Source organism: Microbulbifer thermotolerans, assembly GCF_001617625.1.
GTDB lineage: Bacteria > Pseudomonadota > Gammaproteobacteria > Pseudomonadales > Cellvibrionaceae > Microbulbifer > Microbulbifer thermotolerans.
The window spans coordinates 675001-790343 of the sequence record NZ_CP014864.1 but is presented as its reverse complement, the minus strand read 5'-3'; the positions used below and the strand labels follow the sequence as shown (position 1 = coordinate 790343).

At 57.6% G+C, this 115343-nt stretch carries 93 protein-coding genes, 2 rRNA genes and 1 CRISPR repeat array (2 of these 96 only partly in view); of the genes, 50 read left to right on the top strand and 45 right to left on the bottom strand.

Going from position 1 to position 115343, the window contains the following annotated elements; translation table 11 throughout:
• The 6 genes from A3224_RS03330 to A3224_RS03305 all read left to right on the top strand — a co-directional run.
• A protein-coding gene (locus A3224_RS03330; protein WP_067151463.1) for a helix-turn-helix transcriptional regulator crosses the window boundary here: on the top strand, positions 1–418 show its end. 653 nt of this gene lie to the left of the window's left edge; only the last 418 of its 1071 coding nucleotides appear in the window; its start codon lies beyond the left edge, outside the window; its stop codon occupies positions 416–418.
• Positions 419–647: 229 nt separating this feature from the next.
• Positions 648–1466, top strand: coding sequence for a sterol desaturase family protein (locus A3224_RS03325; protein WP_067151460.1), 819 nt, complete (start codon positions 648–650; stop codon positions 1464–1466).
• Positions 1467–2187: 721 nt separating this feature from the next.
• Positions 2188–6033: a cellulose binding domain-containing protein gene (locus A3224_RS03320; protein WP_197463036.1), complete on the top strand. Its 3846-nt coding sequence runs from the start codon at positions 2188–2190 to the stop codon at positions 6031–6033.
• Positions 6034–6087: 54 nt separating this feature from the next.
• Entirely contained in the window at positions 6088–7329 is a 1242-nt protein-coding gene (locus A3224_RS03315) for a DUF1552 domain-containing protein (protein WP_231902448.1), read from the top strand.
• Between the two features lie 11 nt (positions 7330–7340).
• Positions 7341–8210 carry an Lcl C-terminal domain-containing protein gene (locus A3224_RS03310; RefSeq protein WP_067151455.1) on the top strand — a complete coding sequence of 290 codons (870 nt, stop codon included), beginning with the start codon at positions 7341–7343 and terminating at the stop codon, positions 8208–8210.
• On the top strand, positions 8207–8737 hold the full coding sequence (locus tag A3224_RS03305; protein ID WP_139223256.1) for an Lcl C-terminal domain-containing protein: 531 nt from the start codon (positions 8207–8209) through the stop codon (positions 8735–8737). Before A3224_RS03310 ends, A3224_RS03305 begins: the two co-directional genes overlap by 4 nt.
• Before the next feature lie 104 nt (positions 8738–8841).
• Here the strand turns inward: A3224_RS03305 and A3224_RS03300 are convergent, their stop codons facing one another.
• Positions 8842–10215 carry a pyridoxal phosphate-dependent decarboxylase family protein gene (locus A3224_RS03300; RefSeq protein ID WP_067151453.1) on the bottom strand — a complete coding sequence of 458 codons (1374 nt, stop codon included), beginning with the start codon at positions 10213–10215 and terminating at the stop codon, positions 8842–8844.
• Positions 10216–10336: 121 nt separating this feature from the next.
• On the opposite strand from A3224_RS03300, the gene A3224_RS03295 reads away from it, so the two are divergent.
• Positions 10337–11749 carry an aminotransferase-like domain-containing protein gene (locus A3224_RS03295; protein ID WP_067151450.1) on the top strand — a complete coding sequence of 471 codons (1413 nt, stop codon included), beginning with the start codon at positions 10337–10339 and terminating at the stop codon, positions 11747–11749.
• Here the strand turns inward: A3224_RS03295 and A3224_RS03290 are convergent.
• From A3224_RS03290 to A3224_RS03270, 5 genes are all read right to left on the bottom strand, one after another.
• Entirely contained in the window at positions 11739–12215 is a 477-nt protein-coding gene (locus A3224_RS03290) for an Lrp/AsnC family transcriptional regulator (RefSeq protein ID WP_067151447.1), read from the bottom strand. The two genes, A3224_RS03295 and A3224_RS03290, sit on opposite strands and share 11 nt — an antisense overlap.
• A 102-nt stretch (positions 12216–12317) precedes the next feature.
• The gene (locus A3224_RS03285; protein WP_067151444.1) at positions 12318–13511 is read right to left on the bottom strand and encodes a pyridoxal phosphate-dependent aminotransferase; all 1194 of its coding nucleotides are present in this window, start codon (positions 13509–13511) and stop codon (positions 12318–12320) included.
• A 157-nt stretch (positions 13512–13668) separates the two neighbouring features.
• Positions 13669–15834, bottom strand: coding sequence for an autotransporter outer membrane beta-barrel domain-containing protein (locus A3224_RS03280; RefSeq protein ID WP_067151442.1), 2166 nt, complete (start codon positions 15832–15834; stop codon positions 13669–13671).
• Positions 15835–16359: 525 nt separating this feature from the next.
• The gene (locus tag A3224_RS03275) at positions 16360–17844 is read right to left on the bottom strand and encodes a cryptochrome/photolyase family protein (protein WP_067151439.1); all 1485 of its coding nucleotides are present in this window, start codon (positions 17842–17844) and stop codon (positions 16360–16362) included.
• A gap of 8 nt (positions 17845–17852) precedes the next feature.
• A complete protein-coding gene (locus A3224_RS03270; RefSeq protein WP_067151436.1) occupies positions 17853–18815 on the bottom strand; it encodes a YbgA family protein in 963 nt (320 codons plus the stop codon).
• 218 nt (positions 18816–19033) lie between these two features.
• Here A3224_RS03270 and A3224_RS03265 point away from each other — a divergent pair, with 218 nt between their 5' ends.
• From A3224_RS03265 to A3224_RS03235, 7 genes are all read left to right on the top strand, one after another.
• Positions 19034–19912 carry a hypothetical protein gene (locus tag A3224_RS03265; protein WP_156481416.1) on the top strand — a complete coding sequence of 293 codons (879 nt, stop codon included), beginning with the start codon at positions 19034–19036 and terminating at the stop codon, positions 19910–19912.
• Positions 19913–20069: 157 nt separating this feature from the next.
• Positions 20070–20927, top strand: a complete 858-nt coding sequence (locus A3224_RS03260; RefSeq protein WP_067151430.1) for a hypothetical protein — start codon at positions 20070–20072, stop codon at positions 20925–20927.
• Positions 20928–21107: 180 nt separating this feature from the next.
• Positions 21108–21989, top strand: a complete 882-nt coding sequence (locus A3224_RS03255) for a hypothetical protein (protein WP_067151427.1) — start codon at positions 21108–21110, stop codon at positions 21987–21989.
• A 53-nt stretch (positions 21990–22042) separates the two neighbouring features.
• Complete coding sequence (locus A3224_RS03250) at positions 22043–23254, top strand: hypothetical protein (RefSeq protein ID WP_067151424.1); 1212 nt, start codon at positions 22043–22045, stop codon at positions 23252–23254.
• A gap of 128 nt (positions 23255–23382) precedes the next feature.
• Positions 23383–26436, top strand: a complete 3054-nt coding sequence (gene ydiJ / locus A3224_RS03245) for a D-2-hydroxyglutarate dehydrogenase YdiJ (protein ID WP_067151421.1) — start codon at positions 23383–23385, stop codon at positions 26434–26436.
• 57 nt (positions 26437–26493) lie between these two features.
• On the top strand, positions 26494–27207 hold the full coding sequence (locus A3224_RS03240; RefSeq protein WP_067151418.1) for a tetratricopeptide repeat protein: 714 nt from the start codon (positions 26494–26496) through the stop codon (positions 27205–27207).
• A gap of 557 nt (positions 27208–27764) precedes the next feature.
• Positions 27765–28172, top strand: a complete 408-nt coding sequence (locus A3224_RS03235; protein ID WP_067151415.1) for a 3D domain-containing protein — start codon at positions 27765–27767, stop codon at positions 28170–28172.
• A 90-nt stretch (positions 28173–28262) separates the two neighbouring features.
• On the opposite strand, the gene A3224_RS03230 is transcribed toward A3224_RS03235, so the two are convergent.
• Both A3224_RS03230 and A3224_RS03225 read right to left on the bottom strand, forming a co-directional pair.
• A complete protein-coding gene (locus A3224_RS03230) occupies positions 28263–28787 on the bottom strand; it encodes a hypothetical protein (protein WP_067151412.1) in 525 nt (174 codons plus the stop codon).
• A gap of 171 nt (positions 28788–28958) precedes the next feature.
• On the bottom strand, positions 28959–29186 hold the full coding sequence (locus tag A3224_RS03225) for a hypothetical protein (protein WP_231902447.1): 228 nt from the start codon (positions 29184–29186) through the stop codon (positions 28959–28961).
• 213 nt (positions 29187–29399) lie between these two features.
• On the opposite strand from A3224_RS03225, the gene trhO reads away from it, so the two are divergent.
• On the top strand, positions 29400–30380 hold the full coding sequence (gene trhO / locus A3224_RS03220) for an oxygen-dependent tRNA uridine(34) hydroxylase TrhO (RefSeq protein WP_067151406.1): 981 nt from the start codon (positions 29400–29402) through the stop codon (positions 30378–30380).
• A gap of 249 nt (positions 30381–30629) precedes the next feature.
• Here the strand turns inward: trhO and apbC are convergent, their stop codons facing one another.
• On the bottom strand, positions 30630–31760 hold the full coding sequence (gene apbC, locus A3224_RS03215) for an iron-sulfur cluster carrier protein ApbC (RefSeq protein ID WP_231902446.1): 1131 nt from the start codon (positions 31758–31760) through the stop codon (positions 30630–30632).
• 187 nt (positions 31761–31947) lie between these two features.
• Here apbC and metG point away from each other — a divergent pair, with 187 nt between their 5' ends.
• The 4 genes from metG to A3224_RS03195 all read left to right on the top strand — a co-directional run bounded on the left by metG (position 31948) and on the right by A3224_RS03195 (position 35862).
• Positions 31948–33987, top strand: a complete 2040-nt coding sequence (gene metG, locus A3224_RS03210; protein ID WP_067157360.1) for a methionine--tRNA ligase — start codon at positions 31948–31950, stop codon at positions 33985–33987.
• Positions 33988–34021: 34 nt separating this feature from the next.
• A complete protein-coding gene (locus A3224_RS03205) occupies positions 34022–34966 on the top strand; it encodes a D-2-hydroxyacid dehydrogenase (RefSeq protein ID WP_067151403.1) in 945 nt (314 codons plus the stop codon).
• A gap of 98 nt (positions 34967–35064) precedes the next feature.
• Complete coding sequence (locus A3224_RS03200) at positions 35065–35316, top strand: hypothetical protein (protein ID WP_067151400.1); 252 nt, start codon at positions 35065–35067, stop codon at positions 35314–35316.
• 39 nt (positions 35317–35355) lie between these two features.
• Positions 35356–35862 (top strand): hypothetical protein, encoded by a 507-nt coding sequence (locus A3224_RS03195; RefSeq protein ID WP_067151397.1) that lies wholly within the window; start codon positions 35356–35358, stop codon positions 35860–35862.
• 6 nt (positions 35863–35868) lie between these two features.
• On the opposite strand, the gene A3224_RS03190 is transcribed toward A3224_RS03195, so the two are convergent.
• Positions 35869–36132, bottom strand: coding sequence for a hypothetical protein (locus A3224_RS03190; protein WP_067151394.1), 264 nt, complete (start codon positions 36130–36132; stop codon positions 35869–35871).
• A gap of 2 nt (positions 36133–36134) precedes the next feature.
• Between A3224_RS03190 and A3224_RS03185 the strand changes: the two genes are divergently transcribed.
• Positions 36135–37022: an NAD-dependent protein deacetylase gene (locus A3224_RS03185; protein WP_067151389.1), complete on the top strand. Its 888-nt coding sequence runs from the start codon at positions 36135–36137 to the stop codon at positions 37020–37022.
• A gap of 98 nt (positions 37023–37120) precedes the next feature.
• Here the strand turns inward: A3224_RS03185 and yghU are convergent, their stop codons facing one another.
• From yghU to A3224_RS03135, 10 genes are all read right to left on the bottom strand, one after another.
• Positions 37121–38014, bottom strand: coding sequence for a glutathione-dependent disulfide-bond oxidoreductase (yghU, locus tag A3224_RS03180; protein WP_067151386.1), 894 nt, complete (start codon positions 38012–38014; stop codon positions 37121–37123).
• 254 nt (positions 38015–38268) lie between these two features.
• Positions 38269–41349: direct repeats of the CRISPR family, unit length 29 nt; unit sequence CGGTTTATCCCCGCACATGCGGGGAACAG.
• Between the two features lie 110 nt (positions 41350–41459).
• Positions 41460–41750, bottom strand: a complete 291-nt coding sequence (cas2e, locus tag A3224_RS03175) for a type I-E CRISPR-associated endoribonuclease Cas2e (RefSeq protein WP_067151383.1) — start codon at positions 41748–41750, stop codon at positions 41460–41462.
• The gene (cas1e, locus tag A3224_RS03170) at positions 41750–42670 is read right to left on the bottom strand and encodes a type I-E CRISPR-associated endonuclease Cas1e (RefSeq protein ID WP_067151380.1); all 921 of its coding nucleotides are present in this window, start codon (positions 42668–42670) and stop codon (positions 41750–41752) included. Before cas1e ends, cas2e begins: the two co-directional genes overlap by 1 nt.
• Positions 42671–42676: 6 nt before the next feature.
• Positions 42677–43372 carry a type I-E CRISPR-associated protein Cas6/Cse3/CasE gene (cas6e, locus tag A3224_RS03165; RefSeq protein ID WP_067151377.1) on the bottom strand — a complete coding sequence of 232 codons (696 nt, stop codon included), beginning with the start codon at positions 43370–43372 and terminating at the stop codon, positions 42677–42679.
• Entirely contained in the window at positions 43372–44094 is a 723-nt protein-coding gene (gene cas5e / locus A3224_RS03160) for a type I-E CRISPR-associated protein Cas5/CasD (protein WP_067151374.1), read from the bottom strand. Before cas5e ends, cas6e begins: the two co-directional genes overlap by 1 nt.
• Positions 44095–44104: 10 nt before the next feature.
• Positions 44105–45142: a type I-E CRISPR-associated protein Cas7/Cse4/CasC gene (gene cas7e / locus A3224_RS03155; RefSeq protein WP_067151371.1), complete on the bottom strand. Its 1038-nt coding sequence runs from the start codon at positions 45140–45142 to the stop codon at positions 44105–44107.
• 27 nt (positions 45143–45169) lie between these two features.
• Positions 45170–45766, bottom strand: coding sequence for a type I-E CRISPR-associated protein Cse2/CasB (casB, locus tag A3224_RS03150; protein WP_067151368.1), 597 nt, complete (start codon positions 45764–45766; stop codon positions 45170–45172).
• A complete protein-coding gene (casA, locus tag A3224_RS03145) occupies positions 45763–47403 on the bottom strand; it encodes a type I-E CRISPR-associated protein Cse1/CasA (protein WP_067151365.1) in 1641 nt (546 codons plus the stop codon). The genes casB and casA overlap by 4 nt, the downstream gene beginning before the upstream one ends.
• A 40-nt stretch (positions 47404–47443) precedes the next feature.
• Positions 47444–50089 (bottom strand): CRISPR-associated helicase Cas3', encoded by a 2646-nt coding sequence (gene cas3 / locus A3224_RS03140; protein WP_231902445.1) that lies wholly within the window; start codon positions 50087–50089, stop codon positions 47444–47446.
• 301 nt (positions 50090–50390) lie between these two features.
• Positions 50391–51227, bottom strand: a complete 837-nt coding sequence (locus A3224_RS03135; protein WP_067151359.1) for a WYL domain-containing protein — start codon at positions 51225–51227, stop codon at positions 50391–50393.
• A gap of 299 nt (positions 51228–51526) precedes the next feature.
• On the opposite strand from A3224_RS03135, the gene rsxA reads away from it, so the two are divergent.
• From rsxA to A3224_RS03100, 7 genes are all read left to right on the top strand, one after another.
• A complete protein-coding gene (rsxA, locus tag A3224_RS03130; RefSeq protein ID WP_067151357.1) occupies positions 51527–52102 on the top strand; it encodes an electron transport complex subunit RsxA in 576 nt (191 codons plus the stop codon).
• Between the two features lie 3 nt (positions 52103–52105).
• Positions 52106–52714 (top strand): electron transport complex subunit RsxB, encoded by a 609-nt coding sequence (rsxB, locus tag A3224_RS03125; protein WP_067151355.1) that lies wholly within the window; start codon positions 52106–52108, stop codon positions 52712–52714.
• 68 nt (positions 52715–52782) lie between these two features.
• Positions 52783–54858: an electron transport complex subunit RsxC gene (gene rsxC / locus A3224_RS03120; RefSeq protein ID WP_082817587.1), complete on the top strand. Its 2076-nt coding sequence runs from the start codon at positions 52783–52785 to the stop codon at positions 54856–54858.
• Between the two features lie 97 nt (positions 54859–54955).
• On the top strand, positions 54956–56014 hold the full coding sequence (rsxD, locus tag A3224_RS03115; RefSeq protein ID WP_067151352.1) for an electron transport complex subunit RsxD: 1059 nt from the start codon (positions 54956–54958) through the stop codon (positions 56012–56014).
• On the top strand, positions 56014–56688 hold the full coding sequence (gene rsxG, locus A3224_RS03110) for an electron transport complex subunit RsxG (RefSeq protein WP_067151349.1): 675 nt from the start codon (positions 56014–56016) through the stop codon (positions 56686–56688). The genes rsxD and rsxG overlap by 1 nt, the downstream gene beginning before the upstream one ends.
• Positions 56688–57398 carry an electron transport complex subunit E gene (locus A3224_RS03105; RefSeq protein WP_156481519.1) on the top strand — a complete coding sequence of 237 codons (711 nt, stop codon included), beginning with the start codon at positions 56688–56690 and terminating at the stop codon, positions 57396–57398. The genes rsxG and A3224_RS03105 overlap by 1 nt, the downstream gene beginning before the upstream one ends.
• A 280-nt stretch (positions 57399–57678) precedes the next feature.
• The gene (locus A3224_RS03100; protein WP_067151343.1) at positions 57679–58386 is read left to right on the top strand and encodes a TetR/AcrR family transcriptional regulator; all 708 of its coding nucleotides are present in this window, start codon (positions 57679–57681) and stop codon (positions 58384–58386) included.
• A 77-nt stretch (positions 58387–58463) separates the two neighbouring features.
• Here the strand turns inward: A3224_RS03100 and A3224_RS03095 are convergent, their stop codons facing one another.
• Positions 58464–59606 (bottom strand): SO2930 family diheme c-type cytochrome, encoded by a 1143-nt coding sequence (locus A3224_RS03095; protein WP_067151340.1) that lies wholly within the window; start codon positions 59604–59606, stop codon positions 58464–58466.
• Complete coding sequence (locus tag A3224_RS03090) at positions 59599–60912, bottom strand: parallel beta-helix domain-containing protein (protein ID WP_067151337.1); 1314 nt, start codon at positions 60910–60912, stop codon at positions 59599–59601. The genes A3224_RS03095 and A3224_RS03090 overlap by 8 nt, the downstream gene beginning before the upstream one ends.
• 279 nt (positions 60913–61191) lie before the next feature.
• On the opposite strand from A3224_RS03090, the gene A3224_RS03085 reads away from it, so the two are divergent.
• Positions 61192–61680, top strand: coding sequence for a hypothetical protein (locus A3224_RS03085; RefSeq protein ID WP_067151334.1), 489 nt, complete (start codon positions 61192–61194; stop codon positions 61678–61680).
• A gap of 33 nt (positions 61681–61713) precedes the next feature.
• Here A3224_RS03085 and A3224_RS03080 read toward each other — a convergent pair whose 3' ends face one another.
• Positions 61714–62328, bottom strand: coding sequence for a Yip1 family protein (locus A3224_RS03080; protein ID WP_323054041.1), 615 nt, complete (start codon positions 62326–62328; stop codon positions 61714–61716).
• A 387-nt stretch (positions 62329–62715) separates the two neighbouring features.
• A complete protein-coding gene (locus A3224_RS03070; RefSeq protein ID WP_067151325.1) occupies positions 62716–63786 on the bottom strand; it encodes a branched-chain amino acid aminotransferase in 1071 nt (356 codons plus the stop codon).
• Between the two features lie 596 nt (positions 63787–64382).
• Between A3224_RS03070 and A3224_RS03065 the strand changes: the two genes are divergently transcribed.
• Positions 64383–65681 carry an energy transducer TonB gene (locus tag A3224_RS03065; protein WP_067151322.1) on the top strand — a complete coding sequence of 433 codons (1299 nt, stop codon included), beginning with the start codon at positions 64383–64385 and terminating at the stop codon, positions 65679–65681.
• A 62-nt stretch (positions 65682–65743) separates the two neighbouring features.
• Here the strand turns inward: A3224_RS03065 and A3224_RS03060 are convergent, their stop codons facing one another.
• On the bottom strand, positions 65744–66292 hold the full coding sequence (locus A3224_RS03060; protein ID WP_156481415.1) for a hypothetical protein: 549 nt from the start codon (positions 66290–66292) through the stop codon (positions 65744–65746).
• On the opposite strand from A3224_RS03060, the gene A3224_RS03055 reads away from it, so the two are divergent.
• From A3224_RS03055 to glpQ, 13 genes are all read left to right on the top strand, one after another.
• Positions 66276–67166 carry a hypothetical protein gene (locus tag A3224_RS03055; RefSeq protein WP_156481414.1) on the top strand — a complete coding sequence of 297 codons (891 nt, stop codon included), beginning with the start codon at positions 66276–66278 and terminating at the stop codon, positions 67164–67166. The genes A3224_RS03060 and A3224_RS03055 overlap by 17 nt on opposite strands.
• Before the next feature lie 17 nt (positions 67167–67183).
• The gene (locus tag A3224_RS03050) at positions 67184–68395 is read left to right on the top strand and encodes a hypothetical protein (RefSeq protein ID WP_139223252.1); all 1212 of its coding nucleotides are present in this window, start codon (positions 67184–67186) and stop codon (positions 68393–68395) included.
• A gap of 56 nt (positions 68396–68451) precedes the next feature.
• The gene (locus tag A3224_RS03045) at positions 68452–70008 is read left to right on the top strand and encodes a tetratricopeptide repeat protein (RefSeq protein WP_067151314.1); all 1557 of its coding nucleotides are present in this window, start codon (positions 68452–68454) and stop codon (positions 70006–70008) included.
• Positions 70009–70267: 259 nt separating this feature from the next.
• A complete protein-coding gene (locus A3224_RS03040; protein ID WP_067151309.1) occupies positions 70268–72358 on the top strand; it encodes a PEGA domain-containing protein in 2091 nt (696 codons plus the stop codon).
• A gap of 76 nt (positions 72359–72434) precedes the next feature.
• Positions 72435–72644: a hypothetical protein gene (locus tag A3224_RS03035; protein ID WP_139223251.1), complete on the top strand. Its 210-nt coding sequence runs from the start codon at positions 72435–72437 to the stop codon at positions 72642–72644.
• Positions 72645–72857: 213 nt separating this feature from the next.
• On the top strand, positions 72858–73652 hold the full coding sequence (locus A3224_RS03030; RefSeq protein WP_067151304.1) for a MotA/TolQ/ExbB proton channel family protein: 795 nt from the start codon (positions 72858–72860) through the stop codon (positions 73650–73652).
• A 43-nt stretch (positions 73653–73695) separates the two neighbouring features.
• Complete coding sequence (locus tag A3224_RS03025) at positions 73696–75000, top strand: hypothetical protein (protein ID WP_067151301.1); 1305 nt, start codon at positions 73696–73698, stop codon at positions 74998–75000.
• Entirely contained in the window at positions 74990–76075 is a 1086-nt protein-coding gene (locus A3224_RS03020) for a vWA domain-containing protein (protein ID WP_067151298.1), read from the top strand. Before A3224_RS03025 ends, A3224_RS03020 begins: the two co-directional genes overlap by 11 nt.
• On the top strand, positions 76072–77076 hold the full coding sequence (locus tag A3224_RS03015; RefSeq protein ID WP_067151294.1) for a vWA domain-containing protein: 1005 nt from the start codon (positions 76072–76074) through the stop codon (positions 77074–77076). The genes A3224_RS03020 and A3224_RS03015 overlap by 4 nt, the downstream gene beginning before the upstream one ends.
• Before the next feature lie 88 nt (positions 77077–77164).
• Positions 77165–77788, top strand: a complete 624-nt coding sequence (locus A3224_RS03010) for a hypothetical protein (protein WP_231902444.1) — start codon at positions 77165–77167, stop codon at positions 77786–77788.
• A gap of 12 nt (positions 77789–77800) precedes the next feature.
• Positions 77801–78460, top strand: coding sequence for a hypothetical protein (locus A3224_RS03005; protein WP_067151289.1), 660 nt, complete (start codon positions 77801–77803; stop codon positions 78458–78460).
• 30 nt (positions 78461–78490) lie between these two features.
• Positions 78491–79945, top strand: a complete 1455-nt coding sequence (locus tag A3224_RS03000; protein WP_067151286.1) for a M48 family metalloprotease — start codon at positions 78491–78493, stop codon at positions 79943–79945.
• A gap of 180 nt (positions 79946–80125) precedes the next feature.
• Positions 80126–81256, top strand: a complete 1131-nt coding sequence (gene glpQ / locus A3224_RS02995) for a glycerophosphodiester phosphodiesterase (protein WP_082817364.1) — start codon at positions 80126–80128, stop codon at positions 81254–81256.
• A gap of 43 nt (positions 81257–81299) precedes the next feature.
• Here glpQ and A3224_RS02990 read toward each other — a convergent pair whose 3' ends face one another.
• The 3 genes from A3224_RS02990 to A3224_RS02980 all read right to left on the bottom strand — a co-directional run bounded on the left by A3224_RS02990 (position 81300) and on the right by A3224_RS02980 (position 84545).
• Entirely contained in the window at positions 81300–82079 is a 780-nt protein-coding gene (locus A3224_RS02990; RefSeq protein WP_067151283.1) for an enoyl-CoA hydratase, read from the bottom strand.
• Between the two features lie 148 nt (positions 82080–82227).
• Positions 82228–83154: a dimethylarginine dimethylaminohydrolase family protein gene (locus A3224_RS02985; protein ID WP_067151280.1), complete on the bottom strand. Its 927-nt coding sequence runs from the start codon at positions 83152–83154 to the stop codon at positions 82228–82230.
• A gap of 143 nt (positions 83155–83297) precedes the next feature.
• Complete coding sequence (locus tag A3224_RS02980; RefSeq protein ID WP_067151277.1) at positions 83298–84545, bottom strand: Zn-dependent hydrolase; 1248 nt, start codon at positions 84543–84545, stop codon at positions 83298–83300.
• Between the two features lie 319 nt (positions 84546–84864).
• Between A3224_RS02980 and A3224_RS02975 the strand changes: the two genes are divergently transcribed.
• The gene (locus tag A3224_RS02975; protein ID WP_067151274.1) at positions 84865–85647 is read left to right on the top strand and encodes a tryptophan 2,3-dioxygenase; all 783 of its coding nucleotides are present in this window, start codon (positions 84865–84867) and stop codon (positions 85645–85647) included.
• 101 nt (positions 85648–85748) lie between these two features.
• Here the strand turns inward: A3224_RS02975 and A3224_RS02970 are convergent, their stop codons facing one another.
• Together A3224_RS02970 and A3224_RS02965 are read right to left on the bottom strand one after the other, a co-directional pair.
• Entirely contained in the window at positions 85749–86171 is a 423-nt protein-coding gene (locus tag A3224_RS02970; RefSeq protein ID WP_067151271.1) for an ExbD/TolR family protein, read from the bottom strand.
• A gap of 185 nt (positions 86172–86356) precedes the next feature.
• A complete protein-coding gene (locus tag A3224_RS02965) occupies positions 86357–86809 on the bottom strand; it encodes a methylglyoxal synthase (RefSeq protein ID WP_067151268.1) in 453 nt (150 codons plus the stop codon).
• 132 nt (positions 86810–86941) lie between these two features.
• Here A3224_RS02965 and A3224_RS02960 point away from each other — a divergent pair, with 132 nt between their 5' ends.
• Positions 86942–87346, top strand: coding sequence for a hypothetical protein (locus A3224_RS02960; protein WP_067151265.1), 405 nt, complete (start codon positions 86942–86944; stop codon positions 87344–87346).
• A gap of 210 nt (positions 87347–87556) precedes the next feature.
• Here the strand turns inward: A3224_RS02960 and A3224_RS02955 are convergent, their stop codons facing one another.
• The gene (locus A3224_RS02955; protein WP_156481413.1) at positions 87557–88378 is read right to left on the bottom strand and encodes a hypothetical protein; all 822 of its coding nucleotides are present in this window, start codon (positions 88376–88378) and stop codon (positions 87557–87559) included.
• A gap of 239 nt (positions 88379–88617) precedes the next feature.
• On the opposite strand from A3224_RS02955, the gene A3224_RS02950 reads away from it, so the two are divergent.
• Positions 88618–89430: a hypothetical protein gene (locus tag A3224_RS02950; protein WP_067151257.1), complete on the top strand. Its 813-nt coding sequence runs from the start codon at positions 88618–88620 to the stop codon at positions 89428–89430.
• A gap of 115 nt (positions 89431–89545) precedes the next feature.
• On the opposite strand, the gene A3224_RS02945 is transcribed toward A3224_RS02950, so the two are convergent.
• Positions 89546–90421: a phosphoribulokinase gene (locus A3224_RS02945; RefSeq protein ID WP_197463034.1), complete on the bottom strand. Its 876-nt coding sequence runs from the start codon at positions 90419–90421 to the stop codon at positions 89546–89548.
• A 312-nt stretch (positions 90422–90733) separates the two neighbouring features.
• Positions 90734–91438, bottom strand: a complete 705-nt coding sequence (locus tag A3224_RS02940; RefSeq protein WP_067151254.1) for a Crp/Fnr family transcriptional regulator — start codon at positions 91436–91438, stop codon at positions 90734–90736.
• Positions 91439–91786: 348 nt separating this feature from the next.
• Here A3224_RS02940 and A3224_RS02935 point away from each other — a divergent pair, with 348 nt between their 5' ends.
• From A3224_RS02935 to A3224_RS02925, 3 genes are all read left to right on the top strand, one after another.
• The gene (locus A3224_RS02935) at positions 91787–92959 is read left to right on the top strand and encodes a TonB family protein (RefSeq protein WP_067151251.1); all 1173 of its coding nucleotides are present in this window, start codon (positions 91787–91789) and stop codon (positions 92957–92959) included.
• Between the two features lie 141 nt (positions 92960–93100).
• On the top strand, positions 93101–95158 hold the full coding sequence (locus A3224_RS02930) for a M13 family metallopeptidase (protein ID WP_067151249.1): 2058 nt from the start codon (positions 93101–93103) through the stop codon (positions 95156–95158).
• 127 nt (positions 95159–95285) lie between these two features.
• Complete coding sequence (locus A3224_RS02925; RefSeq protein WP_067151246.1) at positions 95286–97175, top strand: MFS transporter; 1890 nt, start codon at positions 95286–95288, stop codon at positions 97173–97175.
• Between the two features lie 83 nt (positions 97176–97258).
• Here A3224_RS02925 and A3224_RS02920 read toward each other — a convergent pair whose 3' ends face one another.
• The 5 genes from A3224_RS02920 to A3224_RS02900 all read right to left on the bottom strand — a co-directional run bounded on the left by A3224_RS02920 (position 97259) and on the right by A3224_RS02900 (position 102544).
• Positions 97259–98665, bottom strand: a complete 1407-nt coding sequence (locus A3224_RS02920) for a M20/M25/M40 family metallo-hydrolase (RefSeq protein WP_067157344.1) — start codon at positions 98663–98665, stop codon at positions 97259–97261.
• 219 nt (positions 98666–98884) lie between these two features.
• Positions 98885–99226, bottom strand: coding sequence for a hypothetical protein (locus tag A3224_RS02915; RefSeq protein WP_067151244.1), 342 nt, complete (start codon positions 99224–99226; stop codon positions 98885–98887).
• A gap of 4 nt (positions 99227–99230) precedes the next feature.
• Positions 99231–99998 carry a TSUP family transporter gene (locus A3224_RS02910; RefSeq protein WP_067151241.1) on the bottom strand — a complete coding sequence of 256 codons (768 nt, stop codon included), beginning with the start codon at positions 99996–99998 and terminating at the stop codon, positions 99231–99233.
• Between the two features lie 108 nt (positions 99999–100106).
• On the bottom strand, positions 100107–100718 hold the full coding sequence (locus A3224_RS02905) for a lysophospholipid acyltransferase family protein (protein WP_231902443.1): 612 nt from the start codon (positions 100716–100718) through the stop codon (positions 100107–100109).
• A 242-nt stretch (positions 100719–100960) separates the two neighbouring features.
• The gene (locus tag A3224_RS02900; protein ID WP_067151238.1) at positions 100961–102544 is read right to left on the bottom strand and encodes a peptide chain release factor 3; all 1584 of its coding nucleotides are present in this window, start codon (positions 102542–102544) and stop codon (positions 100961–100963) included.
• A gap of 128 nt (positions 102545–102672) precedes the next feature.
• Here A3224_RS02900 and A3224_RS02895 point away from each other — a divergent pair, with 128 nt between their 5' ends.
• The gene (locus A3224_RS02895) at positions 102673–104451 is read left to right on the top strand and encodes an aminopeptidase P family protein (RefSeq protein ID WP_067151235.1); all 1779 of its coding nucleotides are present in this window, start codon (positions 102673–102675) and stop codon (positions 104449–104451) included.
• Between the two features lie 408 nt (positions 104452–104859).
• Here the strand turns inward: A3224_RS02895 and A3224_RS02890 are convergent, their stop codons facing one another.
• The 5 genes from A3224_RS02890 to A3224_RS02870 form a co-directional block, all read right to left on the bottom strand.
• The gene (locus A3224_RS02890; protein WP_067151232.1) at positions 104860–106236 is read right to left on the bottom strand and encodes an MATE family efflux transporter; all 1377 of its coding nucleotides are present in this window, start codon (positions 106234–106236) and stop codon (positions 104860–104862) included.
• 179 nt (positions 106237–106415) lie between these two features.
• Complete coding sequence (gene rimI / locus A3224_RS02885; protein ID WP_067151229.1) at positions 106416–106880, bottom strand: ribosomal protein S18-alanine N-acetyltransferase; 465 nt, start codon at positions 106878–106880, stop codon at positions 106416–106418.
• Positions 106877–107656 (bottom strand): uracil-DNA glycosylase family protein, encoded by a 780-nt coding sequence (locus A3224_RS02880; RefSeq protein WP_067151225.1) that lies wholly within the window; start codon positions 107654–107656, stop codon positions 106877–106879. The genes rimI and A3224_RS02880 overlap by 4 nt, the downstream gene beginning before the upstream one ends.
• Positions 107657–109192, bottom strand: a complete 1536-nt coding sequence (locus tag A3224_RS02875; RefSeq protein ID WP_067151222.1) for a 2-isopropylmalate synthase — start codon at positions 109190–109192, stop codon at positions 107657–107659.
• Between the two features lie 792 nt (positions 109193–109984).
• Positions 109985–110464, bottom strand: a complete 480-nt coding sequence (locus tag A3224_RS02870; RefSeq protein ID WP_067151219.1) for a glutathione peroxidase — start codon at positions 110462–110464, stop codon at positions 109985–109987.
• Positions 110465–110632: 168 nt separating this feature from the next.
• On the opposite strand from A3224_RS02870, the gene A3224_RS02865 reads away from it, so the two are divergent.
• Positions 110633–112567, top strand: a complete 1935-nt coding sequence (locus A3224_RS02865; protein WP_067151216.1) for a cytochrome c/FTR1 family iron permease — start codon at positions 110633–110635, stop codon at positions 112565–112567.
• Positions 112568–113082: 515 nt separating this feature from the next.
• On the opposite strand, the gene rrf is transcribed toward A3224_RS02865, so the two are convergent.
• Positions 113083–113198, bottom strand: a 5S ribosomal RNA gene (gene rrf / locus A3224_RS02860).
• Positions 113199–113402: 204 nt separating this feature from the next.
• Positions 113403–115343: ribosomal RNA gene (locus A3224_RS02855) — 23S ribosomal RNA — on the bottom strand; it runs 938 nt beyond the window's last position.

The window sequence follows — 115343 nt, the reverse complement described above, 5'->3', positions numbered from 1 at the left end:
GAGCGAAGAACGCGAAAAGAAAAAAACACCGCCTCCCGAGACTCCGCCCCCCCTGGACAAACCCCAGCAACAGCTGCTGGAAAAACTTCAGGCCCACATGCATGCCGGAGGTTATCGCCACACAGGACTGACTATCCGGGAACTGGCGGAGCAACTGGGGGCCCGCGAGCATGTACTGCGAACACTGATTAATCGCCACCTGGGTTACCGGAACTTCAACGAGTACCTAAACCAGTTCCGTATTGACGAGGCCAGCCGGCGCCTGGCGGACCCGGAGCAAGCACACCTCCCGGTGCTCACCATCGCTCTGGATATCGGCTACCGATCCCTCAGCCCCTTCAACGCCGCATTTAAACGCCGCCACAAACAGACACCCACCGAGTACCGGCGGGAAAAGCTACCGGTGCAGGAAGTCTGACCGGCAATTTTTCAGAATCCGTCAGCAGTTTTCCGCTTTCCGCAAGCAGTCGGCGCCACTTTGCCCCACACTCCTTCCACGACTGGAGGGGGCGCCCAAAACCGTCACCTCCACATCACCGGGAAAGCACCGCCCCTCGTGCGGACAGCAATTCACGGGCGCTCCAGCGCACCTAAAACGAATTCATCAGGAGCGCCGCCCCAATAAAGCCAATAAAAAAGGTGAGACTATGGAATTCCTGTGGGAAATGGCCCAAACCTGGGGAGAACACTTCCGTCGCGATCTCTTTCGTTACCTCATCGCCGCTACGGCGGTCAGCCTGCTGGTCAGTTGGGTATTCCGTCAATGGATGGACAGCCGTCGCATCCAAAGGCGTCGCGCAAGCTGGAAAGACATCCGCCGGGAAATCCACTTTTCCATGCTCACCTTGGGCGTCTTTGCCACCATCGGCATTATCACCAGTATCCTGGGCGATTGGGGACTATTGCGGATATACCGGCAGTGGAGCGACTACCCACTGTGGTGGAACCTGATCAGTCTGCCAGTGCTTATCGTGTTGCACGACACATACTTTTATTGGACACACCGCGCCATGCACCACCCCGCGCTGTTCAAGCATTTTCACCGTGTCCATCATCTGTCCCGCACGCCGACGCCCTGGGCCGCTTACAGTTTCTCGGTGGGAGAGGCTTCTCTGATGGGAATCTTTTCGCCGCTGATACTGGCGCTGATTCCGCTGCATTTGACGGTCTGGCTCATATTTATCTTCGTAATGATCTTCCGCAACGCCATGCTGCATGCAGGTTGCGAATTTCACCCCCGCAGTTGGGTGGACGGGCCGCTGGACATAATGACCACAACCACCCACCACGACCTGCACCACCAGCGATTCCACGGCAACTACGGTTTTTATTTCACCTGGTGGGACCGCTGGATGGGAACGGAATTCAAAAATTATAAACAGGCATTCTGCCAAGCAGTTGACGGCAATTTTAGCGACCCACACACACGAAAAAGGTCGATAGCATCAAATTTAAATTGCGGCTGATCGGCAAATATCCGCAAACTTACGCGGCCTCCGGGCCGCTTTTTTATCCGAACAATCCTTAAATTCATTTAGACCATCAACACAAAACATGCACGCCAGAATATAAAAATACAGTGACGGAATATACATTTTAACAACGTCACAGATACCAATAAAAAGTAAAATACAGAAAATTTGTAATTAATGGGGTCTCAGGCAAATTGGCGCAGATGCCACCAGCAGATGCCACTAAAATTTTTTCGGAGCTTGGGCACCCCCAAAAACCACGGCAATGGCGCAATTGCACCGGGGAATTCCTAGCGCACCAATCAGGTTCCTAGAGATCAGCAAAAAGAATACAGCGCCAATTCTCCAGTTGGCACTTGTAGAGAGAAAAGGAAGTCAGTACATTGAAAAAAGCTCGGCACCCTAATTATTAAAAGACCGGGCAGCACACACAATACAAACACAAAAAAGGTTTCGGGGAGTTTTTTCATATCCCGATTACCTGATCCTTTATTCCGCACCCAAAACTAGTAGAGCCAGGCAGTGCCGGCCTCAACCGGCGTCTCTACGTTCGAGCAGCCTCCAGAGAAATTCCAGAGGCATTTCCCAAAAAAGGCCAAGGGCGCACCGGTAACGGTAACGCCCATTAAAACTTTATGGTGCAGGAAATAATGAAATGAACAGTCCCGCGTTAAAAATCTCATCGTTATTTCTGTTAATTTGTTCATGGATTGCAATGCCTGCGGCGGCCGCGGCAACCTGTGAGTACCTGATCGTCAACGACTGGGGCTCCGGCGCACAGGCGAGCATCCGCATTACCAACACCGGTACCAGTGCCATTGATGGCTGGCAAGTCGACTGGGAATACGATGACGGTACCGTAGTCGTCGACAGCTGGAACACAAGCCTGATGGGCGACAACCCCTATACGGCGAGCAGCCTGTCTTGGAACAGCAGCGTCGAGCCGGGGCAGTATGTGGAGTTCGGTCTGACGCTCAGCAATGGATCAGACAGCGCCGTAATCCCAGTGGTGAACGGTGCCGTCTGTGACGCTGATGGCAGCGGCAGCTCCAGCAGCTCCAGCTCATCTTCCAGCTCCAGCTCATCGTCCAGTTCCGGCAGCGGAGGCCCCAGTGGTCCGCCACCAGCAGTGGAAATCGAGCGTGTATTCCCCAACCTGACCTTCGAACAGCCTCTCGGCATGATGCAGGCACCGGGAGACAATTCGCGCTGGTATATTCTGGAAAAAACTGGGATGGTTTACTGGATCGATGCCAGTGACAATCTCACCACCACCAAAAACGTTTACCTGGATCTATCCGGCACCGTCGACAGCGCGGCCGAGGGCGGGGTGTTGGGAATGGCCTTCCACCCCAACTACCAAGTGAATAGACAGGTTTACCTGTCATTTACCACACCGGCGTCAGACCCCATGACATCGGTTATCGCCCGCTACACTGAGAGCACCGGCGGCACCAGTCTGGATGCGGGCTCGCGCCAGGACATCCTCACCCTGCAACAGCCCTATGCCAACCACAATGGCGGCCATATCGCCTTTGGCCCCGACGGCTACCTGTACATCGGTTTCGGGGACGGCGGCTCCGCCAACGACCCGGAAGCCAACGGTCAGGACACCAGCAATTGGCACAGCGCCATGCTCAGAATCGACGTGGACAACGGCTCGCCCTACAGCATCCCGTCGGACAACCCCTTCGCAAACGGTGGCGGCCAGCCGGAAATTTACGCCTATGGTCTGCGCAATCCCTGGCGCTGGAGTTTCGACCGGGTCACCGGCGATCTTTGGCTCGCGGATGTCGGCCAGGCGGAATACGAGGAAGTCAATATTATTGAAAAAGGCGGCAACTACGGCTGGCGCTGCCGGGAAGGCTTCCACACCACCAGTAATAGCTGTGAAGACAGTGGCCCCTACAAAGACCCCTTGTTCGAATACGATCACGATCAAGGCCAATCAATTACCGGGGGCTATGTGTACCGGGGCACGCAAATCGCGGGCCTAAATGGCGCCTATATCTTTGGTGATTATCAGAATGGAAAAGTCTGGGCCTACACCGACACCATGTATCCCCTGGCTGACACCGCGTTAAATATCGCCACCTTCGGCGAATCCAACAGCGGTGAAATTTATCTGGCGGATATTGTCGGCGGCACCCTGCACCGCATAGTTGCGCAAGGCGACAGCGGCTCCAGCAGTTCCAGCTCGTCATCATCGGGCAGCAGCTCATCTTCAAGCAGCAGCTCAAGCTCCAGCAGCTCGTCGAGCAGCTCCACCTCGGGCAACTCGTCCAGCGGTGGCACCGACGGTGGCATCTCCTGTGCTGTGACCTACGACAATGTCTGGAACAACGGCTACCAGCTCGACGTCACGGTCACCAACAATGGCAGCAGTGCTGTAAGCAGCTGGGAAGTCACGCTCCAGTTCGATGAACCGCCACAAATCACCGGCAACTGGAATTCAAACAGCAGCGTCTCTGAGAACACAGCCACCTTCAGCAACGCTGACTGGAACGGCAGCCTCAAACCTGGTGAAAGCACTACATTCGGCTTCCAGGGCGACCACGATGGAAGCTTTACGCTGCCCACCTGCAGTGGCCCGGGTGGTTCGTCGAGCAGCAGCTCCAGTTCTTCGTCGAGCAGCTCCAGCTCCTCGTCCAGCAGCTCCAGCACGTCATCCAGCAGTTCCGGTTCGTCCAGCAGCGGCGGCACGGATACCAGCAATATGACGGGCTACGAAATCTACAGCGCCATGTGCGCCGGCTGTCACGGTTTTGCCGCCGACGGCGGCAGAGTGGGAGTACCGCTGAACGAGCCTCGTGACCTGGATTTCATGATCAGCTATATCGAGCAGTCCATGCCCCGCAATGACCCCGCAGCTTGCGACGGGGACTGCGCCAACAAGGTCGGCAACTATATTGCCGATACTTTCTGGGAAGAGCAGGCGCCGCCGAACTGTGACATTGTCCGCTACGGCGCCCGCCAGTTGAAAATCCTCACGCGGTCCGAGTACCAAAATACGGTCGAGGATCTGCTGGGCGTAGACTTCAATGCTGCAGAAGGATTGGCGGAAGACTACCGGGTAAGTTATTTCATCAACAACGCCCACGCGTCCATCGTCACCTCCGCCTACGACAGTTATCTGACCGTAGCCGAGGAAATCGCAGCCTGGTCCGCGGCGAGAGATTTTGCCCCGGCCTTGAACTGTAGTTCCTTCAACCAGGACTGTGTCGATCAGTTTATCAACGAACTGGCACCGAAAATTTTCCGCCGCCCGCTGGACAGCGAGGAAATCGCCACCTATTCCGAGCTGGCCAATGGCACCGTTACCGAGGGCGACGTACATTCGGGCATCCAGCTGGCGTTGATGACCATGCTGTCCTCACCGCAGTTCCTGTACCGCCACGAGCTGGGTGAACTCAATCCGGCAAACAACGCAATCGACGCAGACGCCTACGAGTTGACGTCCTACGAAATGGCCACCTGGCTGAGCTACTCCTTCACCGGCTCCACGCCGGACGAAACCACCCTGGAAAAAGCGCGCAACGATCTGCTACGCGATCCGGCGCAAATTCAGGAGGAAGCACAGCGGCTGCTGAATCTGCCCGAGGCGAGAAACACCATGGGCGACTTTGTCGGCAGCTGGCTGGATACGGACAACCTCGACTACTCGCCGAAAGACGAGGCCACCTGGCCCGGTTTCGAAGCAGTAGCGCCGCATATGCAGCAGGAAATCCGTGAAGTCTTCGCCGAAGTCATGCTGAACAGCAGCGAGAGTTTCGCCTCGCTCTACAACGGCAACTGGACCTTCGTCAACGGCCCTCTGGCTCAGCACTACGGCATTGGCGGCGTCTCCGGCGATGAGTTCCAGCGGGTCACCACCACGGATCGCGGCGGCATTCTGACCAGCGGTGCGTTTATGTCCCGCTGGGCCGAGCGCATCGAGACGTCACCGATCCGCCGCTCAGTACGGGTACGCCGCCGTATGCTGTGTCAGGATCAGCCCAATCCGCCCGCCGGCATCATCGAGGACCGCGCCGACCGTATTGAAGAGCTCGCGGACCTTATCGCAGACCCGGCGACAACCAACCGCATGAAGTACGAGGCCCTGACCTCTGTCAGCCCCTGCCTGAACTGCCACCAGGAGTGGATCAACCCCCTCGGCGGCGGTATGGAAGACTTTGACGCGGTGGGCAATCCCCGCACTGTCGACCTCAACGGCAACGCGATCGATGCCAGTGGACGTCTCTATGCACCCGATGTGCTGAGCAACCGTGGCGAATGGATCGAATTCGAAGGCGCGCGGGGACTGGGAGAAGTGTTGGCGACACTGCCCAGCGCACAGTCCTGCCTGTCTCAGAATATGTTCCGGTTCATGCTCGGTGTCGGACACAACACCATCGATAGCACTAACCCCGAGGGCCGACAGCTCGACCCGCTCGAGAAGGACGGATACTCCTGCACCATCGCCGATATGACCGATACGCTGGTGCAAGAGAACCCCCGCTCCATGCTCGAAAGTTTGAGCACACTGGATGCAGTCCGTTATCGCAAGGAGTGGTCGCGCTAAGGCGCGGCCCCCGCTCTGACTTTTTGGCGAATCACAGAATAAAAGGTTTAAGCAATGGCAAAGCGATACAAAAATGAATTTGATAAAAGGCGCAGGGATTTACTCAAAATCTTCGCCGCTGCGGGCATCAGCAAAGGACTGATGCGCGCCTCTCCCCTGGTCTCCGGCATGATGGTTTCCCGTTGGGCCGAGGCGCAAACAGCCCCCAACAAATCCGTGGTCATCTATGTACCCGACGGCGCCCTGGCGGAACACTGGTACCCCAACGCCGACCTGACCAGTTTCGGGGATATGTCCCAGCCGTACAGCACTGTCGCCAGTGAGTGCAACTTCCTCAAAAATATGAGCCACCACCGCGGCGGGCACGGCGTTATGCCGACCATCATCAACAACAGCTGGGGTGGCGACAGTTTCGACGTCAACATGGGCAGGATTTTGGGCGAAAACCTGCCCTTTACCTACGTCAACCTGGGGGTACACAGCAACGGCGGCGGCGGTTTCACCAAAGACAACGGCTCCGTTGTTCCCTCCGAAGACAACCCGTTTAACGCCTTCAACCGCCTGTTCGGCAATTTGCAGGGCGGCGGTGGCGATCCCAAATTAAACGCCGTGGACGCCCACCTGGAGGCCGTGAACGCACTGAAAAACAAACTGGGCACCTACGAGCAGCAGCGCCTCGACTCGCATCTGACCGCGATAGAGGAAACCCAGCGGCGCCTGCAAGACCTGGCCGGTGGCGGTTTCTCCTGCGGCGGTGCCACAGCGCCGGAGGAATTCCCGATCGAGTTTTCCACCTTTCAAAAACAGGCGGAACTGCAGGCGGACATCATCGCGCTGGCACTGGAGTGCAATATCACCGCCTCCTGCTCCCTCACCTTCGGCAATGACGGCGCCGAGTTCTCCCTGCCCTATCTGGATTTCAAGGACACCTATCACCAGTCGATTCACGGCGGTAACGGCGGCGATCCGACCTATCCCCACTACCGGGAAACGCGCAAGCACCTCAGCAGCCTTTCGGCTTATCTGATCGGCCGCCTGCGGGACAGAGGCGTACTCGACAGCACCATCGTCTGCGAGGTCACCGACATGGGTAACGGAGACGCCCACAGCAGTACCGATATTCCCCTGATCATGGCCGGTGGCGGCGGTGTAATAAAACGCGGCGTTTCCGATTCCGGCAGTGCCGCCTACACGCCTCTGCACCAGATACACACGGCGGCGGTGGCCCTGCAGGCGCACGAACACCCCGCCTATCAGGGTTATCAATCCGAAGTGATTCCCGGGGTATTGGCCTAGGTGGAAAAAAGGTGTTAACGAGAAAATATGCACAGATTGTCGCCCTGGCTGTTGCCGTTGCCAGCCAGGGTGGGTGCTCAAAATCCGGCGGGGAGTATTCCCCGCCTCGAAACGGACTCAATGATACCGGCATCACCTGGGGCGCGGACTATCCCCGGGGAGTCAACAGCGACTGCAGCGCCCGTATGCAGGGCGGGCAAGCGGCCGGGGAAACGGCTGTAGAGAGCGATATCCTGAGCCAGCAGGACTGCCGCCACGGCAGGGATGTCACCGCCGGTGACGACGCCGACGGCGCAGCGGGCTTTGTGTACCGCAAACTGGATGCAAATGGCGAATTCCTCCCCGCCGATGCACAGAACTGGAGCTGTGTACTGGACGAAATCACCGGCCTGATGTGGGAAGTCAAACAACCGGGCGACGGTGTTTACGGCAACCGCGGACGCCACGACGCCGACGATGTCTTCACCTGGTACAACCCGGACAAGAAGCTCAACGGCGGCCATATCGGCGACTGGAACAGCCGCTATGCGCAATGCACCGGATACGTCCAGGGCCAACCCGCCACCTATTGCAACATCGAGGAATTCGTCAGCCGCACCAACCATCGGGGCCTGTGCGGTTACAGCGACTGGCGCCTGCCAACCTTAAATGAACTGTCCAGCCTGGTGCACTTCGGGCGCAGCGCCCCCGCTATCGATACCGCTTATTTCCCCAATACAAAAAGTGGCTTTTATTGGACTTACTCTCCGGACGCATTACTCCCCCAAAGGGCTTGGGCGGTAAATTTCCAGCTCGGTTACGCCGCCCCCCTGCCCCGCGACAATGGCCGTCATGTACGGCTGGTTAGGAACTGGGGCGCAGAAAACTCGGAGGACAAATGATCACTGCCGCACGCAATACATTTCTGCTGTTACTGCTGGCCACGCCTCTGCAGGCATTGTGCGCCCAGCAGTGTAAACCAGGACAGATCATTGCCACCGCGCCCGCCGCACGATTCGAACAGCGGGATGACGGTACTGTTATCGATAAAAAGCTGGGCCTGATGTGGCGCACCTGCGTGGAAGGCATGTCCGGAAAAAACTGCGAGGACGGTGAGGCCCTGACCCTTAACTGGGCCGGAGCACTGGCCTATGCGCCGACATTCAACCGCGAAGGCGGCTTCGCTGGCCACCAGGACTGGCGACTGCCGAATATCCGCGAGCTGAGCTCCCTGGTCGAACTGCAATGCACCGCGCCCGCGATCAATACGGCCGTGTTTCCCAATGCCACATCCGCTGGCGTTTGGTCTTCGTCACCCGCCAAATTCCATATGCACTATTCGTGGTATGTGGATTTTGACTCCGGCGCATTTACTTACGGCGAGCGAACACAGCTAAAGGCTCTTCGCCTGGTGCGCGACATTCAGTGACACCGCTGTAGCGGAATTTAATGAGGCGCTCTGCGCCTCTGGTGCAATTCCCTTGAGGTGATTGTTGACAGCTGTTCACACAAGCGGCATTCATCGGCGCGTCTTTAGTCACCCTTGTTTTCCAGCAAGCGAATCACCCGCTGCACATGAGCGTTGGTCGTCGACCAATTGCTGAATGCGGCGCGAATTGCGTCGCGGCCATCCCACTGCCCAGGGGTCATAAATACCTCACCACTTCGGTTCAGTCTGTCCAGCCAGGCACGGATATCTGGACAATTTCGCGGGCGAAACACCACGACATTCAGTTTACACGGCACCAGCAGATCATAGCCCTGAGCAGAAGCCAGCCACTTCGACAACTGCGCCGCCTGAAGACAGTTGTCTTTCACGATTTGCGCCACGCCCTCGCGGCCGTATGCCCGCAAATTGAACCACAGCGCCAATGCCCGAAAACGGCGCGAGTTCTCTACCCCCCGGTTCATAAAGTGCGGCTGCCCGTTGCCCGCCGGCAAATATGGAGAAGGTACGGCCAATACCTGTTCCAGCAGATCCGTGTGGCGGGTGAGGAAAATACCACTGTCGTAGGGCACGTTGAGCCACTTGTGGGCATCGCAGGTAATGGAGTCCGCAGCTTCAATCCCTTCTGTCCAATGCCGCCTATCCTCCAGCAAGCGGGAAAACAAACCAAAGGCGCCATCCACGTGCAGCCATGCATTGTACTTTCGGCACAGAGAAGCGATTGCCGTTAAATCATCGAAATCAGTACCGGTCACTGTCCCGGCACTAGCCAGTACGATTTTCCCGGGGCTATCGCTGGCGCACAGCGCACGCGCCAGATCCACGGTATCCATACGCTCCGTGCCCGGCTCGCATGCGACGGCGGTCAGGTTATTCCGCCCCAGTCCAGCCATCGCCAACCCCTTCAGACTGCTGGCGTGGGGGCAGGCGGAAAACACTTGGATACTCGCCCCACTCACCCCCTCAGCGGCTATATCCATCCCCTGAACCCGGCCGGCAAATTGGCGTCCGCAAAGAATTCCCAGCAGATTGGCGCTGGTGGCGCCACTGGTTAAACAGCCGTCGAAGGATGGCGGGAGCGAAAAAAGCTGTCGCAGCCAATTCAGGACCTGCACCTCCACCACCGGAGCGATGGAATCCCCGAAAGTGGCCGGATTCTGGTCAGTGGCGGCCGCGAGCCAGTCGCCAACCAAAGCCGCCGGGCTGCTGCCACCGGTGACGAACCCCCAGTAGCGCGGCCCCGCCGACCCGGAAAGATAGGGCATCACCCGGCGTTGAAATTCCTTCAGGGCCCCCGCAGTGCCCATACCGTGCCGAGGTAATGACTCCAATGGCAGCGGCGGCGCATCGATACAAGCGGCGGGGCGACGCTCTAGGCCGCGTAAAAATTCACAACTGACCTCGAGTGCCTGTTCCAGCAACTCGCGAAACTGTGTCACTTCCTTCCGGACTTCTGACATTCGTTACTCTCCCCGAACTGCAAAAAAGCCAGTTTGCCGCCTTCGCCCAAACCAAAACAGAGACAATAATTTGCGCTTTTTGCAGTACAATTTACCTCGGCATATCAATCCCGGGGGTGAAATGGCCGCTCTCTACCGCTTATTGGCAGCACAGCTGCAGCGGGAAATTCGCGAGCACCGCTGGGGTGCCGGTCAGCGGCTGCCGTCAGTGCGGCAGTTCGCCCATCAGCACAATGTCAGCGTCACCACCGCAATACAGTGCTACCGAACTCTCGAGAGCGAGGGCTTGATCACCGCCCGCCCCCAGTCCGGTTTCTATGTCCGGGATACCACCCACGCGGAAGCGGGCGCAGAATTGCAGGATTTCACCGCTGCGCCAGGTGTGGTGACCAATATCGCGGAAATCGAACAGGTACAGCGCGCCGCCGCCACCCCTGGCAGCGCACCATTTGGTATATCCCTGCTGAGCCCACAACTGATCCCCCTGACAGAGCTGCAACGCAGCCTGCACCGCGCCACCCTCAAACTCGGGGAGCGCCTCGTGCACTATGCGCCACCACAGGGAGACAAGGCGCTGCGCGAGGCGCTGGCACAGCATTTCGCTACGGACGGCCTCGCCCTGCCCGCGCGGGACCTACTAATCACCAACGGCTGCATGGACGCCATCTGTCTCGCCCTGCAATTGACGACCGAGCCGGGGGATGTCGTCGCACTGCCCAGCCCCTGCTTCAGCGGCCTATTGCAGTTGATCGAAAGCCTCGATCGGCGGCTGCTGGAAATCCCACTGCACCGCAGCGGCATCCGTATGCAGGCCCTGGAAGCCGCCATGGCAAACCCGGAAGTCAAAGCCTGTGTGGTGACTGCCAATCACCACAATCCACTCGGTTTCAGCCTCAGCGTCAACGATAAGCAGCGTATCGCCGCGTGGGCCGCGGAATACCGCTGCCCGGTCATAGAGGATGACGTATTTGGGGAGTGTGGATTCGATCTGAACCGCTCCCTCCCCATCAAACACTGGGATCGGGACGGTTGGGTATTCTGGTGCAGCGCCTTCTCAAAAGCACTGGTCCCCGCCTACCGTATCGGCTGGTGCGCCCCGGGGCGGTATTTGTTGTCAGCGGTACAACGATGGCGCGCACAGGCAGTGAGCGTGAACCTGCCACTGCAGGTAGCACTGGCGGACTTTGTCAATACCGGCCACTACCGCCGCCACCTGCAGCGCCTGCGCCTGGCGCTGGCGGAGCAGCTAACCGTGTACCGCCGCACCCTGAAAAACGTAATGCCGGCGGAAACAGCGATTTCGCGCCCGGACGGCGGTTTTGTCCTATGGCTGACACTGGCGGAGAGCTTCGATGGTATGGCACTGTTTGAGGCCGCTGCCGCCCGCAATATCAGTATTGTGCCCGGCCAGGTATTTTCCAGCCTGGGACGCTATCGCAACTGCATTCGCATCAATTGCGGCTGGCCCCTGGAACGGCGCTTGAAGCGGAATTTACAAGTGCTGGGGGAAATAGCCAGCGAGCTCAGTCGTTGAACAGCAACTCCAGCGGATAGCCGGTAAACGGCTTGGTTTTTTCGATCACCAGGTGGGAGGTCATGCGCGAGATAGCCGCCTCCTCGTTGGCCAACAGCTGCTCGGACACGCGATTGAAATCCGCCGCGTCCGGGCACACGAAGCGCAGCATATAGTCGAACTCCCCAGACATCTTCACACAGGAGACGATCTGCGGAATATCGTTGATGGCGCGGCGGAAGCTTTCGGCAGTGCGGGCATCCTGCCGCTTTAAGGCCACGTTGACGTAAAACTCGGCGTGACGCACTTTGTCCAGGTTCACTTCGGCGCGAAATTCCCGGATGTAACGCTCGCTGGTCAAACGCTTGACCCGCGCCAGGCAGGCGCTCTCGGATAACCCTATCTCCTCACTCAGTTTCAGATTACTGATGCGCGCATTGGTCTGCAGCGCCCGCAGAATTCGCAAATTGTGCCGGTCGATTTTCACAGCTTTTGTTCTTGCTATTGGAAAAAAACAAGGATAGCGGCAGCAAATATTCGCCTGCAAGCAGACGCCCGTAAAAGGCGTCCGCATGCGGGTGAATGTCTGTCAGGCGCTGCGCTTGTTGCCAGTGGTGACAAAACGCTCTATGCGGTCCAGAGCGCGGGACAACTCACCCTCATCCGCCGCCAGTGTCAGGCGGACGTGGTTGACGGCGCTGGGGCCGAAAGGAGCGCCGGGCAGCACCGATACCCGTTCGGCATCGAGCAGTGCCTCGGCGAAGGCCTGGCCGGATTCCGCGATGTTGGAGACATCCACCATCACGAACATCCCTGCGTCGGGGGAGTAACAACTGAGGCCGGGAATTTTGCCGATACGCTCGACGATCAGATCCCGGCGGCGCTCATAGGCATCGCGCATCTGTTTGACAAAGTAGGAGTCAAACTCCAGCGCAAAGGCAGCGGCCTCCTGAATGAATTGCGGACAACCGAAGATGGTGGCACCGGCGAACCCGATCAGCCGCTCTACTAGCGGCCCGTGGGCCACGGCCCAACCGAGGCGCCAGCCGCTCATCGCGTGGGACTTGGACAGGCCGTCGATAACGACAATATTGTCCAGGTGCTCGGCGGCGGTACGCAGGGAAGTGTGGCGGCGGGCAAAAGTGATCATGGAATACATTTCATCACACACCAGCCACACATTGCGCGCGCGGCAGTAGGCCGCCAGTTCGCGCAACTGCTCCGGGGTGGCCATGGCGCCCGTGGGATTGACCGGCGTATTGATCATGACCGCGCGGGTATCCGCGCCTATGGCGGCCTTGACCGCCTCCACGTCAAAGGCGAAATGGGTCTCCGCCGGGCAGGACACTTTTTTCACTTTCAGGCGCAGTGCGTCGCAGATGGGCACATAGCCGATATACATCGGCTCTGGAATCACTATCTCCTCGCCCGGATTCAGCAGGCAGGACAGCACCGCGAAGATGGCGTTGGTGCCGCCGGGGAAAACCACTACGTCATCGGGGCTGCAGGGATGCGGGGAGACTTTGCTCTCGATATCGGCGATGGCGCGGCGCAGCATCGGCTCGCCAGCGGCCGGGGAATAGTGTGTGCGGCCAACGCCCAGCCGCGCGCGGGCAAAGTCCAGGATGGGTTCCGGCGTATCGAAATTGGGGTCGCCCACACACAGAAAGATCACGTCCTCGCCCCGGTTCGCCAGTGCGTGGGCGCGGTCGCTGACCGCCCACACATCGGCATCGGCACGGTTTAGGGCATCGCTCTGCAGACTGAATCTGGGACTAAACATTGTCACTAGTGTCACTTTCGGGTTGTTATCAGTACCGGTAACGGTAACAACCACCCGAGTAATCGGCGGCGCGAAACGGACGCGATTTTCGCATTCCCGTGAATTTTTCCGCGCTTTTGCCGCAGAAAATTCGGTGAAATTTTGCTGATCCTTCCCATCAAAAACGGTAATTCAGATTCAAACCACCCACGGTGTCCTCTGGCCGCACCAGGATGTTGCCGCTCATTTGCAGCTTGTCGGTCAGGTTGAGCCCCACCAGGGCGCCAAAGCCATTCTGAAAAAAGCCCGCGTGACGGCTGTCGTAAGCCGCCAGGTAGGCGCTGTTACCGGGGATAGACTTAACCCCGATGCCCACCTTGTCCGTATCGTCACCGCTGTTGTACTCCAGCCATACTTCACCGAACCAACGCCAGTCCGCCTCTTCCGGTGCGTTGTAAAAAAAACCGGTGCGCAGGCGGTAATAGTCGCGGCTCTGGTGGCGCACATAGAGGCCGAGGGGGTCCAGGGTCTCACCGTTGTTACCCACATAGGTGAGATCGCGATTGGTGGATTCCCGGAAGCTATCCACATCCACCTGGGTCCACTCACCGGCGATAAAGGGCCCCAGCTGGCAGGGCAGCGCCGGGGCTGTGTCGTAGCCGGCGCGGGCGAACAGGGTCACGGCATCGCCATCCGTACCGCCCTCGATACGCGTAGCAAAACGCTGCCCCAGATAGATATCCCGGTCCACCTCGTGGTAGTCGATATCGCCGTACGTTAGCCCGCCATCGACAAACCAACGCTCATCGTTCCAACGCGCCAGCGCGGAAAAGTTGACGGTACGGGCCTTGAGCGAAAGGCTCGGGGGCGTGTAATCATTGCCGGCGTAAGACAGCGCCAGCGCCCACTCGAAATGATCGCCTGCGGCGAAACTGAAGCCAAAAAAACCGTCCCAGCCGTTGCTGTTGCGGTTTGGCGCCGGCCCCTGGCCGAGCTCCGTATACTGCCAGGCGCCGCTGAAAAACACCGTGGTGGTGGGATCGCGAAAGCGCTGCGCAACCAGGTGGTGATCGATATTGGACTGGTGCAGGCGGCTGTTCTGGTAACCGAGGTCCGGCAACATGGCGAACCCCACCGGGGCGCTCAACACGGAATAGTAGTAATCGCCAACCAGCTGTGCGGCGGCCAATGTCGGATGGATGCCGTCGTTAAACAGCAGCCTGTCCGAGTCGGGAGCACTGCCAGTCTCACTGTAGACGGGATTGGGGTTATCGCAGGCACCGGCGGCGTAGCAGGTGGCGGCCTGATCGATATCGGCAAAGCCGAACAGCCCCGGCTTCGCTTGCGCCAGGGCGGTGATACCCTCGGTATCGAGGATCAACACATTGCCGATAAAATTCACACGCACCCGCAGCGCATCGTTAAACAACGCAGTGCCAATATTTGCAGTACTGACCGCATCCGCCCCCAGGTCGTTCATCAGTGGTGTATCGCCCACCCGGGGCACATTAGACACCACCACGAACGCGGCGCCGGCGCGGCGCAATTCACTCGCGGCGGTAGCCAGAAAGTCGGCAGAGCGCTTCATGCTGTCCGGGGAGACGGTACCGGCGAGCGTGGCGGCAATAATGTCGTTGCCACCGCCATTCAAAAAGTAAAGGGTATCGCCGGAAACGCCGTTTTGAGGCAAGTAACCCCGGCCCGTGCCAAAGGGCACACCGGTGAGGGTGATATTGTTGTTCGGATCGTCCACCAGAGCCTGCAGCGCCACTGGATCACCGAAAGCGGCAGTCGCCTCCATCACTTCTGCAGGGGAAAGATACGGGCTCTCGCCCGCAGCCGGATCGCAGACGCCATCGGCGCCGCAGCGGGTGGAGTCCGGCAGGATAGTAGTCAGGTTATTGTGATCGGCCACGGTGGTATCCGGGAAAAGCTGCCGAAAGCGGTGCGCCCCCACTAGATCCAGCAGCACATCTGCGGTGCGGTTGCCGCCCACGGCCCAGTTGCTGCCGTTGGCCAATACCGAAGTCACTACCTGTTGCAACTGACCGGCTGCGTCCGCGGCGGTGGGATAACAGGGCACCGGCCCGCCAACGCTAAACCCCAAACCGGAACAGGAAGGCTTAAGCGACGCCAGGCCAAAATCCTGTGCGGTAAAACTGATGGCCGGCTGCATCGGCAACAGGCCGTCCGGGTCACTGCTGGTAAATATGCCGGCGTTGCCACTGTCCGAAAGACTGTCACCAAAAACGACAATATTGTTGTAGAGCTTATCGGCGGCCAAAACCGGACCGGCGGCGGCAAGAGCCACAGCGATAGACAGGGTTTTCCATGAAAAGCCCATTGCGCACTCCATTGCAGTAGGGAATCAATCGCAGTGGAGCAAGTATAGACACGCCGCCGCTCACCAATAGCAGCACAAGGACTTTTTCACTGACGCCTGAAGGGACCTCTGCCCCATTCACACGGGAGCTGTAATAATCTTCTAGGGTTCACATAATTGGGTGGATATTTCAAAAGTCCCCCTAGCTCCTCCGGATACCGCCCTGTACCCGAGGATTTCGCAATACCCCGGCCACCGCCTGCACTGATCCTTTGGCCTAAGGAACCTCTGATTAATTCGCGTGAAGGCTTTGGTTAGTTCCGTGGCGCTCAAGCAATAGGATGGCCATTTCGAAAACGCACGAGTACTTCCCTGTAGCTCCGACGGATACATCCCTGTATCCGACGGTTTCGAAATGGCCACCCTATCACCTGAGCTTCTCATCTAGCTCCAAAGAATTTTTATCGTCAGGAAGCGAATTAATCAGAGGTTCCCTAAGCCTCACATCCGCCCCCGAAGCGCCTCTGCCACCAGAAAGTGACTTAATCAGAGATTCCTTAAACCGGCAAAAGCAGCGATTGCCTGATCGCGGCTTTGCGCCACATCGCAAACCGGTGCCGGGTAACCATCGAGCGGTGGCGGGCAGTGAATCGCTTTCTCACTCAGGTGGCGCAATTCCGGCACAAACCGACGGATAAATTCACCGTGCCGATCAAACCTTTTCGACTGACTGTAGGGATTGAAAACACGAAAATAAGGCACCGAATCCGTGCCCGTAGACGCAGCCCACTGCCAACCGCCATTGTTCGCGGCCAGATCCGCATCAATTAATCGCTGCATAAAATAGCGCTCGCCCCAGCGCCAGTCGATCAGCAGGTTTTTGGTCAGGAAGGAAGCAACCACCATGCGCAGCCGATTGTGCATCCAGCCGGTTTCGTTTAATTGGCGCATGGCGGCATCCACAATGGGTACGCCGGTTGTACCTTCGCACCAGCTCCGAAACAATTGCGCATCGTACTTCCAGGGCACGCGGTCCGTATCCGGCTTAAAGGGCTTGTGCATGGAGAGCCGCGGGAAGGCGGCAATCAGATGGGTGTAAAACTCTCGCCACAGCAACTCTCCCAGCCAACACTCTGCGCCCTGATTGCCTCCACTCCAACCACCGCCATTCTCCGCAAACGCCATCTGCACACACTGACGAATGGATACGGCGCCGCAATTTAAATAGGGAGAAAGGCGCGAGGTGGCATCCTTGGCTGGAAAATCGCGCTCCAGCGCATAGCGGCCGATTTTCTCACGGAATGCGCGCAAGTGACGCGCACCCGCTTTTTCCCCCGGCATCCACCCCAGCAGCCTGCCGTTCCTGTCGGGCGTGAGCTCATAACCCGGTAGTTTTCCGGGAATAGTCCGCACCAGATTATGTTGCTCTGCAAGTTGAATCCAGCGGGGCCATCCGGCCGCCGTTTCCATTTTTCGCGGCGGCGGCAGCGGTGCAAAATAATCGCTGCCGCAACGGGCGACAAAGGCGCGTTTAAAGGGCGTAAATACTTTGTAGGTTTCCCCGCCCCCGGTTTTAACCGCACCCGGTGGCAGCAGGGTTCGGTCGCTGCAAAACTCCACCTGTAACCCTGCGTTTTTCAGAGCCGTGCGCACGGCGTCATCGCGGCGCTGTTCGTTGTAGGGATATTCCGAATTGGCAAAAAGAGCTTCAATTTCAAGCTTGTGGACTATCTCCTCCATCGCCCGCGGCACCTGCTGGAATCTGGCGATTTCGAGAAAATAAAGCGGAATATTTCGCTCCGCCAATCGCTGCTGCAATTCTCGCAGACAGGCCAGACGGAAGGCGACCACCGGCTCCCCCTCATCCTGCTCTTGCCAACTTATCGGGCAGGCGATAAAAACAGCGGCTAATTCACGGCAACTTTGCGCGCCCCGGTACAACGCGGTGTTGTCGTTCAAGCGCAGATCATTGCGCAACCAAACCAGCCCCCGGCGAAAGCGCTTCAATGGCTTAGGTTCTGGATTGCCCATAGCGCCTCTCAGCGGAAATCACACAGTCCCAGCTCAGCAGGTTCTGCGGCGAGCAGCACCTGGCTATGGATAAACTGATGCGGGCTGCGCGGAAGGTAGTGACGCAGCATGGTCAATACCGCGGATAGCGGTTTACGTCCCCGGTAATAATCCTCGATTAAACGGGTCAACTCCGCCCGCTCTTCCTTGGTCAAATACTCGTTCAGATGTCCCTGGCTGTGCATCAGTGCATTGGTTCTATCCCGGCGATTGGCAGGATGGCTGAGAATCTCCATCATCCTGCCGCGCACTTCCACAGCCAATTGTTGCGGCTTATAGCCGCTGGTGTCTGAAAGCAGCCGTCCCAATTCACGGGTCAGCGGTTGATGGTGGGCCAGCAGAAGGTATTTATAAGCCGTGTAGAACTCCGTCACCCGCGCCGGACGCGGGTCCGGAGCCACATAGCGATACCAGGCATCGTAGGCGAACACACGTGTGAGAAAATTTTCACGGATATCACTGGCATTCAAGCGCCCCACTTCCTCTATCGGCAGATGAGGAAAATGTTCGCGCAGGCGCGCGGCGAAAAGACCGGCACCGTGGGCCAACGCGCCCGAGCCATCCTCCTTGTAGTGCGGCACACTGCGCACACCACAGCTCGGGGATTTCTGCATCAAAATAAAACCGCGCAGTTCCGCCACCTGCGGGACCACCCGGTCGGCGTAATTTTCCAGCGCCTCGGTAACATCCATACGCGGATCATCCCGCCCTACAGCCCGCAGCCGGTCACTCACAATCAAATGAATCGGCGGTCGCGGAACACCCAGACCAATAGCCACTTCAGGACAGAAAGGGCGCAGCTCCAAACACTGACTGAGAAGCTCCGTGCAGACCTTGCTGTGCTTGTGACCGCCGTTGTAGCGCACCGGGTCGCCCAGAGCACACTGGCTTATCCCCACCGGAATCCTCTCTGTCAGCAGCTGGATTTTCATATCAGTGTTTCTATTTTCCGCTTATTACCATTTGATAGCGTGACACATCGACTTATACAACCATAGTCCTAGCCGGACACCATCTAAATAGGCATGGCTGACTTTCTTTAGAAAACTCGAACAACCGCAAACAGTCGCAATTGAATCCGGTGCCAAATATCAATAAGATTTCGGCTTTCGCATGGAAGAAAGAAAAGGCCGGAAACCCCAGGGAACCTATGCTTAAACGACTTTTCGCCACCCGCAAACGCCCCTACGTACCCGGCATTAATCGCCCCGAAACTATCCGGGTAGACCTATCCGGCAGTATTCTGACTCTGCAAATGCCGCCGCACTCATACTATGGAGGATTTCCGGGTGAAGATCCGCCGCCTCAGGTAAATATCTACGAGCAAGGACGGTATGTCGACGATAGTGGCCTACCAGACTGGCAACGAGAAAGGGAATCTTCATTTCATTTTTTGCGCCGCAAGTGGGCATTTTACGGCCCTCCCTGGCGTCCCCGCCCCTATGGCACCATCTCTTTTAGTATCACTGTCTGGCGCTGTGATATTTTGCCAGAGGACATGAGTTGCTTTAACCCTAATCACTTTGAACAGATGGCCCTGCGCAGCCTCTGGTATGCTGGCCCCGGGCGTCCAAGCATAGGGGAATATAAAGCTCCCATCCACTGGCGTCTTCAACAAGAGTCCGGCGCAACTTGGCTTTACTTTGAAAGCCATCGCGATTATTCCCATGATGCTTGGCAGCCCCCCGAGTTTATGCGCACCTATCGTGACTGCTATCTGCGTATCCCGCTAGACAACCGCTACTATCTGAACTTGGTCTTTAGCTATCTCGGCTACGCTCCCGTTAAGTACTGCCTAGCCAATATGAATAAACTTCGGGATGCCGTGTTGGATTCCGTACAGATGGAATTCAGCGCAACAGCAAAAGAGCGTCTGGCGGAAGCGAAGCACAAATGGCCAGATGCCCACGCCAGCGAACACCGTGATCCGGAGCCCTGGATTTACCCCGAGTGGCGTTACGGTGGTATAGGTGAAGAAAATATCGTCGTAGTAAATCCCGGCAGCCCGCCGCCAGTACTAACATCCTGATTTGCACTCGCCCCTACTATAGCCAGAACTTCCTATTTCAGCGGTTTAAAAAACTTGAACAGGCGCAAATAGCACCAATTGAACCGAGCGCCAGATATCAATAGAATTTTGACTTTCACATGGAAGAATGGCCGGGACCAGAAACCCCAAGGAACTTATGCTTAAACGACTTTTCGCCACCCGCAAACGCCCCTACGTACCCGGCATTAATCGCCCCGAAACCATCCGGCTAGATCTCTCCGGCAACATTCTTACCCTGCAAATGCCGCCCCACTCCTACGATGGATGGGGCCCGAGCAGGGAACCCCCGCAGATAAATATCTATGAGTCATACCAATATACTGACGACAGTTATGAGCCGGAGTGGCGGCGAGAAGGTATATCATCGTTTGAGTTTTTGCACCGTAAATGGTCATTCTACGGGCCTCCCTGGCGCACCCAGTCTTACGGCACCATCTTTTTCAATATCTTTGCCTGCCGTTACGATGCTCTGCCGGAAGGCATGAGTTGCTTTAACCCCAACCATTTTGAGCAGATAACCTTGCGCAACCTTTGGTATTCTGGAGTCCTCGGCGGGATTCAGGCCCCCATTCATTGGCGATTGCGGCAAGAGTCCGGTGCAACCTGGCTTTACTTTGAAAGACATAATGACGATCTTGAACCGGAGCCACTCCAGGAGATTTTAAGCACTTGCCTTGATTGCCATCTTCGTATCCCGGTCGACGACCGCTACTATCTGGACCTGCACTTCAACTATTTCGGCTATGTCCCAGCAGAATACTGCCTCACCAATATGAATGCACTGCGGGATGCTGTACTGGACTCTGTACAACTGGAACTCAGTTCATCGGCAAAAGAACGTCTGGCGGAAGCAAAGCGCAAATGGCCGGATGCTCGCGCCAGTGAACACCGCGACCCGGAGCCCTGGGTTTTCCCCAAATTGCGGGATGGTGTTGAGGGAGAAGAGAGTTACGTCGTACTGGAGCCCGGCAGGCCGCCAGTATTAACCCCATGAACCACAATACAGCAGCAGTGCAATGCGCCCGCTATTGCCCTGCCATGCCCAAATACCCCTCGTCTTTTTAAGAAAATTTGAACAACCGCAAAAAACGACAATTGAACTTGGCACCAGGCATCAATAAAATTTCGACTTTCACATGGAAGAAAAGCTGGGGCCAACAATCCCAAGGAACTTATGCTTAAACGACTTTTCGCCACCCGCAAACGCCCCTACGTACCCGGCATTAATCGCCCCGAAACTATCCGGGTAGACCTCTCAGGCAATATTCTGACGCTGCGAATGCCGCCCCATTCCAACTACGGGGGATTTCCAGGTGAAGACCCGCCACCACGGATAAATATCTACAATCCAAGCCAGTATTTCGACGACGGCAGCAACCTACCCGAGTGGCAGCGTGAGGGGAAAGCCGCCTTTTACTTTATGAAGCGCGATTGGGAATTTTACGGCCCTCCCTGGCGTCCTCGCTCCTATGGCACCATTTGTTTCGGTATCGGCCTCTGGCGCTACGATGCCCTGCCGGAAGGAATGAGTTGCTTTAATCCTAAGCACTTCGAGCAGATATGCCTGCGCAACCTCTGGTATACCTGTCCCGCATGCCCCAGCTTAGGAGAATATCGGGCTCCGGTCCACTGGCGTCAACGGCAAGAGGCTGGCGCAACTTGGCTGTATTTTGAAAGACACCGCGACTATTCCCACGATAAGGAACCGCCTCCGGAGTTTATGCGGACCTATCGTGACTGTTATCTGCGCATCCCGCTGGACGACCGCTACGGTCTGGATCTGAACTTCGGCTATATCGGCTATGCCCCAGTAGATTACTGCCTCGCCAATATGAATGCGCTGCGGAATGCCGTGCTGGATTCCGTACAGCTGGAACTCAGTGCAACGGCGAAAGAGCGCCTGGAGGAAGCGAAGCACAAATGGCCAGATGCCCGCGGCAGCGAACACCGTGATCCAGAGCCCTGGATTTACCCCGAGTGGCGTTACGGTGGTAAAGGTGAAGAAAATATCATCGTAGTAAATCCCGGCAGCCCGCCACCAGAGCTAACCCCCTGATACCACAGAAACCTACTTACTCAATTTTATCAAAAAATAGCAAGGGAGCTGTTATGCAAAACAAAAGCAAAACTTGGAAACTTATTAGTGGCGGTAATGGCATAGGGAGAAACGTCTACGTAAAGAAAACCCAGGAAAAAGTCTGGGAAACTATTCAGCGCGAACATACCGGTAACTATTATCTCACCAGTGTGGTCAGAGCGATCCATGCACTAAGCAGTGTTGCCGTAGGCCGCCGTTTCCAGACAGAAAAACTGACTTTTGACGGCGCAGCCATCCTCTATCAGCTAGACAACGACGGTAACGTACTGATTTATAGACTGGAAATCGACAGCGATTACAAACTCCATAAAGGCCCACAAACAACCGGTCTCTATCAAGTTCAACGACAAGCTAACCGCTGGCAAACCGATAACAAACGTAGAACCGAGATACAGCTGGATCACCGCTGGGATGGCGCCCACTACGCCGCTGTCAGTGGAAAATTTGACGACAAAGAACAGGCCGGAAGAATGCTGATCGAGCATATCTCCAAGGCCTACAGCAGTCTCTGCAATGAGTTTGTTAATTGCTCCGGGAATCACTACTCCCTATATTGGCAAAACGGCGGTTTTAAGAGCGACAAACACCGAGATCATCTGGCATCGCTGATTCAACAGGCGATGCTTGCCGGAGCACGGGTACACTGGCTAGCGCACGGAGAGGGGGCCGGGACTTTTGTGCGCGCCCTGCAAGTTCTGGAAAAACAGCTGTCTCCGGAACACCCCCCGATGCAATCTCCGGCGCGAGAAGGGGCAAAGAAAGCAGAACACCAAAAAGCACTGCGCCAATACCTGAACCGGCAGAAGGTGTACTTTTCCAATCCACGTGGTGTCGGCACCCGAAAAAAGGAGCTGGAAGACCTATGTAACAAGGTGGGGATCAGCTACGTGGGGACCAAGGTCAACCCTTACGATATGCTCAACAAAGATGCGCGCCGAGACGCGCTTCTACAGCATGGTACTGTAGCGACCGCTCTTGCCGCGGGCCACACCTTCTCCGAAGTCTTAGGCTTGGAAGAGATTCCGCAAACAATTGTTAACACTGCTAGCCAAGTCTTGTCCTCAGGGTCGGTCTTTGGCGCTGCAGCCGTAGGAGCTTATGGTTGCTTCTTGGTGCGCGATAAATTAGCAAAGATCAACGCCTACGTCAGAAACCTGCCCTCCGCTGCAATTCGCACAGCCCAAAGCACCTTCGGCAAAGGCAACCAACGCTGGGCAGCCTGACTTTCTCCCACTTTTCAGTCCGGGGGCGCCAAACGGCGCCCTCGCTCTGTACAGCCCCATATAGCCCCCCTCCCCGCCGCCGCGCTACAATGCCCGCCCTTTTCTTCTCCACCCAGTAAATGCGACCCATGATCCCAGCACTGCGCGAAGTCGACGAAGTACAGGCTCTCTATCTCCAGTTTCTCGAGGCGCTGAAGGGCGGCGGTTTTCGCGGCGATATCAGCCCCAGCTACGCCAGCCGCACGGTTCTGTCCTCGGACAACTCCATCTACCAGGTACTGCCCCAGGCGGTGGTGTACCCGCGGGATATCCACGATCTGCAGCTGATCGCCAAGCTGGCAGACCGGGAGGAGTTCCACCAGGTGGTGCTGTCCCCCCGCGGCGGTGGTACCGGCACCAATGGCCAGTCCCTCACCGATGGTCTGGTGGTGGACATTTCCCGCCATATGAACCGGATTCTGGAAATCAACGCCGAGGAGCGCTGGGCGCGGGTGCAGGCCGGGGTGGTGAAAGACCAGCTGAACGCGGCCCTGAAGCCCTACGGGCTCTTCTTCGCCCCGGAGCTTTCCACCAGCAACCGCGCCACCATTGGCGGCATGATCAATACCGATGCCTCAGGGCAGGGTTCCTGCCTCTACGGCAAAACCCGGGACCATGTGCTGGAACTGTCCACCGTGCTGCTGGGGGGCGAACTCTGGCAATCCGCACCGATCGGCGATGACACACTGCGCGAAGTCAGCGCGCGCGATGACCGCCCAGGCAAGGTGCACCGCATCTGCGACGAGATAGCGCGGGACAAAGCCGAACTGATCGCGCACAAATTTCCCAAACTGAACCGCTGCCTCACTGGTTACGACCTGGCCCATATCCGCGAAGGTGGCGAATTTAACCTCAACAGCGTGCTCTGTGGCTCCGAGGGTACTCTGGGCTTTATCGCCGAGGCGAAGCTGAACCTGCTGCCGATTCCAAAATGCGCGGCGCTGGTGAACCTGAAGTACGACAACTTCCAGGATGCCCTGCGGGACGCCAAGGACCTGATGGAGGCCGGCCCCACATCCATCGAAACGGTGGACAGCAAAGTGCTGCAGCTGGCGATGGAAGATATCGTCTGGCACAGCGTGAGCGAGTTTTTCCCGGCGGAAGAGCGGCCGGTAAAAGGCATCAACCTGGTGGAATACACCGCCGATTCAGAAGAGGAACTGGAACAACTGCTGGCGAAATTCACCGCCCATGTGGACGCCATGATCGGCCAACCGGGCAAAAGCTTTGGTTACACCATCGCCCGCGGCCACGCCGAAGTGAATCGCATCTGGGCCATGCGCAAGCGCGCCGTGGGCCTGCTGGGCAATGCGCAGGGTGAGAAACGGCCGATCCCCTTTGTCGAAGACACGGCGGTGCCGCCGGAAAATCTGGCCGACTTTATCGCCGAGTTCCGCGCGGTACTAGACGACGCAGGCCTCGACTACGGTATGTTCGGCCATGTGGACGCGGGCGTGCTGCACGTGCGTCCGGCCATCGATATGAAAGACCCCGAACAAGCGGCGCAGATACGCGCTATCACCGACAAGGTGGTGGCCCTGACACAAAAATACAAAGGCCTGCTGTGGGGCGAACACGGCAAGGGGGTGCGCTCCGAGTACGCGCCGGAGTTCTTCGGCGAACTCTACCCGGAACTGCAGCGGATCAAGGCCGCCTTCGACCCGCGCAACCAGCTGAACCCCGGCAAAATCGCCACCCCCAGCCGCGCCTCGTCCCTGCTGAAGATCGACCAGGTCACTACCCGTGGCGAACTGGACCGACAAATTCCAGTGCAGGTGTGGGACGGTTACAGCGAAGGCGTCTACTGCAACGGCAATGGCGCCTGCTTCAACTGGAATCCTGACGACGCCATGTGCCCCTCTTACAAGGCCACCCGCGAGCGCATCCACTCTCCCAAGGGCCGCGCCTCCCTGGTGCGCGAGTGGCTGCGACTGCTCGCGGCGCGGGGCGTGGACCCGGTGGAAACGGCGCGCAAGTTTCGCGAACAATCCTTCTTCGTGGGGCTGCCGGGGCGCATCAAAAACTCCCTGGCCAAAATGCGCGGAGAATACGACTTCAACCACGAAGTGAACGACGCCATGCAGGGCTGTCTGGCCTGCAAATCCTGCTCTGGCCAGTGCCCCATAAAGGTGGATGTCCCCGAATTTCGCAGCAAGTTTCTCGAACTCTACTACAGCCGCTACCTGCGCCCGCTGAAAGACTATGTGGTCGGCGGCCTGGAATTTGTGATGCCGCATTTGGCGAAAGTACCGCAGCTATACAACTGGCCGCTGAAACTGAAGCCTGTCACTTGGCTGCTGGAGCGCGGCTTGGGACTGGCGGACAGCCCCCTGCTGGCGCGCAAGAGCCTGTACAAAACCATGGCGGAGCTGGGCGTGCCCTTCGCCAGTGCCGCCAGCCTGGAAGCCCTGGGCCCCGCCCAGCGCAGCCGCGCTGTCATCATTGTGCAAGACGCCTTTACCAGCTACTTCGATGCCGAAGTGGTCGGCGACCTGCTGAAGCTGCTGAAACAATTGGATTTTGTTCCCCTGGTGGCCCCCTTTAAAGCCAACGGCAAACCCCTGCATGTGCATGGCTTCCTGCGTCAGTTTCAGCGGGTGGCGGAAAACAACAGCGCCATGTTGAACGAACTGGCCGCCAGCGGCGTACCGCTGGTGGGCGTGGACCCATCCATGACCCTGACCTACCGCGCCGAGTACCGAAAGCTGCTCGGCGAAGAAGCACCCAAAGTGCAGCTGGTGCAAGAATGGCTGGCCGGGCAGTTGGAACACCTGGAGCAACAGCGGCCGCGGCTGACCCCCGCCCGCTTCCACCTGTTGCCGCACTGCAGCGAGCAGACCAACGCCGCCGCCAGTCTGAAAGATTGGCAGCGGATTTTCGAAGCTCTGGGCCTGGAGCTGCATACCGAACGGCTCGGCTGCTGCGGCATGGCCGGTACCTACGGCCATGAAACGGCGCACAAGGAGACGTCCCGCACCATATTCCAACAATCCTGGGCACCGCGCCTGTCCGGTACCGGTGCGGATACAGAAAAGCTGCTCGCCAGCGGCTATTCCTGCCGCTGCCAGTCGAAACGCTTTGCAGGTGTGTCCTTGCGCCATCCCTTCCAAGGCATACTGGCGCAACTGCAGCCTGAGGGGTGATACTGAGAGTTATTACAGCCTCTCAACTCCCGAGCCGTTACAGGGAAGGCGCCCAAGATGCACGGAACCCTGACCAGCCTCTCTCTCGCAGTTCTGCTCCTTGCCGCCGGTGTTGCAGTAGCGACACCGGCGGCGAAAGGAGAAGGTGCCACACAAAAGCTGCTTACCAGCGCCGAAGCACTCGCGTTACAAGGCGATTTCGACCGCGCGCTGCCCCTCTACGAAAGAGCCATCGGCACCCTGGCAGACAAACCACAACAGCAGCATGCTCTGCGCTACCGCTACGGCATGGTGCTGAACGCCCTTGCCGCCCGCGCCCGCCCGGAACTCTACCCGCTGGCTCGGGCCCAATTTGAGTCAGTACTCGCTTACCTGGATGGCGGTGCCACCCTGGGCCTGCCCGCCCCCTTCGAACACTCGCCCGCGCGGGTGCGCTCGGCGCTGGCCCACACCTACCACCAGCAGTCCGCCAGCGAGCAGGACCCGCTGCGCAGGGCACACCTGTTGCGCACCGCCTACCAACTGTACAGCCGCGCCATCAGTGGACTGACCCGTCACGGGGAGTGGCACAACCTGGCCATCACCTATTTCAATCTGGGACAGGTGTGCGAGTGGCAGGGCAATCTGGAAGAAGCCATAGAATGGGTGGAAAAAGCCGTGGAACTGGACGCCCGCCACGGTTTTGCGGATCTGGAGGAAGACCGCGCCTACCTGCTGGGGCTCCGGCAACAGCTCAACCCTCCCCAGCCTGCCGACGCCACATCCACCTGAGGAAGCTTCGGCTCATTCATACAGGAGCTTAAGCGGGCTTTGGGGTGCTCTGGCCATGGAATCGGCTTCTCATCTGCCCCCGAAGTCTCTTTGTCACCGGGCGGCCAATGAACCAGTGGCTCCCTGTAGCACCCGACAGACCAGTCACAAATAATTTCAGAGAAATTTTTTACTTTCTCTATGCGGATTGGAAAACCAATCCAGCGCTTATTCGTGCCTCTCATTAGGATGACATCGTTATCAGCCAGTTTTTTCGCAAAGAAATCAATTACTAAGCCTGCGGAGATTTGTTCAACCGATTATCCGCAAACATTCTTATCGGCAAAAAATGGTTGCAACAAAAGAAAGCCTTTGGGGCCAAAATCCCATGCTTTTAAAAAAGAAAGATAAAACGGTCGGCTTTTTACCGGCCTTCAGCAAAAAGTTGATAAGTGACCATCAACCCGTAATATAGCCACCACTGCTCAATTATTGATCAGTTATTTCCAAAGACACTTGGACTTCTTCATTGGCGCACCATTTGCCTGTGACCAAATGACACCTGGAGGTATCGGGACATGACGAAACAGACTCTGCGCAATACCGTACTTTTTATAATTGTTTTCCTCTCGGCGGCAATCAGCCTTAACGCCTCCGCCACCATAAAGAAAAAAACCATGACGGTCGACGCCACCGCCTATAACTCGGTGCCAGGCCAAACCGACAGCAATCCCTGGATTGCGGCCTGGAACAACCGACTGCGCCCCGGCGACAAGATAATCGCCGTCTCCCGCGATCTTGAAAAACACGGCCTGACTAATGGGGCCAAGGTTAAGATCGAAGGCTTGCCCGGCATTTACACCGTGCGCGACCGCATGAACAAACGCTTCAGACGACGCATAGATGTTTGGATGGGCAAAGATGTCAAAAAGGCGCGCCGCTGGGGCAAGAAGAAACTGAAAATTACCTGGCACCCGGCAAAATAACCCAAAGAAGCAATAACACAACACCATTGAGTACGGCCCCGAGCCCCAGCATACCCCGCCATTGGCGGGGTATTTTTTTACGAAGCACGGTCACGGCTCGGTTTCAGCGGCGACACCCGGCAGTTCGACACAATCGCGGTTGTCGATGTAATAGAGACTCGGCTGGCGGTTTTCGTTGTAGCGGTGCTCCGGCCCCTTATCACCAAAAACTATCAGATACTCGGATTTGACCCAGTCGTCATTTACCCGGTATTCGCTCAACCACAGCAGCGAGGGCATCCCCTCGTAGCAGCGGCCATAAAACATGCGCGTCTTCTCCACCAGAGTCTTACTCAGGTAATCGACGTAGCGACCGGGATAGGTGTAGCGCTCACTCGCAGCCTCTATGGCCGCCACATCTTCTCCAGGTCGGGGTATTTTAAAAATGTAAATGGCGGGATTTTCATCGCAGTCCAGGCAGCTGCGTCCGGCAACAACCGCATAGCCACCCAATTCGGCGACCAGCCGGACTTCTTTCAGGCCGGTCTTGAGCAGGTGTTGGTCAGAGAGCTGAAGGGGGATTGCCACCCCGGGCAGGGACAATAACAGCAGGGGTAGGAGGCGAATCGCTCGCATAGGAAGGGTACCGCGAATCGGGTCGCACCGCCGGGAACAATCAGTCCGTGGTTGCTCCACGGCGGCACTGCGATTGGGTTGTGCTGTTACACTGTCGCGATTCCCTTCTGCTGTAACCTTAGCACAGCGTGGGCAGGCGACGCGGCGTCGCTCGCGCGGGGAACTCGCCCGCTACCAGTGCTCGTCCGCTTCCTGTACCGGGCCCACGAAGGCCGCTATGCCCTCTTCGCGCAGCGCATCCAGTGCCTCATCCAACGCCTCCTGCTCCGTATCGAAGGAATCCTCCCACACGGTGGAGTTGTTGTTCTCGTCCACTATCTCGAGCAACCAACCGCCCTCGCCATCCTCGTAAATATCGATCTGGACGGTCACATCACCTTCGCGGTAGGTCTGGCTCAAGTCCGACTCTCGGGGTGCAAAATCTTCATCCATGGCTATGGCCTCGCTGTGGTGCTGCCGAACTGTGACAACTTGCGGCCCGGAGGTCAATGACTTTTCGCCGCAGGCCCCAGTGATTGATAAATGTACGACAACAACGTGCACCTGGGATAAAATGCGCGGCGATTTTTTCTGCTCCGGATTTACGCTCCGGCACTGCAATGAGGAAGTAATATGAATTCCACCGTCGTGTGCGCACTCTACAAGTTCGTCACCCTGGACGACTTCGAATCCCTGCGCGATCCCCTGCTCAAAGTCATGCTCGACCGGCAAGTCCGCGGCACCCTGCTGCTGGCTCGCGAAGGCATCAACGGCACTGTGGCCGGCTCCCGCGAGGGCATAGATGCCCTGCTGGCGCACCTGAAATCCGACCCGCGCCTGGCGGACCTGGATTACAAAGAATCCTACACCGACAAGCCCCCCTTCCTGCGCAGCAAGGTGAAGCTGAAGCGAGAAATCGTCACTATGGGTGTAGAGGGGATAGATCCGCGGCGCAGCGTCGGCACCTATGTCAAACCCGCAGACTGGAACGCGCTCATCTCCGATCCGGAGGTGCTGCTGATCGACACCCGCAACGACTACGAATATCAGGTGGGCACCTTCAAGAATGCGGTGAACCCCAAGACCGACAGCTTCCGCGAGTTTCCCCAGTACGTGCAGGAAAACCTGGACCCGGACAAACACAAAAAAGTGGCCATGTTCTGCACCGGCGGTATCCGCTGCGAAAAGTCCACCGCCTATCTGAAAGAGCAGGGCTTTAAAGAGGTCTACCACCTGCAGGGCGGCATTCTCAAATACCTGGAAGAAGTGCCCAAAGAAGAGAGCCTGTGGGAGGGCGAGTGCTTTGTCTTCGATGACCGCGTCACCGTCAACCACGACCTGCAGCCGGGCAACTACGACCAGTGCCACGCCTGCCGCATGCCGGTCACACCGGAGGACAAACAATCTCCCCTGTACGAACAGGGCGTCAGCTGTCCCCACTGCCACGACAAGGTCTCCGAGGAAAAACGGGCCCGACTGCGCGAGCGGGAGAAACAAATCCAGCTGGCCAAACAGCGGGGCGAACCGCATATCGGCCAGGAGGCGCGGGAAGCCATCGCCGCGCGCCGCCGCCGCAAATATTCACTGCGCAAGCGGCAAGCCGCCCAATCCTGATCCCACAGGGTTATGCGGCCTTTTTAAGAACAATCAGAGAGCCTGTGCTTAATTTGCACGAGCGCTGTAGCTAGCCCTGTGGCGCTCAAGCAATGGGGTAGGCATTTCGAAAACGCACCAGTACATCCCTGTAGCTCCGCCGGATACATCCTTGTATCCGACGGTTTCGAAATGCCTACCCCATCACTTGAGCTTCGCCCCAGACTCGACTTCTCTTTCTCCCCTGGGCGCAGATACCTCAAAGCGCCCTTAGGACACTTCAATTTGCGGTAAATCCTCTTCACCGGCGTTCAGCCAGATCTGCGCCGCAGCGCGGCGGGCGATATCGCGGTAAAGCCCCGCAATCTCCCCCTCCGGGTCCGAGGCCACAGTGGGCAAGCCGCCATCGGCGTCCTCTCGGATCGCCAAAGTCAGGGGAAGCTGACCGAGCAGGCGGGTCTGGTAATCGGCGGCGATGCGCTCGCCACCGCCGCTGCCGAAAATCGGTTCGCTGTGGCCGCACTGGGAACAGGTGTGCAGGGACATGTTCTCCACAATGCCCAGCACCGGTACCGATACCTTGCGGAACATCTCCACCCCCTTGATGGCATCTTTTAACGCCAGGTCCTGGGGCGTAGTCACAATTACCGCACCGGCGAGGGTGGTGTTCTGCGCCAGGGTCAGCTGAATATCCCCGGTGCCCGGAGGCATATCCACAAACAGGTAATCCAACTCACCCCACAGAGTTTGCGTCAAAATCTGATTCAAAGCGCCGCTGGCCATGGGGCCGCGCCACACTGCCGGGGTTTCCTCCGTCATCAAATAGCCCAGGGACATGGTCTTCAGCCCCCGAGCCTCTACCGGCAGGAAAAATTTCTGCTCCTTAACATCCGGGCGTACCCCCTCGGTACCGAGCATGGTGGGCAGACTGGGACCGTAGATATCCGCATCCAGCAGGCCGACACTGGCCCCCTCGGCCGCCAGTGCCAGAGCCAGATTCACCGCGGTGGTAGACTTGCCCACACCGCCCTTGCCCGACGCCACCGCGACAATATTTTTGACGCCCCGCAAAGGTTCTGGCGCATCCGCCGCGCCAGTGACCGGAATGTCACTGAACAGTTCGAACTGCAGCTGCGCCTCTCCCAGTGGACCGCCCTTGAGCGTCGGCAGGCAGGCCTCGCGCAGCCGCGCATCCCAGTCCGCCTCCCGGCCGGCACAGGGATAACCGAGGGTGAGGCCGACGAACACAGTGCCTCCCTCAAAACCCACCTCAATCTCCGCGTCCAACTCGTCCAGCGGCAACCCGGTGGCCGGATCGTGCAACTGCCCCAGGCTCTCCGCCAGGCGCTCCAGCTCCACCTGCACCTCCGCGGGCAGATGATCGTGTTCGTGATCGCTCACAGCTCTTCCCTCTCGACGAATGTAAATTCGGCGGCATTGTGTCGGATCACCTCCGCCAAAGCCAGCCGCATCGTGCCCCGGCGGAAAGCCCCGCGCTCCCAGCCACCCCGCAAATCTGCTATATTCCGCGGTCTTTTTACGATGTCCGGCCGCTCCGGCCAAAACCCCTCAGCCGATGGAAAAACCGATGTCCGAAACGCGCCCCACACCGCGAAAAATCCTGGTCACCAGCGCACTGCCCTACGCCAATGGCTCACTGCACTTAGGCCATGTGCTCGAATATATCCAGACTGACATCTGGGCCCGCTTCCAGCGCGCGCGCGGCCACCAGTGCCTCTACATGTGCGCCGACGACGCCCACGGTACCGCCATTATGCTCAGGGCCGAACAACTGGGCCTGACGCCGGAACAGCACATCAGCAATATGCAGGCGGAGCACGAGCGCGACTTTTCCGGCTTCCTGATCGACGTGGACAACTACCACTCCACCCATTCGGAGGAGAACCGCGAGCTGTCGGCCATGATCTACCGGCGCCTGTCCGAGAACGGCCATATCGCCTCGCGCACCATTACCCAGGCCTTCGATCCGGAGAAACAACTGTTTCTGGCCGACCGCTATATCAAGGGCACCTGCCCGCGCTGCGGCACCCCGGATCAATACGGCGACAACTGCGAGGCCTGCGGCGCCACCTACAGCCCTACGGAGCTGATAGATCCCGTGTCCGCCATCTCCGGCGCCACACCGGTCGAAAAAGAGTCCGAGCACTTCTTCTTCACGCTTCCGGCCTTCAGCGACTTTTTGAAGCAGTGGACCCGCGCGGGCCACCTGCAGGAGGAAATGGCCAACAAGCTGGCGGAGTGGCTGGAAGAGGGCCTGCAGGAGTGGGACATCTCCCGCGACGCCCCCTATTTCGGTTTTGAAATTCCGGATGCCCCCGGCAAATACTTCTACGTCTGGCTGGACGCCCCCATCGGCTATATGGCCAGCCTGAAAAACTACTGCGACCAACGCGGCCTCGACTGGCGGGATTTCTGGAAAAAAGACAGTGACGCCGAGGTGTACCACTTTATCGGCAAAGACATCGTCAACTTCCACGCCCTCTTCTGGCCCGCGATGCTGCACTCGGCGGACTTCCGCACCCCCACCAAGGTGTGCGTGCACGGCTTTTTGACCGTCAACGGCAAAAAGATGTCCAAATCCCGCGGCACCTTTATCAATGCGCGCAACTACCTCGACCACCTGGACCCCGAGTACCTGCGCTACTACTTCGCCGCCAAGCTCACCGCCGGTGTCGACGACCTGGATTTGAACCTGGACGACTTTATCGCCAAGGTGAATTCCGACCTGGTGGGCAAGGTGGTGAACATCGCCTCGCGCACCGCCAAATTCGTCAACAAATCCGGCGGTGTACTGGCGAACGCACTCGCCGACGAAGCCCTCTGGCAACAGTTTGTCGAGGCCGCGCCGCGCATCGCCGAATACTACGAGAGCCGCGAATACGCCCGCGCCATGCGCGATATCATGGCACTGGCCGACGCCGCCAACGCCTGGATCGCCGACAAGGCGCCCTGGTCCCTGGCCAAGGAGGAAGGCAAAGAGGCCGAAGTTCTGGCCATCTGCTCCCAGGGTGTCAACATGTTCCGCGCCCTGATCACCTGGCTGGCACCGGTGCTGCCGAATACCGCAGCCAAGGCGGCGCAATTCCTCAACTGTGAACTGGACTGGGCCGCGGCCACCACCCCACTGGCCGACCACCAGATCAACAAATTCAAACCCTTGATGCAGCGTGTAGAAAAATCTCAGGTGGACGCCGTCATGGAAGCAGCCAAAGAATCCCTGGCAAAACTGCAGGCAGAGGCAAAGCCCGCCAGCGGTCCGCTGGCCGAAGAACCCATCGCACCGCAAATCCAATTCGACGACTTCGCCAAGGTGGATCTGCGCATCGCACTCATCGCCAACGCAGAACATGTCGAAGGCGCGGGTAAACTGCTGAAGCTGACCCTGGATCTGGGCGGTGAAACCCGCCAGGTATTCGCCGGTATCAAGAGTGCCTACAACCCCGAGGATCTGATCGGCAAGCACACCGTGATGGTCGCCAACCTGGCCCCGCGCAAAATGCGCTTCGGCGTCAGCGAAGGCATGGTGCTCGCCGCCGGCCCCGGCGGCAAGGACCTGTGGATACTCGAACCCCACGAAGGCGCCAAGCCGGGCATGCGGGTGATGTAAACCCAGTCTTTCAGCAAGCAAACGGGATTCAGCGATGCGCGGCGTATTCCTCGATACTCTGACCATGAAACTGGAAGAACTGGACACCTCCGCTCTGGAGGCGTCCCTGGACCACTGGGACTTCTTCCAGACCACCGCGGCGGAGGAAACCGCCGCGCGCATCGCCGGCGCGGACGTGGTGGTCAGCAACAAGGTGGTCCTCGATCGCCCCCTGATCGAAAGCGCCCCGAACTTAAAGCTGATCTGTGTCTGCGCCACCGGCACCAACAACATCGACCTGGAAGCGGCCGAGGCCCGCGGTATCCCGGTGCGCAACGTACAGGGCTACGCCGGCACCTCTGTGCCGCAACACGCCCTGGCACTGATGCTGGCGCTGGCCACCCGCTGGCACCAGTACGACAGTGACGTGAAATCCGGCCGCTGGAGCCAGTCGCCGATTTTCTGCCTGCTGGAGCACCCGGTGGTAGAGCTGGCGGGCAAGAAGCTCGGCATTATCGGCTACGGCAATCTGGGGCAAAGATTCGCCCAACTGGGCCGATCACTAGGTATGGAAATTCTGGTGGCGGAATCCTTTACCGGCCGCCGACAGGAAGGCCGGGTGCCGCTGGTGCAACTGCTGGCGGAATCCGATGTCATCAGCCTGCACTGCCCCCTCAGCGCGCATACAGAACGGCTGGTGGACGGAGACTTCCTCGCCGCCATGAAACCCGGCGCCTTCCTGATCAACACCGCGCGCGGCGGCCTGATCGATGAACCGGCCCTCGCGGCCGCTCTGAAAAGCGGCCACCTGGGCGGCGCCGCCCTGGACGTTTTGAGCGCGGAACCCCCACCGCCGGACCATCCGCTATTGGCCGCCGATATCCCCAACCTGATCATCACCCCGCACAGCGCCTGGATCAGCCGCGAAAGCCGCCAGCGACTGCTGGACGGCGTGGTGGAAAACATCCGCCGCTGGCGCAGCGGTGCGGCAAACCCGTAAAAGTGCCCGCGCTGAACCTCAAGTCACACCCAAGTTAACGATTTGCCGACCGCGACTCTAGGATACTGGGACCCATTTCCAAGAGTGAGGAACGCGTTATGGCCACGGCAAAAACCTCTCAGCAAAACTCCGGTCGGGAAAAGTTGGCTCAGGCTTACCAACTCGCCGGTGAGGCAGCGAGCGAAACAGCGGAGCACCTGAAAAAGCGGGCTGCCACCACACTGAAAACCGGCAAACAACAGGCCAACAACTTAGAGAAACGTGCCGAAGACACAATTAAGGCGCACCCGGTGCTCAGTGTCGGCTGTGCTTTTGCCGTGGGCTGGGTAATTGCCAAACTGCTGAAATAAACACCACACGTCAAACCGTACCAGCGGGATCGGCATTCAATGGCAAACACCAATCAAACACGGCCTTCTGGAAACACCCACCGCCAGACTGCGGACAAGCTGGCTGGCGGTGGTGAAGCGGATTCAGCACATGGCCACACAGGCACAGAAGATACGCCACCACCGCCAGGCGGCACGGACAAAGCGTTGACACAAACAGAAGCCACACTGACGCTTATGTCAGCGTGGCTTGAAAATTTGCGCGCGCTAGCACAGCTGGAGCTGAGCCGCACCCTCACTGCCGGCAAGCGCCTTATCGCCCTGCAGCTGCTGCTCCTGCCCCTGGCCATCACACTGGTACTGAGTTTCTGCGGTGGTGCGGGCCTGATCGGCTATCGCTACTCGCAATCGATTTACGTCGGTTTTGCCGTATTTGTACTCGCGCAAGTCCTGATTCTGGCGGCAATCCTTCTGTACCAGCGCAGGCTAGGCACTCTGCTCGGCTTCAGTGAAACCAAGCGACAGCTACAAGCGGCGGTTCGGGATGTCCTTGAGATCTTTAAGTAAAGCGATTCAACAGCACAGCCGGGAAATGGAAAAACAACGGGCCTGCGCCGTGGTCTTGCTGAATCGGCAAAAAAACAGTGTAACCGCAGGCTTGCGGCGTATTTCCCTGCCCGCACTGATCGGCCTTGCGGCAATCGGCGGTTTCACCGCGCAGCGGCTGTCGCGCACCCGGATGCCTTCCCGCGCCGCCAGGCTGCTGCTTTCGTGGCGGAAACTGTCATCACTTTGAGGCATACTCTCGGCACCCACCAGATACTCTGCCGGTGCCACCCATGACCCTCAGCCCCCTAAACGCGAGTGCGCAAACCTTCGCGCCGCCCTGCCCGCAGCAAACCACCGTTGCAGAAGCGGCCGCCGAGCACTTGGCCGCTTTTATCCGCCGTTATCCGCGTTTGATGATTCTCACCGGGGCCGGTGTCAGCACCGATTCCGGCATTCCCGACTACCGGGACCAGGACGGCGCCTGGAAACGCAAGCAGCCCGTGCGGCACGGGGACTTTATGAGCAGCCTGAGTACCCGGCAGCGCTATTGGGGCCGCAGCCTGATCGGCTGGCCGACCATGCGCCGGGCTCAGCCCAACGCGGCGCATCGGCATCTGGCGGAGCTGGAGCGGCGGCAACACACAGAACTACTGGTAACCCAGAATGTGGACCGACTGCACCAGCGCGCCGGCAGCCGACGGGTACTCGACCTGCACGGCCGTGCAGATGAAGTTATCTGTATGCACTGCGGCTACCGCTGCGACCGCCAGGCGGTACACGAACGCTGCCACACCCTGAACCCCGATTTTCGCCGCCACAACGCCACCGCCGCGCCGGACGGCGACGCCGATCTGGAAGTGGATTTCAGCGGATTTTGCGTCGCCGACTGCCCCCACTGCGGCGGCATCCTCAAACCGGATGTGGTTTTCTTTGGCGACAATGTCCCCGGCGAGCGAGTGCAAATAGCGCTGAATGCGCTAGAGGCCAGCGATGCCCTGCTGGTAATCGGCTCCTCCCTGATGGTTTATTCCGGCTACCGCTTCTGCCGCTATGCGCGCGACTGGCGCAAACCCATGGCGGCACTCAACCTGGGCCGAACACGGGCGGACGACATGCTCGACCTCAAACTGAACGCGCGCATCGGCGAAACCCTCGCCGCCGCGCTCGCGCTGCTTTAAGGGACCGCCGCTGTATTCACACGGGAGTTGTAGTGGGCTTCGGGGCGCTCAGGCAAAGGGATGGGCTTCTCACCTGACCCCGAAGTATTTTTAACCAATTAATCAGTGGTTTCCCGGGAATCCCCGTCGGGGCCGATCTTATCCTGAGTGCGGCGGTCAAAATCGCTGGCATCATGCCGCTCGTGCAGTTGCTCAGCCGGCTCGCCCCAAGTGCGGTTCACCATGCGCCCGCGCTGCACCGCCGGACGCTGCGCTATCTCTTCCGCCCAGCGCACCACATGCTTATAGCTTTGCACATCGAGAAACTCCCCCGCGTCATAGAGGGCATTTCTGACCAGAGCGCCGTACCAGGGCCAAATGGCCATATCCGCAATGGTGTATTCCTCACCAGCCACATAGCGGTGCTCAGCCAACTGCCGGTCCAGCACATCCAATTGGCGCTTCACTTCCATGGTGAAGCGGTTGATGGGGTACTCGTATTTTTCCGGCGCATAAGCGTAGAAGTGACCGAAGCCGCCACCCAAATAGGGCGCGCTGCCCATCTGCCAGAAGAGCCAGTTGAGACACTCAGTGCGCTGCGCCGGTGCTTGCGGCAGAAATGCGCCGAACTTTTCCGCCAGATAAAGCAAAATGGAACCGGACTCAAACACCCGGATAGGTGGATTCGCGCTGCGATCCATCAGCGCCGGAATCTTAGAATTGGGATTCACTTCCACAAAGCCACTGCCAAACTGATCGCCCTCGGTAATTCGGATCAGGTGCGCATCGTATTCCGCCCCCTCGTGCCCCAGCGCCAGCAACTCTTCGAGCATAATGGTTACCTTAACGCCGTTGGGCGTGGCCAGCGAGTACAGCTGCAATGGATGTCTGCCAACAGGCAGGGACTTGTCGTGCGTAGGACCGGCCACAGGGCGATTGATACTGGCAAAGGCGCCGCCGTTCCCGGGTTCCCATTTCCACACCCGAGGCGGGGTATAGGTGTTATCCGTCATACTTAGACTCCGTATTGTGTTATTTAGCGCGCGAAGGGGATGTAACATGGATAGAGTATCCGCACGCAATATCAAAACCCTTACAGACTAACCCCACCGAAAGCCTCTGTCGCCATCTAAAGTTGCGGGATTCTTGCCAGTTTCTGTATCTCCCGCAGCCGCGCCGGAATCAGGCACACAGCTCCGGTTTCGCCGATTTATTTGCAGGGTTGGGGATAACAGCCGACGATTAGACAAACGAGAAGAGTCAATATCGGTTTATCCCCGCGCATGCGGGGAACAGCGCTTCAGCGTCTGGCTCTTCCCCAGTCCGCTCGGTTTATCCCCGCACATGTGGGGAACAGCGTTTGCCCGGCCACTATCTGAACCCAGTTCGCGGTTTATCCCCGCACATGCGGGGAACAGGCCCCATGATACGCCGCAGTTCAAACGACAAACGGTTTATCCCCGCACATGCGGGGAACAGGTACGGGCGTTCGATTCTGTGATCCGTGCCTCACGGTTTATCCCCGCACATGCGGGGAACAGGTCAGCCTTTTCGCGCACAGTGCGAACCACCGCGGTTTATCCCCGCACATGCGGGGAACAGAATCCAATACCTAAATAATCGCCAATACGACCCGGTTTATCCCCGCACATGCGGGGAACAGGACTCGGGCGACGTCAATTTCTTCACCGTGTACGGTTTATCCCCGCACATGCGGGGAACAGCAGGTGACCAGTGTGAGCGCGGCGCCGCCAAACGGTTTATCCCCGCACATGCGGGGAACAGGTCAAAATCCTCCCAAAGCAAACGCAAGGGGACGGTTTATCCCCGCACATGCGGGGAACAGTGAATTGAACGTTTTCAGCCATCGTTTGGCCTCGGTTTATCCCCGCACATGCGGGGAACAGTTAATGCGTATAGCAAGGATTCTGCGCAAATGCGGTTTATCCCCGCACATGCGGGGAACAGGGGTGCAGACCGGCCGCTTTAGCATCAGCCACCGGTTTATCCCCGCACATGCGGGGAACAGTTCCTCTTAGTTCTGCGCCCGTTGGGCCAGTTCGGTTTATCCCCGCACATGCGGGGAACAGGGTTAGAAACTCGGGGGGATCGATTGCCCCCCCGGTTTATCCCCGCACATGCGGGGAACAGCGGATGATTATCAGTTTTTCCGAGGGGTGGAGCGGTTTATCCCCGCACATGCGGGGAACAGATCGCAAGCGAACTAAGCGAAGGCTAAGCGAACGGTTTATCCCCGCACATGCGGGGAACAGAGCTTGGCAGCGATTACCAGACCGCAAAAATACGGTTTATCCCCGCACATGCGGGGAACAGTGGCGCAGGCTGCGCCCCTCGTCCACTAGGCGCGGTTTATCCCCGCACATGCGGGGAACAGTGCCGCAGATGTTTGTTAAAACCGCCAGCGGTCGGTTTATCCCCGCACATGCGGGGAACAGATATCTCAAGCCGGCGCGACGTTGGCTGAAGGCGGTTTATCCCCGCACATGCGGGGAACAGCCGTTACAGGTAACCCGTCACGTTTTGGGCGTCGGTTTATCCCCGCACATGCGGGGAACAGTCCAAAACCTGTTCCCGTCTGGCCGGGAAAAACGGTTTATCCCCGCACATGCGGGGAACAGGATATAGGGAGGATTTTAGATTGATAGTTTTTCGGTTTATCCCCGCACATGCGGGGAACAGCTTTCGTGTCGTCGCACATCTTGAGAGCGGCTCGGTTTATCCCCGCACATGCGGGGAACAGGAAACCGCGTGCGCGCTGTCAATATCGCCCCGCGGTTTATCCCCGCACATGCGGGGAACAGTTGTTTGCTAGTCGGTTAATCAGCCAGTCGGCCGGTTTATCCCCGCACATGCGGGGAACAGATCTGTAGAAATGTTGTATACAGTAAGAGCTACGGTTTATCCCCGCACATGCGGGGAACAGGCCAAAACCCCGGACATGCGGCGGCATCCCAGCGGTTTATCCCCGCACATGCGGGGAACAGCTTTGTGCTGCGAGTAATAGTGATTTCGTTAACCGGTTTATCCCCGCACATGCGGGGAACAGAAAACGTTATCACGGGGAGGCCGCCTAGCGGCCGGTTTATCCCCGCACATGCGGGGAACAGCACACCGATAACCCGCAGCGTGTGGGACGACACGGTTTATCCCCGCACATGCGGGGAACAGTACCTCGTAATCCCATTCAACCATCTCCAGCACGGTTTATCCCCGCACATGCGGGGAACAGTTATAGCGTAGATGCGTGGGTTTTTGAAATTACGGTTTATCCCCGCACATGCGGGGAACAGAATTCCCTCTGATAGAAATCAGTTTTATCACTCGGTTTATCCCCGCACATGCGGGGAACAGAATTTATCCGGTATGCTGGTCTCGGTGAGAAACGGTTTATCCCCGCACATGCGGGGAACAGACGCAGCGGAACATAAAAATGGTGCACGCGAACGGTTTATCCCCGCACATGCGGGGAACAGTTCAGCATAAATTGGAATCGATACTGCCGATTCGGTTTATCCCCGCACATGCGGGGAACAGTGAATTGAACGTTTTCAGCCATCGTTTGGCCCCGGTTTATCCCCGCACATGCGGGGAACAGTTAGAGCGCAACGCAGCCAGACCATGTCCGTACGGTTTATCCCCGCACATGCGGGGAACAGGGTAACAAATACAGCGCATTCGGAGGTGAGAGCGGTTTATCCCCGCACATGCGGGGAACAGTTGTACTGTGGATAGCGAGGCGTTTACTGGCTCGGTTTATCCCCGCACATGCGGGGAACAGAATCGCCACAAAAAAAGGCCGCGCGAAGCGGCCGGTTTATCCCCGCACATGCGGGGAACAGGGACCTCATCAATAACAATCAAACTATCGTGCCGGTTTATCCCCGCACATGCGGGGAACAGAGCTCGCGCTGTTCAATCACGCATCCATGGTGCGGTTTATCCCCGCACATGCGGGGAACAGATTATTACACCCTATACGGGCGTGGTTATATCCGGTTTATCCCCGCACATGCGGGGAACAGGCCTCTATTTTTGCCTCCCGAATTGCCGCCCGCGGTTTATCCCCGCACATGCGGGGAACAGATAAACATACAGTTACCCCGCTAGGCTGATCGCGGTTTATCCCCGCACATGCGGGGAACAGGTAAACCGTGTGCTCGGTGATTCCAGACAATGCGGTTTATCCCCGCACATGCGGGGAACAGCTGGAAATGATCGCGCACAAGATCGGTCGTATCGGTTTATCCCCGCACATGCGGGGAACAGATTGCCAGGGTCGCGCCTTTATTCCGAATCGGCGGTTTATCCCCGCACATGCGGGGAACAGACTAAACATACATGATTGATTTATAAAGAAAAATACATCCTTTAAAAATCTACCAACCAGATTGAGCAAAAGACAATCAAATTGTTAAAGAGCATTATGGCAAAGAGGAATTACTCTGGAACCGGAAGAAAAGACACTAATCGCAAGCCGTCATAGTCGATGGGTACACGCCGGTTTTTACCGCAGGTCTGGAAGTCAAAACCGGATTCCGTGTTGGTGGCCCAGCACATGGCGACATTGCCCTCTTCCACCAGGGCTTCAATCTGCTCCCAGATCATTTCCCGCACCCGCTTACTGACATCGCCCACGTAGACGCCAGCGCGGATCTCCAGCAGCCAGACCGCAAGCCGACCACGCAATCTGGGAGGGACGTTTTCCGTTACCACCACCAGCATACTCATTACTGACTCCTGTGGCCCGCGTCTCCAAGGGGCTCCGGTTCCGGGATAGCTGGAGGTTGGGTGTCCTCTGGTGGCTCGGGCGGGTCGATGCCGCCGGCGGCCAACACTTCTTCGATGGTGGGAATAATTTTCTTGAGTAGTTGCGTTTTCCTAAAGGAGTCACGGCAGGCGATGCGCACGGCCCGATCAGGAGAAGAAGGATTTTCAGCGGCAATGCGAAACGCCACGGGCACCACGGTATCGAACTTGAAAATGTCGGCAATATCGTAGACGAAGGACAGCGGCTTGCCGGAGTGGATAAAGCCCACCGCCGGCGCATACCCCGCCGCCAGCACCGCAGCTTCGGTCACACCGTATAGGCAGGAAGTGGCGGCACTCAGACACTGATTGGCGATGTCCGCTTTGTTCCACTGCTTAGGATCATAGCGGCGGCCATGCCATTCCACACCATACTGCTGTGCCAATATCTGATAGGTCTTGCGCACCCGGGCACCTTCGATGCCGCGCAGCTGATTCACACTTCGGCGCTCGGGAGCGGGCTCGCCAAAACGCAGCTCGTACATCTTCCGCACAACCTTCAGCCGCAGAGTCTCGTCCAACGCCAGTTTGGCCTGATAAAGCAGGCGATCTGAGCGGGCGCCACCGGGTTGGCCACTGGCATAGAGGCGCACTCCAGCTTCGCCTACCCAGATCAACAATGTGCCGGTCACCGCCGCCAGTTTGACGGCGGCGTGGGAAACGCGGGTTCCCGGTTCCAACATAACACAGGCCACGGACCCCACTGGAATGTGCTTGCGCTCTCCGTTTGTTTCATCCACCACCACAAAGGCGCCATCCTTTACGTCGATGCGCCCGTAGTACACAAAGACCATGGAGACGCGTTCTTTCATGGGAATAGGTTTGAGCGGTATAAAGGTCATGCGGCGCTACCCGCGCCGCACCATCAGCATCCCGCACCCGAAGGCGCGACTACGGCCCACGCCGTTGAACAGGGCCGCGCGCAACCGCGCCGGATCGGTCACGGTGATCACCCCTTCATAATCCACGGATGAAAAGCGGATTTGCCGCTGTTGCCGCCGCCACTGGTGCTGGCGGTAGCCACTCAGCTGCGGCGACATATTCAAGCTAAAGCCCCACTGTTCACAACGGCTTTTCAACCATTGTTCGGCGCTAGCTTCCATGGCCGCACGCACTTCTCCGGGGGTATCCCGGCCCTGCTGGCGACAATGCCACTTGGCATCCATCAGTACGTCATGACGGCGGGAACTTTGTTTACCGGTACTTTTTCGAGCTACGGTGGGATTCGCACGTAATTTAAAAAGCAGTCGGTCTCCCGGTGATAACTGCGGGTCGAAAGGTTTGCTCTCACACTCCAGTAACCCCGGTACCGGCACGGGTGCACGAGAAGACAGCACATAGAAAAGTGGGAGCCCCCGCGGCGATTCATAAGTATCCAATTGTTCTTTTTCCATTTCCTGGCGGAACAGAAAAGGCCTCTCTTCCGATTCAGTGAAGAGCTTCCACAACAATTGATGGTTGGCGTAGGCATCGCCAGCGAGTAATTTCACCAGGGCATTGCGGTCCATCCCCTGGATCGCCACTCTGACTCGGGATAAATACATCAGGCTTCCTCCCTAAGACGTGCATGGTGTTCCCTGCGGTTTCCAAACTGCCAGCGGTCCCTGCTGATAAGATCATCCGTCAGCTGGCGGGTGTCCTGTACCTCGATATCACCGGCATCACCTTCCCAGTAATAATCCACGCTTTCCGGTAAATTCAACCAGCGCGCCTGTTGATCACAGATGCGGGGCGGCACTGCGGCGAAGGCTTCTCGCAGCCCTTTCGCTTGCACTTTTTGCGGCGCCATTGGCACTGCGAGTGGGCACGCTTTGCGGCCCAAATAAGGCGTGAAAACCGGAGCGCGTAACGCCGCTTCCAATTCATCCAGATTCCAGTCGCTTTGCTCGTTGAGCAATACTGCCACCTGCCAAAGTCCATCCTGGCGGTATTCGCGGGAAGACAGCACTGTATTAAGTTTTTCCTTGGGGACGCTCAATTCATCCTTGCGGGTAAAATAGCGGGCCTTCTTATCCCGACCCGGCACTTGCACCGTGTGATAGTCCCGCATCAATCGGCCAGCGCTGTGTTGCTTTACCGCAAAGCGCACGGATGCGGCCAGCGCCTGTTGGTTGGGGCCGTCATCCCGGCGAATGCCTAGGGCCGCCGCCAGTAAGCCCAACAGTGCGGCGCGGCCCGGGTGGTCGGCGCTGGGGCGGGTTTCCCCCACCGCCGGCGCCCCCCAACTGGCCAGAGGGCCGTAAAGTTGGAATATCAATGCTTCCACTGGGCGCCTCCTAGTCCTGTTTGAGAAAATCCATCAGCTCCCGGAAACTGCCTTCTCCTGTATGGGCATTGAGGCTGTAGCGTTTTTCGGCACACTCGCCATACACTTGATCGAAACGCTGTGCCTGCTCTTCCAGCCGGGCAATGGCATCGGTGGCCTGATCCTGCCCCTGCACCGGCTTGAGAAATGCCACTGACAGTGAACGTGGCTGCTGGGAACCTTTTTCAGCCAGAACGTAAGACGCATAGGCCCGCGAGCCGAAACTGTTTTGCTTTCCGGAAGGGGAGACTTTAATCGCCGCTTCCGCCAGCGCTGCAATGGCTTTATCCGCCAGTTCCGCATCGCCACCCAGGTTGTCTACCAGCTGGTCTCGGTTGATGCACACATAGCTGTAAAATAAACCAGCGGCGAAGCCCGTCTCGCCGATATGGGCGGCGCCCCGGTCTTCATCGCCTTTATTGAGATCGTCCACGGCGGTGAAGTAGTCATCTTCGATGACGACAGGATGAACAGTGATGGCATGGGCTACTTGACAGGCGGCTTCCACATTAAACGCGGGGTCGTCCGCCAACATCCGCCCAAACAGGCCGATATCTGCCGCCGCAGGGTTCTTGCGCAACAGATCCAGCTCTTCTTTTTCTGGCCCGCGCTTCTCTTCAATCAGCGTCTCGGTAAGCGCATCCACAGCCTGGCGTTCCTCGGGGCTGATGTGCGCCAGTTGCGACAGTTCCACACTGCCTTTTTCCAGTTTTCCGAAAACATCAGCAATTTCCCCCGCCCATTCCTTCGCCTTACCTTCTGCAATACCAGCCTCTTGCAAGCGCGCCATAACTTCCAGCCCCAGGCGTTTGGTGCGGACACCGAGATGACCGGCCAATGCCTCCTGAAAAACATCGGAAGTGCGCCAGTGCCGCTTAAGTGATTGTGAAGACACCCGCAGCCGTTCGGCACCACCCATAAAAGCGGTTTTTGGCCTTCCCAAGTCATCCCGGTTCAGGTTGGCGGGCGGGTAGGAGGTCAGAAGATGAAGCTGAATATAAGTGCTCATAAGATCAGTCCTTTATGGTATGAGGATTTATTTTGAGTAGGCGCTCAGCGCGGTGAAGTAATCTGTTGCCCAGCGTACGGCCAGGCGGTCCATAGGTCTGGCGCTTTGGTGTCCCTCGTGCTCATAAAACCAGTGCAATATGTCATCGGCTAGAGACAGTACCGGCGCCTTCTTATTGATTAATGCCAAAGCCCGGCGCAAGCGCGTCAGGAAATCATCCCCATCCCGGCTTTTCTGTAAGCGCGCGAAACGCAATTCGCTCATAAAGGGTTTTCCGCTCTTCTCTTTTTGTGCACCCAGACACTTGGCAAAAGTCACCGTTTTATCGTCCGGTTGGTCCCGCACTTCCGCCAACGCGGCAGCCACACAGGCCCAGGCCAGAATATCCCGATCGCGGCGCCGTCCGGTTTGTGCCAACGCCATCCATAAATTTCTGAAGGCTTCAGTCAAAAGCACCGCATCCAATGAGTAACAGCGCCGCAATTCAGCCCGTGCACCACGTTGGTTACCCTGCTTTTTGTTTCTTTCATGGGGATTAATTCCCTGAAGTTTTTCCCACCAGTGGAGAACTACGTCTCTCACACTTTCATCTTTTAATTTTTGGTAGTAAGGTGTTTCGTTCATGCGGTCTCTCCTTGTTTTGCGCGGGCACTTTGCGGTTGGCCACTATCATCCAGACGCCCAGTCTTGCGAAAAGCTTTGGCTTCTGTTCCTTGGTGGAGTCGTTTTTTAAAGTTTTTTCTGGCCCTGGTAATCCGCTTCATATCCAATTGCTCCAGCGGACTGCTCAGGACAAATTCATCAAATAGCGCCGCCGCCTGGCGGGTAACCGTACGATACCAGTGCGCGGCTATCTCCGGAGGAAAACGCTGTGGCGGTGCATCTCCAGACAGCCGCTCGCCCAGTTCCATCAGAAGTTGATAAAAATCATGCTCAGTGGTTTCCCACAGAGAAGCGCTGATATAACCCATGTTCCCTTTGACTTCCTTGGGATTTTTAAACCAGGCTTCTTTAACTGCTTTAATCAATGACGAAGAGCTATCTTCTGTCAGAGATATCATTTGTTTCAGCCAAATTTTTGCTAGCGGATACGCCTCTTTAGACAAAGCTAATAAAGGCATATACGAACTATACCAACCCCGTGTTTTTCCTTTATCTAGGTCATAACCAAAAGCCCAAATAAGGAAAACATCTGGCATTTCGATTCCTACATCATCTGCTATTTCCACTTTTTGATAGTAGTCAGTCACACATTTAGCAGGAACGCTCCCAGAGCCATCCGAATCTTCAAACGCTAGCACACCCCAGTATTTATAGCCGATGCCATCTTCACTCGCCTTTCTTGCATAACTTGTTTCATTAGGCTTATTATTTTTTTTACCGTAAGGGGTAAGATAATGATCCCAATCACCCTTATAGTTATATCCGTAGGTTTTAATCCTTACTTCTCTTGCTAACTCATTGGATCTCCGGCCACATATATCGCATAAACCATCTTCACTTAGAAATATTACGCGCATCCTTTGCGGCATGGCCCAATACATATGTACTGGGTGAACTTGGTCAAAAAGGACTTCCTCATCATTCTCACTGGTTCGAGTTGGCCCCATCCATGGAAAAGTATGGGATGATTCCACGCTAGGCTTCTCGCACCCAAGAAACTCAATATCAATTACATTAAGCCATAATTTTTCCCACAACGAGCTATTTTTCTCTACAGGCATAACAACTGTTGTTATTGGCCCTCCACCTCTAAGCCCCGTTCGATAACGTGCCCCAATAGCCTGCCCAGTCGAATTGAAGTTATATAAAGAAATCGCTGTGCATGCTTTACAGAATTTTGGATTGCTCCTACCTTTAACAAAAAAATCTCTGTTTTGTTTTTTAGCATTATCTCCCGGAGAATCAACCAAAATAATTTCAATACTACTTGCCTTGGAATCTTCAAGAAGATCAAAATCCTGCATAAATGCCGGCCCGGCACTATCCAGTTCAAATGCGGGCTGCCATTTTTCCAGGACTTCCCTGAGCTCATCTATGGAAGGGGGCGTTTGATACAGCCTTACCCATTCTTCTTTGTCTTCCGGGGCCATAGCTGTCTGTAACAGGCCAATCAAAAACTGATAGGCCGCGCCCTGAAAATCCTCTCTAGGTAACGCCAAGTCGATAATTTCCGGGTCTACCATTGCGGTGACAGGCAGGTATTCCTGGCTGCCGTCGCGGCGCCGGAAAGGCAGCCATGGGGCGATCAGTAGGTTCACAACATTGCTCCTTGCTTACTTTTTTGAGTGTTCTGGTTTGCTATTCCCCATGATTGGAGACACGACGCAACCCCACGTCCCCGCTATACTCGATAGAGGAGCCGCCTTCTTCCACCAGCCACAAACGGCTGTACTTCAAGCCAGAACAACATTCCAACAACTGGTCTTTCTCATTGGACAACGCCTGCGGCCATTCCGGCAGACACCTTGCCAGGGACTCGCGAACCCGAAGCTGGCTCAACTCCCAGGCGAATTGCTCCGCCTCCACCCAGGGTTTAAGAGCGCCATCTGCCCCCCTCCGCACCAGAGTGATTGTGATGCTGGGTTCCTCGCTCAAGCGGGTGCCAATCTCTATCTCCAGATCTTCAAACCAACTGCGGCTGGCTTCCGTGCTGTATCCCTTGTCCATATCCAGGCGGTTGAAGGCGGCCATAGCTCTTTGGCTACTGCGTTCGCCCTCCTGCTGCAGATGCCGTTGCTGCAGCCCCTCGGGAATACGGGGTTCGGCATCCTCGCCAAATACGGATTCGATCAGGTGACGGGCGCAACCGGGCATATCGATACCGCCATCTTCACGCAGGGCTTTCAGTGTCAGCCAGAGTTGTCCGTGGTCGCGATAGACCGCAGCTGTACCCGGCATGGGATCAGACAGCCAATCCGGACCGGGCTGTTCTTCGTAAGGAGGCGCCAACAGATACAAGACCGGTAACGGGCGCTGGTCATCGCCCGCCACTGGGTTACCACTGCCATCCCGCCGGTGGCGATGCAGGCGCCCGGCGCGCTGGATCAGCAGATCCATGGGAGCGAGATCGCTGATCATCTGATCGAAGTCCAGGTCCAGGGACTGCTCCACCACCTGGGTACTAACCAGAATCCAGCCGGCCCTGCTCTGTGCATCAGACTCTTTACCAAAACGTTGCAGTGCGGCCTGCTCAATCGCTTGGCGGTCCGCCATAACGAAACGGCTGTGAAACAGCATGATTTTTTCCGGGTTCGCCGCCCGCTCCTGCAATGCCTGATAAGCGGCGATGGCGTCATCCACGGTATTGCGTATCCAACAGGCGCACTGACCACTTTCGGCGATATTAAGCAGGTGCTGAATCACGGTGTCCGGCTCGTGCATTGTTTCCACCGCTACCCGGCGGATGACACTGTCGCGGGTTGCCAGCGGAAATTGCTCCAGCCCTTTATCTGTGATCCGCGTAGCAAGAGGGAAAGATTGCTCCAGGCTCACGGGAGTTTCGTCCAGATATCGACCACTCCGATATGCCGCAATAAGTCGCCGCTTCATAGCGTGGGGCAAGGTGGCGGTAAGCAGGATAGCGCTGCCGCCCTGGCGCGCATGGGCCCGCAGCACTTCTTCCAAAAGTCGAGCCATGTAGTCATCACAAGCATGGACTTCGTCTACCACCAGAACTTTGTTCGCCAAACCAATCAGGCGCAACGCTTGATGTTTGAAAGGCAATACGGCCATCAAAGCCTGGTCCACGGTCCCCACACCTATGTCTGCCAGCAATGCCTTTTTGCGCGAGTCGGCAAGCCATTGGTTACAGGCTTCGGAAGCGGTCTCTTCCTTTTCGCCATAGGTGTGATCCCGCAATTGCTCGCTCACTATCGAGCGCGTAAAACGCGTATTGAGGTGACGCGCTCCGTGGGCCAAGACCAGATTGGGCACTTGTCCGCTGTCGTACCAGCGGCGATATTGGTCGGCTATGCGGCCGTACATGGCATTGGAGGTGGCCATGGTAGGCAGCCCCAAATAAACACCCTGAGCCTGCCCGTTCTCCAGCAGGCGGTGCACCAAAATCATGGCTGCCTCTGTTTTTCCAGCACCGGTAACATCTTCGAGCACAAACAGCTGGGGGCCGTCCGCCCAGTCCAGGTCCTGGGCCCACTGCTGCAGAGGTGTTGGCGAAAAACCAAAAAATTTTTCAACGCCAGGGAAGCGGGCCGGTAGCAATTCGTGACCAAAACCGGTTTTTTCCAGGGCTTTCGCCGCTTGTGGCAGTGCGGTGTTATGCCAGTAGTCCTCCAATATTTGAGGTTCGGACCGGTAGGGGAATAGGGACTGGTCTGAACCAAGCCAATCTGCCACTACAGCAAATCCAGCCAGGTGCCAAGTTACTTGCTGAAATTGTTTGAGCCAGTTTTTGTCTCGCACCTGCCGCTCTGGCCATTGCGGGCAAAGCCACTTGGCGACCTCGCAGGTATATTCCCAGGCCGCCAGACGATCTTCGGGAAATCCCGGTGAAGGATGTTGGTTTGTGCCCGCATCCACCGGAAGCCCGTGGTGGCCAAAGGCCATGTTCAGCAACAACCGAAGAAATTTTTTCGAGCCACTATCCGTCTCACCCCATCCCCAGGCGCAAAGCCCCTGCTGCTTGAGTTCACCTCTAAAAAAAGCTTTGAGGAAAACGGCACCCGCCTTACTGTGATGGGGCCATTCCCCTGAGCCATAAGCGAGACCGGAGTCCGTCTCTACCAGACCCGGCACACCCGGCTCGGCCAGTGACTGAAACGCTCTGGAAAACTTTCCCAGATCATGCAGCGCCAGGCTGAAGACATATAGGGATTGCAACTGCTCCGGCTCCAGCGACAACTGCGATGCTAAATCGCGGCACCGGGCAGTACGCGGAGAGAACAAGTGATAGCCAACCGCAGCGACATCCAGGCTGTGAAATGGCAATAAGTGACAGGGCGCTCCATCAAGATCAGCGTTCGCTTTCGCTTTTCCCCAATAGCGGAAATAGGTTGGAGCATCATTCCACATTAACACCAAACCCCCCGTTACTCCTTTTATTCATTCATGGCTGTTGCGCTTGAGCAACAGCCACTTAGCTCCGATCGGCCTTAATTCTGGCGAAATAATCCAAAGCCCCCTTGCCGTTGACACAGCACCCTAACGATTCCTTTTACACTGGCCAACGCTGAAAAAATTTACAGGTAAACTCAGTTGACACTCCCACCCATTTTTCTTTTACCAACCCTCAGAAAAGCCACTCTTTCACGTCATCTTCGTTTACAAGCACCAGCTGCTGAGCCTCCGGCCGCCCGTCCAGCATTTTGGTGTTCACCTGCATTTCCTTGAGCAGGTAACTGGCCAGTGCGGCGCGGGTCTTCAGGCATAGTTGGCCGCCTTCCATGTTGTAATCGTGTTCAAGCACGGCCTTTTTCTCCGGGGTTAGGCGTGCATCCGGTTCCAGCACCAGGGTGATTTCAGTGTTCCAGGCAATATCTGCCTCGGCAGTGTGGGGGGATTGGTCCAGCACTTCCGGTTGTCCGAGGAAGCGGCTGAGTACGAAATCGCGGTATTGCCGGTTCTTTTCGCACCAGGCGCGCAGATGCCAGCGCAATCCGGTATTGACAAAGGTGTGGGGGACAATAATGCGCCCCTCTCCGTTCGGATTGGAGATGGAGCCGTAATCCACTTCTACCCGCCGGCCCTCGCGGATGGCGCGGACCAGTGGTCGCATCACTTGCGGGGTGACATTGCGGGCGGGGTGGCGCAGTACGCAGTTGGGCAGACTGTAAGTAGCGTCGGCCGGCAGTGCACGCGCACTGAGCCCGGCCATCCAGTTGAGGTATTCGGCAACATCCGCGCTGATATAGTGGCGCTGGAAATCCGGGCTGGGGGTATATCCCTTTTCTCTGGGGCAGTAGTCACGCAGATTCCCGGGGCAAATATCTCGGTAGTCGTTGATATCCTTACTGGCACATTGGCGGGTGACACCAAAGAATTCTCTCAGGTGCCTGGTGTTAAGGCGCCCTTCCCAGTAGGCGATCAGTTCGATCAGCCAGAAGCGGCGCTGCTGGGGGTCTTCCATCCGGTAGCCTTCCTTTTCAGCAGACAGAGGCGGCTGATGCCGTGAACCAGCGCACAGTCCTATGCGGTTCTACCGGAGGCGATACAAACGTGTCAATTACAGGCCGTTACACGCCATTACACACCGCAGACGCCCCCTGGCAGCAACCGAGTTGAAGGCTTCCCGGCACTCACCCATAATACCGCCCCTGCGCGGCAATCCACGGCCCGCCAGACGCTTCCGCCGGGCTGCTTAGGCGCTCTTCCCCGTTCAGACTGCGGTTCCTAGGCCCCGTCTGCTTGGCTCTAACCGGATTTTCTATGACCGAATTCGCCGTCATATTGCTCAGCACCATACTGGTCAACAACTATGTGTTGGTGCAGTTTCTGGGGCTGTGCCCCTTCATGGGGGTTTCCAATAAGCTGGAGACCGCCGTGGGCATGGCGGGGGCAACCACCTTTGTGCTGACGCTGGCCTCCATTTGCTCCTACCTGGTGAACACCTATCTGCTGGAGCCCTTTGGCATCGAATACCTGCGCACCATTTCCTTTATATTGGTGATTGCAGTGGTGGTGCAGTTCGCGCGCATGTTTATCCAGAAGACCAGCCCCCTGATGTACAAAGTTCTGGGCGTCTTCCTTCCTCTTATTACGACCAACTGCGCGGTGCTCGGCGTAGCCCTGCAGAACACTATGAAGGCGCATAACTTCCTGCAGTCCACCCTCTATGGCTTCGGCGCGGCGGTGGGCTTCTCCCTGGTATTGATTCTGTTCGCCTCCATGCGCGAGCGGCTGTTCGCGGCGGATGTGCCACAGCCCTTCAGGGGTGCGGCCATCGGTATGATTACCGCCGGGTTGATGTCCCTGGCGTTTATGGGCTTTAGCGGCCTGGTGTGAGCGATGCTGGACTGGTTTTCTGAAATTTCCACTCCCCTGCTGATTCTCGGCGGCATGGCGCTGGCCTTTGGCGCACTGCTGGGGTTCGCTGCGGTGCGCTTTAAAGTGGAAGGGGACCCGCTGGTGGAGCAGGTGGATGCGCTACTGCCGCAGACCCAGTGCGGCCAGTGCGGCTATCCCGGCTGCCGCCCCTACGCCGAGGCGATAGTTCACGGCGAGAAGATCAATAAGTGCCCTCCCGGCGGCCAGTCCACCATTAACGCGCTGGCAAACCTGCTGGATGTGGAACCCATGCCACTGGATGCGGAGCACGGCGAGGAAAAAGAAACCAAGATGGTGGCTTTTATCCGCGAGGCGGAGTGCATCGGTTGCACCAAGTGCATCCAGGCCTGTCCGGTGGATGCCATCGTGGGGGCGGCCAAGTATATGCACACAGTGATCTCGGACGAATGTACCGGCTGCGATCTGTGCGTGGAGCCCTGCCCGGTGGATTGCATTGAGATGGTCCCCCTGGAGACGCCATTGCAGGGATGGCACCCGGAGAAGCCGCCGGAAGGAATAGAACTGATTGCCAGTGATCGCCGGCAGCTGAGTAAGAGGAGTGCCGCGTGAGCAGCGAACAGCAACAACTGCGGCGGGAGTCCGCGCTCGAGCGTCGCGCCGCCCGAGAAGCGCAGCTGATCGCCAGCGATCAGAAGCGGCAAAAAGCCCGCGCACTGCGCCCCAACGATTTCCCCGGAGGGGTCTATCCACCGGAGAACAAGCACCAGTCTACCGGCGAACCGATCGGCAGTATTCCGTTGGCGGAGCAACTGGTGGTGCCGTTGCTGCAACATACAGGTTCCACCGCCATTCCGCTGGTCAAGTTGGGGGAGACAGTCCTGAAGGGCCAGAAAATCGCCGAGGCGGACGGGTTGATCAGTTGCAGCTTACACGCTCCCACCTCTGGCAAGGTAGTGGCCATAGAGCCGGCTGCGGTGCCACATCCGTCTGGCCTGCCGGCCGACTGCATCACTATCGACGCCGACGGTGAGGACCGCTGGTGCGAGCTGCAGCCCTGCGAGGACTTCCGCCGGTTTACGCCGGTGGAACTTCTGGAAAAGATACGCGATTGCGGTATCAGTGGCATGGGCGGCGCCGGTTTCCCCACAGCGGTCAAGCTGGACCCCCACGGCGGTGTCGAGATAGACACACTGATTATTAACGGCACCGAGTGCGAACCCTATATCACCGCCGACGATATGCTGATGCGCGAGCGCGCGGAGGAAATCATCGCCGGGGTGGAGATTATTTCCTATATCCTCGACGAGCCGGAGCGGGTGCTGATCGGCATTGAGGACAACAAACCTGAGGCCATAGCGGCGATGCGCGCGGCCGCCGAGGGCACGCGCTTTGATATTGTGGTTTTCCCCACCAAGTATCCATCCGGCGGCGAAAAGCAGCTGATCCAGATACTCACCGGGCGCGAAGTGCCCAACAAGGGGCTGCCCGCCAATGTCGGCATTGTGTGTCAAAACGTGGGCACCGCCCGCGCTGTTTACCGCGCGGTGCGCTTTGGCGAACCGCTAATCAGCCGTGTGACCACGGTGGTGGGCAAGGCGTTGGAGCGGCAACGCAATATCGAGGTTCCCATTGGCACGCCGATCAAACATATCCTCAAGGCGCACGGTGCCCACCGGGGACTGATGCAAAAGGTGATCATCGGCGGCCCCATGATGGGCTATACCATCGACGACACCAGCGCACCGGTGATCAAAACCACCAACTGCCTGCTGGTGCCCACGGTGGAAGAGCTGCCCCCAGCGCCGCCGGCCCAGGCCTGTATCCGTTGCGGTTTCTGTGCCGAGGCCTGTCCGGCGTCGCTGCTGCCGCAGCAGCTCTATTGGTATGCGCGCGCAGACGATCACGAAAAGCTACAGGCCTATAACCTGTTCGACTGTATTGAGTGCGGCTGCTGTTCCTACGTGTGCCCCAGCAGCATTCCCCTGGTGCAGTACTACCGCGCCGCCAAGGGCGATATCCGCACCGCCGAACAGGAAAAGGAAAAGGCCGACCGCGCCCGCGAACGCTTCGAGTTCCGCAAACTGCGGATGGAGCGGGCGGAGAAGGAGAAACAGGCCAAGCGGGAAGCCCGGCGCAAGGCTGCCGAGCTGGCGCGCCGACAGCGCGAGGAGAGTGGTGGCGCAGAGGCGGAAGCCGCACAAAAAGAGGCGGATCTGGTGGCCGCGGCCCTGGCGCGGGTGAAAGCCAAACAGGCATCTCCGGAACAGCAGCTGGCCCGAGCCCAACGCTCGCTCACCAGCGCGGAGGGCCGCGTAGAGCGGCTGCAACAAAAACTGGAAGCGGCGGAAGAGAAGCAGCGCGACCAGTTGGCGGCACAGCTGAAAGCCGCCGAACTCAAATTACAGGAAGCGCGGCAAAAGCTGGCCGAGGCTGAACGCCAGGCTGAAACTGCGGCCGAAGCTGGCAGAGAAAGCACTCCCGGGCAGGACGATCCCCAGGCGCGAGCGCAAAGTGCGATTGAAAAAGCCAAAGCGGCGGCCGCTGCCCGCGCCGCCATGAGCCCCGCCGAAAAGCTGGCGGGGGAGATAGACGCGCTCAAGGCTCGGGTGAAAAAGGCCCGAGCGCGGCTGGAAAAAGCCTGCTCCGCCGGGGATGCCAATGTCGAGGCATTCGAGAAAGCGCTGCAAAACCTGCAGCAGAAACTGGAAGCTAAGCTGCGCGAGCAGAAACAAGCGGGAGAGGAAAAGCAATAACTATGCACACACGCTGCCTGTGCCTGCCGAGCAGGCTGTCAGATTGTTCCATGACCGGCACTCCGCCGTCGCCGGCGCACACCAACGGGTTCCGCGTATGTCCCTGATGCGCGCCACCTCTCCCCACGCCCGTGCCGGCGACAGCACCGCCAAAGTGATGCTGCAGGTGGCAGCCGCCACCCTGCCCGGCGTGTTGGCACTGGTGATTTACTTCGGCATCGGCGTTCTGATCAATATCGCGCTCTGCAGTATCACCGCCCTCGCCTGCGAGGCGGCAATCGTAAAACTGCGCCAGCGCCCTGTCTCCTTTTACTTGAAGGACTGCAGTGCCTTCGTGACCGCGCTGCTGCTCGGTATTGCCTTGCCGCCTTACTGCCCCTGGTGGTTGCCGGTAATCGGCGCCTCTACCGCTATCGTGCTGGCCAAGCACCTGTACGGAGGCATGGGCTATAACCCTTTTAATCCGGCAATGGTGGGCTATGTGGTACTGCTGATCAGCTTCCCGGTGGATATGACCCGCTGGGTGGGGCCGGCGGAAATTATCAACGGCGCACCCGGTATCGACGAAGCACTCAGCCTGGTATTCGGTTTCGGCGGCTACAATGTGGACGGCTTTACCCGCGCCACGCCGCTGGACATAGTGCGCCTGAACGAATCGGTACTGCTGTCACAGCTGTACGCGACGGAGCCAGTGCTGGATCAAGGCACAGTTGCGGGACTTGGCTGGGAGGCGGCCAACTTCGGCTTCCTGATCGGTGGCCTTTTCCTGCTGTTTCGCCGTGTAATCACCTGGCATGCGCCTGTTGCCATGCTGGGAACCCTGGCCCTGATGTCTCTGCTTTTCTATGACAGCGGCAGTTCCCTGAGCGAAGGGTCACCGATGCTACACCTCTTCTCCGGCGCAACCATGCTCGGGGCCTTTTTTATCATCACCGATCCAGTCAGCGGTGCCACCAGCAATAAGGGGCGCCTGATCTTTGGTGCCGGTGTCGGGCTGCTGGTTTACATTATCCGCGCCTGGGGCTCCTACCCCGACGCGGTGGCCTTCGCAGTGCTGTTGATGAATTTCGCCGCCCCCACCATCGATAACTACACGCTGCCGCGCACATACGGCCACAAGTCCGCGCGCCGCGCCACCGATCTGGAGGAGCGCTGATGCTGAAACGGTCGATGGCGAGCAATGCGCTGATCCTGGGGATTTTTGCCCTGGTCACCGCCGGTACCCTCGCAGTAACCCAAATCACCACTCGCGAGCCGATTGAGCGCGCGATACGCGAGGCTTCCGCCAAGGCGCTATTGGAGATCATCCCCCTGGACCGCCACAGCAACGACATACTGGTGGATACCTATCCCATTCCCAAGGCTTATTGGAATCAGCTGGGACTGGGCACGGGCGGTGAAATCAATCTTGCGCGGGAGGAAGATGGCAGTATCTCCGCGGTCATTATCCCCGCCGTGGCGCCGGATGGTTACTCTGGACCGATTTCCCTGCTAGTGGGCGTCAACCGCGATGGCACTATAGCTGGCGTGCGAGTTACCGCTCACACCGAAACCCCCGGCTTGGGCGACAAGGTGGACCTGAAGAAGAGCGACTGGATACTGCAATTCAACGGCCTTTCCCTGCAGGACCCACCTATAGACCAGTGGAAGGTGCAAAAAGACGGCGGCGCCTTCGACCAGTTCACCGGCGCCACTATCACCCCCCGCGCAGTGGTTAACCAGGTGCGCCGGGTACTGGAGTTTATCGCCAGCCACCGCGAGGAAATTTTCAGCGCACCGGTCTCCAAGCGCGCGGTGGAAGTGGAACAGCCCGAGAAGGAGAAACAGTGATGACAGCGCCCTACGGCGAAATCAGCCGCAACGGTCTCTGGAGCAACAACCCTGCACTGGTGCAGCTGTTGGGGCTGTGCCCGTTGCTGGCGGTAACTGGTTCGGTAGTCAATGCCATCGGCCTGGGACTGGCCACCACTGGCGTACTCACCTGCTCCAACCTGGCGGTTTCCCTGGTGCGCCGGCAGATGCCAGACACGGTGCGCCTGCCCGCTTCGGTGATGATTATCGCCACCTTCGTCACCTGCGCCGAGCTGCTGATGAAAGCGTTTACCTACGAACTCTATCTGGTTCTGGGCATTTTTATTCCGCTGATTGTCACCAACTGCACCATCCTTGGCCGCGCCGATGCCTTTGCCAGCAAAAACCCGGTGCTCCCCTCGCTGGTGGATGGTTTCATGATGGGGCTAGGATTTACCCTGGTACTGATCACCATCGGCGCAGTGCGTGAAGTTCTCGGCCAGGGCACCCTGTTCGCGGACATGGATCTACTGCTGGGGCCGATGGCCTCGGACTGGACCATTTCGGTGATGGGGCCGGACTACCCCGGCTTTTTGGTTGCCGTACTGCCGCCGGGCGCCTTTTTGGTGGCAGGTCTTTTGATCGCAGCCAAAAACACCATCGACGCCAGTATCGAACGACGCCGCAGCCAGCAAATAAAAGTGATGCCGGGCGCCAAGCGGGTCAGGGTAACCGGCAAGATCACCTGATACCCAAATGCGGGCCCTCTACAGGCCCGCCATGAAATTTCTTCCCCGCACCAGAGCCATCCCCGCGACTGCCGATTGCAGAACTTTTCCTGTCGATTTTTTTCCGCGGCGAAATTCAATCCCCTCACAAATTGCCCGTGTAATGGCGTGTAATCGCCTGTAATAGCGTGTGCTTAATTGTCCCTTTTATACAGTAGCCATTTGAAGTTGTTCCGCTAGAATTGGACGCACGATCCAATTTAAAGATCGCCAGTTAACAATAAAAAATAAGGAACCCGCTATGACTATGGACATTGGAAAGTCTGAACTGGTCTATCACGGTCGTCGCGCCCAGCGCGCGGACAGCCGCCAGCGCCGCAAAGCAATACTCGAGGCGACACTGCGGCTAATCGTGAAAGAAGGTATTCGCGGTATACGCCACCGCGCCGTGGCCCGAGAGGCCAATGTTCCTCTGGCTGCCACAACCTATTATTTCAAAGACCTGACCGACCTGATCAGTGACTCTTTCACCTACTTCGTTGAGCAGGGGCTCGAGCAGACGCGCCAGCTTCAGGATGACAGCTTTGCCGCCGCCCGAAATCTCTCACCGGAAGAGCGTGCATCCGGCAACGGGCGTAAACTGCTGATTCAGCAACTGACCCGCTTTATCCTCACCCATGTGCGCGCCCAGGCCGGAGACAGGGACCGCCGCCTGATTGAGCTGGCTTTTCGCAACGAGGCGCTGCGCAACGAACAGCTGACCCGCGCCATTCGCATGGCCAACCACTCCACAGAATTGTTGATTCAGGAGTTTTTTCAGCTGCTGGGACTTACCGATCCCCAGGCTGCCGCACAGATAGTGCACGGTACTATCCTCAATCTGGAATACCAGATTATCAGCGGCGCTGTCGCCCTGGACTCACCGCTGCTGGAGCGCACCGTCACTATGATGATCAAGGCTCTAATTCCCGCCACCATTCCGGTCGCGGAACTCGAAAGGCCGGCCTGACAGACCGCCGCGGCATTGGCAGAAACAACCGCGGCGTCACTGTCATTGTACGCGGACAGCGCTGGCGCAGAGGCCACTTACGAGCAATTGCCCGGCATGGCCGCGATCCACTCCCGCAGCAGCGCCACTCCCTCCTCGTGCACTAGGCTGCGGCCCAGCTCGGGCATCATAGCGCCGGGATCTGTACTCTCCACACGGAAGGTAAGAATCGAGTCTTCCGGGTGTCCAGGCACTATCGCAAAGCGGCGATCTCCACTACCGGTACCCGCCGCCACCGGCGGCTTGCACAACCCCAGACGACGCCGATCCTGTTCACTGTGGTGCAGCATCAACCCCGAAGTATCCGCAGCCCCCGCCGGATTGTGGCAGTGGCCGCAATTGATATCCAGGTAGGCCCGAGCGCGCATTTCCAGCGGCAAGTCGGCATCCGCAAAGTCGGCGTTGCGCGGTATTGCCTCAAATGCCGGCAGACCGCTGAGATAACCGATCTGCTGCCAGTGCAATAACTGGTTCTGTGCACCACTGGCATAGGCATAGTCCTTGTTCAGATGGCGCGCACGAGGGCCCAGGGGCGCGATGGCCTTCTGGGTGTGATTGTCGGCGTGACAGCCCGCGCACTGGTTTGCATCCGGTACCACATAAGTGAATGGCTGACTCGCGCCACCGTCGCTAGCCAGCCGCATGGGGCTGGCGTCACCGGCGATCTCCAGCGTCGCGTCCGTCTGCTCGGCGTTCCAAACATAGGGCAGCGCCTGCCAGCCGTCCGCACGCTTGACCAGTACACGGGTTTCCACCAGGTGTACCCTGTCTAGTGCAAGCGCTTCACCGACCTTGCCTTCCACGTAGTCGCGGCGGTAGTCATCCGTGCGCAACACGGTACCATCCGGCCCTTTCGGGTAATAAAAGGTTTTGGTAAGCACCGTGCCCACCGGATAGTCAAAGCGCTCTTCTCCATACACTGCGGAAGTACCCGGCGGCATCCACACCGTGCGCAGTTTGTGCGCATAATCGGTAAACAGCGCCGTATTTAAATCATAGGGCGTCACGCCCCGGTTCAGGGTCAGTTCTTCGTCGATCGCTTCGACGATATGCCAGTCACTCAGCCGCTCAGGTACGGCATCGCGCGCATGTAAAGTGACGTCTTGTCTGGCTGTATCACACCCGCTCACAACAAGAGCGAAAAGCGGAGTCAACAGCAGACCGCGGATTATGTTACGCATCGGCGGCCTCGGTTTGTGCAACATCATTTTCCCCTATTGCCGGCTGATCGAACTCCAGCACAATTTGCGGCAATTTTTTCAGGCTGCAGCGGTGCGGCGATATATCGGTGGAAATATTCTTAAATCCGTTGGCAGCATCGACGTTAATAATGCCGGCATCCCCATTATCGACACATAATTTCAGGTCATCAGGAAGCTCTCCGTCGACCATTTTGGCATCGTCCATCACACCGTCCCACAAAATATCCGGCAAGCTGCCGCTCAAACCGAATTTTGCAAGCTTCAGTGCTTTTAACTCCAGGTGGTCCGGGGATTCTCCACCGCCGCTAAACTGATTGTCGTAGATATAAATTGCTTCCGGATAGGGGTCAAAGGATTCCTGAGTAGACTTGTCACTGTAGTAACCGGCAGTAAAAAAGCTGCTCACAATAATGTTGGCTGTGTCGTTATCGGAAATTTCGTTGTTGAAAATTTCCACCTTATCGTTGGAATTAATCACGATACCAGAACCCGCGGGTACCGAGGCAACCGGCGTACCCTCGTGGCCGAAGTTTTCCGTGTTGTTTGCAAACACTTTGTTGTTGAATACACGGGTACTGTGACCGGGCTGCGGCAGGTTGGGCATATTGAAAACCAGTATGCCGCCGGTATTGTTAGTAGCTACATTGTCATAGACATCCGCACCGATCGTGTTTTCTATTTCGATACCAGCTACGTTGTACTCCGCGCGGTTGTTACGGACGATCACATTTTTTGACTGCCCCACGTAGATACCGGCATCTGAGGCGCCTTTAACCACTGTACCCTCCACCAAGGTATTTTGTGTCTGTACCGGATAAATACCGTAGGCGCCATTTTCCGTAGCGGGACCGTTGGTCCACTCGACGCGGATATTGCGGATAATGATGTTCTCACCCTCGTTTACCTTCAGGGCATCGCCGATGGTGTCCTCCAGAGCCAGGTCTTCAATCGTGAAATTACTCGCACTCACCAATAGGCCTTCAGCGCCCTGAATCTGATCCTTGAAGGAGAGGATGGTTTTATCCATACCGGCACCGCGGATGGTCACATTGTCTACGTTCAGGGAAAGACTGCGGTTGAGAGAGAAATTGCCGGCGGGCAGTTCGATGACATCACCGGGCTTGGCGGAAATCAGTTTTTTGAGGAGTTGCTTCTGAAAATCAGCGGAGGCAGATGCCTGAGGGGAATCAGCCTCACCGGCTTTCTTTTCCGGGGAACAGGCCGTGGCCAGTACAAGGGCCAACGCCACGCCCGCTATCCCCCTGATATGGGCTGCTGTCTTCATGGTGTTTTCCTTTTATTCGAGTTATTTCGGATGACAGCGCAACGCTACCGGGAAATCTGGCATTAATAAGTACGTTTGTACCAATTAAGCCGCGCAAAAAATAGCTGGCTGCCAGCGTGAACTGATACTATCCAATCGGTCATAGGGCATCAAGGCACTTTCCGGACTGTACCGTTTCCACTTGCCCCCGCCAGCCGGCACCTGTAGTGTCACTACCGGTCCCCCGTGCATGCGCCGTTTTGCAAAAAAATGGTCGGCCGCTAATACACACTGTAAAAAATGAAACGCATTGCCCTCTCTTTAGCAGCGCTCATCACCATCACCCCTGCCCTCAGCGCATTGGCGGTGGAAACCCTTCAGTTGAAAATTGTGACTCCCAGTGGAGACAGCTATGAAGTGCAACAGGCGCTGGGGAAAGAATTTGAATCTTTCGCCTCGGGTGTTATTACCGCTGAAACGGCGCCGCGGGAATATTTGGCGATCCGCTGCGACGGTCCCTGGGGGGCGACCAAATACCGCGTTCCGCTCCACAGCGGTCCTGGTTATCTGCTACGCGCAAAAGGGAAGCGACTATTGCTGCAAATTGTGGAGCATGTGGTGATCAGCGAGGACGAAACAATCGCGGCAATGTCTGTACATTGCATTGATACTAAACCGCGACAAGTTGTGAAATCCGTGGCAGAAGTTGAATTGGAAAGAGGCAGTTCCGCGACGCAGCGATTGCAGCTGGCCAATGATTACCTGCTGGAGTACCACTATACGCCATAACAGGCAGGGCCGAAGCCCCACCCGATTGCCAGATCAGTGAAATACCGGGGCGGCGACAAAACTCCAAAAAAGCACTGTCCCCACCATTACCATCACCGCCACCACAAGGGAGACAGTGACGATCGCGCTGGAGAACAGAAAACCCCGCTCTTCGGACACCCCCATCACAATCGGTATCCCGAGGTACAGCAGATAAACGGCGTAAGCGGCCGCTATCGTGGCGAGCAGGATATCCAGCCACAGCACCGGATAAAAACCGGCGGCTCCCGCGATAAAAATCGGTGTCGCGGTAAAACCGGCAATAACCATTCCCTTCATTGGATACGACTTGGCACCGTAAGTCTTGGCCATCCAATGAATAAAATAACCGACGGCCACCACGGCGAAAACCATGGTGCAGTAGAAAACCGCCACCAGGGATAACGCGCTGTTGCTGGTGATACGGACCGGATCGCCACCGTCGATACTCCACCCTACTCTGGTAGTGCCGAAATACCAGGCCAATGCCGGCAACAGTGCCAGCACAATAACGTAGGGGATCTGCCTGCGAAGGTTTTTTTCCGGCAAACTGCCGATCAGTTGCCACTGCTTGCGCGGCTGTATCAACAACCCGAACATATGGATCAACATCCCGATTTCCTCACTCATTGCAAGGAACCCTGGGTGCGACCTGAGAAGTTTCCAAAATACCGTTATGTGTGCCCCTATCTGTGTCTGTCGGCCACAATCAGGCGCGCACCTTGTTTTTCAGAAACTTCCGACTTGCTCAATTTGATCTGGGAACTACTTGTCAAAATGAGGAATACCGCTAAAAGGCCATTCCCTGAGTTCCAGTTCATTTTTTATTGTGTCGATACAGTTGTAGAAAGTTCGGTCACGCAAGTCAACGACTGCACAGAGATTGGCATCAATGATTGCAATTTCGTTTCTACAGGAAACAGCTACGGGAAGAAAAGTAATATTAATTGCCCCTCCGGGGCGCATAAAATAATGCCGCATGCGCATACCGCCGCGCCTGCGGCATCATAGACGGAGTCAGTCAATACTGACCACTTCCACCGGATGCATCCAGCCGAACTTGTCCTCGGCCCGGCCCTCTTGAATATCCAGTAGCATCTGGCGCAGGCGCTCCGCCACCGGACCGGGGGCTTTCGCCAGGGGGTATTCCCTGCCGCCATCGCCGAACAGGCTAATCGGGCTGACAATGGCGGCGGTACCGCAGGCAAAGGCTTCATCGCAACTGCCCTCCGCCACCTGCCCCAGCAATTCGTCGATATCAATGGCGCGCTCATGCACCGTGTAACCCATGTCCCGGGCCAGGTCGATCAGGGAGTCCCGGGTAACGCCTTCCAAGATCGATCCGCTCAGTGCCGGGGTATGTAATTCCCCATTGATAACCGCAAAGAAATTCATACCAGACAATTCGTCCACCGTATTGCGGTTGCCTGGGTTCAGCCACAGGGATTGGTCGTAGCCGCGCTCCTTGAGACGCGCGACGCTGCGCAGTGATGCGGCGTAATTGCCGCCCACCTTGGCGTCTCCGGTCCCCCCCAGTGCGGCACGACTGTCTTCGCGCTCCACCCAAAGGCGCATATTGCCGGCGTGGTAGGCTTCTGACGGGCTGGCGATCACATAGAATTCATAGGAGGTGCTGGCGGAAACGCTTAAATCCGCCTGGGTGCCAAACAGGAAGGGGCGCAAATAGAGAGACTCTCCGCTGGTAGCTGGCACCAGGTTGGCGCAGTAAGCGGTAACCGTACGCACACCGTCCATAAACAGCGCCTCCGGCACCGGTGGCATGCACAAGCGCGCGGCGGAGTGCGCCATACGCGCGGCGTTGCGCTCGGGGCGGAACAGGCTGACGCCGCCCGCCTGGGTACGGTAGGCCTTCATGCCCTCAAAACAGGACTGGGCATAGTGCAATACCTTAGCTGCAGGATCCAGCGCCAGGGGCGCATAGGGGACCAGCTCCCCCTGGCTCCAGCAGCCATCCTGACAAACAGCGCGGAACATGACCGGCGCCATCACAGTGCCAAAGCCCAGTTTCTCTGGCATCTCGAATCCGCGCAGACTGGCCGCTACGGCTGGGTCTATGTATATGCTCACCGGCACCTCCTCTTATTTCAGTAGGCCGATTATGGCGCTTGCAGCACTGTAATCCAAATATCCACTCCGTTACACCGCCTTTGAACGCAAAACACAAACGGATTATCCCCAGCGCCTAGGATAAATGTTTCGGAACCCGTGACCGTTTCGTGCACCGGCGTCCCGCGCCCGGGCAAATTATTGGCAGCCCCTTTTCCGATTCCCCTCCGTTAAGCCGGTGCAAGCGCGGCAGGAGTGCTAAACCGATTAGGTGGTATTGCACCCGTTCACAAATCCTAAGCCCTGCTGTTGTGTTTCACGCCTCCGCCGCCAGGACGCGAATCGCCGTGGCTATACTGCTAAATACGCATCAGAGGCGTCAGATAACTAGTCTCTGGCGCGGACTTGCAGGCGACGACACATACTCGAACCGCACGCCGCCTACCTGCCACCGGAAATAACAGACTCCGGGCACTGTCAGGGAGTTGTGAGAGGACCACACTTTCAGGGAGAAAAAATCCGCGCGGCCAAGGCCCGGGCGGAGTTCGTGCCCGCCTTTCCGCGCCTCAGGCACGGGAAAGGGTTGTAGCAAAACATGGAACGGAAGTGGTTCAATCGTGACACAGACAGATACCAGCAACACCCTTGCTATCGGCTTGATGTTTACAGCCACAGCTCTGCTGTGTGGCAACACCCACGCGGATTCCGGTGTCTCCGAGGCCGCGGATACCTATGCCCCGCCGCCAGCCTATATCAAAGCGGCATCGACACCACTGGAGCCCCCCAAACGAAAGTTGCGGCCGTCGCAGGCCGTGGAAAGTTACCGCGAACGCATTGAGGAAATGGAAACCATGTACGGTGCCTACGGCGCCGGCATGGACGAACAGCTGCTGGGGCTCGGCACTGCCCTACAGGAAGCCGGCGCCCATGAGGAGGCCATCAGTCAATTCCGTCGCGCCATGTTGATCAGTCGGGTCAATGAGGGGCTCTATTCCCTGAGCCAGATTCCCATGATTGAACGCATGATCGAAAGTCAGATTGCGCTCAACCAGTGGGAAGAGGCCAACGACAATCAGCAATACCTCTACTGGCTGCACGCGCGCAATTACGGTGAAAAAGATCCGCGGATGTTGCCGGTGATCAACAATCTGAGCCGATGGCACCTGCAGGCCTATGTCGAAGAAAAGGGCGGCACTTTGTTTGAACACCTGATCAGTGCCACCAACCTCTACCAGCTGGCGGTGGATATCATCACCCAGAACTTCGGCGCCAACGACCTGCGCCTGGTGGAGGCCCTGCGCGGTCTCAAAGCCACCAACTACTATCTCGCCACCTATGAAGGCGAGCCCCAGCCGCCAGTCGTGGTCAATACCAGCTTCGGCAGCGGAAACGTGGATGCGCAGCGCCGCTCCAAGCTGGATCACTACCGCATGAACAGCTTCAGTTCGGGAAAAAACGCCATAGCGCGTATCGTTGATGTCTACCAGAAAAACCCGCAGTCGCCACCGGCGGCTTCCGCCAAGGCCAAGGTGGAGTTGGGTGACTGGTACATGATGTTCAATAAATGGCACTCGGCCCGGCAAACCTATGGCGAGGCCTATCAGGCACTCTGGGACAACGGTGCCACTAACCGGGAAATCGAGGATATCTTTGGCCGCCCGGCAGCGCTGCCGGCACTGCCAATGCTGGAGGAAGATCCCAACACGCCGGCGAACGCCTACGTCACCGTGGCCTACGATGTCACGGCCTTCGGCAAGGCGCGCAACATCCGCATACTGAACGCCTACCCGGAAGACCGGATTAGCATCCGCTCACGGGTCCGCAGTGTATTAAAGCGCGCCAAATTTCGACCGCGATTCGAAAACGGCGAGCCCGTGGAGACAAAAAATATTGTGCAGAGATTCGTTTTCGACTGACGCAAAGGCCCCCCAGGGAACCACTGATGAATTCGCGCTTTAGTAATAAGTATCCGGCGGAGCTACAGGGAAGTACTCGTGCGTTTTCGAAATATCCGTCCTATTGCCTGAGCGCCCCGGAACCCACCATTGGGTTCACGCGAATTAATCAGAGGTTCCCTAGATATTTGACGCCAGACTACACGCCAGAAACAAACCGCAAACAACCGCTGTTGTCGAACCAGTATTCGCGCAACACAGCCAAGTGAGTGAATGCCCAGGGCCACCGCTACAGCGAACCCCCGCCGCAACAACAACGGCGGGACATTCAGGAGAGAAACAATGACACTACGGAAAGCGGTACACAAACAGGCGCACAGGGGCACCGCCTGGCGCACATTGACATCGATAGTGGTATTGGGCGCTTTGATCGCCGGTTGCAAAAGCCAGCAGACACAGTCGCAGCCGCCGGCCCAACCATCCCCCTCACAGTCCTCAGCCAGTTCGCCTTCCCAGTCGAGCGCCTCGTCCAGCAGCAGCTCATCGAGCCGCAGCCAACCGCAAACCGCGAGCAGCATGCCATCGAGTAGCTCCGCCAACCAGCCCAGCCAGGGGATGCCGAGCGTCAGCACCGCCAGTAGTCAACCGCAATCCCTGCCGGGTATAGAATCCAGCCGTAGTGACAGCGCGGCTTCCCCCAGCGGCGCACAGGACTCCGCACCGGCCAGCTCCACCCCCGGCGACAGCATGCCAGACCCGGCGGACCGCTCCGCTAGCCCATCGGCACCGGTTTACAACGAATCCGAACAAAATCCGCGGGACAACCGCATGCCCCCTGACCCGTCCACCGATAGCCAGGGCGAGCCCCCGGAGGATATCGACTTTTCCGAGGAAGAAGCATCCGCATCTACTGCCAGCAGCACCGCCTCTGCTAGCGCCTCTGCCAGTGCCTCAGCCAGCGCTGCGAACAGTAACGACTCCGGCCAGCCCGGCGGCGCCGGCAGCCGTGGCGGTGACGCGCCCAGTGAGCCGCCCGCCACTGCCGCCGAGCGGGTCGCGGAGCTGGAGAGCCAGTTTGAATCCACCATGGCAAGCTACGACGGCATGATCCTGCGCCAGCGCGACTATGTGCGCAACCGCCCCGCCACTGCCGGGGAAGAAGGGGAGGAGCCCGCGGACGAAGCGCCACCCGGAGAGTCACTGGAAGATCTGATCGAATCCGCCGAAGCCGAATTGCCAGCGCCTCCAGGCGGCCCCGAGGGTGGCGGCCCTGGGCAGAATAATTCCAGCGGACAGGCCACCGGCCCGGGCCTGCCCACCCCCGGGCGCATGGGCGAATACGACCACAGCAACTCCCCCATCGTGGTTCCCGCGGACATTCCCAATGGCAATGATGACGACGTAGTAGCGCGTCAAATCCGCGAGGCGGCCATGCGGGAATCGGACCCGGAATTGCGGGAAAAACTGTGGGAGGAATACCGAAAATATAAAAAAGCGCAGAAGTGACCGCGGAGGACATGCGTATGTTTTTTTCCAAACCGTCTTCGTGCCGCAAACTGCTCGGAAACTGCCTGCTGCTCGTTGCTGCACTGACTGCCGGCGCCTGTACCACCACCGAAGTGCGCACCACGGCCTATACACCGCTCACCGTGGAAGACGCCACTATTCCCGAGGAGCGCCTCCTGGACGTGGGCATAGTGCAGTTCAACCCGGGCCTGGATACCGCGGAAGTCGATGAGGATCAGCTGGTGTTCCCGGAATTGCGCCAGGCGGAGTCCCGATATATCGCCGTCACTCTGGCGGAATCCCTGCAACAGAGCCTCGGCTGGGGCGCGGTGCGGGTCATTCCGAGTGAACGCACCAACATCGATGTAACCGTCACCGGCCGTATCGTGCAGTCTGATGGCGAAACCCTGACCCTAGATGTCACGGTGACTGATTCCCGAGGCCAGCGCTGGTTCAGCAAACAGTACAGCGAGCTCGCCTCCCACTACGCCTACGACCGCAAACACCCCACCAAGGGTGACGCCTTCCAGGGGATCTACAACCGCATCGCCAACGACATGCTGGCCTACCGAAAAAAGCTCTCTGACCGGCAAATCGCGGAGCTGCGCACCATCTCGGAAATGCGCTTCGCGCGCAGCTTTTCCCCCGATGCCTTTCAACGCTATCTGGTACAGGGTGAGGACGGCATCTACCGGCTGACGGCTCTGCCAGCGGAAAACGACCCCATGCTGGAACGGGTGCGCCGCATCCGCGAGCGCGACTACCTCTTCGTGGACACCCTGCAGGATTACTACGGCACCTTCGTCAAATCCATGGAAGTCCCCTACCAGGAATGGCGCGCCATGAGTTATGAAGAAACCAAGCAAATGCGCGAACTGAAGCGCAAAGCCCGCAACCACACCATCCTCGGCGCGGCAGCCATTATCGGCGGCATCGCCGCCGCCGGCTCCGGAGGCGGCAGCGCCCGCGCGGCGGGCCAGGTGGGTATTGCCGGCGGAGGCTACCTGATCAAAAGCGGCTTCGACCGCCGTGCGGAAGCCAAGATGCATATAGAAGCGCTGCAGGAATTGGGCGATTCAATAGAGGCGGAGGTGGAGCCCCAGATCGTTGAGCTGGAAGACCGCACCGTAACCCTGACCGGTACCGTGGAAAACCAATACCGCCAGTGGCGCGAGATCCTGAAACAAATTTACGAAGCGGAAACCGGCATGTTGGAAACCAGTATTTAAATACAGGACCGGACGCACCTCCGGTCCCATAAAAAAAGACAGCGAACGGCACCACAATGCAACACCGCGATCCATCCTCACAAGACAGCAGTGCCATCCAGCCCGCGGAATTTCGCTTCCCGAGCGATGAGCGCCCGCAAATGGCGCAAACTTCTCCGAGAGCAGGCAGCAAAACCCCACACCCGCAGTTTCCGGTCGCAATCACCGGAGCCCTGTTGCTTTCCGGACTGGTGGGCGTATTTTGGTTTCTGCCGCGCATAGTGGAAAAACCCACGCCCCGCTCACCGGTGCCCACCACTGCGGAACAGCCCGCAGCCAGCGCGGAGCACATTAAAGCTTCCCCATACAGCGAGGCGGAAATCGCTCAACAAAGGCGTCAGGTGCAACAGGTGCTGCAGGAAATTCTTATCCTGCAGGAGGAGCTTCAGGAAAGGCAGGTCGAGGTGTGGGCTGAGGATGCATTTGTCGCCGCCAGGACACTGGCGGAACAGGCAGACGGCATCTACCGGAAGCGCCGCTTTATGGAAGCGCTGGAAAAATACCGCGAATCCCTAACTGCATTCCAGCAACTACGCGACAGCATTCCCGAACGCATCGAAAAACATTTGGCCGAAGGTCATCATGCGCTGGACCATGGCAATGCCGAAGCCGCACACAAGGCCTTCGACCTAGTGCTGACGATTTCCCGGCAACACCCGCGCGGCGTCAAAGGCAAAGAGCGCGCGGAAAAACTGCCTCAAGTCTGGCAACACTACACGGCCGGCCAAAAGGCCTTTGCGGAAAATCGCCTCGATCAGGCGCGGGAACAACTGCAAAAAGCATTGGCAATAGACCCGCAAACGCGGCCCGCCAGCGAGCTGCTCCCGCGGGTAGAGTCCGCCATCACCGAGCGCGATTACAGTGAGGCTATGTCCACGGGCTACGCAGCCATCGCCAGCGAAGATTTCGCCTCCGCCGAAGCGGCTTTTCTGCGCGCACAAACACTGAAACCCAGCGCCACGGAACCCTCCATCGGCCTGCAGCAGGCCCGCAACGGCGCCGAGCAAAAACAAATAGAACAGCTGTTCGCCCGCGCGCGCACTCAGGAAGCCGAAGAGGATTGGCACGCAGCGCTCGATAGTTATGCCGCGCTACTAAAAAAAGACGCCAGCCTGGTGGACGCCATCACCGGCAAGGCTCGAGCCCAGGCTCGCGCACAACTCGATGACCAGCTGCGCGAACTGCTTGCGGACCCACTCAGCCTGAGCGGCAGTAAACGCAATCAATACGCGCGGCAAGTACTCGCGGACGCGCGGCGGGTAAACAACGGTATAGCCTCCTCACGGCTGCAAAAACAGATCGAGACATTGGAAAACGCTATTACCCAGGCGTTGATTCCCCGACCGGTACGCCTGCAATCGGACAGCAACACCAATGTCGCCATCTATCATGTCGGAAAGCTGGGCAATTTCGACGAGCGCGAAATCGCACTCAAACCCGGCCGCTATATTGCCGTCGGCACCCGCGAAGGCTACCGCGATGTACGACGGGAATTTACCGTGGTCCCAGGAGAGGAAATACCGACAGTCATCATTCAATGCGCTGAAAAAATAGTTGGTGCCAATAACAGCTGATCTACCGAACAGAGCCCGCACTCCACACAGTTGCTCAGAGATTGACCGCAGACAGCCAAATTTGGACAAAAGCGCCAGTCCGGTACGCGCGATAAGACGATTTTTACGCCGAATGGCGCACGAAAAATCAAAGGGATCACACCGGCAAGCTAAGCTGTAGTGCACAGTAATAGGCTCGCGGGTCGCCTCTGCACCTGCGACTGTGACTTGCACGGCATTCGCGATAAACCGATAAGTGCGCAGTAACAGGGAATCATAAATGACAGCGAAGGAAGCAGTACCCGTTCGCGGCAGCGCCCGAACAGACGATGATTTTCCGGTGATTCGCCCCGCCGACTTTACCCCCGCGCAGGTTGAATCTGGCGGCAAGAAACGCTTTTTGTCCCCGCGTGCCCTGACAGTTTCCGGCTGCCTTTTGATAAGCCTGATGATCCTGCTGTATCTGCTGATCGCCCGCTCCCTGATTTTCGAAACCCAACCCCCCGATGCCGATGTCAGTGTCAGCGGCTTCGCCCTGCCCCTGGGCGATGGGCACCTGGTACTCCCCGGAAATTACAAATACACCATCAGTGCTCCCGGCTACCGGCCCAAAAGCGGAGAAGTAGAAGTGCGAAAAGAGGGACACAGCCGCCACACCATCGCTCTGGAGCGGCTGCCGGGACACTTGCAGGTCATCAGCGATCCCCCGGTGCCGGTGCGCATACTGGTGGATGGCTCCGAAGTGGCCAGCGAAAACGGGCTGGCAAAAAATATTCCCCCCGGCCCCAAACGCATCACCCTGCTCAGCGAGCGCTATCTCCCCTTCACCCGCGAAATCGAAATCGAGGGTCTGGACAACACCCAAGAGCTGCGGGCCCAGCTCCGCCCCGCCTGGGCCAATGTGCGCATCAACAGCAACCCGCCGGGCGCCACTGTCAGCGTCGAAGGCAGGGTACTCGGCACCACTCCGCTGAACGCGGAACTGCTGCAGGGCGACAGAGTCATCCGCCTGTCGCTGCCGCGCCACAAGACGGTAGAGATTCCCGTGGCAGTTACCGCCGGGGTAGACCAGACACTGGCATCCGTGGACCTCAATGCCGCAGACGGCATAGTACATGTGGTCAGCAATCCCGTGGGCGCGAGTGTCACCGTCAACGGCGAATTCCGCGGCCATACGCCGCTCGAATTGGAACTCTCCCCCGGTAGTGAACACCGGCTGCGCTTCTTCAAAAACGGCTACGCATCGGTGGAGCGCACCATCAATGTGGATTCAGGACTGGAGCGGGATCTCAACATCACGCTCGACCCTGTATATGGCCGCGTACGAATCACCAGCAGCCCCGAAAACGCCCAGGTCTACATCGACGGCAAACTCGCCGGCACGACCGGGGAAACCTTCAATTTGCCGGCGCGCAGCCACAACATTCTGGTGCGCAAAAGCGGCTACGAGGACTTTGAGACGACGGTTATTCCCAGCGCCAAACTGGAGCAGAGCATCCGCGCCGTTTTACTCACCGCGGAAGAAGCCCGCTGGAGCAAAATACCCACAGAGATCACCCACCCGGCCGGCGGCACCATGAAGCTGATGCGCCCCAACGCCCAATTCACCATGGGGTCATCCCGCCGTGAACAGGGCCGACGCGCCAACGAAGTGCTGCGGCAAATCGCCCTCACCCGCCCTTTCTACCTCGCTGTCACCGAAGTGACCAACCGCGAATTCCGCCGCTTTAAACGCATGCACAGCTCCAGCCATGTGAATGGCATCAGTCTGGACAATGACAATCTGCCGGTAGTGAACATCAGTTGGACCGATGCCGCCCTCTTCTGCAACTGGCTGTCCGAGCGCGATGGACTGCAACCGGTATACCTGACCGAACGCGGCCGCGTGATCGGCTTCGACGGTGCCGCCACCGGGTACCGGCTGCCCACCGAAGCCGAATGGGCCTGGGCAGCGCGCTACGAGCGCGGCGCCATGCGCAAATTTCCCTGGGGCGACGACCTTCCAGTGCGGAAAAATTCCGGCAACTACGCCGACAGCCAAGCCGCCCGCCTGGTACCGGCGGTACTGCGCACCTACGACGACCGCTATGCGGCCACGGCCCCGGTGGCCAGCTTCGCGGCCAACCACCTGGGGATTTACGACCTGGGCGGCAATGTCTCCGAGTGGATTCACGACCTGTACACCATAGGCACCGGACTTTCCATGCGCCGCGAAGAAAACCCGGTGGGCCCTCAGGACGGGGATTACCACGTTATCCGCGGCTCCAGTTGGCGCCACGCGGGCCTCACGGAGCTACGCCTTGCCTATCGCGACTATGGCGCCGACCCCAGGGATGACGTCGGCTTCCGCGTGGCGCGGTGGGTAAATTAGGAAGACCGGATAAATGCGCCCCGGAACCGACAAAAGCCCCGAGCAGATAAATCAGAGGCACTCTAGGAGATATAGCGTGAAAACAACCCTATGGATGATCGGCCTACTCCTGTTGTCGGCACCGCTGGCAGCTCAGGAAAACAGCGATCAGAGTGAGAAAGAAAAAACCTTGGAAATCGCACAGGCGCAGAAAGCACAAAATGAAGAGACGGCAGACCCTGACGACTACCAGGCCTCCGAGGAAATCTCGGAAGACTTATCCGTCTCCTACCCCGTGGATATCTAGGGATGCTCTGCTGCATGCGCTTCCTGGCGGCAAAGATACCTGGTAACACGGACTCAACGACTGCACTCGCGCGCACGCCAAAAAGAGATTCCTCGGGGCAACAACGATGACTTCACACTTGGAAACAACTGTCATTTGCAGCCGGAGCAAAGCCCGGGGAAATGAACCAGCGTTTCCCCGACAGGCTGCGACACAGCCACACAGAGCAACACTATGAAATTCAAATCATCCGATTTTGTTTTCCAGCTGTTTGCCCTTCTGGGCGCAATCATACTGGTGCACGCCATCTACGTGGCCATTATCCGCCCCAATGCGGATGCCCTTATCGAGGAACAGCTGGCCCGCGAAGCCGCCGGTGAAACCTACGTGCAGCAGCGCTCCCTTTACATCGTCATGCGCGACTACGAGCAAGAGGCCTGTTTCGTATTGATGCTCTGGGCACTGGCGATCATGGGGCTGAAAGCCCAGCGCAGCATACGCGAGCGACAACTGCTGGACAAAGCGCTGCTCAATGTCAGCGAGGGCACCCCCATTCTCCCGGAAGACACCCGAGACCTGTCCCGGCCGATTCAAGCGCTGCCAGAGGAAGAGCGGAGCTTCCTGCTGCCCCGGGCGCTGCTGACCGCGCTGCAACGATTCGGCTCCACGAAAAATGTCGCCGCCGTGTCCAACTCCATCAAGGAGGTCTGCGACACGGAAGCGGACCGGCTGGACAGCGAACTGGCGATGGTCCGCTACATCACCTGGGCCATTCCCTCCATCGGATTTATCGGCACGGTGCGCGGTATCGGCGAGGCCCTGTCCCAGGCCCATCGCGCGGTGGAGGGCGATATCGCTGGCGTCACCGTCAGTCTCGGCGTTGCCTTTAATTCCACCTTCGTCGCACTAGTGATCAGCATCATCATCATGTTCTTCACGCATCAGCTGCAGCTAATGCAGGAGCGGCTGGTGTTGGACACGCAAAACTACTGCGACAACAACCTCCTCAGGTTCTTAAAAGTGAGTTGACTATCAGGGCGCCACTGCGCCCCAAAGGAAAGGAAACCACCCTATGACCCAAGGCGTACTGGAAATCAACGACTGTGGTCTGCGCGTATTCAGCGGTACCGACGAAGTCCTCGACAGCCCCGGTGTAGCGGTGATCGACAACCAACAAATACTGGTGGGAACTGCCGCGCTCATGCGCGCGCGCAGCCATCCCACCCAGGTCAACAATCAGTTCTGGCGCCGCCTGAGCCTGGAATCTCTGAAATCCGACAACGCCCGCTGTCGTCACCATGCGGACCTAGCCTACTGCCACCTGCAGGACATCGCCGAACACTGTGATTTACCGCAAGAAGTAGTACTCGCGGTGCCAGGCAATTTCACCCGCGAGCAACTGGCGCTGCTTCTCGGCATCGTCAACGAAAGCCCGGTCAACGCCGTGGGCCTGGTGGACGCGGCCACTGCCTGCATCAGCGCAGTGGCGCCCCGTGGCGTGCATCTGCACGTGGAACTACAGCGCCACCAGACACTGGTCAGCCGCATTGCCGTACATGAGCAGGCGGAACTGGACATCGCCGAGGCGATCGGCGATTCCGGCCTGCAAAATTTCCAGGACGCCTGGGCCCGGGTTTTCACCGATGCCTTCATTATGCAGTGCCGCTTCGACCCGCTGCATTCCGCCGAGGTGGAACAACAGCTCTACGATCTAATGCCTCAATGGGTAAGCCGGGCCATGCGCCAGGGCGAGGTAATGGCGGAACTGGACGACCGCACAGCCAAGGTGAGCCTGCGTCAATTACAAGACGCCTGCGCCCCCATATTGTCCCGGGTGCGCGCCATGACTGAAAACCTCGCTGAAGAAAACAGCATCGTCTTTGTCTCACACCGCTGGGCGGAAATTCCCGGCGGAGCCCAACTAACCGGGCGCATCCACTTGCTGCCACACAATTGCGTGGCTCTGTCAGTGACCAAACACTGGGAGGAAATTTACAGCGAAACCCCCGCCCTGCGCCTGGTCAACGCGCTGAGCGCGGCGCCGGCCACCGAGGTGGCGGTGCAGATCAACACTGCCGCCGAAACCGCGGCGACGCACCTCTTATTCGGGCACCGCGCCCTGGCGGCGCGGCAACCGCTGTTTGTCTACAGCAAGGGGAACAAACTCAACATCACCCCCACACCGCCAGACCACCCCGCCGCCACCGTCACCAACCACGCGGGCCGGTTGGCCCTGCGGGTGGATGCCGGCACACGGCTGATGCTGAACGGCGAGGAGATCGCCGCGCCCGTCAATCTGAGCGCGGGCGACAGAATCGGTGTACCGGATCACGATGAAGTGATCACCGCAATCAGTGTGGAGCATTATGGCGCGTAAAAAAAACCGGCGGTTCTCCACATTCAGCCTGTCGTTCCTAGACATTATGTCCTGCGGCTTTGGCGCAGTGGCACTGATATTCCTGATCATCAAACACGGTTCCGATCACGACATAGAGGCGCAAAACGAGGATCTGGCAGCGGAGGTCAACCTGCTGCAGGAGGAAGTGACTTTCGGGCGCGAGCACCTGGTATTGGCCCGTAACGCACTGGATGTGGTCAGCGATGAATTGGCCCAGACCCAGGGACTGGCACGGCGCATTCTCGAACAGATAGAAGCGGTCAAAGGCAATATCGCCGAGATCGACAGCAGCGACGACGAAGAGGATATCCAGCGGCTGCGGGAAAAACTGAAACAACTCCAGGAGGCCAAGAAAAATCTCGAGGAGGAAAACGAACAGCTCGGCAATAATGTACGCAAGTTCATAGGAGACGGCGATCGGCAATACCTCACCGGCCTGCGCTTGGGCGGCAACCGCATACTGATATTGTTGGATTCCTCCGCCAGCATGCTGGGGGACGAACTTATCAAAGTCATCCGCGCCCGCAATATGTCCTCACGTGTCAAGCGCCAGACAGAAAAATGGCGCCGCGCCCTGGACACCGTATCCTGGCTTACCGCACAGTTTCCCCACGAAAGTCAGTACCAGATTTACACTTTTAATACCGGTTTCCGCGCCGCCATTCCCGGCACGGAAGACCGCTGGTTGAATGTGGACGACCGCGACCAGTTGGACAGAGCCATCAAAGAATTGGATAAATTAGTGCCCGAAGGCGGCACCAGCCTGGAGCGGATATTCAACGCCGTCAACGCTATGAACCCGCTGCCGGACAATATCATTCTGATTACCGATGGCCTGCCTACCCAAGGCATGAAGCCACCCCGCAGCAGCACGATTTCCGGAAAGGACAGGCGCCAACTCTTCCGGCGCGCAGTCAAGGTTCTACCGAAAAACGTGCCGATCAACGTCATTCTCGCACCGATGGAAGGCGACCCTTTTGCCGCCAGTGAATTCTGGAAACTGGCCGCACAAACCCAGGGCTCCTTTATTGCGCCTTCGAGGGACTGGCCATGAGACGCAACCGCCGCAAAAGAGGTCAGGAAGAATTCAGCGTTTCATTTCTCGACGTCATCTGCTGTGGCTTTGGCGCCATAGTGCTGTTGCTGATGATCGCCAAAACGGTGGAACCGATAGTGCTCGAGGAGGCCGAGCTGGACCTCGACGGGCAGGTAAAGGAACTGCAGCGCCAGCTGGCAGAAATCCGCGGTGAAACCAGTGTGCTCAATCGAGATCTCAACGCCAAGCGCGAACAGCTGGATATAGAACGCAAGCGTATCGCCCAGCTGCGCGGTGAGCTGGAGACGCTGCAGGCCCTTTACGCGCGCAAGACGGAGGGGGAAAGCGAGCAGGGCAAACTCAAAGGCGAGCTGACAGTGGCCCTGCAAACACTAACCGAAGAAATGCGCCGCCTTTTAGGGGAAAACCATCAGCGCAAAAACAGTGTGATCGGCGGTATTCCCGTGGATAGTGAATACATCCTGTTCATCATCGACACCTCCGGCAGTATGTTCAACTACGGCTGGGACAGAATGATGGAGGAAATGGTCAACACCCTCGACATCTATCCCAACGTGAAAGGCATACAGGTAATGAACGATATGGGGGACTATATGTTCTCCAACTATCGCGGCAAATGGATTCCCGACACACCGGGGCGCCGCCAAGCCATTCTCAAGCGCCTGCGCTCCTGGAACCCCTTCAGTAACTCCAGCCCAGTGGAAGGCATTCAAAAGGCGGTGCGCAGCTTCTACGACCCGGACAAAAAAATCAGTATCTACGTACTGGGAGACGAGTTTACCGGCAAATCCATCCGCAACGTCATGCTGGCAGTGGACAGAGTCAACGCCCAGCATGGAGAAGGCAAACGCAATGTGCGCATACACGCGATTGGATTTCCCATACAGTTTTCCCGCCCGCCTCATCTACAGACCACGGGATTGCGGTTCGCCGCGTTGATGCGCGAACTCACCTATAGAAATGGCGGCACTTTTGTGGGGTTGAACGATTTCCGATAACTGGCTATTGCCAGGTCTATCAGTTATTGAGGACGGAGAAATGGAATTTTCCAGCAACGTTTTTTCCCGGGCAGCGAGGTGTCTCCTGTTGTCGGCCGCACTGCTGACAACGGCATGCTCACACACGGTACAGGTGGATGGGGAATTTCCCCAGCCGGTAGGACGGCAACACCCTCTAACCGTGGGGATCTATCTGAGCGATGAGTTCAGCAATTTCACCCACCACGAAGACAGCGAAGACAGAGAGGAATGGAATATCAGCACCGGGCGCGCACAGAAAAACCTGTTTCAAACGGTGCTCGGTTCCATGTTTACCGAAACGATACTCCTGTCCTCCTACCCACAGAATCTGCCAGAGGACGTCGAACTGGTCATCGTACCGGAAGTGCGAGAGCTGCAATTCACCATGCCTCGGGAAACCCGTGTGAATATCTTCGAGGTGTGGATCAAATACGACATGCACGCCTATAACCCGCAAGGTGAGTCGGTGGCAAATTGGGTGATTACCGCCTACGGAAAAACACCCACCGCCTTTCTGAAGTCCCAGGAAGACGCTCTGGCCCAGGCAATTAACGTGGCGCTGCGGGACGCAGGCGCCACCCTGTTCACGGGATTTGAACAGGTACCGGAGTTACAGGCGCTGCTCGCCAACAAGCGGCGCGCCCTGTCGATGAAGCAAAACGAATCCGCCGAAGAACAGCCCGCGGATTAACAGGAGGTTGCTGTGTTCAAATCATTGTTTGTCTTCAGTCTGGCGCTGATCAGCGGCTGCACCACCGTGGTCATCGACGAATACCGCCGCAGCGACGGCGAACTGGCAGCGGGGGACACCGTCGTGATCCTCGGGCGCCGCCATTCGAGCGAATACGAAACAGAACCCGACCTCATCGACTGTGTCGGCCGGGAGCTGCACGATCCCGCACGGGGAGTGAAGGTGATACCAGAGAAACATTTTCTGGATGCCATGTACCCCTGGTTCGAACCGCGCACGGCCCCCATGCACCTGCGCTCTCTCGACCGCCTGCTGGAAATTCCCAACGTGCGTGAGCGCATGGAAGCCTACGGTGTCAAATACATTGTGTGGATAGACGGGTCCACCGAGACCACAGCCAGTGCCGGTTCCATCGGCTGTTCCATCGGCACCGGCGGCGCTGGCTGTTTCGGCTTCGGCACCTGGGACAAGGAATCCGACTACGAGGCGTCAGTGTGGGATTTCCGCGATCAGGAATTGTCCGGCAAGCTCAGTGCAGACGCGAAAGGAACGTCCTATATGCCCGCCATCGTCGTGCCGATTCCACTGATTGCACGGGTACAGAATAACGCCTGCAAAGGTATGGCGGCACAGCTGCAACAATTTCTGCTGCCCGCCAACGGCAAATCCTGACAACATGTCCTCAAAAGGGAGAGAAGCGGGATGCGTTACTTCAATAACATTCTGATCGCCATTCTGATCGCAGCCACCCCCGGCTGTGCCTTCAACCCGGCAACCAACCGCCCGGATCTGGTTTTGATGTCCGAGGAAAAGGAAATCGAAATCGGCCGCGAAATGCACAAGAAGCTGATCGCCAGCACTCCCATTTACAAGGATCCGGTGCTCACCGCCTATGTGAATCACGTGGGCCAGAAGATTGCCGCCGCCAGCGACAGGCCGGATCTCAACTATCACTTTACGATTATCGACAGCCAGGACATCAACGCCTTCGCCCTGCCCGGAGGCTATGTGTACATCAACCGCGGCCTACTCACCTACCTGCACTCCGAGGCGGAAATGGCAGCGGTGCTGGCCCATGAAATCGGTCATATCACCGCCCGCCACGCGGTGCGGCAGAAAACCGCGGCGACCGGAGCCGGAGTCGCTTCGGTACTCTCGGTACTGGTGACCGGCAGTGGCGTAGTAGGCGATGTCACTAACTTGTGGAGCACCGCCGCGGTCAAGGGCTACGGGCGCGAAATGGAACTGGAAGCGGACCGCTTCGGCGCCCAGTACATGTATAACGCCGGTTACGACCCCCAGGCGATGATCAATGTAATCGGCCTGCTCAAGGACCAGGAGACATTCGCCCGCCGCCGCGCGCGGCTGGAAGGCAAGAAGCCGCAAACCTACCACGGCGTCTTTTCCACCCACCCGCGCAACGATATCCGCCTGCAAGAGGTGGTGGAAGCGGCCGGCCAGCTGCCGGAAGACCGCAAGATCATCAAAGCGGATTACTACCGGGAAAAAACCGATGGCTTAGTGTACGGGCACAATGTCCAGCAGTCCGACAAAAATCGCTATAACCACAAACGCCTGGGATTTTCCCTGCTGTTTCCCAAAGGCTGGAAAGTGGAAAACCAGCGCTCCGCCATCGTCGGCACAGCACCGGATAACAAGGCCACCATCACCATCAGGGTGGCGCAACGGCAAAACAACCAGCCCGCGGATATGGCATTGCGCGAGACCTATGATGTCCGCGATTTGGAACAGGATGAAAAATTGCACCAATACCAATTGGTGGGCCACACCGGCAGGCTGCCCGATGCTGACAGCGATAGTCCGGACAGAGTCGCGGTGATCTACTACGGCAGCCGCCAGTACATTCTGGAGGGAAAAATCAACGACGCTTCCGCTCGCGACGCAGAAACCTTCAACGAATATGACAACCTCTTTCTCACCAGTATCCGCAGCTTCCGGCCCCTGCGCAAAAGCGATCTTATCCAGCCGGATATCAAGCGGGTTCGCTACGTGAAAGCCAATGAAAAAACCACCTTTTCTTCACTGGCAAGGCATATGGAAATCGGCGAATACGCAGAAGAGCAGCTGCGGCTGCTGAACGGCTACTACCCGCGCGGCGAGCCCAAGCCCGGCGAGTGGATCAAGATAGTGCAGTAATCTTTTGGACCTCTGATTATTTCGCCTCCCGGCGGTAAATTGATGTTGCAGCCTGATGAGGTGCGCCGGATACAGGGATGAAAAAGGTTCCATTCAGCGCCGCATCGGCCTGACTGTTACCAAAGTGTCACAAAGATTCCGTAAAAAATATCCAAATCCACCACCCCATCGGCCACTAAGATGATCCGATCCACACTGATAGCCGTTTTCTCTGCCGTTGCACTGACGGCACCCCTCCTATCCCTGGCCAGTGGCGCATTTGCCTGGAAAAGTGAACGACCGGTTGTCATCGCCCACAGGGGCGCCTCTGGATACCTGCCGGAACACACTCTGGAGTCCAAAGCCCTAGCCTATGCTATGCGCCCAGACTACATAGAACAGGACCTCACCCTCAGCAAGGATGATCACTTGATCGTGATGCACGACATTGTTCTGGACAATATCACCAACGTGGCCCAGGTATTTCCAGATCGTGCCCGCGATGACGGCCACTACTATACGATCGACTTCACACTTGCCGAACTGAAGCAGCTCAAAGTCAGTGAACCCTTTGTCACTAATGGCGGCGTGCAAACCCCTAAGTACCCGCAACGCTTCCCGCTGTGGAATTCCAGTTTCCAGCTGTCCACCCTGGACGAAGAAATCGAACTGATCCAAGGGTTAAACAAAAGCCTTGGGTACAACATCGGCATTTATCCGGAAATCAAAAAACCTTGGTTCCACCACCGAGAAGGCAAAGACATCGCCCTGCTGACGCTGATCAAATTAAAAGAGTACGGCTATGTGGACCGCAGGCAGAATATATATCTGCAGAGTTTTGACGCAGAGGAACTGCAACGTATCAAATGGGAACTGATGCCGCGCCTCGGTATGGATCTTCCCCTGGTACAACTGATTGCAGATACCGAGTGGGGAGAAAAGAAGGTAGAGACCAACGGAGAACTGGTTAACTACGATTACGATTGGATGCTGGAATCCGCCGGGTTGCAGAAGATTGCCGGCTACGCCGACGGAATAGGCCCCTGGAACATGATGCTGATACGCCTGGAGGGAGGGCTGCCAGTATCCACTGGGCTGGCACAAAGAGCCCGGCAACAGAATCTAGTGATACACCCCTACACTTTCCGTGCCGATGTTCAGCAGCTGCCGGGAAAATTCTCCCGTTTTGACAATCTGCTGCAACTCTTTATCCGCCGTCTGGGTGTCGATGGCGTCTTTACCGATCATCCCGACAAGGCAATACGCGTTATCGACAAAATCTACCCTGCCCGGCCCGCCCCAGAAGCACACTACAGCTCCCGAGTGAATTAATCAGAGGTTCCTTAAGCAGAAAGCCCCGCGAAGGGGCTTTTTGTTACTCGAAGCGGGAAAAGTCCGCCGGCCGCTTTTCCATAAAGGCCGTGGCGGCTTCCTTGAACTCCTCTGAGGACAGGCGCTGCTGGAAGTACTGGGCCTCCTCTTTGATCACCTCCATGCCCACTTGACGTGTTCCCTTGCGCAGCAGCTGTTTGGCCAGGCGCACCGCTTCCGGCGCCTTTGCCGCCAACTCGGAGGCAACAGCCCGGGCCCGCGCCAGGGTTTGATCCGCCGGTACCGCAGCGTTACAAATGCCAATTTCCACTGCTTCATCCGCATCAAACTTTTTGCCCAACAGCAGCAGTTCCGCCGCCTTGACATGCCCCGCTATACGCGGGAGGAAAAAGCTTGAGGCATACTCCGGCACCAACCCCAAATTCACAAATGGCATCTGGAACAGAGCGTCGCTGCCGGCAAAGGCCATATCACAGTGCAGCAGCATGGTGGTGCCTATCCCGACCGCGGGGCCGTTGACCGCAGCAACCACGGGCTTGGGGAAGTTGTACAGGGCCAGCATAAACTGGAAAACCGGCGAATCCGCACTGGACGCTGAACCGCCGAGAAAATCCAGCAGGTCATTGCCACTGGTAAAGGCCCCTCCCGCACCGGAGATAATTGCGACGCGAATCTCGGCACTTTCCGCGGCCTCATTGAGTAATTCGGCCATGGCCGTATACATGGCCATGGTGAGGGCATTCTTGCGCTCGGGGCGATTAATCGTGATTTCCAGCACACGGTCGGTGACCTTAGCCTGGATTTCCGCGCAGGAACTTTGCATGGGCTTCTCCGCTTGTCAGTGTTGCACGCACCCCTCCCGTCAGTGGAACAACTGTAAGAGAGAGTCCTGTGCGCTTGGAAGTTTTCCAGGCTAATGGTAACCACCAGTGCGCCGCGGGCGAGTTCCGAATCGACCAGTTTGGTTGACGTCAGGCGCCCGATTTGGCCACCGAATCCCGACGCAGAGGTTGACACATACAGTGCACGCCGCCACCGCCGGGGGTAATCATGGAAATATCGGGGTCAATCACCTCCAGCCCGTGTGCGCGGCACCGCTCTGCCAGTGCCTTGTTGGCTTTTGGCAGCATAACGCGATCGTTGCCGAGCGCGACGACATTGACGCCAAGTTCCAGTATCTGTGGGAAGGAGATGTCGATAATCTCGATGTTGCGGCTCTTGAACCACTGCACCAGCTCCGGCTCTACCGCATCCACGCAGACCGCCGCCAGCTTTTCCGCCAGCATGGCCACCATCACGTCGATATGTAGAAAGAAAGGATCGAAGGGATAGCCTTTGACCTCCCAGCCTTCCTTCTCAATCCAGCCCTTCATTTGCTCGAAGCCCGCCTTGCTGGTGCGCTCCCCGGAGTAACCGCATAAGATGACGCCGGGTTCCAGTACCATAAAGTCGCCGCCTTCCAGCGAACCGGCGGTAATGCAGTCATAAATCGGAATCCCCAACTCGGCGTATTTCTTCACGATGGGCACCCATTCACCGCGGCGCCAGGGGCTGTACATCTGGGTGACAATCGGTCCCCAGGGCGTCATTACCGAAGAGTCGCGACCGTAGATCTGGTAGGGCAGGCTGCTGTCCGCGGGGATCAAGTGCACATTCACACCGGCATGGCGGTAAGCATCCAGCATTTCCACATGCTGGGCCGCGGCCACCTTATGGTCGAACTCGAACCCCAGACGCTCCGCGCGGCGCGCACTGGCATTGCCGGTGCGCCAGCTGAAATTGTCCACTGGGCCGATCAGCACGTCGCGCAGCAGTCCGTACTCGGAGTCCATCCCCCAGTTTTCCAGAGGTGCGGTGCCGCCTTCGTCTTTACGTCGCTTCAGAGTGAATTCAGTCATGGCTTATTGTTCCGGATGTTGTAAACAAGCGTTACCCCTTCTCGGGGAGCCTTCAATGGTTGCGCACTGGGCATCTACCCGAGTACCCCTAAAAGCGAGACAGTACGCTCAAGCGGATCAGAGGCTCGGGTGGGGAAACCGTTTTACGCTATTCCCGCCCTGTCCAGCATCGCGTGCATTAGCACGTTGCAGCCGGCTTCCAAATGCGCCGGCTCCGCGAATTCGGCTTCGTTGTGGGACAAGCCGCCAGCGCAAGGCACAAAGATCATCGACACCGGCGCGACGCGGGAGACATACACGGAGTCGTGACCGGCGCCAGAGACCATCTTTCTGTGACTGTAGCCGAGCCTTTCCACCGCCGCGCTGACCGCCGCAACACAGGACTCATCAAACTGCACCGGCGGCGAGTGCCACTCCTCGCGCACATCGATAGTAACGCCGGCAGCCTCCTCTACCTGCTCCGCCAGCCGGTAGAGGGTGCGGTGCAGGTGCTCGAGTCCATCGGGTTTGGGGTGGCGCAAGTCCAGAGCCAAAACCACCTTCTCCGGCACCGTGTTGCGGCTGCCGGGCTCAGCGCGCAGGTCGCCGCAGGTCATGCGGGCGTCGTCGGAATAGGCTTTGACTTCGCTGTAGAGGCGTTCGCACAGAATGGCCAGTGCCTGTACCGGATCGCGCCGGTCGGCCATGGGTGTGGGGCCTGCGTGGCAAGGCTTGCCGCGGAAAGTAACGTCGTACCAGCGAATACCCTGGACGCCGGTGACCACACCGATCGTCTCATTCTGCTTTTCCAGAATAGGGCCCTGCTCAATATGGGCCTCAAAGGCCGCGGTCACGGGGCCCGGCTCCGGCGCCAGCTCGCCCAGGTAACCGATGCGCGCCAGCTCTTCGCCGATGGTCTTGCCGCTCTTGTCGGCGCGGCTGTGAGCGTATTCCAGCGTGAACTCTCCGGCCCAGACTCCCGAGCCGATCATCGCCGGGGAAAAACGTGCCCCTTCCTCGTTGGTCCACACCACCAATTCCAGCGGGGCCCTGGTTTTTATGCCCTTGTCTTCTAAGGTCCGCAGTACCTCCAAACCGGCGAGGACCCCGTAAACACCGTCGAACTTTCCGCCGGTGGGCTGGGTATCGAGATGAGACCCTGTGATCACCGGTGCTATTCCGGCTTCGGTACCCGCGCGACGGGCGAAAATATTGCCCATGCGGTCTACGCGAATCTCACAGCCGATTTCGCGGCACCACCGCACAAACAGGTCCCGGCCCTGCTTATCTTCATCAGTTAGTGCCTGGCGATTGCACCCTCCTGCGGGCGTGGCACCGATGCTGGCCATTGCCATCAGACTGTCCCAGAGACGAGCGCCGTCAATGCGCAGCGCCTGTATCGATCTTTCCATTAGAGGGTTTCCCAACCTTATCCGGTTCTTTTCATCCGAAATAAAAAAGCGCAGAGGCGCTCCACGCCAAACCATAGGCACGAAAGGCGGCACAGGTACTGCGAAACTTGTCGGTGACCGGAACAAAGCAAACCCTCTCGCGCCCGGACAGAACGCTTGCAAATTCTCAGTTACGCGATAAGTTCACACTCTGATGCGAAGAGCCCCTTATAATGGCCCTAATACTAATAACATTTATGCAATTTTAATTTTGATCCGCGCCATATAAAGAAAACAATATTTCGCGCCTGGTCAAAGACCAATCAAGAATCGATCCCCTATGACCATTACTTATAGCTCTTACCTGAAAGTAGACGAGTTGTTGCAGTGCCAGATCCCACTGTCGGATGGGCCTGAACACGACGAGATGCTGTTTATCATTATTCACCAGAGCTACGAACTGTGGTTCAAGCAGCTGTTGCATGAACTGGACTATCTGGTGGTGCTGTTCGATGAGGGCGAACGCAATCGCGCCTTGCACACACTGAAACGGGTGGGCGCGATATACCGCACCTTGATTCAGCAGGTGGATATCCTGGAGACCCTGACACCACTGGAGTTCATGTCCTTTCGAGACCGGCTTTCCACCGCCAGCGGCTTCCAGTCCTTCCAGTTCCGCGAGCTGGAGTTTCTATACGGCGCCAAGGACCCCAAAAAACTGGACAACTACGAGGCTGGCTCGGAACACTACCTGCGCCTACAAAAACGCTTGCAAGCCCCCACGCTCTGGGACGCCTTTCTGAACTTCCTGACCAAAGAAGGGCACCCGGTTCCGGAAAGTGAGCTGAAGCGCGACTTCAGCAAGATAGCCGAACCCTCACCCGCGGTGCAGAAGATACTAATTGATATTTACCGCAATGATCCTTTGATCAGCGAGATTTGCGAGGCCTTGGTGGATATTGACACATTACTGCAACAGTGGCGGTACCGGCACGTAAAGATGGTGGAGCGGACGATTGGCAGCAAGGTGGGCACAGGCGGCTCCAACGGCGCCGCTTATCTGCGAACGACCCTGTTTAAGCCGGTGTTTCCCGACCTTTGGGCAATCCGCTCGGAGTTTTGACCCGGCTTCCACAGCCGACTGCGAGGGGGGGGGAGTGAGACCTCCCCCAGCGCAAATACAAAAAAAGCCGGCACCAGCCGGCTTTTTCTATGCGGGGGCACTTAGTCCTCGTATGGGACCAGGGACACCTGTATATTGGAGTTCACTTCCTTGGCCGCATCCGCAATCTGCACATAGGTATCGGCACTCGACTTGTTGTGCGCGCGCACAATCACGATAGCCTGCGGGTTCTCGGCAAACAGCTGCGCGATACGAGCGCGCACGGCACGGCTATCGATGCGGCTGGTTCCCATCCAAATCTCGTCGTTGGCGTTGACCGTGAGCAGGATATTCTGCTTATCGGGATCCGGCGGGTTCTGCTGGGTTTGCTCCGGATCGGGCACGTTGACGTCCAGCGCTTTCTCTTTGACAAAAGACGCCGTTACGATAAAGAAGATCAGCATGATAAACACAACGTCCAGCATGGGCGTCAGGTCGATATCCGCTTTTTCCTCTTCTACGGCCTTACCGCGTCGTCTACTCATAAAACACCGTATAGTTATTTATTGCGAATGGCGCCGGATTGACCGGTCTGATCAGGGGGGCAAGATTGCCGCGAAATTGCCAGCATTGCAAGTGGAACCTGGCACCGAACAAAAAAGCCAGCAATATCAATAAGTTAAGAGTACCGCCCACAAGCTAAAGGTCATTATTTGAACACCAGGTTCGACTACCTGCCTGCAAGATAGCCCTGATAATCGGGCACTTCGCGCTCAAACTCACGCTCCATCAGCACCGATTGCACCATCATATCCGCACTGGCGCCATTACAGGCCACCGGGATATTCCATACCGCGGCAATACGCAACAATGCCTTGACGTCCGGGTCATGGGGCATAGGCTCAAAGGGGTCCCAAAAGAAGATCAGCAGATCTACCTCTCCCTGACAGATCCGGGCGCCCAGCTGCTGATCCCCACCCATGGGGCCACTGAGCAGCTTCTCCACTTGCAGGCCGGTAGCCGCTTCGATCTTACTGCCGGTGGTACCTGTTCCAACCAGACGGTGCCGCTGCAACAACTCTCGGTGACGGCTGCACCACTCAATCAGAGCCCCCTTGCGATTGTCGTGTGCGACCAGCGCCACGCGCTTGGTCGCCGGTATTGGCTGGGAAATGAATTCCATCCTATCCTCGGTACTGTGTCTTTCTTCTATATAAGTAGGGCAGCTATTTTACCCGTTGCCGGGCCCTATGGCTCCACCCGCATTCAATCCCTATAATCCGCGGCCATTCCACTGAGCAGAGAGAAGCATGTCATGAGTGTCGGTGCCTGGGAACCCGAAAGTGCAGCCAATGCCTGCAGCGATAAAACGCAATTCGACCGCAACCAGCTGCAACGCTTTATCGCTGCCGCGCAGTCATCCGCTCCCTTGATGGAATCTCTGGCAGAAGCGGATCAACGGGATTCCCGGTTGATACGTCTTCCCGCACAAAGCTGGCTTGAAGAAAGTGCGCACTGGAGCGACGAGCAACTGTGGCAGCTCATCCGATTTTTCACCTTGGCAGAAATGCAACTGCCGGGCTGGGATGCCGGTGCGGAATCAGCAGTGATTCCGCTTGCCAAGGCGCTGCGCCAGCGCAACACACCTCTCAGTCGCGAACAGTTGCTGTGGATTCGGCAAAATTCCAATAACCGCTATTTGCCCTATGGGCCACTATAAAGAAGCCCGGTTAAATTCGCCTGGGTACCACCGTTGTGGTGGAGGCAGCCAGGTAATAGATGATCTTTTCCCACCCGTAGCGCCGGCCATTTTTCTCCGGTTTTCAATGCCGCCATCAAACCACATGAGCTATGCATCCGAGAGAAGAAAATCGCCCCCCAGTAGCCAATCAATTAGAGGTGACACCAACCCCTTACCGCCACTGACAAATTACTCTTCCAGGCGGAACAATTGACTGCGTAAGAGGTCCGCACTGCCGGGCGTTCGGTAGTTGTGCGGCAGGTGCCGCCAGACGACAACCCCCTCACTGTCCAACAGCCATTGACAGGGGCGGGCCGCGGCAGTCGTTCTGGAACAGGGCAGCAGCGGTGCGCCGCCCGCAACGACAAAGGGTAAATTCGCGCAAGCACCGCTCTCAAGCTGCAGTATTTCCGCTGCTAGCTGCCCGCTTCCGCCCCAGTCGGAAGCAGGAGAAGTACTAAAGAGCACGAGACCCACACTCCGCTTTTGCAAATGCGGCGATAGCTCGCGTAACTCGGCAATCAATGCACGACTGTCCGCACAACATCTTCCCCGTAAAAAAATCAACAGCAAACCACAGAAGTTATTCCGGCGCGCATATTCTTCCGCATGCCAAATTTTGCAACTGGTGACAACCAATTCCGGAAAGCGGGAGTCAACGGCGGGCATATCCGGGTGACGCACTGCGCTGAGGTGAAACAGGTAAACAAGAAAGATAAACAGGTTACAGATAGCTAGATAAACCGGTTGCCCCCTGTCTGTATCAGTGAGCAGAACAACTGCCAGCCCTGCCAAAACTGCCGCAAATGCGGCCGACTCTCGCTGGTCTCCCCGATATTTCTCCGGCCATATAGAGCGCAGCAACATCCAAAGAGGCAACGCCCAGGCATTCAACAGCAACCCCAGCCAGGCAATCGCACCGGAGCCAAAATAGCGATAAATTGCCCAAAATCCGCAGATCCAGAGCCAGACAAATGCCAATGTGGTTAAAAAAACCTTAAATTTACGCATCAAAGAGTAAAAATGCCGCGAAAACACTTGCATTCAAGTATATAAATAAGCTGCAATTAGCGCGATGAAATCAAGGGGCTTCTCTATCAATTCTTTTCTGCCGGAAATGCCCTCCCGGCTCCGCCCGATCCGGCGGACCGGAAGCGTTTGAAAGCGGTAGAGAATAATTGATAGAGGCGCCCCTTCATCTGCAACAATACTGAACTCATCCACAACAATATTGAATACAGGGATATTTTATGGCTGCAAAAAGAAAGTCTTCGCCCGCTGTAGTAAGCCCCGTCGCCAAACTGGAGGCGGAACTGAACGCATTGAAATCCAAACTGGAACAGGCTCGCGCCAAACAAGAGAAAGATGCGGAGAAAGCCGCTGACAAGCTGGCCAAGGACGCCGCCAAGGCTGCCGCCAAAGCCAAAACCGCCGCGGCTAAGGTTAAAACCGTACGCGCCAAGAAGAGCACCCCCGCACAGCAGCGTCAGCTGAAAGCCGCTCAGACTGCGGCCGCCGCGGCCAAACAGGCAGCGGATAACGCCAAGGCCGCCGCCCGTGAAGCCAAAGCCCAACTGGCTAACATCAAAGCGGAAAACAAGCTCGCCGCCAAGATCGCCAAGGCTGTTGCCAAGGAAGAAGCGGCTATCGCCAAGAAGCTGGCTGCCGCCGAGAAGAAGAAAGCTGCCGCCGCAGCCAAGAAGGCCGCCGCTGCCGCCAAGAAGAAAGCCGCTGCAGAGAAGAAGAAAGCTGCCGCCGCAAAACGGAAAGCTACCACAGCGAAAAGAGGGCCCGGTCGCCCGAAAAAAGCTGCGGCCACTACAACTACCACAGCCAAAAGAGGCCCCGGTCGCCCGAAAAAAGCCGCAACTGCTGCCACTACCACAGCGAAAAGAGGTCCCGGCCGTCCGAAAAAAGCCGAAACCGCCACTACTGCGGCGAAAAAAGGCCCCGGTCGCCCGAAAAAAGCCGCTACCACCACCACCGCGGCGAAGAAAGGCCCCGGCCGCCCGAAGAAAGCTCCCGCCAAGCGCGGTCCGGGCCGTCCTCCGAAGGCCAAGTAACCACAACGCAGCGGTCTCAGGCTCCACAAATGCAAAACCCGGCTTCAGCCGGGTTTTCTTTTATGGGCACGAAAAATACGCACCATGTCCGCACGCGGGTGCTGGCCCGGCGACATCAAGAGTTTAGGCGCATCCCGCAAATCCGGTGATCGCGTCCCAGCTCAAACACACAATCGGCGCGTGCAGGCATTTCCGCAAGGAGATTACGGGTAATACGCTCATAGTGCTGCACAAAGCGTACAAGCGCTCTATCATCCATACCGCCACCAGTTCGCTCCCGCAGCTTCCGTTCCTGCAAACGTCGCCACTCCAACACGGATTCCATATCAGGGACCTTCAACATTAGCAACAGATCCAGGCGTTCAAAGAGCTCGCGATAGGACCCCGCCAGTTGCCGGTTGATGTAGTTCCGCCAGCTTCCATCCGGATCTTCATTTTTCTCCAAGGAATTGATAGGCACATCTGCATTCCGCCAAGGCTTGGCGCCGACACACCAGCCTTCGAGCAGCAGAATATCCACAGTGCCACGATGGTGCGGCCATTCAGAACAGGGGGCGCGGTCGTCCGTGGACTTGTCGAACAGAGGAAGCGCGATATCACTGCCGGCATCCGCGGCGAGCAGTGCGTCAATCGTTTTCAATCCCAACTGCACATCATGAGTACCCGGAACACCGCGGGTTTTGAGTAGTGGATGTATTTGCCGCGCAAGCTGTTCGCGCTCCGCCTTGGTAAGATAGAGGTCGTCGAGAGAGAAGCCAACACTGCGCAATCCCATCCGCAGCCAGACCGAACGGAGAAACTCCGTCAAAGTGGACTTCCCAGACCCCTGGCCACCACAAATACCCACCACCAATGCACAGTCCGGCTGCCGCTTTTTCTCCAACCACACGGCCAGCGGCAGATAGTAGTTATCAATTAACTCATGAAATGTTTCCGGCAGCTGGCGTTCGCGTATAAACGAATCAAACTCAGAGCTCAGTTCTGTGCGCAATTCCGCTGCTCTCTGCGTTATTGATTTAGGCCAGCTCACGACAACCTCCAGTCTTGATTGATGTTCCATATTCCGGCGGTCTGCCAGACAGTGCCGGATGAGCACTGGTTGGGGCGCCTCTGCTAGTTGCTTTCCTGACGCAAAGCGATTCCGCCCTGAAATCAGCAACTCAGATGATAGAACGGACACTGCCAGAGCGCCTCAATGCAACGAGATAGCGCTCACACAAATTAACCAGAGGTTCCTTATAGCGCGCTTGCGGCAGTCGTAAGGACAATGAATAAGAAGGATCTACCCACAGGCGCAGACAGATCAAGACAGCATTGATTCGAGAAAGTCATTTACTTCCGGGTCATCGTCCACCAGTTGGCCACTGCCAAATTCGGCATTCCAGTCCAGCAGGATGCGTGCCAAAGCGCGAGCCTGATCCGCCAGGGCTGAAAGCTCTTCGCGGCTGTTTTTGGGTCCAGTGTAAAGTTTCAGCTTGCGATGACTATCCGCCAATTGGTGGCCGGGATACTTGGAGCGGTATACCTCCAATTTCCAGCGCAACGAGTGCACCATATTTCGATAGAAAACCAGCTTTGTGGGCAGATGCAATAAAGAGAAATCGTCTAAATCCGCAAACAGCGTACAGTCTACTCCCAACACCTGTGTATCGCGGCTCGTTGGCGCAGCCACAATGGTGGCACTGCGGGGCTCTGCGAGCAGCATCGAGAGATCCCCGAACAGCTCCCCCGGACGAATAATTGCAAGCGGTCGCTCACTTACAAGCCGCTCCCGCTCACCCTCAACGTGCACCTGCAATTCGCCCCGTAACAGGAAATAAACCCACTGATCCACATCTCCAGCGTTCAACAGCGGTTCTCCCGGCTGTAAACCCACCAGGCGCGAACGCTTCAGCAACACGTCATATTGCCACTCACTGCTCGCACGAATGTCACGAAACAAATGAATGACGTTTAATAGGCGATCCACAGCATCGCGTGGACAGTCAGTGAGAAGCTTTATATCCATCCGCTATTTGACAATTAGTGATAATTTTCCGTTCCGGCCCCAACCAATACCGAAACAATTTTCATTAGACGCCATTTAAACAACGCCAAACCGCCGCATTCTATCGGCAGAGTGATCACTGTCTTCTTTACAAGCGTCCGAAATTGAAAAAACGAGACATTCTACCTATTTCAGGGTTGAACTACATTGCAATTGCAGTAGAGTTAGACACGGTTCAGATTAAATTGTCCCATAGTGCCAAAACGGCGCACTTTTTAATCTGGCTGCGCACTTTCGGGGGAGATGTGCGCAATCCACTCACCTGCCGGATACTTCCCGTCCGGAAATGAGAACTGACACCAAGGAACAATGAAACCGATAAAGCTCATCATAGCCCTTATGGTGTTTGCGGTGGCCTTAACGGCCAAAGCCGCACCGTTACTAAACGGACTCGCCCTGGAGCAACAATTCAACAAGGACCGCTATATCGCCGCAGTCTATTCCGAAACGCTTGCCGACAGTGCCAGCGCACTGCTCGACAACAATACACCGCGCCGCCTGGAGGTGCGGATCGTCGCCGACAGCCTGTCCGCGCGCCGCTTCCGCAACCAGTGGATGGAAGGGATCGCCATCAATAACTCCAGCAATGTGCTCAGTAGCCAGGCAGAAAACATGGTGACCTTCGCCAAGCTCTTTTCTGGCCGCTACCAGAAGGGAGACCGCCTGACCATCGACTTCGAAGCGGGCACTGGCACCACCAAGGTGGCCTTAAACGGCATTGCCCTGGGTGAAATCGCGGATCGCGACTTCTTCAATACCCTGTTGCGCGCCTGGATAGGCCCGGTACCCCCTTCCACAGACTTCCGGGATGGCCTTCTGGCCGCGGGGGATGTCCCGCCCTCACTTCTGGGGAACTTTGAACTGCTGGAACCGAGCAGCGAACGAATCGCCCAGCTGACGGCCCTGCTGAGTGAAGAAGAGGAAGAGGCCAGCACTGAGGAAACAGCGGTGGCCGCCGCACAGCCCGCGCCCAAAGCCAAGCCCAACCTGGCATCTGATATACCGCCGCCCAGCCTAGCCGCTGCCAGCGCCCAACCCCAAACACCCGTGAAGGAGGCCGCACCCAAGCCCGCAGCCAACACGCCGAAACCCCAGCCGGCCAAAGTCGCGGCCACCAAGCCCACTCCGCCGCCGGTACAGGAATTGGAGGAGGAAGAAGACGAGGCGCCGCTGACAGCAGACCTGATCCTGGCCCGGCAGCTCTATCACTCCATGTTGCTGCGCCACACATTCAAGTACATCACCTATCCAAAGCGCGCCCAGGAGCGCGGCCAGGAAGGCAGTGTGCGTCTGAACGTGACCATTGATCCCCAGGGGCGGGTGAAAGACGTGCAACCCCTGCAGGAATCCCGCTATGCCAGTCTCAACCGCGAGGCCCGGGAGGCGGTAAAACGCGCCAGCCCCTTCCCCGCGGCACCACCGCAACTGGCCCGGGACAACTACCAGTTCACTGTGCCCATCACTTTCCGCCTGCCGAACTGATCGGCAGCCGCACAAAGCCCCGCAATCGCGGGGCTTTTCATTTCCTCTCTTGTCAGACACACCTGAGCGCAGTCGGCTTGCCCTTAGCAGTGCGCGCGGCTTAGTATCGTGGCGTAATTATCAGCCCAACAAAGGCCCAAGATGAAAAAATTGCTCTTATCCCTCGCTGTCGCCGGCATAGTGGCCGGCTGCTCCCAGTCCGAAGCCCCCAAAACCGAGAAAAGCACTGACGACACCACCGCGGTACAGCAGGTTGAGCTCGGCTCAGGCATTGATCTGACCGCGATGAACACAGAGGTCCGTCCCCAGGACGACTTCTTCAACTACGTAAACGGTGCCTGGATGGCCAGGACCGAAATTCCCGCTGACAAATCCAGCTGGGGCACTTTCTACGAGCTGCGCGATAAAAGCACCGAACAAGTGAAAGCGCTGATCATGGAAGCCAGCGAGAGAGCCGAGGGCGAAGACGCGGAAAAAATCGGCGCTCTTTACAACAGTTTTATGGATGAAAAACGCATCGAATCCCGCGGGTTGGCCGCCCTCACTGGCGAGCTGCAGAAAGTAGATGCCATCAAAAACCGCGACGACCTGACCCGCTATTTCGCCTATGCCGATGCCATCGGCTTCGACGCGCCCTTTGGCGTCTTCATCAACCAAGATGTGAAGGACGTAGAGAACTACGCGGTTTACCTCTGGCAATCCGGTCTCGGCCTGCCGGACCGAGACTATTACTTCGATGACTCCGATAAAGGCCGACAACTGCAAGCCGCCTACATCGACTTCTTGACTAAGCTGCAACAGCTGGCGGGAATGGAAGATGCGACAAAAGGCGCGGAGACCATCTACGCACTGGAAAAACGCCTCGCCGAGCACCAATGGACTCGAGTAGAAAACCGCGACGACGAAAAAACCTATAACAAAAAGTCCCTGAAAGAACTGGCAACGCTGCTACCGGCAATCAACTGGGGCATCTATTTGCCGGAAGCTCGCTTGCAGAAAGCGGAATACGTTATCGTCGGCCAGCCGGATTACCTTAAAACCGTCAACGAGATTATCACCGACACGGATCTGGATACCTGGAAGCGCTACCTGAAGGTGAAGCTGCTCACCTCCATGGCGCCCTATATGCACAGCGAATTGGCGCAATTGCACTTCGACTTCTACAGCACAAAAGTGCGGGGTATAGAAGAAATGGAGCCCCGCTGGAAGCGCGCGGTGCAATTCGTCAATGGCGCCGCCGGTGAGCTGGTGGGCAAACGTTATGTGGAAAAATACTTCCCGCCCCAGGCCAAAGCCCGCATGGTGGAACTGGTCAACAACCTCAAGGCAGCCTATAAGGACTCCATCGAATCTCTGGACTGGATGGGAGAGGAAACCAAAAAACGCGCGCTGGAAAAACTGGCCAACTTCACCACTAAAATCGGCTATCCGGACCAGTGGCGCGATTACAGTGCGCTGCAAGTGAGCAACGATTTGGTGGGCAACGTATTGGCGGCACGCCGTTTTGATTCCGAGTACGACCGCGCCAAGCTGGGCCAGCCGGTGGATCGCAGTGAGTGGCACATGTACCCGCAGACAGTGAACGCTTACTACAACCCACCGATGAATGAGATCGTCTTCCCTGCAGCGATACTACAACCGCCGTTCTTCAATATGGCAGCGGATGATGCCGTGAACTACGGAGCCATCGGAGGCGTGATCGGTCACGAAATTGGCCACGGCTTCGACGACCAAGGCAGCAAGTACGATGGCCAAGGCTACCTAAACAACTGGTGGACCGACTCCGACCGCGCCAACTTTGAGAAACTCACTGCCAAACTGGTCGACCAGTACAATGCGTTCGAGCCACTGGAGGGTGAGCATGTGAACGGCGCGCTGACTCTGGGAGAAAATATCGGTGACCTTTCTGGTCTCGGCATCGCCTACAAGGCCTACAAAATGTCCCTGAAGGGCGAAGAGGCACCAGTGATCGATGGCTTCACCGGTGACCAGCGCCTGTTTATGGGCTGGGCGCAAGTATGGCGCACGAAAATGCGTGACGAGGCCCTGAGCGAGCGTCTGAAAACCGATCCGCACTCTCCGGCACAATACCGGGTGCAAGGTGTACTGCCGAATATCGACGCCTTCTACAAAGCCTTTGATGTCAAGGAAGGTGACGGCATGTACCTGCCGAAAGAAGAGCGTGTGGTCATCTGGTAAGGCAGAGCACTGTCAGTATTACCCACGCGGGTGACAGCCCGCTCCAAAGCCCCGCATCGCGGGGCTTTTTTATGACAGCCACATTTCGCTTACCATAAAGTAAAAACACCAATAGGGGATCAGGCCCATGGCCCATAAAAATCAGTTCCAATTACTGGCCAGCCGCCGTTTTCTACCATTCTTCCTGACCCAATTCCTCGGCGCCTTCAACGATAATGTTTTCAAAAGTGCACTGATGGTAATGATCGCCTTCCGCCTCGCCGCGGATCAGGCCAATGCACTTAACAATCTGGCCGCCGGCCTGTTCATCCTGCCCTTTTTCCTGTTTTCCGCCACTGCCGGTCAGCTGGCGGACAAGTACGACAAAAGCCTGCTGATCCGACGCATCAAACTGGCGGAAATCGGTATCAGCCTGGTTGGCGTAGTGGCACTTGTCAGCGGCAGCAATTCCCTGAGTCTGCTGGTACTTTTTCTCCTCGGCCTCCAATCCGCGTTTTTCGGCCCAATCAAGTACGCAATACTGCCCCAGCACCTGCGCAAGTCGGAGCTGGTAGGCGGTAACGCTCTAGTGGAAATGGGGACCTTTGTCGCCATCCTCGGCGGTACCATTGTGGGCACGATTCTTTCCGGAGCCAGTAATGGGGGAAACGAGTGGGGTAGCAGCTGGATCGGAGGCTTGATCATCGCCATCGCCCTGGCGGGTTACCTGGTGTGCCGCGCGATTCCCAAAGCCGCCCCGCCCGTACCGGAACTACAGATCGATCTCAACCCGATTCGTCAGACCGCCCGCATGCTGCGCGAAGCAGCCAAAACACCGGCGATCTTTTACTCCATCATCGGTATTTCCTGGTTCTGGCTTCTGGGAGCCGCCTACCTGACCCAGATCCCCAGCTTCGGCAAGAACGTCTTGGGTGGAAACGAACCCCTGGTGGCTCTGCTCCTGTGCAGCTTTACCGTCGGCGTGGCGATCGGCTCTCTGGCCTGTGAGCGTCTATCCGGCGGCCGCATAGAACTCGGCCTGGTACCACTGGGAGCTGCGGGCCTCACCTATGGCGGCATCGCTTTGTCTGTGATCGGTGGCAATCTGACACCGCTGACGGAAGTCTCCCTGGCCGCTTTCTGGAACAGCCCTGGCGCTCAGTCTTTCCTGCTGCATTTGGCGCTGATCGGCATCTTCGGCGGTCTCTACATAGTGCCCCTCTACGCCATGATTCAGGACCGCACCGACAAAGCCCTGCGCGCCCGGGTAATTGCGGTTACCAATATCATGAACGCTCTGTTTATGGTGATTTCGGCAATACTGGGCCTGATATTTCTCACCCTGCTCGACTTCACCATCCCGCAGTTCTTTATGGTCATCGCCCTGATGAATGCCGCGGTGGCCGTGTTCGTATTCAACCGGGTACCAGAATTCGCAATGCGCCTGCTGATCTGGCTGCTGTCCCACACCATGTACCGGGTCAAACACCAAGGACTTGAACAAATCCCCGAAGAAGGCCCGGCCATCATCGTGTGCAACCACGTCAGCTATGTAGATGCCCTACTCCTGGCGGGCGCTGTGCGCCGTCCCATCCGCTTTATCATGTACAAGCCCATTTACGAAATCCCGGTGCTGCACTTTATCTTCAAGACCGGCCGCGCCATCCCCATCTGCTCGAAACAAAAAGACCCAGAGGGCTACGAAAAGGCGTTCGTAGAAATAGAACAAGGGCTTAAAAACGGCGATCTGCTGTGCATCTTCCCCGAGGGGCAGCTGACCAAAGATGGCGAACTCGGCCCCTTCAAGGCCGGTATCGAAAAGATACTCCGCCGCACTCCTGTCCCAGTCATCCCCATGGCCCTGCGCGGCCTCTGGGGCAGCTTCTTCAGCCACAAAGACGGCCACGCCTTCACCACCTTGCCCAGGCGTTTCTGGTCAAAAGTGAGTGTGGTCGCCGGCAAGCCGCTAGACGCGGCCGCAGCCAGGGCGGAAACGCTGCGGGAGCAGGTATTGGGATTGCGGGGAGAGCAGCGCTAAAAAGCGCCTGAACAGTTCACTTCCCGGTGGTAAGGCTAATTCGAGGCCCCTCACCGCCGGGAAGCGAATGAATAAAGGTGACTTCAGTGTTCCGTCGGCACTCGACCTAAATCTCCCTCCATTTCCGCCACCAGAAAAGACATCACCACCCAGGCAGCCACATTTTGTTTCAGGTTCTCCGGGTCCACCTTGTCTAAGGTGTCGTTGGGCGTGTGGTGGAAGTCGAAATAATCAGTGCCGTCCTGGTAGAGGCCGAATGCGGGCACACCCTGGGCGACAAAGACACTGCCATCGGGACCGCCGTGACTGTTGTTGTTGCCGCGCTCAATCCCCAGCGGCGCCAACAGCTGCATCATCTGATCGGCGATATCAAACTTATTTTCCGGTAGGCGGGTATCAAATCGCCACACCTTGCCGGCGCCGAAATCGGATTCGGACACGGCAATAATATTGTCGAGTTCACTGCGGTGGGCTTCCACATACTGCTTGGCCCCCACTAGGCCGATTTCCTCTGCACCGAACAGCACCACGCGCAGGGTGCGACGCGGACGGCTCGGCAGCTCGGCGATCAGACGCGCGGTTTCCAGCACAATAGCCACGCCGGCACCGTCGTCCAGTGCGCCCGTTCCCTCATCCCAGGAATCCAGGTGTGCGCCGATGATCATCACCTCTTCCGGCTTTTCCCGCCCAGTGATTTCACCGATCACATTGAAAGAGGGGCCATCGGCGAGCAGCTCGTTATCCACGTCCAGTTTTACCTCTACCGGTTTGCCGCGCTTGAGCATGGCTTCCAGTAAGTTGGCATCCGGCGCGGACAAAGCCAGGGCTGGCACAGGATTTTCAACCCCTTCGATAGACATCATCCCGGTGTGGGCGAAGCGATCGGAATCTGTGCCCACGGAGCGCAACAGCAGCGCCACCGCACCTTTTTCCGCCGCGATGCGCATACCTTTGCTGCGCCCCTGCACGGCGGGCCCATAGCCCTCACCGGTGCGTGCGCGCTCCATGCGCCTATTGATAAAAACGATCTTGCCTTTGACTTTTTTGGCCGACGCTTTGGTGAGCGCCTCCACATCGGCAAATTCGACAATTTCCGCCGTCAGTCCGCCCTCGGGCGTGGGCACGCTGTAGCCGAGGGAGGAGACCACCAGCGGCTGCGGGAAGGGCGCAACCACTTCCGCATGTGCGTGGCCCCGATGCCAGCGCTTCACATCGATCTGCTCGGTATAGACGCGGTCAAATCCCAGCGTTTTCATTTTCTGCAGTGCCCAGGCCACAGCTCGGCGGTCCCCCTCGGTGCCGGCCCGGCGCGGTCCCACTTCTACCGTCAAAGACTCAACAAGACTGTAGGCGTCGGAAGACTCAAGCGCGCGGTCGCGCAGCACTTCCGCGACGGAAATATCCTCCTGGGACAAAGGCTTGGCCTGGGCGGAAACAACGGCCAGGGCCGCGAGCAATCCGCCGGTAAGAGTCAGCAATGGTCTCAACATGGTTTTATCCTGTGGCAAAACACTGGGGGAAGCGCCGGTTGATCCGGCCAAGCCTGCGATAGTTTCAGGGGCCTCTGGCAATGCAATGGATTGTGCGAAAACGCGCGCTACATTCCCGCATCCGGCGGTTTCAAAACCCGCCCATTACCTGAGCTCTCCCCCGCTTGCGAAATACCCACAAGGCCAGGGCGCGAATAAACCAACGCTTCCGTAGTTTTATTAATCAGATTCTTTTTCGGCTGCCAACAGCTTACGCCGCACTTCACGCAACTGCTCCAGTCCCGCCCGGGTAAACAGATAGGGCGAGCCGCCGGTGTATTCGGCCTCTTCGATCTTCAGACATTCGAGGCGCAGCTGCTCCAGATCGGGATCGTGGCGCATGGGGTAACCGGTGAGCACCCGCCATTCGTTGTCATCCGCCTGGCCGGTGATCACGTCCTCCAGTCCCTTGAGAAAATCCTTGCGCTCCATACGGAAACGCGGCGTACGCATGTGCATGAGCGCCCAGATTATCAGGGCGAAGATGCAAATGGAAAGCAGCAGGGTAAGTAGGATCGTCATGCTCTCACACTTCCAGCAACAGCTTCAACGCCACCACCAGGGTAGCGAGAATAATCACCGGCTTGATCAGGCGCGCACCGCGAGAAATAACCAGATTGGACCCCAGGCGCGCACCGGCGAACTGAGCGGCAGACATACCGATGGCGAGCCATAGTAACAGGTGGCCGCCGGCCATAAAGATCAGCATGGAAGTCACGTTAGTAACCAGCACCAGCGGCTTGGTATGCGCGGTAGCTCTACGTATGTTGTAGCCGAGCAGTGCGCTGAAAGCCAGCGCGTAAATGGATCCCATGCCGGGGCCAAAAAAGCCGCCGTAAAACCCGATGCCTCCACCGGCGAAGAGATTGAACAAGCTATTCGAAATGCGCGGCTTGCTATCAATATCAGAGATGCGGGGAGAAAAGAGAAAATAAAGCGCAATGGCAATCAGCAATAGCGGCAGCAATGTGTCTAATTGTTCACCCCCCAACTGCGTCACACTCCAGGTCCCCAACACAGCGCCAACTATCGCCGCCAGTAATCCCGGCCACAGAGGACGCAAGTCGAGGTGCCCTTTCTGAAAGAAGTTAATCGTCGAGGAAAGCGTACCGAAAACGCTCTGGAATTTATTGGTGCCCAGAGCATCCAGTGGCGGGATACCTGCCCAGAGCAGCGCGGGCAAGGTGATAATGCCACCGCCGCCGGCAATCGCGCTGACAAAACCAGCCGTAAAGGCAACCGAAATCAGGAGCAGGCAGGTAAAAAGAGAAAGCCCACCGTCTATCAGCACCACAGCGGGAACCTCTGATGAATCCGCGGGCGCTCTATCGCCGGTTCTCCGCTATTTGGGCAATGTCGGTCCGGGCGCGAATTCATCAAAGTCAGGCTCCTTTGCTCCCGCTCAGGGCTGATGCTCCACGAAGTCTGTCTGGTTTTCCGGATAGCGCCCTCGGTATTTACTGAAGCGCCGCTGTATCTCTCTCATGTCCGCCTCCAAATCTCCGGTGGGATGATAGAGGGAGTCGATACGGATGCATTTGTGGGCAAAATCCCAGGCCACCAGCAGCACGGGGACATCCGCGGCATAGGCAATGCGCAAAAAGCCGTTTTTCCACTTGCTCACCTTCTTGCGGGTGCCTTCCGGCATAATCGCCACCCACAGCTTATCCTTGTGCTGAAATTGCCTGGCGATCTGCTGCGCCAGGCCCCCTGGCGCAGAGCGGTCAGTGGGAATACCGCCGAGCCACAGAAATAAGCGCTTGAATGGAAAGAAAAAGGCCTCTTTTTTCATCAGCCAGGAAATTTTAATTCTAAGCGCCATAATAAATGGCATGGCGACAACGAAATCCCAGTTGGACGTGTGCGGCGCCATCGCCACCATCACTTTTTTCTCGCGCGGGAATTCACCCTCCAGGCGCCAACCGAGCAACCGGGTAAACATCAGACCGATTGCCTTGGTCAGCCCATTGCCTTTACGGGGTATCTCTTCGGGTATTTCTTTTGGAATGCTCACTAACTCAGTCTCTCAAAATTCAAACCAATACACGGACATAGTCATTATTAGGGAATTTCTGATGAATTCGCTTCCAGACTCTAAGAGGCCCTCTGGCTAAATCTCCTCCTGGCGGTAAAGCTATTTCCAGGCCTATTGAAATGCTCAGATAACGGAATAGGCATTGCGAAAACGCACGAGGACAACCCTCGCTTTGCCAGATTAATCTCATTACCTAAGCGCGCGCATTCATCCGAGGTTTCTCAATGCTCCCGGGTGGCATAGAAGCGGATTTCCGGATAGCGCTCCTCAGCCAACTGCAAGTTGACGCGGGTCGGCGCCAGGTAGGTCAGGTGACCACTGCCATCCAGCGCCAGATTAGTGCTGGCCTTGCGTTTGAAGTTCTCCAACTCCTTGGCGTTGTCACTGTCCACCCAGCGCGCGGTATTTACGTTTACATTTTCGTAGATGGCCTCCACCTTGTATTCGTCCTTAAGGCGGAAGGCCACCACCTCAAACTGCAACACCCCCACAGCGCCGACAATAATGTCGTTATTGTCCAGCGGAAAGAAAACCTGCGTGGAGCCTTCTTCGGAAAGCTGCTGCAACCCTTTCTGCAATTGTTTCAGCTTCAGCGGGTCCTTCAGGCGGATACGGCGGAAGAGTTCCGGGGCGAAGTTCGGAATACCGGTGAACTTGAGATTTTCGCCCTCGGTAAAGGTATCCCCAATCTGAATGGTGCCGTGGTTGTGCAGGCCGATAATATCGCCGGCGATCGCCTCCTCTACGTGGGTGCGGTCGCCGGCCATAAATGTCACAGCGTCGGCGATCTTCACATCCTTACCCAGGCGCACGTGCCGCATTTTCATACCGCGGCTGTAGGTGCCGGAGCAAACCCGCATAAAAGCAATGCGGTCGCGGTGCTTCGGGTCCATGTTTGCCTGAATCTTAAACACGAATCCGCTGAATTTTTCTTCTCCCGGCGCAACACTGCGCTCGTTGGCGGGCCTGGGCTGGGGGCCCGGTGCCCACTCGACAAAACCGTCGAGCATCTCGCGCACCCCGAAGTTGCCCAGCGCAGTGCCAAAAAACACCGGAGTCAGCTTGCCGGCCAGATAGGCCTCCAGATCAAATTCGTGGGTGGCGCCGCGCACCAGTTCTATTTCCTCGCGGATATCGTCGGCGTACTCGCCCAACAGCGCACTCGCCTCATCAGAGTCCAGCCCCTTAATCTGGGTATCTTCGGGGATAGTGTGGCCCTGCCCCTGCTCGTACACATGTATGGTGTCCGTGTAGAGGTTGTAGACGCCCTTGAAGTTCTTGCCGGAGCCCAGGGGCCAGTTGATCGGCGCCGCCTGAATATCCAGCACTTCCTCGATTTCATCCATTACCTCAATAGGATCGCGGATGTCCCGGTCCAGCTTGTTGATAAACGACAGGATCGGGGTGGTACGCAAGCGGCACACGTTCATCAGCTTTATGGTGCGGTCTTCGACCCCCTTGGCGCCATCGATCACCATCAGGGCGGAGTCCACCGCGGTCAGCACCCGGTAGGTGTCTTCGGAGAAATCTTCGTGGCCGGGGGTGTCCAGCAGGTTGACCGTACGCCCCTTGTAGGGGAACTGCATAACGGAAGAGGTCACGGAAATGCCCCGCTCCTGTTCCATCGTCATCCAGTCGGAGCGCGCGTGGGGCCCCTTTTTGCCCTTGACCGAACCGGCCAGCTGAATCGCATTCCCGAACAGCAGCAGTTTTTCCGTGACAGTCGTCTTACCGGCGTCCGGGTGAGAAATGATCGCGAAGGTGCGGCGGTCGGTGTATCCCGCCTGGGTAGAACTCTGGCCCATACTCTAAGATTCGATAACTCGGCGTTCAGCAAAAACAAGGCGCGCATTATACACGCCGGCACGGCGGCGAGTGCTGGAAAACTGATCACATGGGTCCTAGACTGCGCATTTTTTGCTGGAGGTGGATCATGAGTCGGGAACGCTTGCAGGCATTGCGGGAAACGCTTAAACAGCAAGGTGTACAGGCCTTTCTGGTGCCGAGGGGAGATGAATACCAAAACGAATATGTTCCCGCATCCGACGAGCGCCTGGCCTGGCTCACCGGCTTTACCGGCTCGGCCGGCATGGCAGCGATTGCGGCGGAGCACGCGGCGCTGTTCGTAGATGGCCGCTATACCCTACAAGCCCAGCAGCAGCTGCGCGACCAGCCCATCGAGCAGGAAAGCCTGAGCATGGACGCCATTGCCGACTGGCTGTGCGAGCAACTGCGACCTGGCGATGCCCTGGGCTACGATCCGCGCCTACACACGGAACTAGGCCTGGCGACATTGAAAAAGCGCCTCAACGAACGGGATATCAATCTGCGTCCGCTGGAGGACAATCCTATAGACGCGATATGGCGCGACAAGCCCGCGCCCCCTTGTGGCCCCGCGCGTCCCCATCCCTTGGCCTTTACCGGCGAGCACTCGGCAGATAAACGTGCGCGCATCGCCGCCCAGCTGGCGGAGCGGCGCGCCGACGCACTCTGGCTGCCGAATCCGGAAGTCTGTGCCTGGCTGTTCAATATCCGCGGGACGGACGTTCCCCACCTGCCAGTGGCGCTGGCCTGCGGCCTCCTGTACCGCGACGGCAGTGCCACCCTCTATTTAGCCGCAGAAGCGGTTAGCGAGGCGCTGTTAGAGCACTTGGATAACGACGTCAGTATCGTCAACGATAAAAGCGAACTCTTCACCGCCGCCCAGCGACACCACGTGGCAAAGATCTGGGTAGATCCGCAAATCACTAACTGCTGGACCCTGCAGCAATTGCGCGCGCGGGATATCGAACTGCTGCAAGAGCGGGATCCCGTCACCCGGGCCAAGGCGCGTAAAAATCCCGTGGAGCTGGCGGGCGCCCGCGCCGCCCACGAGCGCGATGGCGCCGCTCTGTGCGAGTTCCTCGCTGAGCTGCCGGACGCTGTGGCCGCAAGCGCTGCCGACACCCCATTCGGCGAACTGGAGGCGGCGGGATTGCTCCGCGCCAAACGCGAGCAGCGCGAAGGATTTCAGGACGACAGCTTCGATGCGATTTCCGGCTATGGTCCCAATGGCGCCATAGTGCACTATCGGGTCAGCCGCGAATCCAGCCTGCCGCTGAAACCCGAGGGCCTCTACCTGATCGACTCCGGTGGGCAGTACCCAGATGGCACCACTGATGTGACCCGTACCCTGGCGCTCGGCGATTTTCCCGCGCATGCACGGGAACATTTCACCCGTGTACTCAAAGGGCATATTGCCATCGCCACGCTGCACTTTCCCAAGGGCACCTGTGGCGAACAGATAGATGCTTTTGCGCGCAAATCCCTGTGGGATGCGGGTCTGGACTACGCCCACGGCACCGGCCACGGCGTCGGCAGCTTTCTCAGTGTGCACGAAGGGCCGCAGCGAATCGGCAAAGCCGCCAGTGGCGTGGCACTGGAACCGGGGATGATCCTGTCAAATGAGCCGGGGTTTTACCTGACCGGGCAATACGGCATCCGCATTGAGAACCTGGTTTTCGTCAAGGAGTCCGATAAACACCACGGTTTCCTTGAATTCGAAACACTGACACTGGCACCGATCGATAAAAGGCTGATCGACACCGGGCTACTCAACGAGGCGGAAAAAGCGTGGCTAAACCGTTACCACCGGCGAGTGCGGGAAACGCTGCTACCGCTGGTAAACGAGAAAACACAAAAGTGGCTGCACGAAGCCACCGAAACCATCTGACCCGAGAAAGCAACAGAGAAAGGGTCCGGATGCATTCGCATCCGGGCCTGAGAAATCTGTGAATATCCGCTTACCGGCGGTAAAGACACTTCGAGGTCAGGGAGACGTTCAGGAAATGCCCGCCTCATTACCTAAGAAACCTCTGAATAATTCGTGTGAACACAATGGTAGGTTCCGGGGCGCTCAGGTAATAGGACGGATATTTCGAAAACGCACGAGTACTTCCCTGTAGCTCCGACGGATACCTCCCTGTATCCGACGGTTTCGAAATATCTGTCCTATCACCTGAGCTTCATATCCGCCCCAAATGAATTAATCAGAGGCTCCATAAGGAACCGACTACAGTGCTCCGTTGATCACAGAGGCGCCCCAAAGAAACGAGCCCCCCGGAAGCAAAGCCAGCGACGCCTAGCGGGCCTGGGGCTGTGCCGCCCCCGGCGCGGCACAAGTGCCGATATCCCGACGCAGCCACCACCAGGCCAGGGCTCCCAACAGAAGATTGGATATTCCCGTAGCGACAAATAGGCCACTGACTCCCCAGTAATGACTGCCCAGCCAAGCCAAGGGCAAATAGACGCCAAGTACGCGCAGGAAGGAAATCAACGTAGCCGGCAACGGACGCCCGAGCCCGTTAAAGGCGGCATTGGCGGACATCACAAATCCATAGCCAGCGTAGCTGGCGGGCACCAGGGTCAGATAGGCCACCGCCACTGCCAACACTTCCTCGGAGTCACTGAACAACCCCGCCAACGCCGGTCCCACGGCGTAGAGCACTAGCGCCAGCGAGAAACCACAACCGACACAGAAGCGCGCCAACACACTGACCGTTTCCCGCAGGCGCGCCGTTTTGCCCGCCCCCGCATTCTGGCCGACAAATGGCCCCACGACCGACGAGAGGGCGTAGAAAATAATCAGCGCTACAGGCTCTATACGCAGCGCAATGCCGAGTCCCGCCACGGCATCGGCACCGTGCGCGGCCACTAGCGCTACCACCACACCACCGGCCATGGGAATAATGACATTGGTGGCCACCGCCGGCAGCCCCACCGCCAGCACCGTCCGCCAGGACTCCAACAGCGGGGAGAGCTTCCAGCCCGGTACGGCCATCAAATGCTCTCGCCGTATCAAAAAATAAAGTGCGATAAAAAAACTGATACCCCGTGCGATAACCGTTGACAGCGCAGCCCCCTGTAATTCAAGGCGCGGGAAACCCAGCAAGCCAAAAATCAGTAGTGGGTCCAGAATCAGGTTAAAAAACGCCACCGCCATCATAATGCGTCCGGTCAGGGCGCTGTTACCGATGGCGCGCAGCGCCGACAAGGCCACCATGGGTACCACCGCAAATACCGCACCCAGGTACCAGGGCACCATATAGTCGGCAATCAACGGCAGCATTTCCGGCGCGGCGCCGAGCAGTCTGAAAAGGGGATCGATGGTGGCGAGCCCCACGCCACTGACCACGAGAGCAACCAGCAGCGCTAGCAGCGAAGCATCGGTCACCAAGCGCCGCACCCGTGCCAGATCTCCGGCGCCATAGGCCCGCGCCACTGCCGAGGAAGTCCCCGCCCCCAGCCCGATGGCGACGCTGTTGATCACCATCACCACCGGGAAGGTAAAACTCATCGCCGCCAGCGGCGCATTGCCCAGTTGGGCGACAAAATAAGTATCCACCACATTAAAGGACATGGTGGCGAGAATACCCCACACCATCGGCAGTGCCAGCCGGCGTAGATGGCCGGCGACGGACCCTTCCAGCAGAGAGGGATGCTTTTGCGATAACGCCATGAAAAACTCTTTGCGGAAATTTGAAATCCACCGGATTGCGGTGGATGTAGGCAACACCGGGCAATAGTTTATCAGCCCCGCGCGCGCCAGGAGCGATTCGAGTCACTATTGTCTGCTATCGATTTCGCATCGCACAAGTCAGCGTGGATCACTTGGTTCGAGCGTTTAAACTCGCCGAATCAACGCGCAGTATTGAGACTCATCAGTACGGCATCCTCTCGCCCGCCACCTTCCGCCGGATAATAATTTTTACGCACGCCGTCCTCGTAAAAACCCAGTTTGCGGTAAAGAGACAGGGCGGCAACATTCGATGCGCGTACTTCCAACAAGACGCGAGTAATCTGACGCGGCAAGCCTGCGATCAGCCGCTGCAGCAGGGCCCCGGCGATACCGCGCCGCCGCCAGTCCGGCGCCACGGCAATATCGAGAATTTCCGCTTCGTCAAACAGCGATGAAATCACGCAACAGGCGATAGGCTCGCCGCACACCGACAACAGCAGCCAGCACTGGTGTCCAGCGCACAGGCTGTCCCGGTATTGGGCTTCAGTCCAGGGGTGGGAGTGGGCAGCGCGAGCCAGCGTCGCGAAGGCGCCGCAGTGCGTTTCGTTAGCCGCGATTAAACGCGCGCCCGGCGGGAAAGTCATTGAGCCCGGGTCTGTTCGGGGTAAGCTTGGCGCAGCAACTGCCATACGTCTCGCTTGCGCTCCGGCTGCTGCAGCAATTCCGACAAGCTCGGCATAGCGAGCACGCGGATCCCCTTCCAGTCGTTGATAGTGTTTTCCAACGAGACCGGCGCACAGAAGTCCCGCGCCTGCCGACCCATCAGCCAGATGGACTTGACGGGGCGGCGCGCACTGGCGGCCTCCAGCCAGGCGGAACAGGTGTCCCGCGCCTCCGCCGCCGAAGCGGCGGGCCCGAAGCGATTCTCCGCCAGCGGCCAGCGCAGGCGGTCCTGCTCGCGCGGCAATTGGTGCCACCCAAGCGCGCGGGCAATATTGTTGAATAATGCCTCCACCGGCAGTGCCGCTCCCGGCTCCCTGCTGTCCACCGCCAACAGTTCCCCGCCAAGCCACCAGCAGCTGAGCACAAAGGGGGCGGGGGCAGGCTCTGTCCGCGGCGTATCAGATAGGTCTCGCGCCGGGACTGTTTTTTGCGTATCAGAAGCCCGAACGGTGGTTTTGGAAGTGCCGGGCTCCAAGATGCCCAGGTCCGCCAGCTGGGCGGCGGGCGTAGCCGGTACCGCGACCGTCAACTCGGTGACAGCCGCCGGCCCAATCGCTTCCGGGGCGCGACTTTCCGGTGCGGGCTCTTGGGGCAACTCCGCCTGGCGCGGCGCTGGAGCATGCGGCAGCAGGAAGCGCGGCACATAGCTGACCACGCCCATTACCGACAGATATTCGGCCCGCTGCAACTCGTTCACTTAAACGCCTTTTCTCTTGTTCTCACCGGAATCGAGCATATTTAACGCGTCCAGGTAGGCCTGGGCCGAGGCCACCAGAATATCGGTATCGGCACCGACTCCGTTGACCAAACGCCCATCGCGCTCCAGGCGCACGGTAACCGTGCCCTGGGAATCTGTACCCTGGGTGACGGCATTGACCGAGTAGAGTTTCAGATCTGCCTGGCTCTTGGCGATGGATTCGATCGCCTTGAAGGTAGCATCGACCGGGCCACTGCCGTAGGCTTCGACGCGGTGGGATTCGCCGTCGATCAGCAGGCGCAGCTGCGCCTGTGGCAGGCTGCCGAACTTGCTGCGCACTTCCAGGTCCTCCAGCCGATAGCGCTCCACAGGCGCCTCGGTTCCGGTGACCAGAGATTGCAGGTCTTCATCAAAAATTTCGTGTTTCTTGTCCGCCAGCGCCTTGAAGCGCTCAAACACCATTTGGAACTCAGCGGTATCCTCGAAATGAATACCCAGCTCCTCATAGCGCGCTTTGACCGCGGCGCGGCCTGAGTGCTTGCCCAACACCAAGCGGTTGTGGCCCCAGCCCACGTCCTGGGCGCGCATGATTTCGTAGGTTTCGCGGTGCTTGAGCACACCGTCCTGATGGATACCGGATTCATGGGCAAAGGCATTGGCGCCGACAATTGCCTTGTTCGGCTGCACAGGAAAGCCAGTGATGGAGGATACCAACCGCGATGTGGGCACTATGTGGCTGGTGTCTATTCCGGTTTCCACCGGGAACAGATCCTGGCGGGTGCGCACCGCCATAACGATTTCCTCCAGCGAGGCATTGCCCGCCCGCTCACCGAGCCCATTGATGGTGCACTCCACCTGGCGCACACCATTCATTACCGCGGACAGTGAGTTGGCTACCGCCAATCCCAGGTCGTTATGACAGTGCGTGGAGAAAATTGCCTTATCGGAATTGGGTACATTTTCAATCACGCGCCTGAACATGGCCCCGTATTCGCCGGGCTCACCGTAACCTACGGTATCGGGAATATTGATAGTACCGGCGCCAGCGTTAATTACCGCCTCGATGATACGGTACATGAACTCCGGCTCGGAACGGCTGCCATCCTCTAGTGAGAACTCCACATCATCTGTGAATTGACGCGCAAGTTTGACCGCTTCCACCGCGCGCTCCAGTACCTTTTCCGGCTCCATCTGCAGCTTGTACTTCATGTGGATCGGTGAGGTGGCGATAAAGGTATGGATACGCGACGCATTAGCCTTCTTGAGCGCCTCACCAGCGCGGCTGATATCCGGTCCCACAGCGCGGGCCAGACTGCACACCCGGGAGTCCTTCACTGTCTCGGCCACCGCCTGGACCGCCTCAAAATCACCGGGACTCGCAATGGCGAAACCCGCCTCGATCACATCCACGCGCATACGCTCCAGCATGCGCGCAATGCGAATCTTTTCATCTTTGGTCATGGAGGCGCCGGGGCTCTGCTCACCATCGCGCAAAGTCGTATCGAATATGACTAATTTATCTTTTTTAGTGTTCATCTGGGCTTCTCTCCTAATCTGGCCCGAGGCTAAACAGCGTGCGAATCGCTGTCTACGCGCCCAAAAAATACAGTGTGGAATTCTGTCGGAAGGTAAAGAAATAAAATTATATGCCGCGACGCGGCAGTCGCAGCGAGAAAGCTAAGGCGCGGTAGAGGTGCCAGGAATTGAAACAAACAGTATACATGGCGATTTCTGCGCAACAGTGCGGTCAAGTGCTGGCATTATGCCCCCACCCTGTAAAACTGGTCAACAACCATCCTAATAATCATCATTGCGCGGCACAATTTTAGGATGCGCCTCCGCACTGTTGTACTGTTTGCGCAAATCGCAAACCACCGATGGCAAACAACGCTTTAATTTGCGACCTGAAACTTCTCCAGCAACCAACACAGTTGACGGTGGAGCCTTGCCAGCTCCGGCTGCGACAGTGGCGGCGTATTGAACAATTGTTTTAGCAAGGCCCATGCGCTCGGTTTAAGCCCGCACGGCGTCGGTGATCGCCACCCACCACAGGGCGCAAGCTGGAACAACCAGTCCGCGCTCTTCCATTCGTTGGGTCAGGAGTGCCCGAACTCAGCTTCAGACGGCGCCGACGCGCGCCACACAGTTATCAGCCCCTCACCCTGCCCAGTCCACTCCCAGAGGATCAGCAACACTATGTATTGAGGGCTGGTCACACCCAGTGCCCACCAAGGTGTCCCGTAGCCCCAAGCCATTGGCCTGAAGGCGGCGTAGAGGGCAAAACACAGCTGGCGGCTTAGGGCGAGAGATCCATCCTCAGCGGGCCTGTCACAGTAGCCGCTCGATTTCTGATTCCAAATTCTCCGGTTTGTCTTTGGGCGCGAAGCGCTTGACCTGCTGACCGTCCCGGCTCACCAGGAACTTGGTGAAATTCCACTTGATGGCCTCTGTACCCAGCAGGCCCGGCGCCCGCCGCTTGAGCGCCACAAATAGCGGATGGGCATCGGGGCCGTTGACTTCCAGCTTGGCATGGACAGGGAAAGTAACACCGTAGTTCAGCGCGCAGAATTGCTGTATTTCGTCATTGCTGCCCGGCTCCTGCTTACCAAATTGATTACAGGGGAAGCCCAGCACCACCAATCCCCGATCTTTGTACTTCTCGTATAAGGCTTCCAACCCTTTGTATTGGGAAGTGAAACCACACTTGCTGGCAGTGTTTACAATCAGCAGCACCTGCCCCCGGTACGCCGCCAGAGAGGCTGTGGAGCCATCGGCATTCTGGAATGATATAGAGTAAAGGTCGCTCATTGGCGGACTCCGGCTATTTCAATTGCGCAAAGTTACATTGTGCAAAATGACTTTCAAAAGCCAATTCCTGGGTAAAGATGGGGTATATCTACTTTATTGTGAGAATAATTATCAATAATATTATACGCCAAACGACCAACGTCTTTTGCGTCAATACAAGGACATCCCATGCCCCTCTCCCAGTATTTGAGGCGCCTCTTAGCAGCGCTGTTCTTCTTAACCGCAATTCCCACCCTGGCTCAGGAGTCGGGTCTTTCCGAACAGGAGCTGCGCCAGCTTATGCAACTGGCCGAATACATCGGTGTGGACTACTCGGAAGCCGTGGAAAACGGCGAAATCATCAACGGGGAAGAATATGCAGAGATGGAAGAGTTCGCGGATCTGCTGGTCAATCGCGGACGTCAACTCACCCCCTCTCCGGAAGCTGAAGCCATCCGCAAGGAAGCCCAGGCCCTGCAAACAGCTATTGGGCGCAAAGCCAGCCTGAGCGAAGTACAGACACATACCGCCCAATTGCGTCAAAAGCTGCTCGCCATAGCCCCCACCCTATCGCTGCCGCAATCACTGCTCAGCGTCGAGGAGAGCCGGACACTCTACCGGGCTAATTGCGTGGCCTGTCACGGCGACACCGGCATGGGCGACGGCCCCCTGGCAGCACAGCTGGAACCGCCCCCCACCAACTTCCACGAACGTGAACGCGCGGAAAACCGCTCGCTGCTCGGCCTCTACGACGCTATCAGCAACGGTATTGACGGCACAGCTATGGCCTCTTTCAGCCAACTGACAGAGCAGCAGCGCTGGTCCCTGGCGTTCTATGTAGGCAGCCTCGCGTTCACTGATTCAGTGGGCGATGTCTCTGACTCCCCTCTGGCCTTGCAGGACTTGGTGATGTACAGCCCGCAAGTACTGCACAAGAACCGGCCCGAGATCTCCGCGGACACCATCGCAGCATTGCGTGCCGACCCGACGGCCCTATTTGAGAAGAAAAGCTCTGACTCAGCGGATCCGATGGATACCGCACGTGGCCAGTTGCAGAAAGCGCTGGCGGCCTATCTGCGCGGTGATTACAAGGATGCCCGCACTTTTGCCGTTAGCGCTTATCTAGACGGCTTCGAACTTTTGGAAAACACGCTGGATTCCCACGACGCAGATCTGCGCCGCGCGATTGAAAGCGACCTGCTCAACCTGCGCGCACAGCTGAATCCGAACAGTGACCCACAGGTAGTGGAACAACAAGTCAGCGATATACTTCAGCGCCTGGATCAGGCCGGAGCGCTGCTGCAGGAATCCAGCCTCTCCGACACAGCGCTGTTTATCGCCAGCCTGATTATCCTTCTGCGCGAGGGCCTGGAGGCACTGCTGGTAGTGATCGCGCTTACGACAATCCTTGTGAAAACACAACGCAGGGACGCACTCAAGTACGTACACATCGGCTGGATCAGCGCCTTTATCGCCGGCTTTGCAACTTGGGTGCTGGCACAGCAATTTATCGCCATCAGTGGCGCCAGCCGCGAGGTGATGGAAGGCGTGGCAGCGTTATTGGCCGCCGCAGTACTTTTCTACGTGGGTTTCTGGATGCACAGCAAGACTCAGACGGAAAGCTGGCAGAAATATATCCAGGAAAGCGTCAATCGAAGTCTCACCGCCGGTACCCTGTGGGGCATTGCCGGCCTGGCCTTTATCGCCGTCTACCGGGAAATTTTTGAAACCATCCTCTTCTACCAGTCCCTGCTCACCCAGACCGCGGAAGGCCAGTACGTAGCCCTGTGGACAGGGGTCGCAGCTGGCGCAGGCCTGCTGGCGGTAATCGGCTGGATTCTGGTGCGCTATTCGGCGCGACTGCCACTCGGCAAATTCTTCTCCGTCACAACTTTGGTACTGCTGGCACTTTCATTTGTGCTTGCCGGCAAGGCCATTGCAGCCCTTCAGGAAGCGGCACTGATCGGCATCAGCCCGATGCCGATCTCTTTCAGCTTCGATTGGCTGGGTATCTACTCCACTTGGCAGGGAATCGGCCTCCAGGCGGCGATTTTGGTAGCCGCACTCTGGCTGATACTGAAGGGGAAAAAGCCCGGCAACACCTCCTCAGCGAAGGCTGTGTGATCCAACCCGCAGCGCCTGAGGCATCCCCAAAATACCCCGCTACTGCGGGGTATTTTTTTATCTGCCAACCGAGAAATATCTGCTCGCTTGCCAACTCATAAAAATGTCATATGACACCCTGGTTACTCACAAAAACCATGGACAGAGTTGTGTATAACTATGGGATAGTTGTCCCCAGCCCCCGATTTTATGCCGCCAGTCACTAAGCGCGTAAAAAAACATCGCCCCCTGTCCTCTCCACCCACAACTGCTCCATGACATCCCGGTTACTAACAGAAGACATGGACAGACTTGTGTATAACTACTGGATATCCCCGTTAAATCAAGGCGTTACGCCACTTCGCGGGAGGCGCATAAAAAAGCAGCGGTGGTTTTTTGCGCGCGCCTGCGGGAGGTAAGGGCGGTTTGTGCAGGAGGTTATCAAACAGGCCGTGCAGATTTTTGCAGGTTTGTTAAGGCTGTGGATTTCGGGCATAAAAAAAAGGCCACCCAGTTGGGTGGCCTTTCGATTTGGCGCCTGACGATGACCTACTCTCACATGGGGAAGCCCCACACTACCATCGGCGATGTTGCGTTTCACTTCTGAGTTCGGCATGGGATCAGGTGGTTCCACAACTCTATTGTCGTCAGGCAAACTGGCTTGGGTGGCTCCGGTCTTATGAGCTTTTGCTCTGCCTTGCCGTTTGGCTGCCCGTTTGCCTCGCTGATCGCTCAGCGCTGACAGCCAACCCAAATAAGTCGGTGAAACAAACTGTAGTAATACACCGCAAGTCTCTGTGCGTCTCTTCACACAATCCAACAGCTTTCGCTTGTCGTCAGTAACCATCTCTGTTGTATGGTCAAGCCTCACGGGCAATTAGTACTGGTTAGCTCAACGCCTCACAACGCTTCCACACCCAGCCTATCAACCTGGTAGTCTTCCAGGGCCCTTCAGGGGACTCAAGGTCCCAGGGAGATCTCATCTTGAAGGAGGCTTCCCGCTTAGATGCTTTCAGCGGTTATCCCGTCCGAACATAGCTACCCGGCAGTGCCACTGGCGTGACAACCGGAACACCAGAGGTTCGTTCACTCCGGTCCTCTCGTACTAGGAGCAACTCTTCTCAAATCTCCAACGCCCACGGCAGATAGGGACCGAACTGTCTCACGACGTTCTAAACCCAGCTCGCGTACCACTTTAAATGGCGAACAGCCATACCCTTGGGACCGGCTTCAGCCCCAGGATGTGATGAGCCGACATCGAGGTGCCAAACACCGCCGTCGATGTGAACTCTTGGGCGGTATCAGCCTGTTATCCCCGGAGTACCTTTTATCCGTTGAGCGACGGCCCTTCCATTCAGAACCGCCGGATCACTATGACCTACTTTCGTACCTGCTCGACATGTCTGTCTCGCAGTCAAGCGCACTTATACCATTATGCTCATTGCATGATTTCCGACCATGCTGAGTGCACCTTCGTACTCCTCCGTTACTCTTTGGGAGGAGACCGCCCCAGTCAAACTACCCACCATACACTGTCCTCGATCCGGATCACGGACCTGAGTTAGAACCTCAAACATGCCAGGGTGGTATTTCAAGGATGGCTCCACGAGAACTGGCGTCCTCGCTTCAAAGCCTCCCACCTATCCTACACAAGCAGGCTCAAAGTTCAGTGCAAAGCTGTAGTAAAGGTTCACGGGGTCTTTCCGTCTAGCCGCGGGTACACTGCATCTTAACAGCGAGTTCAATTTCACTGAGTCCCTGGTGGAGACAGCGTGGCCATCGTTACGCCATTCGTGCAGGTCGGAACTTACCCGACAAGGAATTTCGCTACCTTAGGACCGTTATAGTTACGGCCGCCGTTTACCGGGGCTTCGATCAAGAGCTTCGCTTACGCTAACCCCATCAATTAACCTTCCGGCACCGGGCAGGCGTCACACCCTATACGTCCTCTTACGAGTTTGCAGAGTGCTATGTTTTTAATAAACAGTCGCAGCCACCTGGTCACTTCGACCGGCCTCAGCTCGGGGAGCAAGTCCCTTCACCAAAACCGGCGTACCTTCTCCCGAAGTTACGGTACCATTTTGCCTAGTTCCTTCACCAGGGTTCTCTCAAGCGCCTTGGTATTCTCTACCTGACCACCTGTGTCGGTTTCGAGTACGGTTCTCTATTGCCTGAAGCTTAGAAGTTTTTCCTGGAAGCAGGGCATCAACCACTTCGCTCTCTTAAAGAGAGCTCGTCATCAGCTCTCAGCCTTAGGGACCCGGATTTGCCTAAGTCCCCAGCCTACTACCTTAAACACGGACAACCGATCGCCGTGCTGGCCTAGCCTTCTCCGTCACTCCATCGCAGCAATAGCGAGTACAGGAATATTAACCTGTTTCCCATCAACTACGGCTTTCGCCCTCGCCTTAGGGGCCGACTAACCCTGTCCCGATTAGCGTTGGACAGGAACCCTTGGTCTTCCGGCGGGGAGGTTTTTCACCCCCCTTGTCGTTACTCATGTCAGCATTCGCACTTGTGATACCTCCAGCCAACCTCCCGATTGACCTTCAACGGCTTACACAACGCTCCTCTACCATGCCCGAAGGCATCCGCAGCTTCGGTTACCAGTTTAGCCCCGGTATATCTTCCGCGCAGGCCGACTCGACTAGTGAGCTATTACGCTTTCTTTAAAAGATGGCTGCTTCTAAGCCAACTTCCTAGCTGTCTGGGCCTTCCCACATCGTTTCCCACTTAACTGGTATTTGGGACCTTAGCTGGCGGTCTGGGTTGTTTCCCTTTCCACGACGGACGTTAG

Excerpts from the sequence above, each read along its gene's own strand:
- A3224_RS03250 (WP_067151424.1), top strand. The coding sequence starts at position 22,043 with ATGCAAAACAAAAGCAAAACTTGGAAACTTATTAGTGGCGGTAATGGC.
- A3224_RS03300 (WP_067151453.1), bottom strand. The coding sequence starts at position 10,215 with ATGTCAGAAGTCCGGAAGGAAGTGACACAGTTTCGCGAGTTGCTGGAA.
- A3224_RS03025 (WP_067151301.1), top strand. The coding sequence starts at position 73,696 with ATGACCCAAGGCGTACTGGAAATCAACGACTGTGGTCTGCGCGTATTC.
- A3224_RS03000 (WP_067151286.1), top strand. The coding sequence starts at position 78,491 with ATGCGTTACTTCAATAACATTCTGATCGCCATTCTGATCGCAGCCACC.
- A3224_RS02875 (WP_067151222.1), bottom strand. The coding sequence starts at position 109,192 with ATGAACACTAAAAAAGATAAATTAGTCATATTCGATACGACTTTGCGC.
- A3224_RS03230 (WP_067151412.1), bottom strand. The coding sequence starts at position 28,787 with ATGCGAGCGATTCGCCTCCTACCCCTGCTGTTATTGTCCCTGCCCGGG.
- A3224_RS02940 (WP_067151254.1), bottom strand. The coding sequence starts at position 91,438 with ATGGATATAAAGCTTCTCACTGACTGTCCACGCGATGCTGTGGATCGC.
- rimI (WP_067151229.1), bottom strand. The coding sequence starts at position 106,880 with ATGACTTTCCCGCCGGGCGCGCGTTTAATCGCGGCTAACGAAACGCAC.
- A3224_RS03265 (WP_156481416.1), top strand. The coding sequence starts at position 19,034 with ATGCTTAAACGACTTTTCGCCACCCGCAAACGCCCCTACGTACCCGGC.
- A3224_RS03240 (WP_067151418.1), top strand. The coding sequence starts at position 26,494 with ATGCACGGAACCCTGACCAGCCTCTCTCTCGCAGTTCTGCTCCTTGCC.
- A3224_RS03135 (WP_067151359.1), bottom strand. The coding sequence starts at position 51,227 with ATGGAAGACCCCCAGCAGCGCCGCTTCTGGCTGATCGAACTGATCGCC.
- A3224_RS03080 (WP_323054041.1), bottom strand. The coding sequence starts at position 62,328 with ATGAGTGAGGAAATCGGGATGTTGATCCATATGTTCGGGTTGTTGATA.
- cas2e (WP_067151383.1), bottom strand. The coding sequence starts at position 41,750 with ATGAGTATGCTGGTGGTGGTAACGGAAAACGTCCCTCCCAGATTGCGT.
- A3224_RS03320 (WP_197463036.1), top strand. The coding sequence starts at position 2,188 with ATGCCTGCGGCGGCCGCGGCAACCTGTGAGTACCTGATCGTCAACGAC.
- A3224_RS03040 (WP_067151309.1), top strand. The coding sequence starts at position 70,268 with ATGACAGCGAAGGAAGCAGTACCCGTTCGCGGCAGCGCCCGAACAGAC.
- A3224_RS02895 (WP_067151235.1), top strand. The coding sequence starts at position 102,673 with ATGAGTCGGGAACGCTTGCAGGCATTGCGGGAAACGCTTAAACAGCAA.
- A3224_RS03255 (WP_067151427.1), top strand. The coding sequence starts at position 21,108 with ATGCTTAAACGACTTTTCGCCACCCGCAAACGCCCCTACGTACCCGGC.
- A3224_RS02985 (WP_067151280.1), bottom strand. The coding sequence starts at position 83,154 with ATGACTGAATTCACTCTGAAGCGACGTAAAGACGAAGGCGGCACCGCA.
- rsxA (WP_067151357.1), top strand. The coding sequence starts at position 51,527 with ATGACCGAATTCGCCGTCATATTGCTCAGCACCATACTGGTCAACAAC.
- A3224_RS02930 (WP_067151249.1), top strand. The coding sequence starts at position 93,101 with ATGAAAAAATTGCTCTTATCCCTCGCTGTCGCCGGCATAGTGGCCGGC.
- A3224_RS03020 (WP_067151298.1), top strand. The coding sequence starts at position 74,990 with ATGGCGCGTAAAAAAAACCGGCGGTTCTCCACATTCAGCCTGTCGTTC.
- A3224_RS03195 (WP_067151397.1), top strand. The coding sequence starts at position 35,356 with ATGGCAAACACCAATCAAACACGGCCTTCTGGAAACACCCACCGCCAG.
- glpQ (WP_082817364.1), top strand. The coding sequence starts at position 80,126 with ATGATCCGATCCACACTGATAGCCGTTTTCTCTGCCGTTGCACTGACG.
- A3224_RS03105 (WP_156481519.1), top strand. The coding sequence starts at position 56,688 with ATGACAGCGCCCTACGGCGAAATCAGCCGCAACGGTCTCTGGAGCAAC.
- A3224_RS02970 (WP_067151271.1), bottom strand. The coding sequence starts at position 86,171 with ATGAGTAGACGACGCGGTAAGGCCGTAGAAGAGGAAAAAGCGGATATC.
- A3224_RS03280 (WP_067151442.1), bottom strand. The coding sequence starts at position 15,834 with ATGGGCTTTTCATGGAAAACCCTGTCTATCGCTGTGGCTCTTGCCGCC.
- A3224_RS02915 (WP_067151244.1), bottom strand. The coding sequence starts at position 99,226 with ATGACGATCCTACTTACCCTGCTGCTTTCCATTTGCATCTTCGCCCTG.
- A3224_RS02865 (WP_067151216.1), top strand. The coding sequence starts at position 110,633 with ATGCCCCTCTCCCAGTATTTGAGGCGCCTCTTAGCAGCGCTGTTCTTC.
- casB (WP_067151368.1), bottom strand. The coding sequence starts at position 45,766 with ATGAACGAAACACCTTACTACCAAAAATTAAAAGATGAAAGTGTGAGA.
- A3224_RS02955 (WP_156481413.1), bottom strand. The coding sequence starts at position 88,378 with ATGCGTAAATTTAAGGTTTTTTTAACCACATTGGCATTTGTCTGGCTC.
- cas1e (WP_067151380.1), bottom strand. The coding sequence starts at position 42,670 with ATGACCTTTATACCGCTCAAACCTATTCCCATGAAAGAACGCGTCTCC.
- A3224_RS02870 (WP_067151219.1), bottom strand. The coding sequence starts at position 110,464 with ATGAGCGACCTTTACTCTATATCATTCCAGAATGCCGATGGCTCCACA.
- A3224_RS03295 (WP_067151450.1), top strand. The coding sequence starts at position 10,337 with ATGGCCGCTCTCTACCGCTTATTGGCAGCACAGCTGCAGCGGGAAATT.
- A3224_RS03030 (WP_067151304.1), top strand. The coding sequence starts at position 72,858 with ATGAAATTCAAATCATCCGATTTTGTTTTCCAGCTGTTTGCCCTTCTG.
- A3224_RS03205 (WP_067151403.1), top strand. The coding sequence starts at position 34,022 with ATGCGCGGCGTATTCCTCGATACTCTGACCATGAAACTGGAAGAACTG.
- A3224_RS03185 (WP_067151389.1), top strand. The coding sequence starts at position 36,135 with ATGACCCTCAGCCCCCTAAACGCGAGTGCGCAAACCTTCGCGCCGCCC.
- cas6e (WP_067151377.1), bottom strand. The coding sequence starts at position 43,372 with ATGTATTTATCCCGAGTCAGAGTGGCGATCCAGGGGATGGACCGCAAT.
- A3224_RS03235 (WP_067151415.1), top strand. The coding sequence starts at position 27,765 with ATGACGAAACAGACTCTGCGCAATACCGTACTTTTTATAATTGTTTTC.
- A3224_RS02900 (WP_067151238.1), bottom strand. The coding sequence starts at position 102,544 with ATGGGCCAGAGTTCTACCCAGGCGGGATACACCGACCGCCGCACCTTC.
- A3224_RS03015 (WP_067151294.1), top strand. The coding sequence starts at position 76,072 with ATGAGACGCAACCGCCGCAAAAGAGGTCAGGAAGAATTCAGCGTTTCA.
- metG (WP_067157360.1), top strand. The coding sequence starts at position 31,948 with ATGTCCGAAACGCGCCCCACACCGCGAAAAATCCTGGTCACCAGCGCA.
- A3224_RS03050 (WP_139223252.1), top strand. The coding sequence starts at position 67,184 with ATGTTTTTTTCCAAACCGTCTTCGTGCCGCAAACTGCTCGGAAACTGC.
- A3224_RS02965 (WP_067151268.1), bottom strand. The coding sequence starts at position 86,809 with ATGGAATTCATTTCCCAGCCAATACCGGCGACCAAGCGCGTGGCGCTG.
- rsxG (WP_067151349.1), top strand. The coding sequence starts at position 56,014 with ATGCTGAAACGGTCGATGGCGAGCAATGCGCTGATCCTGGGGATTTTT.
- rsxD (WP_067151352.1), top strand. The coding sequence starts at position 54,956 with ATGTCCCTGATGCGCGCCACCTCTCCCCACGCCCGTGCCGGCGACAGC.
- yghU (WP_067151386.1), bottom strand. The coding sequence starts at position 38,014 with ATGACGGATAACACCTATACCCCGCCTCGGGTGTGGAAATGGGAACCC.
- A3224_RS03090 (WP_067151337.1), bottom strand. The coding sequence starts at position 60,912 with ATGAAGACAGCAGCCCATATCAGGGGGATAGCGGGCGTGGCGTTGGCC.
- A3224_RS02980 (WP_067151277.1), bottom strand. The coding sequence starts at position 84,545 with ATGGAAAGATCGATACAGGCGCTGCGCATTGACGGCGCTCGTCTCTGG.
- A3224_RS02890 (WP_067151232.1), bottom strand. The coding sequence starts at position 106,236 with ATGGCGTTATCGCAAAAGCATCCCTCTCTGCTGGAAGGGTCCGTCGCC.
- A3224_RS02935 (WP_067151251.1), top strand. The coding sequence starts at position 91,787 with ATGAAACCGATAAAGCTCATCATAGCCCTTATGGTGTTTGCGGTGGCC.
- A3224_RS03100 (WP_067151343.1), top strand. The coding sequence starts at position 57,679 with ATGACTATGGACATTGGAAAGTCTGAACTGGTCTATCACGGTCGTCGC.
- A3224_RS03200 (WP_067151400.1), top strand. The coding sequence starts at position 35,065 with ATGGCCACGGCAAAAACCTCTCAGCAAAACTCCGGTCGGGAAAAGTTG.
- A3224_RS02925 (WP_067151246.1), top strand. The coding sequence starts at position 95,286 with ATGGCCCATAAAAATCAGTTCCAATTACTGGCCAGCCGCCGTTTTCTA.
- A3224_RS02920 (WP_067157344.1), bottom strand. The coding sequence starts at position 98,665 with ATGTTGAGACCATTGCTGACTCTTACCGGCGGATTGCTCGCGGCCCTG.
- trhO (WP_067151406.1), top strand. The coding sequence starts at position 29,400 with ATGAATTCCACCGTCGTGTGCGCACTCTACAAGTTCGTCACCCTGGAC.
- A3224_RS03085 (WP_067151334.1), top strand. The coding sequence starts at position 61,192 with ATGAAACGCATTGCCCTCTCTTTAGCAGCGCTCATCACCATCACCCCT.
- A3224_RS03285 (WP_067151444.1), bottom strand. The coding sequence starts at position 13,511 with ATGTTTAGTCCCAGATTCAGTCTGCAGAGCGATGCCCTAAACCGTGCC.
- A3224_RS03055 (WP_156481414.1), top strand. The coding sequence starts at position 66,276 with ATGCCGAGCGTCAGCACCGCCAGTAGTCAACCGCAATCCCTGCCGGGT.
- A3224_RS03315 (WP_231902448.1), top strand. The coding sequence starts at position 6,088 with ATGGCAAAGCGATACAAAAATGAATTTGATAAAAGGCGCAGGGATTTA.
- A3224_RS03260 (WP_067151430.1), top strand. The coding sequence starts at position 20,070 with ATGCTTAAACGACTTTTCGCCACCCGCAAACGCCCCTACGTACCCGGC.
- A3224_RS03270 (WP_067151436.1), bottom strand. The coding sequence starts at position 18,815 with ATGAAAATCCAGCTGCTGACAGAGAGGATTCCGGTGGGGATAAGCCAG.
- cas7e (WP_067151371.1), bottom strand. The coding sequence starts at position 45,142 with ATGAGCACTTATATTCAGCTTCATCTTCTGACCTCCTACCCGCCCGCC.
- A3224_RS02950 (WP_067151257.1), top strand. The coding sequence starts at position 88,618 with ATGGCTGCAAAAAGAAAGTCTTCGCCCGCTGTAGTAAGCCCCGTCGCC.
- A3224_RS03325 (WP_067151460.1), top strand. The coding sequence starts at position 648 with ATGGAATTCCTGTGGGAAATGGCCCAAACCTGGGGAGAACACTTCCGT.
- rsxB (WP_067151355.1), top strand. The coding sequence starts at position 52,106 with ATGCTGGACTGGTTTTCTGAAATTTCCACTCCCCTGCTGATTCTCGGC.
- A3224_RS03305 (WP_139223256.1), top strand. The coding sequence starts at position 8,207 with ATGATCACTGCCGCACGCAATACATTTCTGCTGTTACTGCTGGCCACG.
- ydiJ (WP_067151421.1), top strand. The coding sequence starts at position 23,383 with ATGATCCCAGCACTGCGCGAAGTCGACGAAGTACAGGCTCTCTATCTC.
- A3224_RS03275 (WP_067151439.1), bottom strand. The coding sequence starts at position 17,844 with ATGGGCAATCCAGAACCTAAGCCATTGAAGCGCTTTCGCCGGGGGCTG.
- A3224_RS02960 (WP_067151265.1), top strand. The coding sequence starts at position 86,942 with ATGAGTGTCGGTGCCTGGGAACCCGAAAGTGCAGCCAATGCCTGCAGC.
- A3224_RS03045 (WP_067151314.1), top strand. The coding sequence starts at position 68,452 with ATGCAACACCGCGATCCATCCTCACAAGACAGCAGTGCCATCCAGCCC.
- A3224_RS03095 (WP_067151340.1), bottom strand. The coding sequence starts at position 59,606 with ATGCGTAACATAATCCGCGGTCTGCTGTTGACTCCGCTTTTCGCTCTT.
- A3224_RS02990 (WP_067151283.1), bottom strand. The coding sequence starts at position 82,079 with ATGCAAAGTTCCTGCGCGGAAATCCAGGCTAAGGTCACCGACCGTGTG.
- A3224_RS02975 (WP_067151274.1), top strand. The coding sequence starts at position 84,865 with ATGACCATTACTTATAGCTCTTACCTGAAAGTAGACGAGTTGTTGCAG.